Source organism: Mucilaginibacter pedocola (genome assembly GCF_002013915.1).
In the GTDB taxonomy this organism is placed as follows: domain Bacteria; phylum Bacteroidota; class Bacteroidia; order Sphingobacteriales; family Sphingobacteriaceae; genus Mucilaginibacter; species Mucilaginibacter pedocola.
The window spans coordinates 1-115,343 of sequence record NZ_MBTF01000035.1 but is presented as its reverse complement, the minus strand read 5'-3'; the positions used below and the strand labels follow the sequence as shown (position 1 = coordinate 115,343).

The 115,343-nt window shown below is 46.2% G+C and carries 103 protein-coding genes and 2 tRNA genes (1 of these 105 running past the window's edge); 42 read left to right on the top strand and 63 right to left on the bottom strand.

From position 1 onward, the window contains the following. On the top strand, positions 1-61 hold the end of the coding sequence (locus tag BC343_RS23285) for a single-stranded DNA-binding protein (RefSeq protein ID WP_078350210.1). 368 nt of this gene lie to the left of the window's left edge; the window shows 61 of its 429 coding nt (coding positions 369-429); its start codon lies off the left edge, out of view; the stop codon is at positions 59-61. Between the two features lie 57 nt (positions 62-118). Here the strand turns inward: BC343_RS23285 and BC343_RS23280 are convergent, their stop codons facing one another. From BC343_RS23280 to BC343_RS23265, 4 genes are all read right to left on the bottom strand, one after another. Beyond that, complete coding sequence (locus BC343_RS23280) at positions 119-3,865, bottom strand: ATP-binding protein (RefSeq protein ID WP_078350209.1); 3,747 nt, start codon at positions 3,863-3,865, stop codon at positions 119-121. A 72-nt stretch (positions 3,866-3,937) separates the two neighbouring features. Continuing rightward, positions 3,938-4,816: an ACP S-malonyltransferase gene (gene fabD, locus BC343_RS23275; protein ID WP_078350208.1), complete on the bottom strand. Its 879-nt coding sequence runs from the start codon at positions 4,814-4,816 to the stop codon at positions 3,938-3,940. 89 nt (positions 4,817-4,905) lie between these two features. Next, positions 4,906-5,544 carry a GTP cyclohydrolase I FolE gene (gene folE, locus BC343_RS23270; protein ID WP_078350207.1) on the bottom strand — a complete coding sequence of 213 codons (639 nt, stop codon included), beginning with the start codon at positions 5,542-5,544 and terminating at the stop codon, positions 4,906-4,908. Between the two features lie 9 nt (positions 5,545-5,553). Continuing rightward, complete coding sequence (locus BC343_RS23265) at positions 5,554-5,970, bottom strand: 6-pyruvoyl trahydropterin synthase family protein (RefSeq protein WP_078350206.1); 417 nt, start codon at positions 5,968-5,970, stop codon at positions 5,554-5,556. A gap of 79 nt (positions 5,971-6,049) precedes the next feature. Between BC343_RS23265 and mqnB the strand changes: the two genes are divergently transcribed. Continuing rightward, positions 6,050-6,757, top strand: a complete 708-nt coding sequence (gene mqnB / locus BC343_RS23260) for a futalosine hydrolase (protein WP_078350205.1) — start codon at positions 6,050-6,052, stop codon at positions 6,755-6,757. Between the two features lie 134 nt (positions 6,758-6,891). Continuing rightward, positions 6,892-7,746: a menaquinone biosynthesis family protein gene (locus tag BC343_RS23255; protein ID WP_078350204.1), complete on the top strand. Its 855-nt coding sequence runs from the start codon at positions 6,892-6,894 to the stop codon at positions 7,744-7,746. A gap of 162 nt (positions 7,747-7,908) precedes the next feature. On the opposite strand, the gene BC343_RS23250 is transcribed toward BC343_RS23255, so the two are convergent. Both BC343_RS23250 and BC343_RS23245 read right to left on the bottom strand, forming a co-directional pair. Further along, a complete protein-coding gene (locus BC343_RS23250; RefSeq protein ID WP_078350203.1) occupies positions 7,909-9,144 on the bottom strand; it encodes a peroxiredoxin family protein in 1,236 nt (411 codons plus the stop codon). Between the two features lie 52 nt (positions 9,145-9,196). Beyond that, on the bottom strand, positions 9,197-10,336 hold the full coding sequence (locus BC343_RS23245) for an acyl-CoA dehydrogenase (protein ID WP_078350202.1): 1,140 nt from the start codon (positions 10,334-10,336) through the stop codon (positions 9,197-9,199). A gap of 572 nt (positions 10,337-10,908) precedes the next feature. On the opposite strand from BC343_RS23245, the gene BC343_RS23240 reads away from it, so the two are divergent. From BC343_RS23240 to BC343_RS23195, 10 genes are all read left to right on the top strand, one after another. Further along, complete coding sequence (locus tag BC343_RS23240) at positions 10,909-12,972, top strand: M13 family metallopeptidase (protein WP_078350201.1); 2,064 nt, start codon at positions 10,909-10,911, stop codon at positions 12,970-12,972. Positions 12,973-13,120: 148 nt separating this feature from the next. Then, the gene (pnuC, locus tag BC343_RS23235) at positions 13,121-13,744 is read left to right on the top strand and encodes a nicotinamide riboside transporter PnuC (RefSeq protein WP_078350200.1); all 624 of its coding nucleotides are present in this window, start codon (positions 13,121-13,123) and stop codon (positions 13,742-13,744) included. A 14-nt stretch (positions 13,745-13,758) separates the two neighbouring features. Further along, positions 13,759-14,319, top strand: a complete 561-nt coding sequence (locus BC343_RS23230; protein ID WP_078350199.1) for an AAA family ATPase — start codon at positions 13,759-13,761, stop codon at positions 14,317-14,319. A 357-nt stretch (positions 14,320-14,676) separates the two neighbouring features. After that, entirely contained in the window at positions 14,677-15,237 is a 561-nt protein-coding gene (locus tag BC343_RS23225) for an RNA polymerase sigma factor (protein WP_143822322.1), read from the top strand. Next, positions 15,234-15,815 (top strand): hypothetical protein, encoded by a 582-nt coding sequence (locus BC343_RS23220; protein WP_078350198.1) that lies wholly within the window; start codon positions 15,234-15,236, stop codon positions 15,813-15,815. Before BC343_RS23225 ends, BC343_RS23220 begins: the two co-directional genes overlap by 4 nt. Next, positions 15,796-17,178, top strand: a complete 1,383-nt coding sequence (locus tag BC343_RS23215) for a DUF4097 family beta strand repeat-containing protein (protein WP_078350197.1) — start codon at positions 15,796-15,798, stop codon at positions 17,176-17,178. Before BC343_RS23220 ends, BC343_RS23215 begins: the two co-directional genes overlap by 20 nt. 93 nt (positions 17,179-17,271) lie before the next feature. Next, on the top strand, positions 17,272-18,051 hold the full coding sequence (locus BC343_RS23210) for a TerC family protein (RefSeq protein ID WP_078350196.1): 780 nt from the start codon (positions 17,272-17,274) through the stop codon (positions 18,049-18,051). Positions 18,052-18,094: 43 nt separating this feature from the next. Next, the gene (locus tag BC343_RS23205; RefSeq protein ID WP_078350195.1) at positions 18,095-19,843 is read left to right on the top strand and encodes a sensor histidine kinase; all 1,749 of its coding nucleotides are present in this window, start codon (positions 18,095-18,097) and stop codon (positions 19,841-19,843) included. 55 nt (positions 19,844-19,898) lie between these two features. After that, positions 19,899-20,546, top strand: coding sequence for a response regulator transcription factor (locus BC343_RS23200; protein ID WP_078350194.1), 648 nt, complete (start codon positions 19,899-19,901; stop codon positions 20,544-20,546). A 168-nt stretch (positions 20,547-20,714) separates the two neighbouring features. Beyond that, on the top strand, positions 20,715-21,350 hold the full coding sequence (locus tag BC343_RS23195; RefSeq protein WP_078350193.1) for a hypothetical protein: 636 nt from the start codon (positions 20,715-20,717) through the stop codon (positions 21,348-21,350). A gap of 83 nt (positions 21,351-21,433) precedes the next feature. On the opposite strand, the gene BC343_RS23190 is transcribed toward BC343_RS23195, so the two are convergent. From BC343_RS23190 to BC343_RS23180, 3 genes are all read right to left on the bottom strand, one after another. Further along, entirely contained in the window at positions 21,434-24,061 is a 2,628-nt protein-coding gene (locus BC343_RS23190) for a T9SS type B sorting domain-containing protein (RefSeq protein WP_078350192.1), read from the bottom strand. 115 nt (positions 24,062-24,176) lie between these two features. Beyond that, a complete protein-coding gene (locus BC343_RS23185; RefSeq protein WP_078350191.1) occupies positions 24,177-26,450 on the bottom strand; it encodes a Tex family protein in 2,274 nt (757 codons plus the stop codon). A 396-nt stretch (positions 26,451-26,846) separates the two neighbouring features. Beyond that, the gene (locus BC343_RS23180) at positions 26,847-29,240 is read right to left on the bottom strand and encodes a TonB-dependent receptor (RefSeq protein ID WP_238381840.1); all 2,394 of its coding nucleotides are present in this window, start codon (positions 29,238-29,240) and stop codon (positions 26,847-26,849) included. Positions 29,241-29,430: 190 nt separating this feature from the next. Between BC343_RS23180 and BC343_RS23175 the strand changes: the two genes are divergently transcribed. Next, positions 29,431-30,090: a metal-dependent transcriptional regulator gene (locus BC343_RS23175; protein WP_078350189.1), complete on the top strand. Its 660-nt coding sequence runs from the start codon at positions 29,431-29,433 to the stop codon at positions 30,088-30,090. Between the two features lie 7 nt (positions 30,091-30,097). Here BC343_RS23175 and BC343_RS23170 read toward each other — a convergent pair whose 3' ends face one another. The 14 genes from BC343_RS23170 to BC343_RS23105 form a co-directional block, all read right to left on the bottom strand. Then, complete coding sequence (locus BC343_RS23170) at positions 30,098-30,331, bottom strand: hypothetical protein (RefSeq protein ID WP_078350188.1); 234 nt, start codon at positions 30,329-30,331, stop codon at positions 30,098-30,100. 69 nt (positions 30,332-30,400) lie between these two features. Next, positions 30,401-30,913 carry a hypothetical protein gene (locus BC343_RS23165; RefSeq protein WP_078350187.1) on the bottom strand — a complete coding sequence of 171 codons (513 nt, stop codon included), beginning with the start codon at positions 30,911-30,913 and terminating at the stop codon, positions 30,401-30,403. Positions 30,914-31,081: 168 nt separating this feature from the next. Beyond that, positions 31,082-32,185, bottom strand: coding sequence for an NADH:flavin oxidoreductase (locus BC343_RS23160; RefSeq protein WP_078350186.1), 1,104 nt, complete (start codon positions 32,183-32,185; stop codon positions 31,082-31,084). A 19-nt stretch (positions 32,186-32,204) separates the two neighbouring features. Continuing rightward, the gene (locus tag BC343_RS23155; RefSeq protein ID WP_078350185.1) at positions 32,205-32,504 is read right to left on the bottom strand and encodes an ArsR/SmtB family transcription factor; all 300 of its coding nucleotides are present in this window, start codon (positions 32,502-32,504) and stop codon (positions 32,205-32,207) included. 132 nt (positions 32,505-32,636) lie between these two features. Beyond that, the gene (locus BC343_RS23150; protein ID WP_078350184.1) at positions 32,637-33,620 is read right to left on the bottom strand and encodes a pyruvate dehydrogenase complex E1 component subunit beta; all 984 of its coding nucleotides are present in this window, start codon (positions 33,618-33,620) and stop codon (positions 32,637-32,639) included. 97 nt (positions 33,621-33,717) lie between these two features. Continuing rightward, entirely contained in the window at positions 33,718-34,422 is a 705-nt protein-coding gene (locus BC343_RS23145; protein ID WP_078350183.1) for a peptidoglycan DD-metalloendopeptidase family protein, read from the bottom strand. A 4-nt stretch (positions 34,423-34,426) separates the two neighbouring features. Beyond that, positions 34,427-34,804: a 30S ribosome-binding factor RbfA gene (gene rbfA, locus BC343_RS23140; protein WP_078350182.1), complete on the bottom strand. Its 378-nt coding sequence runs from the start codon at positions 34,802-34,804 to the stop codon at positions 34,427-34,429. Between the two features lie 258 nt (positions 34,805-35,062). Beyond that, positions 35,063-36,289 (bottom strand): FtsX-like permease family protein, encoded by a 1,227-nt coding sequence (locus tag BC343_RS23135; protein ID WP_078350181.1) that lies wholly within the window; start codon positions 36,287-36,289, stop codon positions 35,063-35,065. Positions 36,290-36,292: 3 nt separating this feature from the next. Further along, complete coding sequence (locus tag BC343_RS23130) at positions 36,293-36,928, bottom strand: MBL fold metallo-hydrolase (protein WP_078350180.1); 636 nt, start codon at positions 36,926-36,928, stop codon at positions 36,293-36,295. A gap of 115 nt (positions 36,929-37,043) precedes the next feature. Then, on the bottom strand, positions 37,044-37,619 hold the full coding sequence (gene gldD / locus BC343_RS23125) for a gliding motility lipoprotein GldD (protein WP_078350179.1): 576 nt from the start codon (positions 37,617-37,619) through the stop codon (positions 37,044-37,046). A gap of 4 nt (positions 37,620-37,623) precedes the next feature. Next, positions 37,624-38,415, bottom strand: coding sequence for a shikimate dehydrogenase family protein (locus tag BC343_RS23120; protein WP_078350178.1), 792 nt, complete (start codon positions 38,413-38,415; stop codon positions 37,624-37,626). A gap of 87 nt (positions 38,416-38,502) precedes the next feature. Continuing rightward, positions 38,503-40,713, bottom strand: coding sequence for a tetratricopeptide repeat protein (locus BC343_RS23115; protein ID WP_143822320.1), 2,211 nt, complete (start codon positions 40,711-40,713; stop codon positions 38,503-38,505). 413 nt (positions 40,714-41,126) lie between these two features. Beyond that, the gene (locus BC343_RS23110; protein WP_162276924.1) at positions 41,127-43,961 is read right to left on the bottom strand and encodes a hybrid sensor histidine kinase/response regulator transcription factor; all 2,835 of its coding nucleotides are present in this window, start codon (positions 43,959-43,961) and stop codon (positions 41,127-41,129) included. Between the two features lie 181 nt (positions 43,962-44,142). Further along, positions 44,143-44,793, bottom strand: a complete 651-nt coding sequence (locus BC343_RS23105; RefSeq protein ID WP_202909844.1) for a class I SAM-dependent methyltransferase — start codon at positions 44,791-44,793, stop codon at positions 44,143-44,145. 182 nt (positions 44,794-44,975) lie between these two features. Between BC343_RS23105 and BC343_RS23100 the strand changes: the two genes are divergently transcribed. Together BC343_RS23100 and BC343_RS31430 are read left to right on the top strand one after the other, a co-directional pair. Next, a complete protein-coding gene (locus BC343_RS23100) occupies positions 44,976-46,181 on the top strand; it encodes a glycosyltransferase (RefSeq protein ID WP_078350175.1) in 1,206 nt (401 codons plus the stop codon). 9 nt (positions 46,182-46,190) lie between these two features. Further along, positions 46,191-46,838 carry a hypothetical protein gene (locus BC343_RS31430; protein ID WP_202909843.1) on the top strand — a complete coding sequence of 216 codons (648 nt, stop codon included), beginning with the start codon at positions 46,191-46,193 and terminating at the stop codon, positions 46,836-46,838. Between the two features lie 243 nt (positions 46,839-47,081). On the opposite strand, the gene BC343_RS23090 is transcribed toward BC343_RS31430, so the two are convergent. The 5 genes from BC343_RS23090 to BC343_RS23070 form a co-directional block, all read right to left on the bottom strand. Further along, complete coding sequence (locus tag BC343_RS23090; protein ID WP_078350174.1) at positions 47,082-47,930, bottom strand: transglutaminase-like domain-containing protein; 849 nt, start codon at positions 47,928-47,930, stop codon at positions 47,082-47,084. A gap of 4 nt (positions 47,931-47,934) precedes the next feature. Then, on the bottom strand, positions 47,935-48,657 hold the full coding sequence (locus BC343_RS23085) for a peptidase (protein WP_078350173.1): 723 nt from the start codon (positions 48,655-48,657) through the stop codon (positions 47,935-47,937). A 27-nt stretch (positions 48,658-48,684) separates the two neighbouring features. Continuing rightward, on the bottom strand, positions 48,685-49,665 hold the full coding sequence (locus BC343_RS23080) for a transglutaminase family protein (RefSeq protein WP_078350172.1): 981 nt from the start codon (positions 49,663-49,665) through the stop codon (positions 48,685-48,687). A gap of 97 nt (positions 49,666-49,762) precedes the next feature. Next, the gene (locus tag BC343_RS23075) at positions 49,763-50,698 is read right to left on the bottom strand and encodes an alpha-E domain-containing protein (protein ID WP_078350171.1); all 936 of its coding nucleotides are present in this window, start codon (positions 50,696-50,698) and stop codon (positions 49,763-49,765) included. A gap of 70 nt (positions 50,699-50,768) precedes the next feature. Further along, a complete protein-coding gene (locus BC343_RS23070) occupies positions 50,769-52,217 on the bottom strand; it encodes a circularly permuted type 2 ATP-grasp protein (protein WP_078350170.1) in 1,449 nt (482 codons plus the stop codon). Between the two features lie 227 nt (positions 52,218-52,444). Between BC343_RS23070 and BC343_RS23065 the strand changes: the two genes are divergently transcribed. Further along, positions 52,445-53,068: a hypothetical protein gene (locus BC343_RS23065; protein WP_078350169.1), complete on the top strand. Its 624-nt coding sequence runs from the start codon at positions 52,445-52,447 to the stop codon at positions 53,066-53,068. 49 nt (positions 53,069-53,117) lie between these two features. Here BC343_RS23065 and BC343_RS23060 read toward each other — a convergent pair whose 3' ends face one another. The 7 genes from BC343_RS23060 to BC343_RS23030 all read right to left on the bottom strand — a co-directional run bounded on the left by BC343_RS23060 (position 53,118) and on the right by BC343_RS23030 (position 60,465). After that, positions 53,118-54,326 (bottom strand): PepSY-associated TM helix domain-containing protein, encoded by a 1,209-nt coding sequence (locus tag BC343_RS23060; RefSeq protein ID WP_078350168.1) that lies wholly within the window; start codon positions 54,324-54,326, stop codon positions 53,118-53,120. Between the two features lie 12 nt (positions 54,327-54,338). Next, positions 54,339-54,932, bottom strand: a complete 594-nt coding sequence (locus BC343_RS32005) for a TonB-dependent siderophore receptor (RefSeq protein WP_162276923.1) — start codon at positions 54,930-54,932, stop codon at positions 54,339-54,341. A gap of 15 nt (positions 54,933-54,947) precedes the next feature. Continuing rightward, positions 54,948-55,709, bottom strand: coding sequence for a TonB-dependent receptor domain-containing protein (locus BC343_RS32000; RefSeq protein ID WP_078350166.1), 762 nt, complete (start codon positions 55,707-55,709; stop codon positions 54,948-54,950). Between the two features lie 28 nt (positions 55,710-55,737). Then, positions 55,738-56,679: a TonB-dependent receptor gene (locus BC343_RS23045; protein WP_078350165.1), complete on the bottom strand. Its 942-nt coding sequence runs from the start codon at positions 56,677-56,679 to the stop codon at positions 55,738-55,740. 226 nt (positions 56,680-56,905) lie between these two features. After that, positions 56,906-58,564 (bottom strand): FAD-dependent oxidoreductase, encoded by a 1,659-nt coding sequence (locus BC343_RS23040; RefSeq protein ID WP_078350164.1) that lies wholly within the window; start codon positions 58,562-58,564, stop codon positions 56,906-56,908. 15 nt (positions 58,565-58,579) lie between these two features. Continuing rightward, complete coding sequence (locus tag BC343_RS23035) at positions 58,580-59,992, bottom strand: ATP-binding protein (RefSeq protein WP_078350163.1); 1,413 nt, start codon at positions 59,990-59,992, stop codon at positions 58,580-58,582. Next, entirely contained in the window at positions 59,989-60,465 is a 477-nt protein-coding gene (locus BC343_RS23030) for a group II truncated hemoglobin (protein ID WP_078350162.1), read from the bottom strand. Before BC343_RS23030 ends, BC343_RS23035 begins: the two co-directional genes overlap by 4 nt. A 244-nt stretch (positions 60,466-60,709) precedes the next feature. Here BC343_RS23030 and BC343_RS23025 point away from each other — a divergent pair, with 244 nt between their 5' ends. From BC343_RS23025 to BC343_RS23000, 6 genes are all read left to right on the top strand, one after another. Then, positions 60,710-61,186, top strand: a complete 477-nt coding sequence (locus BC343_RS23025; RefSeq protein ID WP_078350161.1) for a VOC family protein — start codon at positions 60,710-60,712, stop codon at positions 61,184-61,186. 12 nt (positions 61,187-61,198) lie between these two features. Beyond that, positions 61,199-61,570, top strand: coding sequence for an iron chaperone (locus BC343_RS23020; RefSeq protein ID WP_078350160.1), 372 nt, complete (start codon positions 61,199-61,201; stop codon positions 61,568-61,570). A 118-nt stretch (positions 61,571-61,688) separates the two neighbouring features. Continuing rightward, a complete protein-coding gene (locus BC343_RS23015; RefSeq protein WP_078350159.1) occupies positions 61,689-64,115 on the top strand; it encodes an AsmA family protein in 2,427 nt (808 codons plus the stop codon). Between the two features lie 88 nt (positions 64,116-64,203). Beyond that, positions 64,204-64,809 (top strand): TetR/AcrR family transcriptional regulator, encoded by a 606-nt coding sequence (locus BC343_RS23010; protein ID WP_078350158.1) that lies wholly within the window; start codon positions 64,204-64,206, stop codon positions 64,807-64,809. Positions 64,810-64,918: 109 nt separating this feature from the next. Continuing rightward, positions 64,919-66,466: a DHA2 family efflux MFS transporter permease subunit gene (locus BC343_RS23005; RefSeq protein ID WP_078350157.1), complete on the top strand. Its 1,548-nt coding sequence runs from the start codon at positions 64,919-64,921 to the stop codon at positions 66,464-66,466. A gap of 37 nt (positions 66,467-66,503) precedes the next feature. Further along, on the top strand, positions 66,504-67,253 hold the full coding sequence (locus BC343_RS23000) for an SDR family oxidoreductase (RefSeq protein ID WP_078350156.1): 750 nt from the start codon (positions 66,504-66,506) through the stop codon (positions 67,251-67,253). Positions 67,254-67,420: 167 nt separating this feature from the next. Here BC343_RS23000 and BC343_RS22995 read toward each other — a convergent pair whose 3' ends face one another. Further along, complete coding sequence (locus BC343_RS22995; RefSeq protein ID WP_078350155.1) at positions 67,421-68,695, bottom strand: DUF3472 domain-containing protein; 1,275 nt, start codon at positions 68,693-68,695, stop codon at positions 67,421-67,423. 16 nt (positions 68,696-68,711) lie between these two features. Continuing rightward, on the bottom strand, positions 68,712-70,670 hold the full coding sequence (locus BC343_RS22990; RefSeq protein ID WP_078350154.1) for a beta-galactosidase trimerization domain-containing protein: 1,959 nt from the start codon (positions 70,668-70,670) through the stop codon (positions 68,712-68,714). 223 nt (positions 70,671-70,893) lie between these two features. Between BC343_RS22990 and BC343_RS22985 the strand changes: the two genes are divergently transcribed. Beyond that, positions 70,894-71,973, top strand: coding sequence for a PQQ-dependent sugar dehydrogenase (locus BC343_RS22985; protein WP_162276922.1), 1,080 nt, complete (start codon positions 70,894-70,896; stop codon positions 71,971-71,973). An 8-nt stretch (positions 71,974-71,981) separates the two neighbouring features. On the opposite strand, the gene BC343_RS22980 is transcribed toward BC343_RS22985, so the two are convergent. Next, positions 71,982-72,740 (bottom strand): metallophosphoesterase, encoded by a 759-nt coding sequence (locus BC343_RS22980; RefSeq protein WP_078350152.1) that lies wholly within the window; start codon positions 72,738-72,740, stop codon positions 71,982-71,984. A 104-nt stretch (positions 72,741-72,844) separates the two neighbouring features. Here BC343_RS22980 and BC343_RS22975 point away from each other — a divergent pair, with 104 nt between their 5' ends. From BC343_RS22975 to BC343_RS22950, 7 genes are read left to right on the top strand one after another with little or no spacing between them, the layout of a single operon-like run. After that, positions 72,845-73,216 (top strand): S-adenosylmethionine decarboxylase family protein, encoded by a 372-nt coding sequence (locus BC343_RS22975; protein WP_238381839.1) that lies wholly within the window; start codon positions 72,845-72,847, stop codon positions 73,214-73,216. A 1-nt stretch (position 73,217) separates the two neighbouring features. Next, entirely contained in the window at positions 73,218-74,618 is a 1,401-nt protein-coding gene (locus BC343_RS22970) for a DUF4178 domain-containing protein (RefSeq protein ID WP_078350151.1), read from the top strand. Then, positions 74,618-74,794 carry a hypothetical protein gene (locus BC343_RS31120; RefSeq protein ID WP_156088771.1) on the top strand — a complete coding sequence of 59 codons (177 nt, stop codon included), beginning with the start codon at positions 74,618-74,620 and terminating at the stop codon, positions 74,792-74,794. Before BC343_RS22970 ends, BC343_RS31120 begins: the two co-directional genes overlap by 1 nt. 12 nt (positions 74,795-74,806) lie before the next feature. Continuing rightward, positions 74,807-75,031 carry a DUF350 domain-containing protein gene (locus BC343_RS22965; protein ID WP_078350150.1) on the top strand — a complete coding sequence of 75 codons (225 nt, stop codon included), beginning with the start codon at positions 74,807-74,809 and terminating at the stop codon, positions 75,029-75,031. Between the two features lie 6 nt (positions 75,032-75,037). Further along, a complete protein-coding gene (locus BC343_RS22960) occupies positions 75,038-76,546 on the top strand; it encodes a polyamine aminopropyltransferase (RefSeq protein ID WP_078350149.1) in 1,509 nt (502 codons plus the stop codon). Then, positions 76,524-78,200 (top strand): FAD-dependent oxidoreductase, encoded by a 1,677-nt coding sequence (locus BC343_RS22955; RefSeq protein WP_078350148.1) that lies wholly within the window; start codon positions 76,524-76,526, stop codon positions 78,198-78,200. Before BC343_RS22960 ends, BC343_RS22955 begins: the two co-directional genes overlap by 23 nt. Continuing rightward, complete coding sequence (locus BC343_RS22950) at positions 78,178-79,245, top strand: hypothetical protein (protein ID WP_078350147.1); 1,068 nt, start codon at positions 78,178-78,180, stop codon at positions 79,243-79,245. Before BC343_RS22955 ends, BC343_RS22950 begins: the two co-directional genes overlap by 23 nt. Before the next feature lie 112 nt (positions 79,246-79,357). On the opposite strand, the gene BC343_RS22945 is transcribed toward BC343_RS22950, so the two are convergent. Continuing rightward, positions 79,358-79,431 (bottom strand) — tRNA-Asp (locus BC343_RS22945). Positions 79,432-79,699: 268 nt separating this feature from the next. Between BC343_RS22945 and BC343_RS22940 the strand changes: the two genes are divergently transcribed. Beyond that, positions 79,700-81,385, top strand: coding sequence for a sodium:solute symporter family transporter (locus BC343_RS22940; RefSeq protein WP_078350146.1), 1,686 nt, complete (start codon positions 79,700-79,702; stop codon positions 81,383-81,385). 75 nt (positions 81,386-81,460) lie between these two features. Here the strand turns inward: BC343_RS22940 and BC343_RS22935 are convergent, their stop codons facing one another. The 4 genes from BC343_RS22935 to BC343_RS22920 form a co-directional block, all read right to left on the bottom strand. Then, entirely contained in the window at positions 81,461-81,994 is a 534-nt protein-coding gene (locus BC343_RS22935; protein WP_202909842.1) for a hypothetical protein, read from the bottom strand. Positions 81,995-82,118: 124 nt separating this feature from the next. Then, complete coding sequence (locus BC343_RS22930) at positions 82,119-82,910, bottom strand: hypothetical protein (RefSeq protein ID WP_143822319.1); 792 nt, start codon at positions 82,908-82,910, stop codon at positions 82,119-82,121. Between the two features lie 183 nt (positions 82,911-83,093). Further along, a complete protein-coding gene (locus tag BC343_RS22925; protein ID WP_078350144.1) occupies positions 83,094-84,836 on the bottom strand; it encodes a S41 family peptidase in 1,743 nt (580 codons plus the stop codon). Positions 84,837-84,903: 67 nt separating this feature from the next. Beyond that, complete coding sequence (locus BC343_RS22920) at positions 84,904-85,119, bottom strand: hypothetical protein (RefSeq protein WP_078350143.1); 216 nt, start codon at positions 85,117-85,119, stop codon at positions 84,904-84,906. Positions 85,120-85,287: 168 nt separating this feature from the next. Between BC343_RS22920 and BC343_RS22915 the strand changes: the two genes are divergently transcribed. After that, positions 85,288-85,875, top strand: a complete 588-nt coding sequence (locus tag BC343_RS22915; protein WP_078350496.1) for a porin family protein — start codon at positions 85,288-85,290, stop codon at positions 85,873-85,875. Positions 85,876-86,267: 392 nt separating this feature from the next. On the opposite strand, the gene BC343_RS31115 is transcribed toward BC343_RS22915, so the two are convergent. Then, positions 86,268-86,379, bottom strand: a tRNA-Asp gene (locus tag BC343_RS31115). Positions 86,380-86,531: 152 nt separating this feature from the next. Here BC343_RS31115 and BC343_RS22910 point away from each other — a divergent pair. Beyond that, positions 86,532-87,008: an Lrp/AsnC ligand binding domain-containing protein gene (locus BC343_RS22910; protein ID WP_067188338.1), complete on the top strand. Its 477-nt coding sequence runs from the start codon at positions 86,532-86,534 to the stop codon at positions 87,006-87,008. A gap of 145 nt (positions 87,009-87,153) precedes the next feature. Here the strand turns inward: BC343_RS22910 and BC343_RS22905 are convergent, their stop codons facing one another. From BC343_RS22905 to BC343_RS31110, 3 genes are all read right to left on the bottom strand, one after another. Then, on the bottom strand, positions 87,154-88,341 hold the full coding sequence (locus BC343_RS22905) for a class I SAM-dependent rRNA methyltransferase (RefSeq protein ID WP_078350495.1): 1,188 nt from the start codon (positions 88,339-88,341) through the stop codon (positions 87,154-87,156). Between the two features lie 54 nt (positions 88,342-88,395). Continuing rightward, a complete protein-coding gene (locus tag BC343_RS22900) occupies positions 88,396-88,740 on the bottom strand; it encodes a four-helix bundle copper-binding protein (protein ID WP_078350142.1) in 345 nt (114 codons plus the stop codon). A gap of 142 nt (positions 88,741-88,882) precedes the next feature. Continuing rightward, positions 88,883-90,007: a DUF6515 family protein gene (locus tag BC343_RS31110; RefSeq protein WP_156088770.1), complete on the bottom strand. Its 1,125-nt coding sequence runs from the start codon at positions 90,005-90,007 to the stop codon at positions 88,883-88,885. Positions 90,008-90,206: 199 nt separating this feature from the next. On the opposite strand from BC343_RS31110, the gene BC343_RS22890 reads away from it, so the two are divergent. Beyond that, positions 90,207-90,854, top strand: coding sequence for a hypothetical protein (locus BC343_RS22890; RefSeq protein ID WP_078350141.1), 648 nt, complete (start codon positions 90,207-90,209; stop codon positions 90,852-90,854). A gap of 43 nt (positions 90,855-90,897) precedes the next feature. On the opposite strand, the gene BC343_RS22885 is transcribed toward BC343_RS22890, so the two are convergent. Further along, complete coding sequence (locus tag BC343_RS22885) at positions 90,898-91,467, bottom strand: hypothetical protein (RefSeq protein WP_078350140.1); 570 nt, start codon at positions 91,465-91,467, stop codon at positions 90,898-90,900. Positions 91,468-91,537: 70 nt separating this feature from the next. On the opposite strand from BC343_RS22885, the gene dinB reads away from it, so the two are divergent. The 3 genes from dinB (at position 91,538) to BC343_RS22870 (ending at position 94,568) form a co-directional block, all read left to right on the top strand. Beyond that, positions 91,538-92,635, top strand: a complete 1,098-nt coding sequence (dinB, locus tag BC343_RS22880; RefSeq protein ID WP_078350139.1) for a DNA polymerase IV — start codon at positions 91,538-91,540, stop codon at positions 92,633-92,635. 195 nt (positions 92,636-92,830) lie between these two features. Next, positions 92,831-93,187 (top strand): hypothetical protein, encoded by a 357-nt coding sequence (locus BC343_RS22875; protein ID WP_078350138.1) that lies wholly within the window; start codon positions 92,831-92,833, stop codon positions 93,185-93,187. Positions 93,188-93,263: 76 nt separating this feature from the next. Further along, positions 93,264-94,568: an ammonium transporter gene (locus BC343_RS22870; protein ID WP_078350137.1), complete on the top strand. Its 1,305-nt coding sequence runs from the start codon at positions 93,264-93,266 to the stop codon at positions 94,566-94,568. A gap of 388 nt (positions 94,569-94,956) precedes the next feature. Here the strand turns inward: BC343_RS22870 and BC343_RS22865 are convergent, their stop codons facing one another. The 3 genes from BC343_RS22865 to BC343_RS22855 all read right to left on the bottom strand — a co-directional run bounded on the left by BC343_RS22865 (position 94,957) and on the right by BC343_RS22855 (position 98,586). Next, the gene (locus BC343_RS22865) at positions 94,957-96,927 is read right to left on the bottom strand and encodes a glycoside hydrolase family 97 protein (protein ID WP_078350136.1); all 1,971 of its coding nucleotides are present in this window, start codon (positions 96,925-96,927) and stop codon (positions 94,957-94,959) included. Between the two features lie 100 nt (positions 96,928-97,027). Beyond that, a complete protein-coding gene (locus BC343_RS22860) occupies positions 97,028-98,038 on the bottom strand; it encodes a dipeptide epimerase (protein ID WP_078350135.1) in 1,011 nt (336 codons plus the stop codon). A 2-nt stretch (positions 98,039-98,040) separates the two neighbouring features. Continuing rightward, entirely contained in the window at positions 98,041-98,586 is a 546-nt protein-coding gene (locus tag BC343_RS22855; RefSeq protein ID WP_078350134.1) for a hypothetical protein, read from the bottom strand. 61 nt (positions 98,587-98,647) lie between these two features. On the opposite strand from BC343_RS22855, the gene BC343_RS22850 reads away from it, so the two are divergent. Then, complete coding sequence (locus BC343_RS22850; RefSeq protein WP_078350133.1) at positions 98,648-99,637, top strand: hypothetical protein; 990 nt, start codon at positions 98,648-98,650, stop codon at positions 99,635-99,637. Here the strand turns inward: BC343_RS22850 and BC343_RS22845 are convergent. From BC343_RS22845 to BC343_RS22830, 4 genes are read right to left on the bottom strand one after another with little or no spacing between them, the layout of a single operon-like run. Further along, positions 99,634-100,242: a rhomboid family intramembrane serine protease gene (locus BC343_RS22845; protein ID WP_078350132.1), complete on the bottom strand. Its 609-nt coding sequence runs from the start codon at positions 100,240-100,242 to the stop codon at positions 99,634-99,636. The genes BC343_RS22850 and BC343_RS22845 overlap by 4 nt on opposite strands. Next, a complete protein-coding gene (locus BC343_RS22840) occupies positions 100,239-101,987 on the bottom strand; it encodes a M14 family zinc carboxypeptidase (RefSeq protein WP_078350131.1) in 1,749 nt (582 codons plus the stop codon). Before BC343_RS22840 ends, BC343_RS22845 begins: the two co-directional genes overlap by 4 nt. Before the next feature lie 33 nt (positions 101,988-102,020). After that, positions 102,021-102,374 (bottom strand): MmcQ/YjbR family DNA-binding protein, encoded by a 354-nt coding sequence (locus BC343_RS22835; protein ID WP_078350130.1) that lies wholly within the window; start codon positions 102,372-102,374, stop codon positions 102,021-102,023. A gap of 1 nt (position 102,375) precedes the next feature. Then, on the bottom strand, positions 102,376-103,098 hold the full coding sequence (locus BC343_RS22830) for an outer membrane beta-barrel protein (protein WP_162276921.1): 723 nt from the start codon (positions 103,096-103,098) through the stop codon (positions 102,376-102,378). Between the two features lie 76 nt (positions 103,099-103,174). Between BC343_RS22830 and pepT the strand changes: the two genes are divergently transcribed. Then, entirely contained in the window at positions 103,175-104,434 is a 1,260-nt protein-coding gene (gene pepT, locus BC343_RS22825) for a peptidase T (protein ID WP_078350128.1), read from the top strand. Positions 104,435-104,546: 112 nt separating this feature from the next. Here the strand turns inward: pepT and hflX are convergent, their stop codons facing one another. Beyond that, positions 104,547-105,731: a GTPase HflX gene (gene hflX / locus BC343_RS22820; RefSeq protein WP_078350127.1), complete on the bottom strand. Its 1,185-nt coding sequence runs from the start codon at positions 105,729-105,731 to the stop codon at positions 104,547-104,549. 254 nt (positions 105,732-105,985) lie between these two features. On the opposite strand from hflX, the gene BC343_RS22815 reads away from it, so the two are divergent. Then, positions 105,986-106,195, top strand: a complete 210-nt coding sequence (locus BC343_RS22815) for a DUF433 domain-containing protein (protein WP_078350126.1) — start codon at positions 105,986-105,988, stop codon at positions 106,193-106,195. Between the two features lie 4 nt (positions 106,196-106,199). On the opposite strand, the gene BC343_RS22810 is transcribed toward BC343_RS22815, so the two are convergent. From BC343_RS22810 to BC343_RS22780, 7 genes are all read right to left on the bottom strand, one after another. Then, a complete protein-coding gene (locus BC343_RS22810) occupies positions 106,200-107,621 on the bottom strand; it encodes an ATP-dependent DNA helicase (protein ID WP_078350125.1) in 1,422 nt (473 codons plus the stop codon). Positions 107,622-107,885: 264 nt separating this feature from the next. Next, the gene (gene trpC / locus BC343_RS22805; protein ID WP_078350124.1) at positions 107,886-108,668 is read right to left on the bottom strand and encodes an indole-3-glycerol phosphate synthase TrpC; all 783 of its coding nucleotides are present in this window, start codon (positions 108,666-108,668) and stop codon (positions 107,886-107,888) included. Positions 108,669-108,683: 15 nt separating this feature from the next. Continuing rightward, the gene (locus BC343_RS22800; RefSeq protein WP_143822317.1) at positions 108,684-109,247 is read right to left on the bottom strand and encodes a hypothetical protein; all 564 of its coding nucleotides are present in this window, start codon (positions 109,245-109,247) and stop codon (positions 108,684-108,686) included. An 11-nt stretch (positions 109,248-109,258) separates the two neighbouring features. Beyond that, complete coding sequence (locus BC343_RS22795; RefSeq protein ID WP_078350122.1) at positions 109,259-109,888, bottom strand: anthranilate synthase component II; 630 nt, start codon at positions 109,886-109,888, stop codon at positions 109,259-109,261. Positions 109,889-109,943: 55 nt separating this feature from the next. Further along, complete coding sequence (locus BC343_RS22790) at positions 109,944-111,353, bottom strand: anthranilate synthase component I family protein (RefSeq protein ID WP_078350121.1); 1,410 nt, start codon at positions 111,351-111,353, stop codon at positions 109,944-109,946. Positions 111,354-111,569: 216 nt separating this feature from the next. Continuing rightward, entirely contained in the window at positions 111,570-112,010 is a 441-nt protein-coding gene (locus BC343_RS22785; RefSeq protein WP_078350120.1) for a cytochrome B, read from the bottom strand. Positions 112,011-112,183: 173 nt separating this feature from the next. Then, positions 112,184-113,377, bottom strand: a complete 1,194-nt coding sequence (locus BC343_RS22780) for an anhydro-N-acetylmuramic acid kinase (RefSeq protein ID WP_078350119.1) — start codon at positions 113,375-113,377, stop codon at positions 112,184-112,186. A 115-nt stretch (positions 113,378-113,492) separates the two neighbouring features. On the opposite strand from BC343_RS22780, the gene BC343_RS22775 reads away from it, so the two are divergent. After that, on the top strand, positions 113,493-115,343 hold a 1,851-nt coding region (locus BC343_RS22775), incomplete at its 3' end, for a glucosamine-6-phosphate deaminase (RefSeq protein WP_078348051.1).

Here is a 115,343-nt window from a genome sequence, read left to right as displayed (position 1 = left end):
AGCAAATTCCGTTGACGCTGATGCGTTCAAGGGTAACGATACTGAAGACCTCCCCTTTTAACCTGATAAGTTTAAATTATTTTAAGCCCTGCCGGCAACGGCGGGGCTTTTTTTATCCTTAAACGCCCGTATTCTCTGCCGGGAAATTTAGGTAGAATGTAGTGCCCACACCAATATTGGTTTCGAACCATATTTTGCCGCTGGCATTTTCTATAGAGTTTTTTACAAAGGCAAGTCCCAGCCCGGTTCCTGAGCTTTTAGTGGTAAAGTTCGGCTCAAATATTTTATCGCGCATGTTTTCGGGGATGCCGTTGCCATTATCCTTTATGGTAAGCAGCACGTTTTTACTGGTTACCAAAAAGTTTATCTCAATAAGGCAACTACGCTCGGGCGGTGTAGCCTCTATGGCGTTTTTGAGCAGGTTGTTAAAGCAGCGCAGTAATTGGTCGCGGTCGGCAGCTATAAAGAACGGCGCCGGGGGCGGCATCATAACGATGCTCACGTTATCCATCTGCTTAAAAATGATAACAGCCTGCCCCAGCATCTCGAACAAGTTGATGCTTTCTATCCGTGTATCGGGCATTTTGGCAAAGGCCGAAAACTCTGATGCGATGTTTGATAAGCTCTCTATCTGCTCCACAAATGATTTGCTGAACCGATCGAATTTAGCATCAAACTTAGGGTCTTTATCCTTCCACGATTTATCCAAAAGTTGCAAACCCAGCTTCAATGGCGTAAGCGGGTTCTTAATTTCGTGAGCAACTTGTTTGGCCATTTCGCGCCAGGCGGTTTCGCGTTCGCTTTGGGCCAACTTGTGAGCGCTGTTCTCCAGCGCGGCTATCATGTTGTTATATTCTTTTACCAAAGCCCCTATCTCATCGTCGCGCTCCCATTTTATGGGTTCGTTCTTTTTACCGTAAATAGTTTTACTGAGGTTGTATTGTATAAAATTGAGCGGGGCGGTTATCTGCCTTGCAATAATTACCGCAAACAACCCAATGGCTATAAAAACCAGGGCGTATACGTTTATCATGATGTTTAGCAGCGAGCCAATGCGCTCGGTGTACTCCACGGCATTAGCAAAATACGGCAATTGCAGGTAGGCAACCAGTTGGTGGTTGCCATTACGTAACGGGGCGTAGGCTGCTTTATAAGTGAGTTTACTTATACGCTCCTCGTTCACAAATTCCGATTTCTGCTCGTCGGTTAAGGCAATATAGGCGCGGCCGTTCATGCGGCGGGCAAGCAGGCCGTAATCGTAAATTTTGGGCTGGGTTGATATCAGCACGCGGCCATCAAGATCGTACAGGGTTAAGTCGGTATTGTAATTATCGGCCAGTTTATCAAAAGCTACACGGGCTTCTTCGCTAATGTTGCCGGTGTAATTATTAATAGTGCCGGTCTCTAATACGCCGGCTATTTGCATCAGCTTGGTACGGATATTTTTATCCTGCTGGCTTTGGTATTGCGTACTGATAGATACGAAGGTGATAATCCCCACTAATACCAAAGTTATCACCACGGCAAATATCATCGAAAACTGTATACGTGTTTTATATAGCAGCTTATCAAAATTCCACTTAAAGCTCCAATTGATGCGGTTGTTGTTGATGTTGAATATCTTCACCTTTATCCACAACAGGCGCACCAGCAACACAAGGCCTGCAAAGGCCAATATCACCACAAAAAAGAAAGTAAGCGCCGTAACAATAGATGCTACCCTATTCTCTTCGCGGGTAACTACTATGAGGTTGCGGTTGCTGGGTTTATAAAGCAGGTGGCTGTACTGTGTAAAGCGATCGAAAAAGCCGGGGCGGCTGCCTGGGGTAAGCAGTGTGGTATATTTTTTTACTTCGCCTTTAAAGGTTTTATTGGTTACACTATATACATAATTACCGCTTTGCCCTATCAGCATATTATCGGTATAAAACGCATAAGAGTAATCTTTAAACTCGTCTTCGGGTTTATCGTTTTTATCTATCAGCAATTCGGGGAAAGTGCCGGTGGCAAGTAGCGGGCGTGCTTTCAGTTCAATTACTACGGTGCCCAGCATATCCTCCCCATCAATTACCGGGAGTATGGCAAAGTAACTTTGAAAGCCAAAGGATTCGTTCTCGCGGTAAAAATAATCCGACACCTTGAACGAGCTGTACTGCACCATATCCTTAAATACATCAAGCGGATATTCAGTATCGGCAGCAGAGAGGGGCTGGTCATCAAGCCCGAACTCGTGTATCTTAAATTCGTATTTAGAAAGGTACCTATCAAAGTAGAGTTTTTGCAGACGCGAAGCCAGGTAATCGTTTGTATGCAGTCCCCCTTTAAAATACTGGATTATCGCTTTTTCTTTGATGATGCTTTTCTCTATCTTTTTAAAAAGCGTATCGGCCGTAACATCATCAGGTATCTCCAACCGGCGAATAAGCACGCGGCTTATGGCCCGTTGTTTATCAGCCTCGAACCGATAAAGTTTTATCGACGAGATAATGGCGCAAATAAATACGATGATAAGGAAAGATACCGCTGTAAACCTGCGGTCGCCATACGCATAGTCGTACCCGCGCGATAGCACCAGTATGGCCCATAAAATATAAAACAGAGTAAACTCGTCAAACCAGGCAACCAGGCCCGTAACAATAACTATACCCGCCAAAAGCAAAATGCCCTGCTGCTTGAGCGGGATGCTTAGTTTTGCGCAAATAGTTAAAACCACTTCGCTCAGCAACACAAATATCATAAAGCTGAAACAAAGCATCAGCACGCCTACCATACTGTAAACAGATAGGTTAAGCACGTTATTTACATCGAAACTTATTTTAGAGTTGTTAACAAGCCCATAAAACAGCTGTAGCAAACTTCCCGAGGTTGCAACCAACACCGCAAAACACAGTACAAAGATAAAGTAGCTTGCTACCTTACCGGGCTGGCCATTTATAAGTTTAGCCCGCAGGCTATACACATAGGCTATAAACCAACTGATGCCGAGTATATTGAGGCAAAAATCGCCAAGGGAAGGGTAAATACTGCTGGAGCCATACAATTGCGGATTAAAGAGCCGCAAGGGCTGGGTAAAACTGGGCCAGCCATAGTGCAGGTTAATAAACCTGAATGCTACAATAAATATTGCCAGTGTTAGGGTTGAAAGATATACCAGCCCACGGTTAGCCAGGTAGGTTATCATTACATGGATAAATACGCACAGGCTTAGCATAGCCATTATCCATATTGTGAGCTCGAAGTAAAAGAAGCGGTTGTTTACACCACCGTTAACCAGCTTTACCGAAAACAGGTACACGCCTTTATAGTCGTGTATGGCGTATACGCCTTTGTCGGTAAAGTCGGCAATATCAATATTGGTATCGTCGGTAAGTCCGTTGGTGAAGGTGTTTTGCAGGTACTTATTCTGGAAAGAATACCTGTTTTTTACCGAGATGAAGAAGATGGCTGTAAAATCACCTTCTGTGCGTTTGATAACTTCGTAATAGCCATTGTCCGACCGGATGAACGAGCTGCCCTCTTTGAGCTGGAGGGGGTTATCGGGGATAATTTTAGCACCGCTCCAAAAATTTATCCGGCCGTTTTTCAACGTTATCAGCCAAATACTTTTTTGGAGCGTGTTATCATTAATAAACTGCAGCGCCTCTTTTTGCCGCGAGGGCATATTTTTAATAAGCGCGAAAGTTTCCTTATCGTTTATAAGGTTGTAAACATATTGCTCGCGCTGGTGCAGGTTATCTTCCAGCACCTGGGCGGTTTGCGCCAAGTTATTTGCAGGCGAATACGTTTTCTCAACAATTATTGCAGTGATGAGTAAACTGGCGAACAAAAGCCCCAGTAAAGCGCGTATTTTTCCGGCTGTAGTCAAAGGTGTTTATAAAGCTAAAAATTAACCACAAACAAAACTACAACGGGGGTATTTAGTTTTGCTTTCTTAACTTTATAATACGGCGGCAGCTGTAGGCACGGTTTTATCAACCTTTTTAACCAAACCTTGCAGCACTTTACCCGGGCCAACTTCGGTGAACGAAGTGGCGCCATCGCGCAGCATTTGCTCTACGGTTTGTGTCCAGCGTACGGGGCCGGTCAACTGGGCTATCAGGTTGTGTTTTATTTCGTCGACAGCAGTGTGTGGTTTTGCATCTACGTTTTGGTAGATAGGGCAAACCGGCTCTTTAAACTCAGTGTTTACAATAGCAGCTTCCAGTTCTACCCGAGCAGCTTCCATCAATGGAGAGTGGAAAGCACCACCCACGTTAAGCTTCATGGCGCGTTTTGCTCCGGCAGCCAATAATTTTTCGCAAGCAGCATCGATACCGGCAATACTGCCCGATATCACCAACTGGCCCGGGCAGTTGTAGTTAGCCGGAACCACTACATCGCTCACCTGCTGGCAAATATCTTCTACAGTAAAATCATCCAAAGCTAATACAGCAGCCATGGTACCCGGCTGTATTTCACAGGCTTTTTGCATCGCGTTAGCACGGGCAGCAACCAAGCGCAAACCATCTTCGAAAGATAAAGCACCGGCAGCAACCAAGGCCGAAAATTCGCCCAGCGAGTGGCCTGCAACCATTTCCGGCTCAAATTCGCCCATAACTTTTGCCAAAATAACCGAGTGCAGGAATATAGCCGGCTGGGTTACGTTGGTTTGTTTCAGGTCCTCTTCGGTTCCCTCGAACATTACATCGGTAATGCGGAAGCCTAAAATATCGTTCGCTTTTTCAAAAAGCTCTTTTGCTTGTTCGTTGGCCTCGTAAAGGTCTTTACCCATACCCGGGAATTGGGCACCCTGCCCAGGGAAAATGTATGCTTTCATAAGCCCCCTAACCCCCTGAAGGGGGAATTTTATTGGTTAATAATTATACTTCGTTTATGCTCCTGCTCCCCCTTCAGGGGGTTGGGGGCTCAACTTAATCTGCTCGAAATTAAGTTTAAAAACTCCGTCCTTGTTTTTTCTTTTAAAAACTCGCCGGTAAATGCCGAGGTGGTGGTTACCGAGTTTTGCTTTTGCACGCCGCGCATGCTCATGCACAGGTGGCGGCACTCTATTACCACGCCTACACCTATCGGGTTCAGGGTTTGCTGTATACAATCGCGTATCTCGTTGGTGAGGCGTTCCTGTACCTGCAAACGGCGCGAAAACACATCCACCACGCGAGGTATTTTACTCAGCCCTACTACATAACCGTTGGGTATGTAAGCCACGTGCGCTTTTCCAAAAAAGGGCAGCATGTGGTGCTCGCACATCGAGTATACTTCAATGTCTTTCACAATTACCATTTGGCTGTAATCCTCCTTAAACATGGCCGAATCCAGTATGGCTTTGGCATCCAGATCATAGCCGTGGGTAAGGTACAGCATAGCCTTGGCCATACGCTCGGGGGTTTTCAGCAAACCATCGCGCGTAGGGTCTTCGCCTATATGCTTTAATACATCCAGGTAATTGTCCGACAGGTGTTTTATCAGTTCGGGGTTGTAACGGTCAACCTTTTGGTAGCCGTTTATGCCCGCATCCCTGTCCGGAATGTTGTTATCGTTATCCATTATTCAGGTTTATTCGCCAAAGTACTCGGCAGAATTATTTTCGGTTTCAAACAAACGCACCGAATGCAAAAATACACCCGGGTAAGCCTCTATAGGGCCCTTCAACTGGTTAAATATCTCAATGGTAAGCAACTCGGTAGATGCCATTTTGCCCTTCATAAAATCAACATCCAAGTTGAGGTTCTTATGATCAAGCTTATCGATAATATATTCGTTTATTATCTCTTTAAGCTCTTTCAGGTCTATCAGGTAGCCTGTTGCGTGGGTAATTTCACCTTTTACAGTTACATAAAGGTTGTAATTGTGCCCGTGCCAGTTAGGGTTGGCGCATTTGCCAAACACTTCGGCATTTTTCTCAGCGCTCCACTCCTCGCGGTACATACGGTGTGCCGCGTTAAAATGTTCTTTGCGCGTAATGTGTATCATCATAGCAATTAATGGTGCAAATATACAAAACAAAAATAGCTGAGTTGTTTTATCTTAGTGGCTGAAATAAATTTGAAATATGCGCATTTTGTTTGTAGCGGCAACCGGAATGGAAGTTGGTGGGTTTATTTTAGATTTTGGCTTCCGAATTTCCGACTCCGAAAAAAAGAACATATTTAAAACAAGTTCTACCACAACCGATGATTCCCACTCGCTGTTAATTACGGGCGTGGGCATGGTGGCAACCGCCTTTGCCATAGGTAAAGAGCTGGCTACCAATCAGTACGACCTTGCCATAAACCTGGGCATTGCCGGCAGTTTCGACCGCAGCATTGAGCTGGGCGAAGTTGTAGAGGTGGTGGATGACGCCTTATCTGAACTGGGTGCCGAAGATGCCGAGGCATTTTTACCCATCAGCCTGATGGGCCTGGGCGAAAGCATGTTTAAAGCATCGGAAACTATTGCTAACCTTTTAAAGGGCAGCAAAGCAGCGGCCAAATACAAAAATCTTAAACAGGTACGCTCTATTACAGTAAATACCGTGCACGGTGAAGATGCCTCGATAGCGAAAATTATGGAGCGCATGAACCCGCAACTGGAGAGCATGGAGGGCGCGGCCTTCTTTTACGCCTGCCGGCAGGCGGGGGTGCCATGCCTACAGATCAGGGCAGTGTCAAATTATGTTGAAAAACGTAACCGGGATAACTGGCGCATAGGGTTGGCCGTGAAAAATCTGGATACATTTGCCATCGACCTGCTGAATACCATAACCCCAAAGACCTCCTAAGGGTAAGCAAAAGCAGTTGGTTATAGAAATATCGAATCCTGAACGCCGAATGATGAAGTTTAAAACTTCGGTATTGGGTATTCGAAATTCATTATTCTATATTAATACTTTTTAGGGGGCTTTATAACACGCTTATGAAACTTACCATTGGCTTTTCGCCCTGCCCTAACGATACCTTTATTTTCGACGCGCTTATTCATCATAAGATAGATACCGAAGGATTAGAATTTGAGGTATTTTATGATGATGTAGAAACACTTAACCAAAAAGCCTTTCGCGGCGAATTGGATATTACCAAGCTGAGCTACCATGCCTTTGCGTATGCTGCTGATAAGTACATATTGCTGGATGCAGGCAGTGCGTTAGGATTTGGTGTGGGGCCGATGCTGATATCGAAAACACCATTTTCGGTTTCCGAACTTGAACAAAACTCATCGCTTAAGATAGGCATTCCCGGCAAATACACCACAGCCAATTTTTTGCTCGGTTTAGCATTCCCGGAGGCTACTAATAAACAAGAGCTTGTTTTCTCCGACATAGAAAATGCTGTGTTGGATGGCAGAGTAGACCTGGGCCTCATCATACACGAGAATCGTTTTACTTACCAGGATAAGGGTTTACACAAAGTGATAGACCTTGGCGATTACTGGGAAAAACGCACGGGCTGTGCAATTCCGCTCGGTGGCATTGTGGCCAACCGCAATTTACCGGAGGATGTTCAACATAAAATAAACCGCGTGTTAAAACGCTCGGTAGAGTTTGCTTTTGCCAACCCGAAATCAGGCTTAGAATACATCCGCTCGCACGCCCAGGAAATGAGCGAAGAGGTAATGTATAAGCACATTGACCTTTACGTTAATAAATTCTCTGTCGATCTGGGATTAGAGGGCAAAAAAGCCGTGAAACTTTTGTTCGATACTGCTTTGGAGAAAGGTATTATCCCGTCTATTAACGAGGATCTGTTTCTGAACCCGCCCGTTGAAGCATAAAAAATGCCGGTGAGGACATCGGCATTTGAGGGATAATAATAAATCCTCATTCTGGACTTGTTTCAGAACCCCATCATACAAGCCACAACGCAAAGGCTCTTTGCATATTCAATACCTGCCGTATGGGGTCCCGAAATAAATTCGAGATGACGTTGGGTTTAATTACAAAGCTTTCTCTGCCAGCAGATCGTCCGTTAGCTTCTCAAACTCACTAATAAACTCCGTATAATAATGCCCGGTGCCGGGGCCGCTAAAGCCGGTGTGTATCTTGCGCACGTCGCCTGTTTTATCGATAATGATAGTGGTTGGGAAGCCTACTACCTTAGTTAGCATGGGCAAGCTTTTGGCAGTTTCTACTTTATTACTGGTATAGCCGGTTATCAGCAGCGGGTACGGAATGTTAAACCTATCCTTTATCTGCGTAACCGACTTCTGCGATTTGGCGAAATCGGTGGTACGCTCATACGCCAGGCCAACTACCTCCACGCCTTTTTTGTGGTATTTTTTGTAGTAATTTACCATATAGGCGGTTTCGTCCATACAGTTGGGGCACCAGGAGCCCATTATCTGGATAATGACCACTTTGTTTTTAAAACGCTCATCCTCCAGCGAAACCTCTTTACCGGTTAGGTCCTTAAAGGTAAATGCCAGTTTTTTGTAGCCCGGTTTTAACGCTGCTAACGAATAAGCATCGGGCAGTTTGGCGTTCTCGTTACGCACGGCTGCCCAAACATCGGTACCTGTTAGCCCCGAGAAGAATTTGCCTTCGCTCAGGGTATTATCATCGGCAACTTTTGCGGTAAACAAAAAGGCATGCCCGCCGTCAAAGCAGCTTAGGTAAAGCTGGTTGCTGGCTAAAGTGCCTTCTAAAAAGCGGTAATCGCCGGTGGTGGTTAAAAATGTACCGGTAACTTTTGCGCCAACTTGTTTAAACTCACCCACGGTAGTATCCCTGTCGCCGCCCTGGCCAAACACTGCCGACCAGCGCCCGCTTATATTATGTTGCGGTTTTTCGGCATCCTTAAAAAAGCGGTAGTTGGTATTGGCGGTTGCGGTGAACTCCTGCGCAACATCGCGCACGCCGAGGTGTTTAATAAACTGCCCGGTTAGGGTTTGCCCGCTTTGCTTCAACTTAAACTCCGAATCGAACAAAGGCATTTTGATAAATACCGAATCGCCAACGGCAGTTACGCCCGGCACTTTAAAACGCTCGGTACTGTTGATGATGGATAACTCCTGCTTACCGCTGCCGCTTACTTCAAAATTGAAAGGTATCTCATTACCAGTAGCGGTTTTTAAAGCTCCGCGCCAGGTGCCGGTAGCCAGTTTAGTTTGTGCCGAAGTTATGTTTGATAGCGAAGCCAATAATGCTGCGCCGAATATGATTTTACGAACCATAAAAAATGTCGACTAATTTTGTATACTTTCCAAAAGTAGTAAAAGCAGCCAACTATTTCAAAAGTTCTCGGGAAATGACGATACGCTGAATTTCCGATGTCCCCTCGTATATCTGCGTTATTTTGGCATCGCGCATCAGGCGCTCTACGTGGTATTCTTTTACGTAACCATAGCCACCATGTATCTGTACTGCTTCTATTGTAGTACGCATAGCGGTTTCTGACGCGAACAGCTTAGCCATTGATGCTGCCTGGGCATATGGCAAGTGGTTATCTTTCAGCCACGCGGCGCGGTAACACAGCAAGCGGGCGGCTTCTATTTCGGTTGCCATATCGGCCAGTTTAAATTGTATGGCCTGCAGGTCGGCAAGGGCTTTGCCAAACGCCTGCCGCTCTTTGGCATACTGCACCGATAGCTCGTAAGCGCCCGATGCTATACCCAATGCCTGCGAAGCAATACCAATACGCCCGCCCTCCAGTGCCGCCATGGCAAACTTAAAGCCGAAGCCATCTTCACCAATACGGTTCTCTTTGGGAACCTTCACATCGTTGAACATTAGTGAATGCGTATCCGAACCGCGTACGCCCATTTTGTTCTCCTTAGGGCCAACGGTAAAGCCTTCCCAACCCTTCTCCACAATAAAAGCATTTATACCGCGGTGTTTTTTTGCAACATCGGTTTGTGCAATAACAATAAAGGTTGATGCGGTGCTGCCCCCGGTTATCCAGTTTTTGGTGCCATTGAGCAGGTAGTGGTCGCCCATATCAATGGCGGTAGTACGCTGCGATGTAGCATCCGAGCCGGCTTCCGGCTCGCTCAGGCAAAAAGCGCCTATCACATCCCCTTGCGCAAGAGGTACCAAATATTTTTGTTTCTGTGCTTGGTTGCCAAATTTTTCCAACCCGTAACACACCAGCGAATTATTTACCGATACCACAACCGATGTAGAAGCATCTATTTTGGATAGTTCTTCCATTACAATGGAATATGAGATGGCATCCATGCCGCTGCCGCCGTACTCGGGCGAAACCATCATACCCATAAAGCCAAGCTCGCCAAGCTTTTTAATTTGTTCGGCCGGGAATTTTTGGTGTTCGTCGCGCTCTATTATACCGGGTTTTAATTCGTTTTGGGCAAAGTCGCGCGCGGCGCGCTGTATCATCAGGTGTTCTTCGGTAAGGTCGAATTGCATAAGTAGAATGTTGAATTAATATGCAAGCATAGCAAAATTAGGGGCATAAAAAAAGAGAGCTTTTTGTGAAGCTCCCTTTTCCCCTAATTAATTTAAACTATTGATTAAACCCAAAAAAAAGAACAATTCATCTCAACTTGGGCTACTGAGAATTCAATTAAGCCTGTAACACCAAAAAACGTTTTTACATAGGTAGATGTATTTATGTTTTTTATAAGATGATGCAGGACCGCTTAGATTTTAACAAAACCCAAGCCACGATTTTTGCCTTAAACTAAATATCGGTTTAAACGCGAATTTCTTTTGAAGAAATGCCAAAATTGTCCAATTGACACAATAAAACAATCAAATGTCTGATTATAAGGAAATTATAGACATTCATCAAATTTAACTGAGAGTGTGGGCGCGAACGCGTTTACAACTTTTATGTTTAAAGTATTTGAAAATATATTCTCGCAGCAAACGGAAAGAGCAAATAGGTGTTAATAAATGAAACTCTGTATATTTATGCGGAGCAAAATATCTGCTTTACAATACACACCTTGTATTTTTTTTCATACACCGTCTAAAAAATGAACAAAAAAAGAAACACCCGTGCCATAGCGCTTTTAACCGCTTCGGCAGCGCTTCTGGCGGCATGCAATAACTCCGCTCCGGATATGGCGAAGATATACGCCGAGAACGACCGCGTTTTTAAAAACATAGATACCACCGCCAAACCCGGCGACGATTTCTTCCAGTATGCCAACGGCCGCTGGCTAAAAGAGAACCCCATTCCGGGCGCGTACTCCAGCTGGGGTATTGGCAACGTGGTGCAGAACGACCTGCGCGATAAGTTGAAAAAAATAAACGAAGATGCCCTGAAAGCCAATGCCGAAAAAGGCAGTAACACGCAAAAAATAGGCGATTTCTATTTCAGCGGGATGGATACGGTGAACATAGAGAAGCAAGGTATTGCTCCACTGAAGGATGAACTGGCACAGATAGATAAAATAAGCGATACCAAAGCACTGGTTGCCGAGTTTGCACATTTGACCACCATTGGCGTGCCCACACCTATTGGTACCTACGTTGGGCAAGACGATAAGAATAGCAGCAAAATGATGCTGCAATTATACCAGGCAGGCATTGGCCTGCCAAACCGCGATTATTATTTTAATACCGATAAGCACAGCGTTGATATCCGTACAGATTATCAGCAAAAGCACTTGCCCATCGTATTTAAACTGATAGGTTTAGATGAAGCAGCCGCCAAAGCCGCTGCCGATAAAACCTACGAGCTGGAGAAATTCCTGGCATCTAACTCGCGCAAACTGGAAGACCTGCGTGACCCGTACAAGAACTATAACAAAATGGCGGTTGAAGGCCTGGGCAAACTGGCACCAACCATTGATTGGAAAAGTACGCTTGACCAAATGGACTATAAAAAGGTGGATAGTGTTATTGTAGGCCAGCCCGAATATTATAAAGCCGTAAGTGAAGCACTAAGCAAATTTACCCTTGCCGATTGGAAGAACTACCTGAAGAAAAACCTGGTAGGTGATGCCAGCCCGTACTTAAGCAAAGCTTTTGACGAGGAGAACTTCCGTTTCTTCGGTATGGCACTGTACGGCCGAAAAGAGCAGCTGCCTCGTTGGAAACGTGTGATAGATACCGAGAACGGTTTAATGGGAGAAGTGCTTGGGCAAATATTTGTGAAAGAATACTTCCCCGAAAAAACAAAGGAACGCTACGTGAAACTGGTTGAAGATATGCGCGCTACCTTTAAAGAGCACATTGAAAAACTGGATTGGATGAGCGCCGCCACTAAAGAGAAAGCCTATGATAAACTGGCCAAGGTAATGCCTAAAGTGGGCTATCCCGACAAATGGAAGGATTACAGCAGCCTCACTATCGACCGCAGCTCTTACGCGCAAAACGTAATGCGTGCCAGTGTTTTCCTGCACCATTTAAATGCCGATAAACTGGGCAAACCGGTAGACCGTACCGAATGGGGGATGACACCGCAAACCTATAACGCTTACTACAACCCGTCAAATAACGAGATAGTATTGCCCGCGGCTATCTTCATGATACCCGGCGCTTCTGACGAAAATATTGATGATGCCGTAGTTTATGGCTATGCAGCTGCATCAACCATTGGGCACGAAATGACACACGGTTTTGACGATCAGGGCCGCCAGTACGATGCACAAGGCAATTTGAAAGCCTGGTGGACGCCGCAGGATTCGGCGAAATTTGCCCAACGCGCCGAAATGCTGGTGAAGCAATTTGATGCTTACAAGGTTGGCGACCAGCACGTGAACGGCAAAGCCACCCTCGGCGAAAACATTGCCGACCTTGGTGGTATTGTTATCGGACTGGATGCCTTTAAAAAGACTCAACAATATAAAGAGGGCAAAACCATCAACGGACTTACGCCTACACAGCGTTACTTTATGGGTTATGCCTTGGGCTGGTTGGGCCACGATAGGCCAGAATCGTTAGCGAGCCAACTGCTGAGCGATGTACACTCGCCCGGCTTTATGCGCGTAAACGGCCCTTTTACCGATGTACCTGAGTTTTACGAAGCCTTCAAAATTAAAAAAGGCGATAAAATGTGGTTGGATCGTGATAAGAGGGTGAAAATCTGGTAGGGCTCATTTAACCACAGGTCCCAGAGAAAAAGCACAAAGGGCACAAAGATTTAGTTCTTTGTGCCCTTTGTGCTAATGGCTATGTAAAACCTTTGCGGGCTTTGTGGTTAACTAACCAAAATGTTATAACCTTGCTTATATTTACTCCATGCACATCTTAAGCTTGTCTGTAGGCCAGCATTTAATTCAGGAAATAAGAAACACCTCTTTATTGGAATGGGTTGGCGCGGTTACCGGTGCTGCGTGCGTATATTTGGCCGCCAGGCAAAGCATATGGAATTGGTGGGTAGCCATTATTAGCGTACTGGCATATGCCATCGTTTTTTACGAAAATCAACTATATGGCGATGCTTTACTGCAAATGTATTTTTTAAGCACCAGCGTGTATGGCTGGTATTTTTGGTTGAAGAAAACCGAAAAAGACGAAAAACCCATCACCAGCCTAAACAATAAAGAGTTGATATTAACTGCCGTTGCCACCGCAACGCTGGCTTTGGTACTTGGTTTGGTATTAGATAAATTCACCCCCACCAATGTACCCTATGTAGATGGTTGCTGTACGGCGATAAGCTTTATTGCACAACTTTTAATGACCCGCAAGGTATTGCAAAACTGGGCGCTATGGGTATTTGTAGATGCATGCTATGTGCCGTTGTACATATACAAAAGCCTTTATTTAACAGCTTTACTCTACGTGATTTTGCTTATAATTGCGTATAAAGGTTATATTGATTGGAATAAGCAATATAAGGCCGCCACACTGGCCAAATAAGAGAATTGAAACGAATGCAGAATTCCGAGATCGAACATACAAAATCCGACATTATAAAAATAGCCGTTGTTGGTCCCGAGTCTACCGGCAAATCGCACATGTCGGTTTTTTTGGCAAAGCATTATAATACCGTATGGGTTCCAGAATATGCCCGTGGTTATTGTGAAAAGCTTCCTGCCCCGCCCACCTGGCAGGATGAGATAAATATGTTTCATGGCCAACTGGCGCTTGAGCAGGAGTTATTACCGAAAGCCAACAAACTACTTATTTGCGATACCACATTCATCACTGTAAAAGTTTGGAGCGATGAGATGTTCGGCAAATCCCCACAGGAAGTGCTGGACGAATTACCACGCCACCCTTACGATCTTTACCTACTGCTCAACATCGACCTTCCCTGGGAAGACGACCCCTTACGCGATTTCCCGCACATGCGCGAACACTTTATGGCCATTTGGTATAAAGAGCTGGAAGCACTAAATGCCAACTACACCCTAATTAGCGGCACCGGACAAGACAGGTACGAGAATGCTGTGATGGCGGTGGATAGCTTCCTTAACACGATTCAGCGATGAAGCGATTCACACGATGAGAAAAGTTTAACAGGATGACAGGATTTGATAGATAGACAAGATGGCGGTTCTTTAAATCAGTACAACATCGCATCAGAGAATCCTAAAATCAAGCGCATCAAGGTTCAGAAAATAATTGGTGTAATCAACACGCCCTAATCTGTGAAATCCCCCCAAAATAATCCTGTTTTAATCCATCAATCCCTTAATCCTGTTAAAAAGACGTCGCAAATAAATCGTGTGAAAACGCATAATTTATCGTGTTATTACACCACTTTGAAAATATTTTTGAAATTTATCATCGTGTTATGCAACGTTGTAAAATACCCTGCGTCATTTACTATGAAACCTGACAATTAATTGGAAGCTGTATTTGTAGATAAACATTATCAACTGGTAGTTGAGTGTAAGCAGGGAAGCAAAAAGGCCTGTTACGAGTTGTACAAATTGTATTCTAAAGCGATGCTGAACATTGCCTTTAGGATAGTGGGCAACTTGGCCGAAGCGGAGGATATTTTACAGGAGGCATTTACCGATGCTTTTAACCGCCTGAAGGATTTTAGGCAGGAGACTACCTTCGGGCTTTGGCTGAAGCAAATTGTGGTGCACCGCTCCATAAACCTGCTGCGCAAACGCAAGCTGGATTTGGTGGAAATAGAAGACGGGCACCTGGATGATATTGCCAACGAGGAGCCCTGGAACGATGATGATATACAACACAAAGTGGCGCAAATAAAAGATGCCATGAAAGAATTACCGGATGGCTACCGGGTGGTACTATCGCTCTACCTGTTAGAGGGGTACGACCACGAAGAAATTGGCCAGGTGCTGGGGATAAACGAAAACACATCGCGCACCCAGTTTTTAAGAGCAAAAAGAAAGTTGAACGAGATACTAATTAGGAAAGGAATTACAAGATGAGCAAGCGTTTAGAAGATTTTATGGCCGATAACCGGGAAGAGTTTGACGACCTGGTGCCCCGCGCCGATATCTGGAACAACATCTCAAAAGAACTGGATGCCTGGGAGGCTGATGAGCAGCCAAAAAAGCGCGAGGCAAAAACCTACTCCCTTGGCTTCGTGTTAAGAGTGGCCGCCATGATCATCGTGGTTATGGGCATAGGTTTCGGCGTGTATACACAAAGCCAAAAAGGCCAACCCGGGGATAACAGTATTAACCTGGCCGAAATAAACCCCACTTATGCCAAACAGCAGGCGCAGTATGCATCGCTGGTAGAAACAAAAAAGGTGCAGTTGAAAAAGGTTGCCAAATTTGACCCGCAGCTTTATAACGAGTTTAATAACGAACTGCTTAAAATGCAGGCAAACTATAGTAAACTAAGAACAGATTTGGCCACCAGCCCTAACCAGGAACGTGTTTTACGTGCAATGATCCGGAACTTGCAGGTACAAGCCGAGGTGCTAAATCAGCAATTGAGTGTGATAGAACAATTTAATCAAAGTAAAAAGGATCAACAAAATGGAACTAAGGATATTTAACACCAGGGTGTTTGCATTAATTGCAAGCATTGCCCTAAGCACAGCGGCTTTTGCACAGGCAAAACCTGTTGCCCCGGTAGCGCCGCAAACTCCGGAGGCATCAACAGAACAATTTGACGATAAGGCTTTTAATAAACAAATGGCCGACCTGCAAAAGCAAATGAGCAAACTGCAGGTGCAAATGAATAAACTGCGCATGGATAAAAGCGCGCAGAAAATGGCCATTGCTTCTAAAAAGTTCAATAAAGAGTTCAAAGAGAAATTTAAGGATTTTGGTAAAAACTTCGCCGATTTTGGCAAGGGCTTCGGGACGGATTTTGGCAAAAACTTCTCTGGTAGCTTTAACGGTATGGTGCCTGGTGGTAACGGTAGTTTTTCTACTTATTCGGGCAGCTTCAACAGCACCAGCCATGCGGGCATGGATAGCGCCGAGTACCGGGAGAAAGTGGCCAGCGGCGAGATAAGCGAGAAGGTAAAAAACTACAGCAAAAGCTACAGTGTAGATGCCAACGACCTGCTGCAGATAAGCAACAGCTTTGGTAGAGTAACCGTGAACACCTGGAACAAGAACGAGTTTAAAGTTGATGTACAGATGAAATTCGGCTCGGACGATGAAGACCGCGTGAACGAAATGCTGAACGGCTCGAGCATTGAGGACAGCAAAGTTGGCTCAACGGTATCGTTCAGGACTAACCTGTACAGTGGCGAATCGCGCAGGCGCAACGGCCACCAGAATATCGAGATAAACTACACGGTGTACATGCCTGCCGGCAACCCTATCAATATCGAGAACAAGTTTGGTGCGGTATCTCTGCCCGAGCTTTCGGGAAAGGCTTTCGTAAAGGTATCATACGGAGCACTTACTGTAGCAGCACTTACAAACAGCCAGAACGATGTTGACGTAAGGTTTGGCGATGCCTCTATCAGCAACTTCAACAATGGCCGCATAGAAGTAGCCTACGGTAAGTTGAAGGCGGGTACTGTGAATAACATAGATGCCGAGATCAAATTCGGAGCTATCAGCATCGATAGGCTTAAAGGTTCGGCAGACGTGAGCGTACGATACGGCGATGGCTTCCGTATAGGCACTATCGATAAATCGGTAAAAAACATTAACGTTGATGCACAGTTCACCAAAATCAACCTTGATTTTAGGCAGCTGGAAAACTTTGCCTTTGATGTTACCACCAAGTTCGGCAGCTTTAATTTTGACGACGACCGCGTAAAGGTTACCTCGAAATCGCCATCGGACGAAGACAGAGGCTGGTCGTCTACCAAAAGCTACAAAGGCTATGTAGGCAGCTCGGGCTCATCAAACAAAATCGTTATTAACGCAAGCTACACCGGCGTAAACTTCAATTAAGCCGCAGTACAACATAAAAAATGGCTTTTTGCAAAACCCTTGCCCAAATTAGGCAGGGGTTTTGCTATTTTAGGGGGCATACCAAAATGTCTTATGGAAATATTTACCGACCCGGAAACCTGGGTATCGCTCATTACTCTTACGGTGCTCGAAATCGTTCTGGGTATCGATAACGTGATATTCATCTCCATTCTATCGGACAAACTGCCCAAAAGCCAGCAAGCCAAAGGCCGGCGCGTAGGTATGGCAGGCGCCATGATCACCCGCATATTGTTGCTGCTCTCTATCACCTGGGTAATGAAGCTCACTGCGCCCTTATTCAATATATCGGGCCTGGTGGGCGCTACCGACCCGGAGTGGGTAGAAAAACTCGCCATATCCGGCCGCGACCTGATACTGATCATCGGTGGTTGTTTCCTCATCTATAAAAGTACTGCTGAGATACACCATAAAATAGAGGGCGAAGAGGATGATGCGGAAAACGTAAAGCCAAAATCGTTTATGGCAACGGTGGTGCAGATCATGCTGCTGGATATCGTGTTCTCCTTAGATTCGGTAATTACCGCCGTGGGTATGGCACAGCACGTGGAAGTAATGATAGCCGCCGTTGTAGTGGCCGTGGGCATCATGATGTGGGCATCGGGCAGTGTGGCGGCTTTTGTAAATAAACACCCTACCGTGAAGATGTTGGCGCTGTCATTCCTGTTATTAATAGGCGTATCGCTGCTTGCCGAGGCTTTTGAACAGCATATACCCAAAGGCTATATTTATTTCGCTATGGCCTTCTCTATTTTGGTTGAAATGCTGAATTTGAAGATGAAGGCAAAACGTGCCGCTAAAACTACAAAGCGGGCGAGAGTGAAAAAGGACTAGCGTGCTTTGCCTTTGCCCGGTTTAATATACCTATATTTAAAACATGCTGAAATGGTTAGCGGTATTTTTCGCCTTTTTGCCCTGCGTAGTATTTGCGCAACAAACCGACGGTAAAAAAGCACCAAGCAACGATAAATTCATATTAGAGGCTTTTAACAAGGCCGACGAATATATGAACACCGGCCATTACGATTCGGCGCAGGTTTGGCTCAACAATATCTATCAAACGGTAAGCTATCGCAGGCCATCGCTATTTTCTTACTTCCTTACCTCGCGCCAGGCCGAAGTTTATTATTACAACAACCTGCACGATTTGGGGCTTTTAGAAGCCTACAAAGCCGAAAACATCGCTAAAGTTTTAAAAGATAGCCTGCTGCTTTCAGATGCTTATAACTTCATCGGCTTGTTCAATTTAAGCAAAAACCGGCTCGGGCAGGCCGAAAAGTACTTTAAGCTTGGGTTGAAGTTCGCTATTCAACCTCCCTACAAAAAACAATATATCGAGCTTTCGAAACCGCACCATATTTACGGCAATCTGGCCGAAACCTTCGAAAAATCTAACATGCCCGATAGCGCCATACACTATTGCAGGTTAGCTATAAAAAAGGCACGGCAAATAGGTTCAGATCGCGGTGAAGCGACCGGTACGCTAAATTTAGGCATGGCCTTTATATTAAAGCACAATGTTGATAGTGCCTTTAAATACTTTGAACAAAGCAGGCAGTACGCAACGGGGGGAAACGATTTTGATGTGGAGCTAACCAGCTACGGCGGACTTGCCAACTGCGCCTCGCTCAGCGAAAATAAAACGCAGGCCTTCACACAACTGGGCAAAGGCTTTGCACTGCTAAAGGAGTTCCCCGAAACCAATAACTTTTACCTATCCATGTTTTTGGATGATGCCGTAAAAATATACCGCAAATACAACCACGCGGCAGCATTGATAAAAACGCTGGAGTTACGGTCGGCCATACAGAAGGCTACCTACGATGCCAGTAATACCCAAATACAATCGCTATTGCTGGCGGGACTAAAAAACGAGAAAACTATTTTCGGGCTGGAGCTGAGCGAATCGCAAAACAAGCAAAGCCTTGCTAATACCCGTTTGTACATTGCCATGCTGGTATTATTGCTTATTGTAATTGCGTTTATTGCGTACCGCTACTATGCCTTGCAGCGCTTAAAACTGGCCAATGTAAGGAGTAAGATAAGCCAGGACCTGCACGATGAAGTGGGCGCTACGCTAAGCGGTATTGTAATGTATAGCTACATCACTAAAGAGCAAATAAAGAATGCGGAGCCTGTAGCCGTAAACAACTCGCTGGATATTATAAAAGATAATGCCGCCGAAATGGTGGCCAAACTGAATGATATTGTATGGGCAGTAAACCCTGTAGAGGATGAGCTGTCGGCATTGATAGCGCGCTTGAAAGAGTACGCCATACAATTAGCTGCAGTTAAGCACATTAAAGTAACTTTTAATTACGATGCGGCCATTGACGGGTTGAAACTGCCGATGGAAACCCGGAAAAACGTTTACCTGATTTGTAAGGAGGCCGTTAATAACAGTATAAAATATAGCGAAGGCACCTTGCTAACCATTAAGATAGCCGTTTTAGACAAGCATTTGTATATAGATATTGAAGATAATGGAAAAGGGTTTTTGGCCGAAGTTGCCAACAAGGGTAACGGTTTGCAGAATATGCGCAACCGGGCAGCCGAGATCAACGGTGCACTAACCATAAACAGCAGCGCAGGTACCCGTATAAGTTTAGTTTGCAAAATCACCTGATGAGGTATGTTCACTTATTTATAAAACATTAATATTTGCTGCCTATCCCCTGCCAATGGAAATCAACATAGCCATATTCGAAGATAACAAGCTCATTCGCGAAGCTTTGCAGACCATTATTAATGGCACGCCGGGTTTTAGGTGTACAGGGGCGTTTGCTAATGTGAACCAGGTACTGGCCGATGTAGAGTTTAGCAGGCCCGATGTGGTTTTGATGGATATAGAAATGCCCGGCCGCAACGGCATTGATGCCACTAAACTGATAACCGATAATGTACCCACTGTTAAAGTACTTATCCAAACCGTTTTTAACGATAACGACAAAATATTCAAGGCCCTTTGCGCCGGGGCCTCGGGCTATATCCTGAAAAGCGATTCGCCGCTAAAAATGTTGCAGGCACTGGAAGATGTGTATAAGGGCGGGGCAGCCATGTCGCCCTCTATTGCACAAAAGGTAATGCAGTTTTTTGTGAGGCAGAACGTGATATTGGTGCAACCCGAAGAAACCGATTTTGATCTGAGCACCCGCGAAAAAGAGATATTAGCCTTAATGATGGAAGGCTGCAATTACCGCGACATTGCCGACAAGGCCTTCATTAGTTACGAAACCGTGCGCACCCACATTAAGCACATTTATAAAAAACTGCACGTAGCTTCCCGCTCCGAAGCGATCTTAAAAGCCCGTCAACAGGGTATAGCCTAACCCTTTCCTCGACCCTTTCATGCTTTTTGGTGATCTTTGGCTTATTTTATATGATAGGCAATCATATACTTTACAGTTGCCCGCCCCCTTAAAATCCCCCATTGCGGTATTTTCCCTCAAGCCCATTCTGCCCAATTTTGGGTATGGAAAAAACTAATACCAAATAACATGAAAACGATTACACAAAATTTGAAATGGGGAGTGGTGCTTTTGCTTGCTGTGGCCTTTGCGGCTTGCAGTAACAGCGAGAAGAACGAGGTGGTTGACCAAATAGTTAAACAAGAGGAATTAACAAAAAAAATAGCCGATATTATCCCCAAACAATACCAGGACACACTAAGCAAACTTGGCATTGAATTGAATACCGAAACCGATCCGCCTAATTTGGAGGGTGCTTTTTCATTCCGCCCCTGGCGGTTACTGAAAAGTAACAGGCCAACCGATTCGCCCAATATGACTTTTACGGACTCCAAGGTCAAATTCTTTGCGCAGGATAGTGATAATAACATAAAAATTATCGCCCAAAATCTTTTAAACACTGCCGATACAAGCATTGTTACAGCGATAAGTGGTAAGGGCAATACCTTTACCGTATACGGCAAAGTTAAATCGGTACGGGGTACCAACTCGGCCATATTCGGCATCATCATCTCCGGCGAGAAGAGCGGCACCCAGCTCAATAATATCCGCTACGGGCTCATTAATATTGACAATACGAACGGTGGTACCTCATTTATTAAACAAGGCGAAGCACGCGCAATTTTTGATACCGACCAGGTATCAGAATCTATCCCGATGTTTTAAAACAACTTAACACTTTCTTAAATAACAAAAGGCCTCGTACGTGAGGCCTTTTGTTGTGGGTTGAACCGATAAAAAATTGATCTTCATCGTAATAGGGTTAAATATCCCGCAATTCGTTGGCTTTTGTATTTCAGTTCTATCACGTAATAATAGGTGCCGGCCGGCAGTATTTTGCCGCCGTTGGTACCATCCCATGGCTTTTGGTACCCCCGCGACTGGAATACCGATGAACCGTAACGATTATAAATACTTACCACACATTTAGGGTAACTTGCTATGCCACTTATATTCCAAACGTCGTTTACACCATCTGCATTGGGGGTAAAAGTATTTGGTGCGGTAATTCGCTCCACCACGTATACTGTTATGGGCAGGCTGTTTGCAGGCGTGCTGCAGGCAGCTACAGGAGTGGCGATACAGGTAACTACATCATTATTAGCAAAAGTATTGCTTTCAAAAATGGCGCTGTTAGTTCCTGCGGCTTCGCCGTTAACAAACCACTGGTAATCTACTACTCCTGTTGCCCCTGTTACAGTAGCCGTAAAAGTAATGGTTGTACCCTCTAATACCGAAGTGGCCGAGGCTTCAATGCTTAAGGAAGGTGTTTGCGGTGTTATCAGGCTTATGGTTACGGGATCAGAAGTGGCAGGGTAATTTGCAACACAATTATCATCGGTATTGGTAACAATACAGGTTACAATATCTCCTGTTTTTAAAGCCGAACTCACAAACCTGTTGCTATTTGTACCGGCACTACTGCTGTTTACCATCCACTTGTAAGTAGGGTTTGCCCCCGCATTTTGGGTAGCAGCGGTAAAAGTTATTGTTCCGCCTTCGCAGGGCGATGCGTAATTCGCCGAAATTGTTGCTGATGGTGCCTGCGGCGCTACTACCGTTAATGTTTGCGAAACAGGCACGGCAGACACATACAGCGGCGGGTTGGCATTTTGGCTAAGGGTTATGGTAGTTGTGCCCGGGCCGACAATATGCACCCTGCCCGTTTGCGATACGGTTGCGACCGCCGGGTTGGTGCTGGTAAAAATGAGCGGAATGGTTTGATTTGAGGTGCCTGTTTCGGTATCGAAATCGCCATCGCAGACTGATTTTGCGGGGATAGGCAGCATGGCTACTTCCAGGTACTCCACTACGGTAAGTTGCTGTGAAACCGGTTGTGCCGGGTAATAGTTGGCATTGCCTGCCTGGTTGGCTATAATAGTGGTAATGCCCGGGCCAACCAGGTGAATTAAACCATCTGCAGTAGGCACGGCAACAGCAGGGTTGGTGCTGGTATAAGTGATTGGTGTTTCGTTATTGGTACTGGTGCCCCGCGGAGGATAATTATTGTTAGCATCTAACGGCGGGTTATTTTGTGAAGGAAGTGTAATGATGGATTGTTTGAGCGGTGCCGTGGCCAATACACTGATGTTTAATACCGTAGTGTTACTGCCGCCGCCATTATAAGCCGTTATGGTATAATCGGTAGCTGGCCATAACGAGGTTGGCGTACCGGTAATAATGCCGGTTTTAACATCGAAGGACATCCCGGGCGGCAAGGCCTTATCAATGGTATACCCCGATATTACTACCTTTTTTGCCTGGCCGCCGCTGCCAACATACAAGTTGCCAAGCCCATCAAGCATCAGGCCAATGGGCGATCCGAAAAAATTAGAGCCACTGCCTGCGCCGTTGCCTGCCACTACGGTTACCACACCCGTCGGCGATATACGTTTTATACGGCCTTCGTTCTGGTCGGCTACGTAAATATTCCCGGTTCCGTCTACCCTTAACTCGCGCGGAAACGATAAGCCGCGCGCCAACGTAGAAACAATGCCCGCTGCACTTATTTTACGGATGGTACCGTTAGCCCCATCAGACACGTAAAGGTTGCCATACGCATCAACATCTACGCCGGTAGGCGACGAAAACGAAGCTAAAAGCCTCGGCCCATCTGTATTACCGCCGGCTTTTATGCCCGCGTAGGTAGTTACCTCACCGCTTGGTGTAATTTTACGTATAAGATTATTCCCCTGATCGGCTACGTATACAATATTCTCAGCATCTATGGCAAGGCCGCGCGGGTTATCAAAAGTTGCTGCGGTGCCGGTACCATCAGCGTATCCCGGGCTGGTGCTACCGGCCAGGGTAGTTACCAGCCCGCCGGGGGTAATTTTCCGGATCATACTGTTAGCCTGGTCGGCAACGTAAATATTTCCTGCAGCATCCGTGGCCAATGCATCGGGAGTATTAAATGATGCTAAGGTGCCTTGCCCGTTACTTGAACCTACGCCGCCGCTCCCGGCAAAAACCGAGCGTTGCCCCGATGATGTTATTTTAATGATAGTATTAGCACTCCAATCGGCCACGTACAAAGCTCCTGCTGCATCAACAGTAACCCCGGTAGTGGTGCCAAAACCCGAGGCAAAATCGCTTACCTGGCCATAGGTAGCAGCCGGGACGGCGCCGCCGTCGTTTTGAGGTGCAAGCGCCGATATGGTGCTGTTTATAACATAGGCCTGCGGTGTCTGATAGCTGATTAACGGCGGCAAAATTCCATTGATAAGCTGATTAACGGCAACCTTTGAGTTAACAGCCTTTTTGCTCCCCTGCGGCTCGCTGTATTTTACAACATAATGTGGCTTTTGCGCCCGCGCTGCAACACTACATAACAAGAAGAAAAAGCATAAAATAATGCGGAAGGTTTTATTGTGCATCAGGCCTCGGTTGTAAAACAAATTTTACCCATAAATACAAAAAAAGTGGCACTATAACAAACGGGGACTGTGCTAAACCAAAAACGGCAGAGCGTTTAGCCCTGCCGTTTTATAATTACTTAAACTTATTCTTCAATGCTGCCAGTTTGCTCATCATATCCATCTCCGGTTCAGGAGCGGGTTTGTTGGCAGGGCGGTTGTTGAATGGCTTTTGTTGCGGGCGGTTATCGCGCGGTTTGCCTGCGGCAGGTGCCTCACGTTTTTCGTTCTCCTTCATCGATAGCGAAATGCGCTTGCGGTTAACATCTACTTCGGTTACCGTTACTTCTACCTTTTGATGCACTTTAAGTACCTCATTAGGGTCCTTTATGTAGCGGTTGGTTATCTGGCTCAGGTGCACCAAACCATCCTGGTGTACGCCGATATCAACAAAAGCACCAAAGGCGGTAATATTGGTAACAATACCCGGCAACTTCATGCCCACTTTAAGGTCGCCAATGGCATTAACGCCCTCGGTAAAGCTAAAGGCCTCAAACTGCTCACGCGGGTCGCGGCCGGGTTTGGCCAGTTCTGCCATAATATCGTTCAGCGTTGGTAGGCCCACACTATCTGAAATATATTTTTGCAGGGGGATAGATTTGCGCAGCTTATCGTCGCGCATCAGATCCTGCACCTTGCAGTTCATATCCTGGGCTATTTGCTCTACCAAAGCGTAACGCTCGGGGTGCACAGCACTGGTATCTAAGGGGTTTTCGGCGCCTTGTATACGCAAGAAGCCTGCGGCCTGCTCATAGGCTTTATCGCCAAGGCGGGCAACTTTCTTCAGCTCGCTGCGGCGTTTAAAGGCTCCGTTTTGGTTGCGGTACTCCACAATGTTCTGTGCCAGTTGCGGGCCAAGGCCCGATACATAGGCCAATATTTGTTTAGATGCAGTATTCAGCTCTACGCCCACGGCGTTCACGCAACTGATAACGGTATCATCAAGCGAGGTTTGCAGTTTGTTTTGGTCCACATCGTGCTGGTACTGGCCAACTCCTATCGATTTAGGGTCTATCTTCACCAACTCGGCTAATGGGTCCATCAGGCGGCGGCCTATAGATACGGCGCCACGCACGGTAACGTCCTTATCCGGAAACTCCTCGCGCGCTACATCCGATGCAGAATAGATGGATGCGCCGCTCTCGTTCACCATTACGATCACGGCTCCCGACAAATTCATGTTACGCACAAACACTTCAGTTTCGCGCCCTGCCGTACCATTACCAATGGCAATGGCCTCTATCTTATAACGGTCGAACAAATATTGAACGGTTTTCTCGGCTTCTTTGGCTTGCCCGGCACCGGTATGCGGGTAAATGGCAGTATTCTCTAACAGTTTGCCCTGCTCATCTAAACAAACCACTTTACAGCCCGTGCGGAAGCCCGGGTCAATAGCCATCATGCGTTTTTGGCCAAGGGGGGCGCTCAGCAATAACTGGCGGGCGTTCTCTGCAAATACGCGGATGGCTTCGTCGTCGGCCTTCTTTTTGGTAAGCAGGCGCACCTCTGTTTCCATAGATGGTTTCAGCAGGCGTTTATAGCCATCGGCAATGGCCAAACCAACTTGAGATGACGCGGCGTTGCGGCCTTTTATAAATTCGCCCTCTAACAGGCCTATAGCTTCCTCTTCGGTAGGTTTTACATCCAGCCAAAGTATCTCTTCTTTTTCGCCGCGGCGCATGGCCAGTATACGGTGCGATGGTGCCGATTTTACAGGCTCGGTCCAGTCGAAATAATCTTTGTATTTAATGCCCTCTTCTTCCTTACCCTCGGCAACCCTGCTTTGGAAGGTGCCTTTCTCCGTAAACAACTCACGCATTTTGGCGCGGGTTTCGGCATGCTCGCTAATGTACTCGGCAATAATATCGCGGGCACCGGCCAAAGCCTCCTCAATGCTGGCAACGCCTTTTTCTTCGTCTATGTATTTGCCTGCTTCCAGTTCGGCATCAAAATTCTTTTGTTCCAACAGCACATCCGCCAATGGCTGCAAACCTTTCTCGCGGGCGGCAGTAGCACGGGTTTTGCGTTTGGGGCGGTATGGCAGGTACACGTCTTCCAATTGCACCATGGTTTCAGCGGCATTCACCGCGGCTTCCAGCTCAGGCGTTAGTTTACCCATATCGCTAAGCGATTTCAGGATAGCCTCGCGGCGTTTATCTAATTCGCGCAGTTGTTGCACACGGTCGCGTATGGCGGCTACCTGCACCTCGTCGAGGCTGCCGGTGGCTTCTTTACGGTAACGGGAAATAAAGGGCACGGTTGCGCCTTCGTCTAACAAAGCAATGGTTGCGCTTACCTGCTTGCTGCCAACAGATAGTTCCTGGGCTATTTTTAAATTATACGATTCCACAGATTTATTTTTGATTACACCGATTCGTTGATGATTTCACCGATGGGTTTTAGATTCCACCGTTAAGCTCATCGAATTTCTCGGGAACGCGAAGTTGGCACTCTTTGGGGAGAAATTCAAAAAAAGGTTGTTAACAAAAAAGAGGAAGTTTATTCTTCATTGTCATTGCGAGGAGCGAGTGGGCGGGCATTGCGCGAAGGAGCGACGCGGCAATCTCCGTGCGCACGACCGTATGAAGAGCGACTTTGCTTAGTGGACTGTCCTATGAGATTGCCACAGCCCTCATTCGCTCTCCCCATCCCTTCAGGGCTTCGCAATGACATGGTGGACAAACACCGCCTTATTTACCAATCAAAAGTTCCTCCGCTAGCCAGCGGATGTTAGGGGGCTTGGGGCTTAAAACGGTACCACCACCTTAAAACTCAAATTCCTGCCGATGTTATAAATACCTAATCTACCATTTGGCGATGAATTGTAGTATTCAAAATACTTAAGGCGGTTAAGGTTCGATTGATAGGCTACATCGAACAGGTTATCGGCTTGCAAAAACAGGTCGAACAATGGCTTGCCGCCTTTGCGGCTAACGGTTGTGCTGATGCCTGTATTAATGAGGGTATAACCCGGTGTAGCGGTTTCGGTATTATTGAGGGAGTAGAATTTGTTTTGGGCGGCATACATATCAGCTTCAGCGCGGAAGGTAACTTTGCTGAGGATACCGTAGTTGCCCGGCAGCTTGATAGCTAATTGCGAACGCACATGCAGCGGCGGAATAAAGGGAAGGTATTTGGCGGCACCGTTGGATTGCGCTATCAGCTTTTCGTTTTGATTTAAACCTACTACGTAAGCCAAACTATTATTCAGGCTCAACCATTTTAAGTTGTGCGGATGCAGATTGAACGTAAACTCGGCACCATACAACCGCGCGCGCGATTGCTGATATTGGTAAGTACTGTTACCGGGGACAATGATGACCGGGTTGCCGTTCTCGTCGTCCAGCCGCGATTGGTAAATGTAGTTCTGCACCTGGTTGTTAAATAGCTCCATCATCAGATCGGCATCTTTCAGGTAAGCAATTACGCCAATATCTTCCTGCAAATTAAACTCGGGCACAAAACTGCGGTTGCCGAGGTATACAATGTGTGCGCCCGGGTCAAGCCCGTTGCTGCCTATTTCGGTAATATTTGGTGCGCGGTAGCCACGGGCAATATTCCCCTTCAGCAATACGCGCTCGCTTACATTGTAGGTAAGCCCCAGGCTGTATGATACCCCGCGGTAATTGTGGTTGAACGATGGGAATTGCAGTTTGCTGCCCGCGGTATTTGCCGAGACTTTCTGCTCGAATCCGTTCGCGGGATTTGGCCCCACATAAAAATCATCCCAGCGGATGTTGCGGTTATCGAACCTGATACCACCCGAAATATCTGTTTTGCCAATAGTTTTTTTAGCGAAAAAGAATGTGCCTATATCGAACAGGTTGTAATCGGGAATAGGAAAATCAGTAGCCGCCTTGCTGCGATTGGTTTGGTAAATACCATTGGCGCCAAAGGTGGTTTCTATGCCGGCGAAGGCGGGGGCACTGTAGCGCACATCGTAATTCAGGGTATTCAGCGTAACATAAAGCCCTGCCTGTTGTGGCTGTGTGGGGTGGTTGTATTCGCGGCGTACGCTCTGCTGCCCGCCAACGGAGGCATCAAGCAAGCCATCGCCCAACTTAAACTCGTTTTTGCTGTAAATACGGTAATGCTGTATATGCTGATGCAGAGGTGTTATACGGTACGATTGTAAGTACTCCTCCGGGGCAAAGGGGCGATTCTTGATATCATCATTCGCGCCCTCGGCCACCTGCCGGGTAAACTTACGTGTAAGCGAATCGCGGCTGCCATCGGGTATTTCCTGCTGGTTATTGTAGATGGTAGCCGCCAGTTGCGAATAGCCCCATTTCTTATCCGTACGCACCATGCCCGATGCAATATACTCCCGGAACGCCGAATTATACACCGGCCCATCTATCTTGTTCTGATAATTATGCGCCAGTTTGCCGGTGATGCGAAAGGCGTATTTCCAATCATTTTTTTTGTACGATAGGCCCAGCGAAGAACCTATCAACCCGTTGTTGGTATGATAATCATTAGCGAAGTCGCCTTTCAGTTTGCCATCGTCGCCGTTGGGGATATAGGGTATCAGGTTAATAACGCCCGCCAGTGCATCCGAACCGTAAGTTAAACTGGCCGGACCTTTTATTACTTCGGCCCGGGATATGCCGTATTGGTCTATCTCTATACCATGCTCATCGCCCCATTGCTGCCCTTCCTGGCGTATGCCATCGTATAGAGTCAGCACACGGTTATAGCCTAAGCCACGGATGAAAGGCTTGGATATATTTGGGCCGGTAGTAACGGCAGTAACACCCGGCACGCCTTTTATCACGGCATCAATAATATTGTTGTTCACGTGCTGGTCTATCTCTGCCTTGCCCATTACCGCAATAGGCACGGGGTTACTGCGCAATTCGGTAGCGCGCGATACGCCTGTTACTACCACCTCGTTCAGTTTCGAGCTGCCTTCTTTCAAATCGGCATGTAGTATAGAGGCATCGCCGGTAGTAATGTTCGCTTTCAGCTTTTCGGTAAAATAGCCTACGCTGCTAAAAACAGCGAGGTATTGCCCGGCGGGTACGTTCTTTATTTCGTAGTAGCCTTGCTCATTGGTGGTAGCGCCATGGCGGGTGCCCGAGAGCGCTACCGTGGCATAAGCCAACGGCGTATTGTTAGATGTTACCCTACCCTTCAAACTCGTGTTTTGGGCGAAAGCTGTTGATATACAAAAAGTAAATATAGTTAGTATTAGATAGCGCATGTATAGATGTTTCGCACAAACGTATAAATTAAAATTGACAAACTAAATAAATAAAATTAGGCAAGACTAATTTTATTTATACCCATGCATTTTTGTTTATGTTTGCAATACCCAATAAAGAGCCATGAACACGCTATCGGAAGAAAACTACCTGAAATGTATTTACCGCCTTTGGCAGGATAAAGATGGTGAGAAGATTACCCCAACGGCAATTGCCGAATGGCTGGGCAATAACCCGGCATCGGTTGTGGATATGATACGCAAGCTTACTGAGAAGCAACTCATCAATTACGATAAGAAAAAAGGCGTGGAATTAACTGGACAAGGGCAAAAAGATGCGACCATGATTGTACGCCGCCACCGACTTTGGGAAGTATTTTTATTAGAGAAACTGGGCTACCACTGGGACGAGATACACGATATTGCCGAAGACTTGGAGCATATTAAAGATGCTACCCTTGCCGACAGGCTTGATAAGTTCTTAGGCTTCCCCGAGTACGACCCGCACGGCGACCCTATACCCAAAGCCAACGGCAAAATGGCCAAGCGCCATTCCACTACTCTTGCCGATGTTAAACCCGGTACGCATTGCCGCGTGGCCGCTGTAAAAGATACCACAAGCGCCTTTTTGCAATACCTGCAAAAGCTGAACATTAACATTGGTACAAAACTGCAATTGGTAGAGAAGATACAATTTGATGGCTCCCTGGTGATAAGCATAAGCGGCGGCGAGCGCACTACGGTTTCGCAAAAGTTTGGGGAGAATATCCTGATAGATATGTAAGAGTGTCCTATTGGTCGAGCGTATTGTCGGAGCTTTCTTCGTGGTTCTTGCTCTCGTACTTATACTTCATAATAACCAGTATGGTTGCCGCGCTAAACATCAGCGTAGGGATAACCGATATAACCAAACGCCAGGTTTGGTGCGAATCGATGGCCCGGTTAATGCTGTTCACACCCACCGCTACCATGCCAATGAATATTAGCATCGGGAATATCAGTTTGCGATTCTCTGGTGTTGCCATAACCTAAAGGTAAACAATATTTGAATAAAATTAATATTAATTTAACGGAGTGCGTTAATTTTCAATAGGCTACGCAAAGTGGCGGCCGTTTATCCGCGATGCGCCGCAGTCCATTCCCTCTAAAAAATTTAAGCCTGCAGCCAAAACAACATCATTAAAACCGTCATCCGCAACTGTAGTTAATGTGCTAATATGGATGTTTCCATACTGGCAAATGTTGCCAATGATGTTAAAGCTCTCGTCGGTAAAATGTGGCGCAAAGGTTACGCCATTGCAGCGTACCAGCCAAAACAAGTGTTTAACAAACTGAGGTAGCTCAGTTAGATCTACCTTTATGACTCCGTTGAACGTTTCGCTAATACCGTTTTCCATAAGGTATTCCAACGCGCGTGTCACAGGTGGATAGGTATGCGGGCGGCAAAGCCAGGGAGTGCCACTATCGCCCATAAAATATAAATGTGTGTAATCCCTTGCGTTAGCCATCGCAGTTAAGCCATTGGCAACCCTGTTACATAACCCTTGGGTAGAACCTGCCTCGGCGTACAGGATATGGCTGCCTATGGTTTCAGGAAAAGAATACATGTTGTGATAGTTATCCGAGCGAACAAAGCAGGGATAACGCTTATAAAACGTTCGTCGGGAAATCTTCTTCAATGCTTTGATGGTGCCTGGCAAATTTGCAAACCGGTTGTTGCGTAAAACTATCAAATAAAAGGAGGCCAACCGTTGGGTTAGCCTCTTTTTTTGTTTTTACATCACTAACTCGCCAAGGGCGGCGGTAGTAAAGCCTTTCAATTCGTCGGTACGGCCTTCGCGTATTTTGTTAACCCAAAATGGGTCGGCCAGTAAGGGGCGGCCTACGCCAACCAGGTCAAAATCACCACGGTCAAATCGCCTCAGCAATTCGTCGAGCGAACTTGGCTGAGAGCTTTCGCCCCTGAAAGCAGCCATAAACTCTCCTGTTAACCCTACCGAACCAACGGTAATAGTGGCTTTACCGGTTAGCTTTTTTGCCCAACCTGCAAAGTTAAGGTCGCTGCCTTCGAACTCCGGCTCCCAAAAGCGGCGCTGCGAGCAGTGGAAAATATCTATGCCAGCATCAGCCAATGGGGACAGCCATGCTTCCATCTCCGCAGGGGTAGCCGCCAATTTATTATCATAAGCAGATGGCTTAAATTGCGACAAGCGGATGATCACGGCAAAATCGTCGCCAACGCGGCGGCGCACCTCTTTAATTACTTCTACGCCAAAGCGGGTGCGCTCGGACAGGGTTTTACCGCCGAAGGCATCGGTACGTTCATTGGTACCGTCCCAAAAAAATTGGTCGATAAGGTAGCCGTGAGCACCGTGTATCTCTACGCAATCAAAACCTAAACTTTTGGCATCAGCTGCTGCTTGGCCAAAGGCCGCGATGGTATCGGCAATGTCGCTATCTGTCATGGTATTGCCGTTGTTATTTCCGGGCCTGTTCAAACCCGATGGGCCTTCAAATGGCTGCGAAGGCACCCAGCCCGAATGGTGGTTATCCATTATACCCATGTGCCATATCTGCGGGCCCATAGCGCCACCCGCAGTATGCACGCCGTTAATTACATTCTGCCAGCCAGCCAATGCTTCAGTACCATAAAAGTGTGGCACGTTGGCATCGTTAGATGATGATACGCGGTTAATAACCGTACCTTCTGATAATATCAAGCCAACTTCACCTTCGGCACGTTTACGGTAATAGGCAGCAACGTCGGCAGTCGGCACGCCATTGGGCGAGAACGAACGCGTCATAGGAGCCATTACGATGCGGTTTTTAATATTTAATGACTTCAGGCTAAACGGACTGAATAAACTATCTGTATTCATAGTAGGAATGTCTTTTTAATTAAATGTCTTTTTGAATAAGTTCACTTAAAGCGGCAAAGGCTTCTTCGTTACGTTTGTAGTAGGTCCACTGTGCGGTGCGCGTAGAGGTGATCAGCCCGGCGCGTTGCAAAATGGTAAGGTATTCAGACACGGTAGATTGAGTTAGCCCCAGTTTTGTTTGGATTTGCCCTACGCATACGCCATAATCAAACCCTTTCTCTGCCTGCCCCGGAAAGTGCACCTCCGGGTTTTTAAGCCAATTTAAAATTTGCAGCCTGCCTTTGTTAGACAGTGCTTTAAATATCTCTACCTCATCCATACAACAAAGATATATCGGAATTTCCCGATATGCCAATTAAGTGCTGTTATATGACATTAACTTGATGGGGTACCAACAAAAAAGCCTCCCCAATTGCTCGGGAAGGCTTTTCGAATATGTTATAGTTACAAATTATTTGGTAACGTACATTACTTCTTTTACTGCTTTTATAACACGCTCCGGGTTTGGCAGGTATTCCTGTATCAGGGTTGGTGCGTACGGCAATGGTACGTCGCCACCGGTGATGCGCAGTATAGGTGCATCTAAGTAATCGAAAGCATCTTTCTGTACTTTGAAGGCGATCTCGGTAGCGATAGAGCCTAATGGCCAGCTTTCTTCTACCACGATCAAACGGTTGGTTTTCTTAACCGATTCGATGATGCAAGGATAATCGATAGGGCGAACGGTGCGTAAGTCGATAACCTCTGCATGGATGCCTTCTTTTTCCAGTTCGGCAGCAGCAGCGTTAACTACTTTCATGATCTTACCAAAACCAACTAAAGTAACATCGGTACCTTCTTTGGTTACAGCAGCTTTACCTATTGGGGTGTAGTAAGTTTCTTCCGGAACTTCGCCTTTATCGCCATACATTAATTCCGATTCCATAAAGATAACCGGATCCGGATCGATGATAGCTGATTTTAATAAACCTTTTGCATCGGCAGGGTTTGATGGTACTACCACTTTTAGGCCCGGGCAGTTAGCATACCAGTTTTCGAAGCACTGGCTGTGCTGCGAGCTAAGCATACCTGCGTTACCGGTTGGGCCGCGGAATACGATAGGCACCGAGAACTGGCCACCGCTCATGCTCATCATTTTGGCTGCGCCGTTGATGATCTGGTCGATAGCTACCAGCGAGAAGTTGAAAGTCATGAACTCTACGATAGGTTTTAAACCGTTCATGGCCGAGCCAATGCCTATACCGGCAAAGCCTAATTCAGAGATAGGCGTATCAATGATACGTTTAGCGCCAAATTCGTCCAACATACCCTGGCTTACTTTATAGGCACCGTTATATTCGGCAACCTCTTCGCCCATTAGGTATACGTTTTCGTCTGTGCGCATTTCTTCCTGCATGGCCTCTCTAAGCGCTTCCCTGAATTGTATTTCTCTCATTATTGTATAAAATGAAGTTTTTTGCGATGGCAAATATAAGCACTAATGTGTAAAATGCAATTGGCGCGGCGTATAATAAAGTGGTTACATTAACCTGCTAAGCCTTAATTATATCACCCATTTGTAATAACAGCCCCGGGTTGGGTATATTAGCCAGTAATTTCCCTTTTTCAGAATACTTCCCCACGCCAGGATAATCACCCTTAGCATCTCCGATATTCAGCATCAGTTGAAAATGTAGGTGCGGTGGCCAATGCCCGTTTTCATCGGCATCGCCAAGGGTAGCTACCTGCTGCCCCACGCTAATGGTTTGCCCCTCAGCTAAACCGGACAGGCTGGTTCTGCTTAAATGACCGTAGAGGCTATATAGTTTAAGCCCGGCCACATTATGCTCTAAAATAATAGTAGGCCCGTAATCGCCAAAGTTGTCGTTATCCTGAAAGCTGTGTACGGTACCATCTAAAGGTGCATAAATAGCTGTACCGGCATCGCCCCAAATATCAATACCCAAATGCAGGCGGCGCGGTTCGTCTTCCGTGTCAAAATGGGCGCTGCGGGCGTATATGGTGCGGTGTTCCATATAGCCGCCAATAGCGTAGCGGCAATTATTTTCGGCAAGTTTCCTGTCGATGTATTGGCTAAAGGCTGCAGTATCTGCCACCATATCCGGGTCAAGCTCGGTGTTGGCGGCCGTTAGGTCGAGGCTGTAAAGCTTGTCGGCAACCGCATCAAAATCCACCACCTTGGCTACAACACCGTCATATTGGGCAAGTGCCGCCGCCAGTTTTTCGGTAGCGTGCATCTGCTTAGTTCTCTTCGGTATCGGGCTGGCGGTCTTCTTTGCTTATTTTTTCGAATATCTTATCCATACGCTCTACATAGTCGCTGGTATCGTCTACAAAAAATTCCAATTGCGGTATTACGCGCACCTGGTCTTTTATGCGGGCGCCCAGCTTATAGCGAATTTCTGATGCGTGCAGTTTTATAGTGGCCAGCGCCTGCTGGTTGTTGGTTCCGTTAAAGAAGCTTAAGAATATACGGGCTATGGCCAAATCGGGCGTTACGCGCACTTTGGTAATGGTTACTAAGGTATTGGGCAAATAGTTCATGCCTTCGCGTTGAAATATTGCGGCCAGGTCCTGTTGAATTACCCCGGCAAATTTTTGCTGACGTTTTGATTCCATGATGATTAATAACGCGGGTTAGGCAAATGAGTTTGTTTTATTGTGTTTATAACAGCAGAAAGTTAAAGCTACTGATAATAATGAGTTTTCTTTTATTAGGCCTATGTTTTATTGAACTATGGTTCCCCTCTTGAGAGGGGTTAGGGGTGTGTTTCGACGGTTTGTCTCAGTCGCATGGTGGCTAACACACCCCTGCCACCGCTGTTTCCCATCGCGCCCCCTCTCAAGAGGGGAACTTAAAAAACCGCTCATATTTCCCTACAAGTCCTGTTTTATTTCATCCAAGCCCTTCACGCTCAACCGTGCGCTAATGCCGGCTGCAATTACAGCTATCACCCCTACCGTACCAAACACCAGCGGGAAATCACTCGCCTTAAATGCTACAGGGTAAGCATCCAGCACCGAAAGCTTAGCCCCCATTTTTACAAAACTAAACTCCAGTTGCAGTATGCAAATAATGGTGCCCAGCACAACCCCGCTGATACAGCCAATGGTCGATATCATCATCCCTTCAAAAAAGAAGATGCCTTGTATCAAGCGTTTATCGGCACCCAGGCTGGTTAAAATGGCTATGTCCTTTCGTTTATCTATCACCAGCATAGTAAGCGAACCTACGATGTTGAATATGGCAATAATAAGCACAAAGGTAAGTATCATAAAAATGGACCAGCGCTCGTAGTTGATGGTCTTATACAACTCGGTGTTTTGTTCCTTGCGGTTTTTTACCACGTAGTTTTCGCCTATCTTCTCCTTTATCTCATCCTGCATACCATCAATATCGGCACCGGGTTTCAGGTTTATTTCGATGGCCGATACATTCACCGGCTCATCAAGCAATCCACGGGTGAACTCGATGGGCGTTACCATCTGGTCGTCGAATTCCTGCTGTATGCCGAATATACCTGATGGCAATATGGTGCGGAATACAAAATCGTTCATCGGGTTGTTAGAACTACCCGAGGTACGCCTTGGCGAATAGATCTGCAATGGCGTAAACTGGTCCTTTAAACTCACCCCCAGGCTGGCTTGTATAGTGGTACCTATAACGGCGAACTGGTATCGGTCATCCTTCAGCGTGAATGAACCATAGTGCACAATGCTGTCGAGTTCCTTTTTTTTCAAAAAATCGTCGCTTACGCCTTTTATTGTGCCTATGAATGGTTTCTCGCCATATTTAATAAGTACGCGCTCCTGCAAAACGTCGGTGTACGAGAATATACGGTCGTCTTTACTTAGCAGTTTCAGGTAGGGTGTATTTGGATCGAAGGTTTTTCCAAGGCGGGGTTCTATCTTAAGCTCGGGTGTAAAATCGCTGTAGAGGGATAGTATTACCTTTTCCAAGCCGTTGAACACCGAAAGGATAATGATCAGCGCAGCACTGCCCACCAACACACCGAGCATGGATATCCCGGAGATGATATTGATGGCATGCGTCTGTTTTTTGCTGAACAGGTACCTTTTAGCTATGTAGATGGAGGTATTCAATGCCTACAGGTATGGGTTGGTTTCTTTTTCGAAGCCGATAGTGGTTTCAGGGCCATGGCCCGGGTATACGGTACAATCATCGGGCAGGGCAAAAAGTTTTTCTTCGATGTTTTTTACCAGCGTTTTATAATCGCCACCCGGCAAGTCAGTACGGCCAATGCTGTTGCGGAAAAGCACATCGCCGCCTACCAAAATATTAGCATCCTTATCGTAAAAGCATAAGTGTGCGGGCGAATGGCCCGGGGCAAATATCAATTGCAGTTCGGTATTGCCAAAGCTGATGGTGCCGGTTTCGGGCAGGTATTCATCGGGCAGTGGCGAGGCATCGTACCTGAACCCCATCGAGGGCGCGTACGCCACTACCGAAGCCAGTACTTCCGATTCGCCTTCGTGAAAGCGCGGCTTCAAACCATATTGGTCGAACACGAAGCGGTTGCCCAGCACATGGTCTACGTGGCAATGGGTATTCAGCAGCATTACGGGTTTTAAGCCGTTCTCTTTTATAAAAGTTACCACCCGGTTTTGCTCCAACGCGGTATACATGCCCGGGTCTATGATAACGCACTCTTTGCTATCATCAAATAATATGTAGGTATTTTCCTGGTAAGGGTTATTTAAAAAGCTCCGGATGTTTGCCATAGCGCAAAGGTAGTTTATGGAGGCGAAAGCAGAAAGCTAAAAGTCTAAAGCTAAGAAAGCAGAGCTTTAATGTGGTTGACTTGAGGCTTTCGGCTTTAGACTTTCCGCTTTAAGCTTACTTCCACTTAAATGTTTTTATCATCCTGTCCACATCCTTTTTCAGGAAGGTTAAAACAGGCTGAATCGAATCTAACCTTGGCTCTGAATTAAAATACAGCGCCCCGCGCAGGTAGTGTTTGGTGCTATCGGTTAAAAAGAATTGTGCGGACGATGCGGCATTGCCGTCAATAGTGTAATAGATGCCGTAGATCTTCCTGTCGGGATAGGCTATAAGCGCTTCATCAATAGAGGACGCTTTTACAGTATGTTTAAAGCTAAGCTTGTGCGCATCTTCTATCAACTCGTTAAACTCCTTCGGGGAAGTTACCGGCTGATAGCTTAAATGCAGTGTTGCATTAAACTGATCGAACTGTATGTTTTGCCAACAAGGCTGTGCCGTGCGCGACTTATCAGGCTCTATCTTACCATACTTCGGGTATTCGAAAGTAAAAGGGCAGCCCTCGGCATATTGCTGATACTCCTTTTTAGGGTATACAATGCGGAAAAATCCGCGCGGTTTTGGCGAATAATCGGGAGCACCGCCGCAGGCAGCAAGTAGTAATATCAGTATAGATAGCGCGAAGTACTTCAATGTATTAATCGTTAGAGTTCCATATTTCCCAGGCCTTTTCGGCCTGCAGTACCAGCATTTCGTAACCGTTTTTGGTAGTGGCACGGCGCTCGTCGCCCATTTGCAAAAATTTAGTCAGCGGCGGGTTATACACCAGGTCGAACAATAAATGGTGTTCGCCAACACCATCGTAAGGTATGGGCGGGCATTCATCTACATTAGGGTATGTGCCTATGGGTGTGGTGTTGATAATGAGTTTATACTCAGCTATCATTTCTACCGTCAGGTCGTCGAATAGTATATTGCCTTCAACGGGTTTGCGGGTTACGCAAACGTAATCTATCCCTTTATTATCCAGCACGCATTTTACTGCTTTGGCTGCACCACCATCGCCAAGAATCAGCGCTTTATCGTGATGATGTGTTAACAACGGGCTTAGCGAACCCTCGAAACCATGTATATCGGTATTGTAGCCTTCCAGCCGTAAATCGTGCCCGCCAATACCCAACTCACCCGAGAAGGCTGCCGATACCGGGCTTTCGCTAATTACCTTAATACAGTTAACCGCCCCGGCGTTTTTAGCATCGTGCTCTATCCAGTTAAGGTATTTCATCACATTTACCTTATGCGGAATGGTAACATTAATACCGCAAAGCTCGGGGTTGCTGTGCAGCAGGTTAATCAATCCATCCACATGCTCCAGCGGGTACAGGTCGTAACTCGAGTCCTCAATATGCTCCGCAACAAATTTTTCGGTAAAATATTTTTTAGAGAATGAATGCGAAAGCGGAAAGCCGATGAGCCCGTATTTTTTCATTTGATGGCGCAAATAAACAACGATAATTTGATAACGGTAATATTAGCAACAAAGGATGAGGTTTTATAATTTTTTATGCCGCAGCACTTAGCTCGACTGTAGCAAGGCCATATAAAGGCGGTCTATCTCGATAGGCTTGCGCAGGAAACCGTTAAAATAGCCTTTGTATTCTTCGTTGCTTTCGGCCGTAATATCGGCCGTGAGTGCAAACACAGGGGTAGCCTTGTTAGGGTTTACGCGCAGGCGTATTTGCTCGGTAGCATCAAAGCCGTTCATCTCGGGCATGTGTATATCCATCAATATAAAATCGAAGGTTTTTAGCCGGGCCTTTTCAATAGCCTCTAAGCCGTTCACGGCATGCTCGGACACAATACCCCAGTTAGATAGCAACTTGCGCGCTACCATGGCATTTATCATATTGTCTTCCGCCAACAACACGGTTTTCCCTTTAAGGCCTTCGGCGGTCATAGGTACTGCTCTGCCGGGTATAACGGCCCGCTTCAATTGAATATCAAAGCTAAACTCTGAGCCTTCGCCCAGTTTGCTTTTCACGCTTACATTGCTGCCATATAATCCGGTAAGCTTTTTTACGATGGCCAATCCCAGTCCCGAGCCCCCCTGCTTGCGCGTGGTAATGGATTTGGGCTGTGAGAAGGTTTCGAATATCTCCTCAAAATGGTCTTCGTGTATGCCTGCGCCGGTATCGGTAACGCTAAAGCGAATGGTGTCTACGTCTCCCTCGGCGGCTATTTTTTCTAAACCAAGGGTAACAGCACCTTTATCGGTATACTTTACAGCATTACTAATAAGGTTGCCCAGTATTTGCGATAGCTTGGTTTCGTCAACCTCGTAGCAGTCTGATATGCCTTCGCCCCTTTTTAGTTCCAACTCTACGCCTTTTTTGTGGGCCAGGCTGCTGTAGGTTTTTATCAGGCTATCAAGCAACTCATTAAAAGGGCATGGGCGGTTCTCTATCTCTACCTTGCCCGAATCGAGCTTGGTAAAATCTAAAATATCGTTTATAACCAGCAGCAGGTTGTTTGATGCCGATTTAAGCGACTCCATCAGTTCCTTATCATAGGCTTCGCGTTCGGTTATCATGGAGGTGATGGTGGTAACGGCATTGAGCGGCGTACGTATCTCGTGGCTCATGGTAGATAAGAACTCCTGCTTCATCCGGGCTGATTGCTCGGCGCGCTTCTGTTTTTCTTCAATGGCCTCGCGTTCTTTCTTCAGCTTAGCCTCTTTCTCCATCGATTCCATTTTGGTGATGAGCTCGTAATTCTCTATCACCTTTAGCGTCTGCGTATTGATGACCGCTTCTTTTTGGTGCAGGTAAAGCTCCAGGTATTCCAGCGACTTCACCGTATCGTTCTCCATTTTGCTTACCTTGTAAAGCAGGTAATTGCATTTAAACCGGATGATGGCTATGGTGTAGCGGTTACAAAAATCGAGGCATCTTTGCAGTATGGCTTTTGCTTTCTCCAGCTTCCCCTGAGCCATGTAAAGTTCGCCCATTTTTTGGTAGGCCATGCCCAAACCCAGCTTTTCGCCGGCGTTAACGTGTATGTCTATCGCGTTCCTGAAATCGTTCTCGGCTTCCTGCAATTGCCCGGTAGCCACATAAATTTTGCCACGGCCATACAGTGCGAAGGCCAGCCCGCGTATATCGCCCGTTTTCGATTTAATGGCTATCGAATCTTGTATTATACGCAGTGCCTTATCAATTTTTCCCTGGTTAAGGTATATGCCCGATAATGGGTTAAAAGCGTTGGATACCAAATTCATATCCTTAACCCGCCGCGCAGATTCGATAGCTGCCTCATAAGAGCGTATGGCATTTTTGGGGTCGCCAAAATACTCGTATATAGTACCTAAGGATTTTAGCGTACGCGCCACGTTATGGTGGTCGTCGTATTTGCGGTATATCTTCAGGCAATCGAAAAGGCAAATAAGGCCGAGGTGGTAGTTGTCGGTTTTGTAATAAACACCGGCTATACTGTACTTGGCATCGGCAACGCCGCGGTCGTCATGCAGTTCTTCAAAATACCGAATAGCCTCTTTAGCCATGTGGATAGAGCGCTTGTAGGCGCCCTGTATCATGTAAAATAAAGAGAGCTGATTAAGGCTCTTGCCAATTAATCCCTTATCGTTAAGGTTACGGCTTAGTTGCAGGGCTTCGGCAGCCAGCTTTACGCTATACTTAAGATTGTGCACACGGTTGGTGTAAGCATCGTCCAGTAACTGGTGTATAGCTCTTTTTTCAGTGGTTTCGGCAGGCTGCATTTTCCGTATCAAACAATAAATACTAAAGTACTAATTATTGGTTTATAAAAATAAATAGTACTTAAACATCTATGTTGTAATACGGACTAAAGTTTGTAAAAGTTGCGTACGCAATTTTCACAACGATAATGTTTTAGTGGTAACCAGGGAAGAAAAGTGCGTATGAAGAATCCGCGCTTTATTCTATCACAGTCTTTTCGGCCGCAACGCGTGCACTCAATACTTGCCTCTTGTTGAACAGTTTTCTTCATAGCGGGTTTTTGTTCGTTAAATATTAAATCCATAAGTTTAATTTTTAAGCAAACTTCGCCCCTAAGAGCCGAAAGAAACTGCCAAATACGTGTACAAAACCGCCACTTTGGTGTACAAAACCGCCACAAAGTGTATACATACCTCCGCAAACTGCCAATAAACGCCTAAAATGGCTAAAGGAGGCCGCTTATATCCCGGCCGTAGTGCTCTTTGAATAACTTGCTGAAATAGGCGGGTGTTTCAAACCCTGCCAGGTAGGCTATTTCGGCCATAGTGCGATACTTGCCGCTATCAATAGCCTCGCGGGCTATTTGCAGGCGTATGGTGCGGATATACTTATTGGGCGTAAGGCCGGTGATGCTTTTGATGCGCCTGAACAATTGCCGCTCGCTTATTGCCATTTCGTAACTTAACATGGCAAGGTTCAGGTCGGTTGTGCCTATAAATTGCCTCACCGTTTCTTCCAGACCGGCAAGCCACACCAAATCGGCAGGAGAGTTGGAGGTGGGTTTATTTTCCAGGCCGCTGTTATCTGCCGCATCCATTTGTGCGCTCTCGGCAGCGTCTTCGGCATCGGTGATCCCCACTGTCGCCCTGCCTGAGGCATTGTTTAACAGATTTGCTGTGCGCGCCAATAATTCTTCGGCAACAAAAGGCTTGGCCAGGTAATCGTCTACACCTATATTCAGCGCCCTAATCCGGTTTTGGTTATCGGTCAGTGCGGTAAGCATTATAACCGGAATGTGGTAATACCTTTGGTCTGCTTTTAATTTTTCCAATAATTCAAAGCCGTTCATCTCCGGCATCATAGCGTCGGATACTATCAAGGCGGGTAATTGTGCAGAAGTTTCAAGTAATTGTAAAGCATGCTTGCCATTACTTGCCACAAGGGTATCATAGTAGGGGCCAAGTACCGATGATATATATGCGGACATCTCGGCATGGTCTTCTGCCAGTAAAATAAGCGGGCGCACTTCAGAGGCAAAAGCAGTGTATGCGGGTTTTGCTACAGCAGATATTGCTACCGGTATTTCGCTTTGGGTAACTATTACTTCGGCTAAAGGAATATGCGCTGTGAACAACGCGCCCTCTCCCCAACGGTTCGCCACTTCTATACGGCCTCCCATTAATTCGGCAAACTCTTTGGCTATAGAAAGGCCTATGCCGGTGCCGCCTTCGGCAACTTTCTCGTCCTGTTTGCCCTGGTAATACCTATCGAACACATATGGCAGGTCATCGGGATATATACCGTTACCATTATCTTCCACACTAAAAACCAGCATCCCCTTGCCAAACGTTGCCACAACATTAACACTCTTGTATGCCGGGGTAAACTTAATGGCATTACTGATGAAGTTATTGGCTATCTTCTCAAACTTATCCTTATCTATCGATACAAATAGCCCTTCATCAATATTAGCGGTTAGTGTGTAGGTGATATTTTTATACTCGGCAGCAGAGGCAAAACTTTGGTATATCAGCCTTACAAGGCTCTGTAAATTAACGGGTGCAAGCCTTAGCGAATGATTGCCGGCCTCCAATTTGCCTATATCGAGCAGTTCGTTAACTATGCCCAACAGTTTTTTGCTATTGCGGCCAATGGTTAAAAGATTGCTTTGCTGCTGCACGGGAGTTACACTACCATCGAGCAGTTGCTGCGCAGGCCCCATTATCAGAGTAAGCGGTGTTTTTAGTTCGTGGCTCACGTTGGCCAAAAACTTACTTTTAAGGTTATCGAGCCGGGCCAATTGCCGGTTCTCTTCGGCCAGTAGCTTTGCCTCTTTTTGTTTTTTGAGCACATACCAACGGTAAACTATTGCCCCGCTTATAAGTAGGATAACAGCTATAAGAATTATGAAATTGCGTTCTTGCTTAAGTAAGGTATTGCGGTTGGCGGCCAGCAACAATTGTTTATCGTTCTGGTACTTTTTATCCAGTTCTGCAGTAGCCTTACTTTGGCCATCGGCAAGCATGCTATCGTTCAGCACGCGGGCCTTTTCAGAGTATTTATAGGCTTTTTCAAAATCTCTGGCCCCGGCATATGCTTTGGTAGCCTCTTTATAAACGTTCAGTTGCAAAGGCCGGCTGCTATTGGCTTCAGATTGCAGCGCTAATACCTGGTTAGCATAGGCAACTGCTTTGTCAAAATGTTTTCGTTTCACATTCAACGACATCAGCTGGTTAAGGTCGTGCTTTTGCAGCGTCAGGAATTTTTGCTCAGTAGCTAAAGCAAGCGCTTTATTTAATATGGCTTCGGCTTCATCGTACTTTTCCAGCCCTTCGTAAAAGGTACCCAGGTTACCCATCAAATTTATCTTTTGGAAGGTGCCCAGTTTGTCGGCAAAGGGTTTGGCCAATAGTTGCTGCAAGTAAGTAACTGCTTTGGCAAGATATTGGTCAGATTCGGCATCGTTTTTACCCCGCATATCGCCATAGCCATAGGCCACCATGCTCAATGCGCTAATATAGCGTCCTGTATCGCGCAGGGTCAGCGCTTCGTCTGCCGCCTGTTGCGAAAACTTAACCGAATTAGCAATATTATGCACCGGGCGGAACAAGTCGGCAATGCAAACCTTGCAATCGATACGCAAAGTCTTCCAGCCGTGTTTCTCGGTTTCGCGCAAAATAGCGAATGCTGTTTTTAAACCGCCCTGCGTATCGCCGTTACGGCTCAGCATCCAGGCAATCATGGTTTGGGTTTGTACGTATGTGGTAGAGTCGGCAGGCGATGCCACCTTACCTGCCTGGTGCGCATAGTCGAGGGCAACCCGTTCCAGCCCTTTTTTGTAGTACTTATAGGATAGGGTAAATAAAACCTTCGCTTCGAACAATTTATCGTTTTGCGTTTTAGCAATGCCGGTCAACGAATCTGCATAGCGTTTAGCAGAGTCTATATCGCCAATGGCTTGCAGCTTATCAATAAAAGGTTTGCGCAAATGGGTTTGCGCAGAAACAGCAAACGGCCTTAAAAACAGGAATAAAAATAAAAGGGCCCATGGCCTCATCATATAGCGGTAATTATTCGGGGGCATAACTATTTGCTAACTTAATTAATTTAAAGCAAATAAAAACCGCTACTGCTGTATTAATGGTTAATTATTGCTCGCTTCATCGAAAAAAGGCATAAAAAAAGCTGTATCCACCTTCCGTAAAAGACGAATACAGCTTTTTTAAAATATTGTTGTTGTACTACTTAATACATTCAAACTTAACCACCAGCTCCCAGCGTTTGCGGTTCTCTACCAGCTTAAACATAGGGTCGGCGCTGTCGTTAAATTCGCAGCGGCGTATATTGGTAAAACCTGCTTCGCGCAGCTCTTTCTCGGTCGATTCCCAGTCCCACAGCCACAGGTGCTCCAGGTAACCAAACAGGTGCTTGGTAACAGCCATAAAGTTACGCGGGCGTACTTCTACACCCATCATCATACGTTTTATAAGCGTGATAGATGCTTCAGGGTCTTTCTTCACATCCTTATCGTTCACGTAATCGCGCACCAGCACTTCCAAATCGGGCATAATAATGCGGAATATGCCACCCGGTTTCAACATTTTATAGGTATTGCGCAAGGCTATACGAAAATGCTCCAGCGACATGTGCTCCAACACGTGCGAGCAATAAGCGCCGCTAACGGTACCGTCTTTAATACCCGGCAAACCATCGGTAATATCGCCATACTGAACATTTTTATCAAAAACCTGCCCCAGGCTGCTTTTGAGTATGGTACCTAAAATAGGTGTTTTTTGTATCCGCAACGTAGGCGACACATCAAAGTTTTTCCATTCGGGAGGTGCAGCCTGGCCGCAGCCATAATGTACGTAAATGTTTTCTTCTATGGGCATGTTTATGAGGGGATTTGCTGTTGCTATATTTAAAAGGGTAGCTTAAAATTTGCCGTTTTAAATATAGGCGATTTTGAATAAAAAAACAGCGGCTGTGGCAATATTGTAATGGTTACACTTGCTGGTTGTGAAAATTTGAAAATAATATTATTAGCTTAGCACAAACAAAACGTCCCCCCAATATGCTAAACAACCGCAATATACTGTGCATAAGCGGCACCGAATGGCATGGCAATTATATAAAAGCGGTTGTTGAACTGATGAAGGTTTTGTCGGCAAGCAACAAGATATTGTTTGTAGAAAACCCTTACACCTACAAAGATGCCCTTACCGGCGTAAAAGGAAAAAACAAGCTCGACTATGTGCAGGCTATTGGTTTAAAAACCCGTATCAGCACAATAAATACCGAAAATAGCGGCACTGTTTATATCCTTACCCCTCCCCTTGTTTTCCCGGTGAGCTTTTTGCCCGATGGTAAATTTTACCGGGCCATGCTTAACTACAACGGTTGGCTAATGCGCCGGGCCATACGCAAGGCGCTGAAACAGCTGAACATGAACCATGAGCTGATCAATTTCGTATCCTTCAACCCGGGAATGGGTGTAATGACGGGGCGGCGTTTTAATGAGAAAACCTTTATTTACCATTGCTACGATGAAGTAAAAGGGGCACACCCCTGGCTGAGCAAGCATGGCGTAAAGCTGGAGCAAAAGCTGATGAAAATGGTTGATGCTGTTATTGTTACCTCCAAGGGGTTGTTCAAAAGCAAATGCGACGAAACCCAACGCTGCTATGTGGTGAACAATGCAGTAAAAGCATCATTATTTCGCCAGGGCTTTAACCCCGATGTTACCCCCGGCAATAAGGTGGTGGGTTACGTAGGCAGTGTAGATGGCAGGCTTGATTACGATATACTGCAATACCTGTTTACCCAAATGCCCGATGCCACCTTCACTTTTGTAGGCCGAATAGTAAGCGAACGCGGCGAAGCCATATTAAAGAAATACAAAAACGTGAAGCTGGAGGGTGCTAAAGCACCTGAGCTGCTACCCGGCTACAGCAAAACATTTTCGGTAGGCATTATCCCTTTTATTAAGGATGATTTTACGCGTGGTATTTACCCCATGAAGATAAACGAATACCTTGCCGCCGGGCTGCCGGTTATTAGTACGGACTTTAGCGACCTCTCGGATTTTGAGGACGTGATAAAAATTGCCGATAATAAAGAGGATTTCCTGAAACACCTCACGGAAGAAATAAATACCGACACTACCGCCAAACGCGAAAGCCGCCTGGCCATAGCCGAAGGCAATACCTGGGGCAAACGCGCCGAAGAATTGAGCGAAGTAATAGAAACGGTGGAGCGCGAACTATATCCCGCAAAATAATTACCCGGCATGGATTTCGACCCCGAAAACCCAGTTGTAAAACTTTGCGCTGCCGGTATGGCTGCCGAAGCTGAAGGTAAGATAGAAGAGGCCAATACCCATTTTAAGCAAGCCTGGGAAATTGCCACTAACGATTTTGAACGCTTTACCGCTGCCCACTACTGCGCCCGCAACCAACCCGACCCGCTAATAAACCTGCAATGGAATCTTGATTCCTTAAAGTATGCTTTAGCAGCCAACCACGATTCGCTGAAAACGCACTACCCATCGCTATACCTCAACATAGGGAAATCGTACGAGAACCTTAGCGACCTTGCCGCCGCTGCCAACTATTACCAATTGGCTTTAGATAATGCACATTACCTACCCGATGGCGGTTACGGCAATATGCTGAAGGCGGGTATTATGGCTGGTTTACAGCGTACGGGTGTGACACCGTTTAAGCATGGAGTGTTAGATAGTTTAATTGCCAAGTGGTGCGAACGGAAGGACTTGCGGCCCTTATCGCTTGTACTGCCCGCTTATGTGCAATGCACTGGTACGGAGAGTGACATTAATAAACTAATATCGGCTTTGAGTTATTTGAGCGCTACGAGGTGCTTGGATGCGGAGGAGCAGGGAAGCGTTGATAAGGTTATTGCTGAGCTGGCCGCTTAACAAACTACGTCTATTTTCTATCCGGGCTTTTTCGTCATGTCATCTCGAACGAGCAGCGGGGCGGAAAGAGTGCAAGGGCGAGGAGAGAACTTGTACGGCTTGTATTAGTGGCTTTGCATATCGTCGAAGTTCTCTCCTCACGCTACTTCACAGCCCTACCCCGGTTCGTTCGAGATGACATGGTGGATAAATGGCTCTTGATCGGTGGAATCAGCGAAGCAAAAATCTGTGGAATCGGTGCTGCTAATAATACGTCACCCCATCAAATATCGAGCGGGTATAATATATCGGCACAAAAGGTTCTTCGCCTACGTAATCGCATGATACTTTGATGTTGCTGCAATACACATCACCAAATATGCTGGCAATCGAAGCATCCGCAGCATCGCGGCTGGTGGCGATCTTAACCAAACCGTTTAGCGGTATCAATCGGGTGGCATCGAACAGTACCCAATCACCGCCTAAATAGGCTTCAAAACAGGCGTGGAAATCGGGCGGGTTTAGCTGGTAGGCATAGCCGGTAAAATAACGCGCGGGGATGGTGAGCGCGCGGCAAAGAGCGATACCCAGGTGCGCAAAATCGCGGCACACGCCGGCTTGCTGGGTAACGGTATCGTAAGCGGATGTTTCCGAATCGGTAGAGCCGCTGAGGTATTCTACATGTTTATAGATCCAATCGGTAATGGCGAACACCTTCTCGAATGACGACTCGATATGCCCAAAGGTGTTAAATGCCAAACGGGATAGCTTGTCCGACTGGCAATAGCGGCTGGGATTAAGGTAAGGCAACACCGAAGCATCAAAGCTTGATACAGGCAGTTCCTGCACGTTGGAGTGATCTTTCACCTCGTAATAATTATCAACCAGCGCTTCATATTTAATTTTTACGAGCCCGGCTTCTTCGGTAACCAAACGCGCAAAACGGTTCTCACCGTTCATGGCATTTAGTTCTTCAATTTTTATAGGAGGCTCAATGGTGAGTTCTTCGTGCAGCACTTTTTGGTGTGCTGTTATTAGTGCATGTATGTTTAGTATTAAGGTGCTCGGCGCCTTTATATCATATTCTAATTCCGCCGATACTTTAAATTTCATATTGCTATTTGGGTAGTTTTTTAAATGCTTTATCCATCCACTCGCCCGGGATATGCTCCAGGGCATTTTTTAATTCCTCGGCCCATTGGGCAGATACATCTGCCATATCGCGCTGGGTATAACGCTGCTCTATCAGCTCAAACGAGCCTTTTTTATACAGCGCCACGTCTATCGGAAAATCGACATTGTTACTGCTCACCCGCGTACTATCGAACGAAAGAAAACCCGCTTTAAGCGCCAGTTTCATGTCCGAATCTTCGTCGATGGTGCGGTTCAATATCGCCTTTCCGTGCCCCGAGTTCCCAATTATTACAAAGGGCGCGCCAAGGCCCAGTTCTACCCAATTCCCTTCGGGATAAAGCAAAAAAAGTTTGTGTTCTTCGTCGTCTCGCAGTTGGCCACCTATGATGGTATTCAGGTCGAATTTAAAGCCATTCTTCTCCAGTGTGGCGCGGTCTTCTTCTGCCACACGGCGCACCTGTTGGCCAAATGCGTTAACGGCCTGGTAAAGTTTGCTGAACTCTTCGGTCTCCATCAATTCGTTAAAATACACAATAGCTTTATCGCGTACCGACCGCAGCCCGCTGGTCATGATGAACAGCGAGTGATGGTCTTTCTGAACGATGGATATCTTCTTTTTTACGGTGGTATCGGTACCGGTGGTAATGCGTGTATCAGCAATAGCCACCAGCCCCTCTTTTACCTTTATACCTAAACAGTAAGTCATATACAACAAATATACAGACGAGAGCGCCTATTGTTGTTGCTGCTGTTGCTGCTGGATTATCTCCATGTACCGCTCGTAACTATTGCGCGGAGCCGATTTGGTTTCAGCAACCGGGAACGACGCTACTTCAAAAAGTTCCTCTTCATCGGGCAGGTTATCGTCCTCCTGGTAACCTACCGATACCGATACTTCCAGCTTATGCCTTGCCGAACCTTTGTAAACACCTTTCACGGGCGAGCAATCGCTAAAGTTGCGGCCTACGGCCAGGCGCACGTGCATTTCGTTAGCCACGCAATTGTTGGTAGGGTCTAAACCCAACCAGCCATAACCGGGCAGGTATGCTTCGGCCCAGGCATGAGTAGCGCCTTCGCCGCGCATACCATCGCGGCGGGGGCAAATGTAACCGCTAACGTAGCGGGCGGGTATACCTACCAAACGCAGCATCACCATCAGCAAGTGGGCAAAATCCTGGCATACGCCCGATTTTATCTTCCATATCTCATCCAGCGTGGTTTCAACGGTGGTTACGCCTTTTATATACTCGAAGTTTTTATAAACGTATTCAGTAAACTTCAGCGCTGCCTGGTAAGGGGTATCATCTGTTTTGCGCTCGTTCTCTACAATGGGTGCCAGTTCGCTCAGGCCTTCAAAGTATTCCTGTTTCAGGAAATCGATGTAAGGGACGATGTATTTGATGCTGTCTAACTCGTTCCACTGTATGGCCGAAGCTATTTCATCGGTAGGCAATGGGCGGGGGTGTGTACTAACCGATACCTGCGAGTTTATTACCAACAGGTTGTGCGGCTCGCTGTATGTAAAACTGCCAACCTCGTTACCATAATAGTCTACATAGGTATCTATCTGCGGGTTGCCGGTTATCATGATATCCTGCTTCAAAACCTCCTGGTAAATATCCACTATGGGGTACAGGATTATTTTGTTGGCACTATCCCTAACGGGGGTATCGTAAGAGTACTTAGTGATGTGCTGTATCTTAAATTCGGGCATTTCTTCAATGTTTTAATTTGATGATCAGAAATTCTGAAAATGGATCACATAGGATCTCCTCTTCAGATCTGCCGATCATCTCATTTTCAAATTCAAATTAGGAGTTCGCAAAATAATATTCATTCAGCGAATTACCAATTTTATACAGGTCGTCTTTTATCAACGTTAAAAACTGGTGCAAGCCCTGGCTGGTAATGCTTTTTACCGAACTGTATTTGATATTGCTTTGCAGCTTGCCTATCTGGAAAGATATTTCGCGATAATCGTTCACATTGCTGTTGTTCTTCAACCTGTCGAAATAGCGCTGAATATTGTTTACCGAATAAATTACCGAGCGCGGAAAATCGTTATTCAAAATAACCTGCTCAATTACATTCTGCGCTTCCAAACCATCGCGGTAGGTTTTCAGGTAAAGCTCGTAGCCGCCTATAGATAACAGCAGGTGCTTCCAATAAGTAATATCGGTTAGCAGGGTTGGGTTGCTATCGGTAGGCTTGTATTTAATATCAAGAATATCTATCGATTGTATGGCACGCTCCAGGTATTTGCCAATGTTCATAAAGCTGCGGCCCTGGCCACGTTCCATGGTAATTTCGGCGGTGCCGTAGTAAAGCATTACCTGTTTTATGATCACATCCAGCACCGTAATAGGGTCTTCGCGCTGCAGTCGCATGTCCAACTTGGGGTCCTTCACGGTATGGTAATACTCGTTAAGGCATTGCCAAAGGTCTTTGGGGATATGCTCCTGCACGCTACGGGCATTCTCGCGCGCAAAGGTGATGATATTGAGGATGGAGTTCGGGTTGGTTTTGTCGGTAACCATATAGCGCAAAACGGCGCGGCTATCGTTACCCAAGCGTGCTTCCAGCTCCTCATCGTGGCCCGAAAAAATACGGATAACCGGCGACCAGGTGAACCCCTCGGTAGAATCCTGGGAGGAATTATAATTTATCTTCAGCATCCTCAAAATACCGTCGCTCCGCTCAATGTAACGGCTCAACCAATAAAAACTTGCTGCTACTCTACTTAACATATTTTCCTTATTTCGGATATCGAATTTTCGATATCGGATCTTCTTGTCTCTTGATTCTTTGCTCTTGACTCTAACTTAACACCCAGGTATCCTTACTACCACCACCCTGCGAACTGTTCACTACCAGCGAACCTTCGGTGAGGGCTACGCGGGTAAGGCCGCCCGGTACTATCTCAATACCATCCGGGCCGCAAAGGGCGTAGGGCCGTAAATCGATACGGCGGGGTTGCAATATACCGCCAATATAGCACGGCGCTGCCGAAAGGCTGATGGTTGGCTGCGCAATAAAATCACGCGGGGCCTTCAGTATCTCGCCTTTGTATTCTTCAATTTCTTCCTCGCTGGCCGCATGGCCCATTAGCATACCGTAACCGCCGCTGCCATTGGTTTTCTTTATCACCATTTTATTGATGTTTTTGAAAACATGTTCGCGCTCATCCGGGTCGCTCAGGCGGTGAGTAGGTACGTTTTTCAGGATGGGCTCCTCGTTAAGGTAATACCTTATCATATCAGGCACGTAAATATAAGTGGCCTTATCGTCGGCCACGCCGTTGCCTACGGCATTCACGATAGCAACGTTGCCTTTACGGTAAGCGCCCATCAGGCCGGCTACGCCAAGCACACTGTTAGGGTTAAATACCAGCGGGTCTAAATACTCATCATCTACACGGCGGTATATTACATCTATTTGCTGTAGGCCCGTGGTGGTTTTCATGTAAACCTTGTGGTTATTCACTACCAGGTCGCGGCCTTCTACCAGTTCAACACCCATTAAGCGGGCAAGCGTGGTATGCTCAAAATAGGCCGAGTTGTAAATACCCGGACTAAGCAGCACAATGGTAGGGTTGCTCATTTGCCTTGGCGAAAGCGACATGAGGTTTTTATACAGGATAGACGGATACTCGGTTACGCTGCGCACACCGCAATTGGGCAGCAGATCGGGGAAGAGGCGTTTGGTTATCTCGCGGTTCTCCAGCATATAGCTCACGCCCGATGGGGTGCGCAGGTTATCTTCCAGCACATAAAAGGTGCCGTCGTAATCGCGGATCAGGTCCACTCCGGCAATGTGTACGTACACGTCGTAAGGCACATTCAATTGGTACATTTCGCGCAGGAAATGCGGGCAGGAGTAGATAATATCAATAGGGACTATACCATCCTTAATGATGAACTGGTTATGGTAAATATCTTTAAGGAAAAGATTGAGTGCGTTTAGGCGCTGCTTAATGCCACGTTCTACAAATTCCCATTCGGACGCGGTTATGATACGCGGGATAATATCGAAAGGGAATATTTTTTCGATACCCTCGCCGCTGTTATACACGGTGAAGGTAATACCCTGCGTCATGAAAAGCCTTTTGGCCAATTCTTCTTTCCTGTTGAGGTCATCCGGCGATTCGTTAGCCAAATACTCAATTACTTTCTGATAATGCCCGCGAACGCCGTTGGTTTCGTTATACATTTCGTCCCATACGCCATTAATTGCATTGTATTTGTCAAAATGTTGCGATCTGTTCATAAAAACTCTCCCTTAATTGCCTAAACTGCGGCGCGAATGGTTTACAATTTGGTAATATTAATGAATAACCGCATCAAACCCGCAATTTTTTTGGTAAATTATGAAAAAATAAGCCTAATTAATACAAGTTTAATATTATAAAAATGTAAAAACATTAACAAGCTTTTGTTTTTGGCGAGGTTTTAATTATTAATTACAAATTTGGTATTTTGCAGGAACCAAAAACCATGCAAGACAGGTATCTTCCTTTTATAGCCGTCTTTATTTTAACAAGCGTGTTGCTGTGGGTAGCTACAATAGTTACCGACTGCACTTGCCACGGGCTTAACTACTACGCGCTTTCTTACGATATGTTTTCGGGAGCCGAGACCTTCGTGAGTTCGGCAGGTATTTTTATATTGGGGGTATTATTGTATTACGCTTTGCGGCGGTTGTTCAAGCCAAAACGATCAGTACTTAAATATACCTATTGGGCGCTGTTACCACTGGCTGTGTTTAACAACGCTATAGTAACAACCATTCACAATTTAAAAGTGGGAGGGATAGAGCGCTCTATCTGCAATAAAACACGCAACAACGATGGGACTGGTGGCGTGATATCAAAGGGACTTACCTTGAAAGAATACAGATACATCCAAAATTTGCAAGGCGAACTTCTGAACCTTCCGCGCTCTTCGAAAAATATCACCGTCCGCTTTTACGGGGGTGACTTTATTGGCGATTTTATATTGCAAGTAGATGCTATATGCCAAAAGCGTGAAATAATAAAAACAGGTAAAAATTGGCGCGTAAAAAGCACCAGCAAGAAGAATGACACCAAGCTGGTGGTTTATTCTGCTCCGGCGAAATAAAAAAGCCCGATGCTGTGTGCACCGGGCTTGTAAGGATATTTTGCTCAGCCTAAACCGACGGCCTATACCTCCTGGTTGGAGATGAAGGCAACTCCCCTGTTTTGGGCTTTGGCGTTTTTGCGGCGCCCTTCTTTACCTTTTTTCTTCGCCCCCACCAAATGTAAACACCGGTTATGGGCAGCGTTGCAGAAATAATGGCGGCGAAAAATGCCAGGAATTTACCGGGAAGCCCGAAGATAGCCCCAACGTGTATATCGTAATTCATTCGGCGCAAACGTGCTCCAAAACCCGCCTGTTCATAATCGCCTTTGAATGGGTCGTTACGGCGTTCGATGGGTTTTAGCGTATACTGGTCGAGTTCAAAACTATTGTCGCGGTAATATTTTCCCTCAACCATATATACGTTGGAGTAAATAGTGGCTTTATTATTCTCAGGTACCGATATGTAAACCCCGTAAGCAGTAGGATAATCGGCCTTGAATTTGTGCCACAATTTATCTACTGCTAAAATAGGCTGGTGTGCTTTATTGGCTTTAGTGGTATCGGAGAACACCTCTTTATACTCATCTATTATATTACCACCCGAGGTTGCCCAGTATAACGACTGCGACACCCAGTTAAGCCCCCAAACCATACCGGTTAATGCTATGCAAAGCAAAAACACCATTGCATAAAAGCCGAGGATGTTATGCAGGTCGTAATTCTTGCGTTTCCATTGGGTGCTATCCTTCCAGCGGAACCAGTAGCGTTGTTTGGCTGCGCTTTTATTTTTTGGCCACCATAAAACCAGTCCGCTTATAAGCAATATTACAAAACCGAGTGTAGCATAGTTTACAATAGGGCTGCCAATATTATACGGGAACCAAAGCGAACGGTGCCCCTGCAGCACAAAGCCAAAAAAATCAAAACTGCTTTGGGCAGGTGGCACCGCGTGCAATATTTTTCCGGTATACGGATCCAGAAACAGGTTGGCATTCTTTTTACCTACGGTGTATACGGCCTCAACCGCTTTTCCCTTCTGCTGAATAAAGTAGCTTAGTTTCGCGCCCCTGAAATAGTGCGCACCTATACGCTCCATTTGCAGGGGCGATATTTCGGGCTTTTTCTCTACAGCTACTTTACGCCATGGCTCGGCCATGTTGCTCAACTCTTCCTGGAAAACGTAGATAGCGCCGGTAATGCTTACAATGAATACAATTATGCCGGTTATGAAACCCAGCCATAAATGTATTTGCCCTATAACTTTCTTAGCGGTCATTTATCGGTGCTATTAAAAATTAAAGCCAAAGCTTAAACGGTAATTGATGGGTTCGCCGGCGGTGTACATCCAGTCGACATCCGAAATTTGGTAACCCGATGTTGCGTAATTTTTGTTGAAGAGGTTATAGACATTCAGGTTGATGAACATCTTTTTATAAGTATAACCTGCCGATGCTTCGAACAAGGTATAGTTTGGCAAATAGCCCGAGCCAAAACCTCCGCTTATTTGACCGCGGTACTGTCCGCCCGCGCCTAACGAGAAGCCTTTAATGGCGCCCTCGGTAAAGTTGTAGCGTGCGAAAATATTTGCCGTGTGGTTTACCGCACCATAGTTACGCGAACCAACCAGTAGCGGGTTATTATCTTTGGTAATACGGGCATTAGTGTATGCGTAGTTGGCAAACAGGTTGAGGTTTGGCAATATATTGCCGCTGATATCGAACTCCACACCATCACTTACCAGCTGGCCTGCTTGTATCTGGAAGTCGGGGTGCTCCGGGTCGGTAGTCAAGGCGTTGTTTTTTACAATGCGATAAACCGATGCACTGGCATTAAAGCCATCGAAAAGCTGGCCTTTAATACCTAACTCTTTGTTGTAACCCACCAATGGCTTAAATACCTACCCGCTAAAGCTGCGCCCGTTTTGGGGTACAAAAGCACCATCGTATAAACCGTAAACAGAAACGTCTTTAGTAATAAGGTAAGTTAAACCAAAGCGCGGTACCAGTTTATTGTCGGTTTGCTCAACCGGGTCGCTGTAGTTGGCCCAACTTACTGCATTGGTGTAGCGGGCAGCAAGTGTTACTATCAGTTTATCATAAAGCTTAATATGATCCTGCACGTAAAGCGCCTGGTAACGGGTGCCATACTGCGAATCGAAAGAATTAGCATCAAAATTGGTCAACGAATCGAGCGGGATATAGTATGTAGGGGCATTTAAAGCCAATGTAAAACGGCTATGGTCGCCGTAAGTATTGCCGCCGGTGCTGCGTACATCGGTATTACCATAATCAACACCTACTAAAACTTTGTGGTTTATTTTGCTGCCTGTGTTAAACTGGCCATCTAAAAATGCCTGAATAGTTGCCAATTTATTTTTCCAGCCGGTGTAGGCCGAATAACGGTAAATACTATCCTGTGTTGGCGATATGCCTTCGGTATACATCATGTAGCCACCCCATGGGCCATTGGCCATGCCACCCTGCACGTTTATGCGCCAGGTATCGTCCAGTTTGTGGCTTACCTGCAGGCGGTAGTAGTTATCTGCTGATTTAGTGCCGGGGATGTTAGGGTCTATCAGGCCCATCTTACTGGGGATGGCAAAGAACTTACCGTTAATGGTAGGTATGGTTTGCCCGTTGCTTACCGAGCGGCCATACATACGGTTGTATTCGGCAGTTACCGATGTTTTACTCGTACTTCAGTGCCAAAGCCACAAAATTCTTGTTGAATTTACCGAACTGGTAAAAATCATTCTGTTGCTGCAAACCGGCATTCAAACGGTAAGTAAGCGCGCCGTTGGCCGTAACCTCGCCGCCAAGGTCAACGTTGGTACGCATCATGTTGAAGCTACCCGTGCCAAAACCAAAGCTGGCAATGCGATCATGCGTAGGCTGTTTGGTGACAATGTTTACCAAGCCACCGGGTTCGGTATTGCTGATCATGAAGCCTGCGGGGCCTTTTACAAATTCTACACGCTCTATCATTGCGGCATCTGCTTCCTGGTTAAACCAGTAGCCGCTACCTACGCCATTGCGTAAAATGCTGCTGTAAACCTGCGTACCGCGCACATTGAACGAGATATCCTGCTTTGCACCACCGGCTATAATGCCGCTACTGGTACGCAAGATCTCTGATAACGATAGCGCACCAATACTCTTTATGGTTTGCTGCGAGGTTACTGTAATATTCTGCGGAGTTTCTATAAGTGGGGTATTTAACCTAAGTGATGGCGACACGGCTTTAACGGCTGTTGCGCGCTTGCTGGTAATAGTAACCTCGCTAAGCCCGGCCGAAGATGCAGTTAAAACGATGTTTATCTGCGCAGTAACGTCGGCATCTATAACAACGGCGGTATCTACCTTGTTGTAGCCAACTTTCGAAACTTGCAGGCGGTATTTGCCGGGGCGTATATTCTCGATCAGGAACGAGCCTTTCTCGTTAACCTTTGCACCTTGCCCTGTACCTCTTAACTGTACAGAAGCCATATCTACAGGCAATCCAAAATCAGACATTACGGTGCCCGATAGTGCGCCTTTTCCGTTTTGCGCAAAACCGGCAGAAGGCATTAATATTATACCGGCAATTAAAAACGTAAAGCATTTAATAAAAATTTGTAAGTGTTTGTTCATTGTATCTGAGGGGATTAAGTGCGGCGAAGATACAATTATTTATAATTGGTCTAAATAAAATTAAGAAAACTTTTGCGAATAACCCAACATGTGCCCTAATCGCCTTACAAAAATTTCATTAGACAACCGCCCGGCTTGAAACTATTGAAACGGCAGCTATAGAAAAACAAAAAGGCCGGCCCAAAATGAGCCAGCCTTTACTTAAAGCCGTTAAATAGCGGTTTATTTATATCTCTGCCAAATACTTATGCACAAAGCTAATCGCCATGGACCCCTCGCCAACGGCCGAAGCCACCCTATTCATGGCACCTGCGCGTACATCGCCTGCGGCAAAAATACCGGGTATGCTGGTTTCCAGCAGGTATGGGTCGCGGTTCCACTTCCATATCTTTTCAAAATCCTGGCAGCTGTTCAGGTCGCGGCCGGTTTCTACAAAGCCACGGTCGTTTTTAATAACGGCTTTACCCAGCCAATCGGTAAACGGTTTGGCACCAATAAATATATAAAGCGCATCGGCATCTACTTTTCTGCATTCGCCATTGTTGAGGTTTTTAATGGTTAAATGCTGTAAGCGGTTTTCGCCACGGGCCTCGGTAATTTCGCAGCAAGGTAGCAGCGTAATATTGTTCACGCCGTCTATCTGATCGATAAGGTATGCCGACATGGTGGCCGTTAGGTCCTCCTTACGGATGAGGATATAAACCTGTTTGGCAAATTTAGAAAGGTACATAGCGGCCTGCCCTGCCGAGTTACCGCCACCTACAATGTATACATTGGCATCTTTGCATGATGCAGCCTCCGTCATGGCGGCGCCGTAGTATATGCCTGCGCCGGTAAACTGGTCGATACCCGGCGTGGTTAGCTGGCGGTAATCAACACCGGTGGTTATTACTACCGATTTGGTGAGCACTTCTGTACCATCGTCCATCACCACGGTTTTATAGTTATCTTTCAGCTTAATTTCCTTTACCGATTGCGGCGACAGAAAATCGGTACCAAAACGGGTAGATTGTGTAATGGCTCTGCGCGTGAGGTCGGCACCGCTTAGGCCCGCCGGAAAACCGAGGTAGTTCTCTATCCGCGAACTGGTGCCCGCTTGCCCGCCCGGTACTTTACGCTCTATCAGCAAAGTCTTCAATCCTTCTGATGAACCATATACCGAAGCCGCTAAGCCCGCGGGCCCTGCGCCTATGATAACCACATCGTACAATTCGTTCTTGGCCGATTGGCTTAGGCCTATTTTGGCGGCTATATCACGTACCGATGGTGTTTTCAACAAAGCACCGTCGGCAAATATGATTGCGGGGAGGTCCTTTGCTTCCAGTTTATTAACCTCAGAAAGTTTTTTTGCTTCATCTGAATGGGCATCCAGCCATAAATACGGCACCAGGTATCCCGAGAGGAATTCCTTAATGTCGTGCGATTTTGGCGAGAACTGGTAGCCGATAACTTTTATACCCTTAAAATCGGGGCGGTAGTTGCCCTGCCAGTCTTCCAGCATATCGGTTATTACGGGATACAGTTTTTCCTCGGGTGGGTCCCATGGCTTGGTGAGGTAATAATCGAGCTTTACATCATTAATGGCTTTTATAGCCGCATCGGTATCAGCATAAGCAGTAAGCAATACGCGCTTGGCCTGCGGGAAAAACGTTAATGCCTTGCACAGGAAATCAACACCCTCCATTTCGGGCATGCGCTGGTCTGATACGAACATCGCCACTACTTCGCCTTTATTCTTTAGCTCCAGTAAACTGTCTAAAGCTTCTTTCACGGATGTGGTGCTCAGTATGCGGTAATCTTGCCGGTATTGGCTTTTTAAATCGCGCGTTATGGCCCGCAGTACCTGCGGGTCGTCGTCAATAGCAAATATGATAGGTTGGTCCATGTTTTTTGGTAGTGTTTAGTCGTCGTTTAAAGGGAAACAAATTTCAAACTCGGTATCCCCCGGTACCGAATGCACTTTCACGGTGCCGTTGTGCTGCCTGATGATGCGGCTCACCACATCAAGCCCCAGCCCGGTACCTTTGCCCATTTCCTTGGTTGTAAAAAACGGGTCGAATATCTGCGATTGCAGTTCTTCGGGTATGCCCGGCCCGTTATCTTTTATAATTACCTGCACAAACTGACGGTCTTTACGGGTGCGTATCTCCAGCGTGCCGCCGCCGTTAGGCTCCATGGCATCAATGGCATTATCAATCACGTTGGTCCAAACCTGGTTTAGTTCTCCCGCCATGGCTCTTACCTGCGGCAGTGTCAGGTCAAAATCTTCCACCAGTTTTACATTGCCCTTCTTCAGCTTGTAGTTAAGCATAGTAAGGGTATTGCGTATACCTGCGTGTATGTCCATCAATTGCTTATCGGTATCGCGGTCCATGTGGGTAAAGTTCTTCACCGATGTAACCAATTGAGAAATACGCTGCGCCGATTCTTTCACATCGTCTATCATTTTGGTGGCCAGCAGGTAATTGTTCACCCAGGCCAGTACAATTTCCAATTGCGGGGATGGCGTGCAGGCGTTCATGTGGTCGAGGTCGGCAGGCTTAAAATCAAAATCCACCAGGTTCTCGGCAAACTCCAGTTTTTTAATATCGTGGTCAAGCAACCAATCGGCAAGGGCATCCTCGTGGTCGGCCTTATCCATCATGCTCAGCACGGGACGGTCGGTTTGGTTGGCGCGGCTTACCAGTAATTCGTTCACCTTATCTACCTTTTCGGGCTTCATATTCAGCGATACGATAGCTTTGAACATGGCAGGCAGGTTTTTTATCTGCTTATCCAGCGATGATGCACCGCGACTGATAGCCGCAGCGGGATTATTCAATTCGTGCGCCAAACCGGCCGATAGCTTACCTAAGGCAAACATCTTTTCGTTTTGCTGCTGCAGCGATGTAAAATCGCGTACGCGGCTGGTCATGGTGTGTACCAGGGCCTCGGTGAGTTCGTAGTGTATTTTGGTGGCTTCTTTTATCTTATCAGCAGGCACGGTTAGCAAACGCACCCTTCTAACGCATTCGCCAAAGCCCGGCGTTTTTTTTGCGCGCGAGAATGGCAGGTAGCCCGTTATCCCCTGCTCGCGTATCACGGCTATTTCGCGGTACTTGCCACCTTGTGTAGCGCATATACGTATGCGCCCTTCGAGCAATACCGTGGTATATTTCACGGCATCGCCAAATTCAAATACGCGTTCGCCTTCTTCAAAAGTAACTACCTCGCCGGCATCTAAAAACCATTGCAGCTGGTCGTCTGGCACTTCGCTTAATACGGGGATGGCCTTTAGTTCTTCTAAAGTAACCTCAAGTTTTACGTCGTTCATGGCTCGGGTATATAAGGGCCGCCAGGTACACCCCATCCCCATTGGGGCATAGGTGCATCGTGCTGCAAAGGGTTATCAGTAAGGTTAGAATTTATTACAGCTATGCGGCTGCCCCACTCCAGGTAAGCAACCAGGGCAGACCGAAACTCGGGGTCATCGGCTACGCCCACCTCGTCGGCGCTTTCCAGCAGCAGGGTCATCCAACGTTGGCGTTGTGCTTCGGTTAGCAATTTTCCAATATGGTGCGATACCATTTTGGCGTGGCTGCCTTCATCGCCTTCTGTATAAAGCGGCGGTCCGCCGAATACCTCGCCGATAAAATGCGCCACGTGTTTGGTATGCGCGGCCGACATACTTTTGAACACCGGGTGCAGCAATTCGTCTTTCAAAACCTTATCGTAGAACACCCTGGTAAGGTTCTCCAGTGCATCATTGCCGCCCACCCAGTTGTACAGGGTTGGTACGTTTTTCATAGTTCATAAAATTAGTAATAAAAAACGCTTGGTTGCAAACTCGTACCTAACGGAAAATAATTGGCATGGCGGAATGGAAACTTAAATAGAGTATATTGTATTGCAAAAACATAGCGATGGGTTTAAAACCCATCGCTATGTAAACGGCACCGGCCGCGTCCAGCCCGTAAAATAGTCGCAATAACACCCTGTTATGGTGGCTTAGCGGCCGTATATTTGATAAACTGATATAAACCAAAACATTATGCAAAAGATAGCACCGTTTTTATGGTTCAACGGCAATGTGGATGAGGCCATTGAATATTACACTTCCGTGTTCAAAAACTCGAGTATTAAGAATGTGCGCCGCTTCCCCGGCGAAAGCCCGGATAAACAAGGGAAAGTATTCACGGCTACCTTTGAGTTGGAGGATGTGGAGTTTATGATACTTGACGGCGGGCCTATGTACAAGATAGATGGCCCGGCTATTTCATTTTTTGTGAAGTGTAAAGACCAGGCAGAGGTTGACGAGCTTTGGGATAAACTTGCCGAAGAAGGCACACCGATGAAGTGCGGCTGGATAACTGATAAATACGGCGTATCGTGGCAGATCATCCCCGATGTTTTGGGGCAGGTATTGGGTGGTGCCGATGCCGCCGGTGCGCAGCGAGCCATGCAGGCCATGTTGCAAATGGTAAAACTGGACGTTGCCGCTTTAGAGGCTGCTTATTACAATAAATAATACCCCATAGTTATGAGAACCCCTAAAAACGTTGAAGAATATTACAGTTGGTTTCCGCAAGAGGCGCAGGACGCCATGGATGATGTTAAACGAACCATTTATGAAGTGATGCCCGATGCAGAAGAAAGCATCAGCTACGCTATCCCTACCTATAAATACAAAGGGCTGCTGGCGCATTTTGCCGCTTACGAAAAACACATCGGGCTTTACCCCGGCTCGGAAGCCATTGTTGTTTTTGCTGAGGATATCGCCGCCAACAAATTCAAAAGCGCAAAAGGCTCTATTCAATTCCCGTTGAATAAACCCATGCCGCTGGACCTGGTGAGGAAGATAGTGGAGTACCGTCTACAGGAGAACTTAAAGGCGCCTAAAAAGTCTAAGTAACCAACGGTAAGCGTCGTTTATTCCCGAAAGCTATGAGTTTTTGCGGTAAATTATTAGTTACCACCACTTAAAGTAAAACAAAACGGGGCGATGTTTTTTCTTAGGTAAATCAATTAAAATGCCTAAGTGGTTAAAAATATCGTTAAAAGTGCTTGGCGCGCTCATTCTGCTGGTTGTATTGCTGGCGGTGGGTGCCACTATATATGTATCTAATAACAAGGAAAAAGTACTGGCGCAGGTCATTAAAAAACTCAACGAGAATTTAGATGGCTCGCTTACCGTTGGCGATATCCGCCCGTCGTTCTTCTCCAACTTCCCCGATGTATCACTATCGTTGAGGGATGTAGTTATCCGCGACAGGCAATTCCCTAAGCACCACCATACTTTACTCAATTCAAAAGAATTCAATGTATCGGTTAACGCTGCTGCTTTGCTGCGTGGTGTTATCAGCATCAACAATATCGATATAGATAATGCAGCTATCGACCTGTATACCGATAGCCTGGGCTACAGCAATACCTCGGTTTTCAAGAAAAGCAAAAAAGAGAAAGTAAAGGCTGAAGCGAACGAAAGCAATTCGTCTACCCAATTGAAGCGCTTTAGCCTGGCTAATGTAAACTTCACCATCGATAATCAAAAGGCGCACAAGTTGTTCAATTTCGCGGTGAGCCAGCTTGCCGGTAAAATGACTTATCCCGATACTGGCTGGCATGCCAATGTACACCTGAATGTGTTGGCTAAAAGCCTTGCGTTTAATACTAAACGTGGCAGTTTTATTAAAAACAGGCAGATAAATACCGATTTGGATGCCGGTTTTAATGAAGAAACGGGCAAAATATCCGTAAAGTCCAATAATTTCGATATCGGTGGCGATGTGTTCGGCTTAAATACCCTGTTTGTTACCGGCGAAGGCGATGATAGTTTTGCATTCCACCTCACTAACGAAAAGCTGTTGTGGCGAAGGGCATCGGCTTTGCTGGCTCCGAATATTCAGCGCGTGTTGAATAAGTTTAACTTAGATAAGCCTATTAATGTAAAAGCCATTATCTCGGGCAGTTTCGGTGGTGGCGACCCATACTTTAACGTTGCTGCCGGGGTTACCGATAATAAACTCACCATACCGGGTGCAGTTATTGATGATTGCAACTTTGATGCGGTTTTTACCAACGAGAATATAAAAGGAAAAGGCTTTAGCGATGCCAACTCAGTTATAAGGTTGAAGAAATTTAGTGGCAGCTACAGCCATTTACCTTTTAAGATAGATACGGGCAGCATTACCAACCTGGAGGTGCCTATTGCTACGGGTAACTTTAAAGCAAACTTTCCGGTTACCAACCTTAATTACCTGCTTACTGGTAATGTGGCCAAGTTTACCAAGGGGCAGGTGGCTATGGACCTGCGCTATAAAGCGGATGTTGTAAACCTGCAAATAAACAAACCGGCGGTACAGGGTACCATCGGGCTTAGCGGCGCCAATGTGCGTTATGTGCCACGCAACCTCAACCTAACCAACAGCTCTATTTTGCTTGATTTTAAAGGGAACGACCTGTTCCTGAAAAACATCAGGCTGCAAAGCGGGCAAAGCATTGTAAAGATGGAAGGCGCGGTAAAGAATTTTATGAACCTATATTACAGCGCGCCCGAAAAGATTTTGATAGACTGGCAAGTGAGCAGCCCGCAAATTTACCTGGGCGAGTTTTTGGGTTTCCTGGATAGTGCCAAGCCATCAAAAGCGCCGAGCAAACCATCCGGCAACAGCGCCGATATGGTTAAGCGCCTCGCCGAAGTACTAAACAGCGCAAAAGCGGATATGCACATGAAGATAAACGAATTGCATTACCGCAAATTTTTAGCGAAAGATGTTAAGTCCGACCTGCTGCTGTCTGAAGATGGTATTCGTATCAAGCAGCTGGCTTTAGCAACATCGGGCGGCTCGCTAAAACTAAACGGCAACCTGGTGCAGAAGGGCAAGGTGAACGATTTTATTATGCAAACCGACATCAAGGGCGTGAACGTGAGCCAGTTTTTTTATGCCTTCGATAACTTTGGTTTGGGCGACCTCACCAGCCAAAACCTGCGGGGCAATTTATCGGCACTTACCAGCACCACCGGCTCAGTTACCAATACCGGCGATATTGTAAAACACTCTATAAGGGGTAAAGTAAAGATCACGTTAAGCAACGGAGCTCTGCTCAACTTTAAGCCGATAAAAAGTGTGGGCAAGTTTGCCTTCCCTTTCCGCGATCTGGATAACATTACCTTATCTACCCTCAATGGCGATTTCGATATTATGGGCGATAAGATAACCATTAACCCCATGGAGATCAGTTCGAGCGTGTTGAATATGGATGTGGCCGGTGTTTACGGGCTAACTAACGGAACCGATATTGCTTTAGATGTCCCCCTGCGCAATCCCAAAAAGGACGAAGACATTACCGACCCCGAAGAATTGAAGAAGCGCCGCTTTAAAGGTATTGTATTACACATCCGTGCGCACGAAGAAGAAGGTAAATTGAAAATTGGCTGGAACAAAAACCATAAGTAATACAAGATACCGAACGGTATATTTCAGGGCTTTGTAAACGTTTTACTTCTAAGCAAATAAATACCATACCAATTGGTATATTTGTTTTATGGAAAGCAAATTATCCAAGGCCGAAAAGACCCGCCAATTCATTATTGAAACTACTGCCGATATCTTTAATACCAAAGGATATGCCGGCACCTCCATGTCGGATATTACGGATGCTACCCGCCTAACCAAGGGCAGCATATACGGCAACTTCGAAAATAAAGAGGATGTTGCCTTGGCTGTTTTTGAGCACAACTACAGCAAAGTGCGGCAGGTAATACGCGAACGCATAGCCCAAGCCACCACTTTTCACCAAAAATTGATGGTTTATGTGCAAGTTTACGACCATTTCACCCGCACAGCGCATTTCCCCCGCGGTGGTTGCCCTATTTTAAATACCTCAACAGAGGCTGATGATACCAACCCCCTGTTGAAAGAGCGTGCAGCCAAAGCCGTATTGGAATGGAAGCAAAACATACAAGATCTGATCAAGGAAGGCATAAATGCAAAGGAGTTTAAATTCGATGTGGACGACGAGCGCATAGCCCTTTCGCTTATTGCACTGATAGAAGGCGGCATTATGATAGCCAAGGTAACCGATAGCCAAAGCAACCTTAACCGCGTGATGAAGACCGCCGAACTACTGATCAAAATGATACGCGTGTAAAAATTTTGACATAAAATATACCAATTGGTATATTTTATTAATTACTATTGCATCGCCATCGGGAAGCATCAAAACGCACGAAATAAAAAATACCGATTGGTATATTACCATGTCGCCACTAAAAAGACAACTACTTATCTTCACCGTTATCCTCGCTGCGGTTATGGAGCTTATAGATACATCGATAGTGAACGTTGCACTATCCTACATGAGCGGCAATTTGGGTTCTACACTCGAAGATACCTCTTGGGTTATCACCTCTTATGCCATTGCGAACGTTATTATTATCCCCATCACCAGCTTTTTGACTACTAAACTCGGGCGGCGGAATTATTATATCGGCTCCATCATCCTGTTCACCATTTGTTCGCTGATGTGCGGGCAGGCAAGCAACCTTTGGGTGTTGGTACTGTTCAGGTTTTTGCAGGGCTTGGGCGGTGGGGCACTGCTTTCGGTATCGCAGGCGGTGGTATTCGAGCTATTTCCTAAAGAAAAACAAGGCGTTGCAAGTGCGCTCTTCGGTATAGGCGTTTTTATTGGTCCTACCATCGGCCCTACATTAGGCGGGATTATCACTGAAGATATTTCCTGGCCATGGATATTCTATATTAATATCCCCATAGGCATAGCCGCTGCGGTATCATGCTACTACCTGCTCACCGAGCCGCCCATTAAAACCGAAGCAAAAAGCATCGACTGGACCGGCATAGCCCTGTTGGCCATTGGCGTAAGCACGCTGCAAACCGTATTAGAGCGCGGCGAAACCGAAGACTGGTTCGAAACCAATTACATCATCTGGTTTACCGTGATAGCCATTGTTGCCCTAACCGCATTTGTTTTGTGGGAGTTAAAAGTGCCTCACCCAGTGGTGAACCTGCGCGTACTCAAAAGTAAAACACTCAGCATCGCCGCCATTCTCACATTTGTTACCGGCATTGGTATGTTCACCTCGGTATTCCTTACACCGGTTATTGCACAACGGCTGCTGGGTTTCACACCATCGCAAACTGGATTGCTACTATTGCCCGGCGCAATACTGGCGATAGTAGGGCTCATGATATCGGGTAAACTCTTACAAAACGGCGTGCCTGCAGTAGCAATTATAGCGGTTGGCTTTTTATGCTTTATTTACTTTAACTGGCGCATGGCACAGATAACGCTCGAGTCGCCCGCTTCCGAAATTACCTATACGCTTATTTTTCGTGCATTGGGGCTGGCATTTTTAACCGTGCCATTAACCGCGTTGGCCATATCGTCGCTGGCGGCAAAGGATGTTCCGCAGGGAGCAGCACTTAATAACATGATGCGGCAGTTGGGCGGTTCGTTCGGCATATCGCTTATCAATACCTATTCGTTCCAGCGCACAGCCTCGCACCGTACCGACCTGCTTACCCACATTACCGAGGGTAATGCCTTGGTAACCGCCCGCCTGAACGGCTATGTGGCCAACTTCCAAAAACACGGCATAGGTTTATTAGATGCGAAAGCAAAAGCGATGAAACTGCTGGATATGGGCGTGGTAAAACAATCAACCCTGATGAGTTACCTGGATAGCTATATGCTGATAGGGCTGCTATTCGTGCTGGCACTACCGCTACTACTTTTTGTACTGAAAGCCAAAAAGCCGGTACCGGGCGTAATCATATCCGACCATTAATTAAAAACATATATACACAACATATAAAAAAAACACCATGAACATTAGTAATAAAACCATACTGATAACCGGTGGAGGCTCGGGTATCGGTTTCGAGATCGCAAAACAATTAAGCGCCAAAGGCAACAAGGTGATCATTACTGGCCGCAATGCCGACAGGTTGAAAGAGGCCGCCGCACAATTAGGCGATGTTGACACTTTCGCTTTTGATGTAACCAGTGCAGAAGACACCGATAAACTGGTTGCCTACCTTGCCGAAAAGCACCCGGCTTTAGATGTGCTCATCAACAATGCCGGGCAGGCTTTTTATTATAATCTGGCAACCGATGCCAATACCTACGAAAAAGCGAGCGCCGAAATGCTTACCAACTTTACTGCCATATTGCGCTTGACGGATAAACTGCTGCCCGGTTTAAAAGCCCGCCCTGAGGCTGCTATAGTGAATGTAAGTTCGATATTAGGTTTGGCTCCGCATTATACCATACCTACTTACTCGGCAAGTAAAGCGGCTTTGCATGCCTACACACAGTCGTTAAGGTATTCGTTGCTGAAGAACGACAGCACCGTGAAAGTATTTGAACTGATGCCGCCGTTGGTGAATACCGATTTTTCTAAAGAGATAGGCGGCGAGAACGGTATCCCGGCATCGCAGGTAGCTACGGAGCTGTTACAGGCTTTCGAAACCGATACTTACGAAGTACACGTTGGCGGTACTGCTGATTTCTATAAGGGCTTCTTCGCCAATGCCGAGGCCGCCTTTGCCCAGCTAAACAGCCGCGGCGAATAATTTTTCGTTTTAATTAGTTTTGAACGGGGTGTCCTGTTATGGGGTAGCCCGTTTTTTGTTCATTGTCATGCTGAGGCACGAAGCATCTATTAGCCACAAAGCATGTCGGACAATGCAATGGCTCCAACAGATCCTTCGCTCTCGCTCAGGATGACAAAAGGGAGACATTATTCCATCGGCAAAGCATCAAGATCAATAACCGGTGCGGGGCCGCCGCCTGTTCTTTTGAAATTTGTACTCAAGGGCACCAACTCATTAAAAAAGCCGCCGTTCTTTAAAAAGAACATGTTGCCATTGCTGCCGCCGGCATAGTCTTTTCGATAATTAGTTTTAGCGGTGGCATCGCCTGTGTAGAGGGCGCCGGTGCTTTCGTGCCAATTGTTGCTGCTGTCGCCCAGCCATTGGTTTTTAAAATTAGCCAACCGCACCTGGTTGCCGCTATCGGGTTCAAAATTCTCTAAAAAAGAGTATAAGCTGGTTAAATAGGTATCGGTTTGCGGGCGGCTGAAGCTGGCTACCAATAGCCACTTACCAGCTGCAACATCTTTAAACCAAGCCGTGAATGTTGTATGTTTCGTGGCTTTATCCGGTTCGGCACGCAGCAAAAAAGCGTAGGTTTTACCAGCCTGCCATGGGTACAGCATATAGCTTTGCCCGCCCGAGCCTTCGTCTCCAAATTCGCCGCCGTGTACGGTTGCGCCTTTTTTCAACAGTTTTACTTTCAGGCTGTCGGGGATGCTTTTAGGGTCGTCGGTATTAAAGGGGCTCCAAACCGAAAACAATATGCGCCGCTCGGTTGGTGAGTTTACCTGCATACCAAAATACCCGCCGCTAAAACCATCTGCCATAAAGTAAGAGCCTATTACGTCCATTTTCTCAGGTACGCTTATCTCATTATAAAACCATTTCACCTGTTTCTTAATGTCGCTCGGCACATCGTACCGCAAATGCACCGATGGCCCGCGCCTGCCAAAATGGTACGAGGAGCCAACCCGCACATAGGTGAATTGCTTAGCATCTTTGGCACCGGTAAGCAACAGATCGGACACTTGCGCGTAGGCTAAGCCGGTACGGCTAATACCCTTCAGACTAACTTTAACATGCCCGGCATCGGCTACGGTGATATTGCCGATGGCTATGGTATCAAACTCAGTGTTGCTGATATCTTTTGTGAAAACCGTTTTGCCTACGGTAATGCTTATCCGGCTTTTGCCCGATGGCACGCGCAGGCGTAAAGCCAGGCCCAATTGCTGCGCCGAAGGTACACGAAAATAAATATCGGCTGTTGATTTGGAGCTGGTCCACTGCATTAAGCCGTCGTCGGTTATCAACGCACTTCCGTTTACCCAGGCGTTGCCGCCGAGGGGGATAACTATAGGCTCATCCGCGGCAAACGCAACCGAACTTACTAAACAGGCAAAAAGGAATAACAGCTTTTTCATGAGGGCTAAAATTAGTTTATTCCCATTTGATCACAATGGTTTCCTCTGTATCAATACTGATATGGTTTCCGCCCGTTTTGCCACCTTTGTTGGCGAACAGTACCGTAGGTTCGGGCGCCGGCGAAGGCATCAGTAAACCCACATCCCTGCGCTCGCCCGATTTGTTGATGATGATGGTTATCGTACTGTTGCCGCTTTGCATGGTTTTCATTAACACACCCGGCTGCGGCGCATCGAACATGAAGGGGATCTTATTATCCTGATATTTCAAGGCATCTTTCAGGAATTGGTTAAGGGCGGTGTAATCGCCTTTTAACCGGGCGCCCAAGCCCGCCATGGTTGGCAGCCACCAGGTTTGCCCTTTGCCATAGCTGTTCGCCACTGCAAAAACAGTGTTGCCGTTTTGTGTTATTGGCTTTGCAGTTGTAGGGCTCAGCAGGCCTACCCATTGGTAGGCCTGCAATAAATGCCCGTCAACGTCTATGCCCTCCGGCTCGTCAATGGCTTTGTATTCCAATATATCGGCACCAAACAAATTGCGCAATGGCGAACCCAGCCGCATCGTACCCACGGCATTCTCGTCGTAATAGCCGGTTAGCCCGTCCGCTATCAGTTTGCCACCTTTTTGCACAAAGGCCTCCAGCAAAGGCCAGTATTGATGGGGAATTGATATTTGATGCGCCAGTAAAATTGCAATACCGGTGTAGTCATCGCGTGAAAGATCAAACTCGCTTATCTCTTTAAAATTCGCCTGCATGCCTGCTTCGGTCAATGCCTCAAAATAAGCGATTGCCGATTTCATCATCCCGCCTTCTCCGCGGCCTTCGTAAACTTTGCCGCCCATTTGCAATTTCTTTTCTACCCATAACGATTCGCGGGTGTAAAGGATATTGATGCCCGACTCAACTTCTTTGGCGTTTTCGAACAGGCTTATGTTATTGTTTAGCACTTCCGCAACCTCGGTAGCGGCGAGCAGCCTGTCGCTTGGCTCGTTCAGGTAATTGAGCATACCCCACTCGCCTGCTTCTATGCCCGACGAGCGCGGGTTGAGGCACCAGAAAATAGCGCCCTTGCTTTCGCTGCCAATGGCTATCCACAGCCATTGGCTAATTTCTTCGGCAGTTGGGCATAAGGCTAAAAAACCGCTGTAGGTATTGTTGCCGCCCTGAAGCTCCGTCATGAACCAGGGGATATCACCTGCACCCGAGCGGATGATTTCGCAATTGGCGGCAACGGCCAGTGCATACTGCGGCCGCGTAAAGTATTCGAAATGCCAGCTCGCATGTGCCGAACCGCCCAAGCTGGTGAGGAATTTACGCCAGTCGGTAAAGTTATATTCGCCCACATTTTTAAATATGGCGTGGTTGTTTACATGGATGATGCTGCCGCGGTGGTACTGGTGTATCTCATCCGTCAGCCATTGCAAAAACCAGGTATTGTAGTAAACCAGGAAACGTTCATCGGCAAAGTCGAAATGGTCGTAGCCGCCGCTGCTGTATTCGGCTTCAGGCAAGCTGTCTTTCCATTCTTTAAATTTAGCTTCCGCCAGTGGTCCGGCAGGGAATTGCCCCAACCCGGGTTCGTTTACCGGCACCCAACCGTAACACGATTTGAATCGACTGAAATGAGAAACCACATGTTTGGTGTAATTGGCTATCGACTGTAAATGCGCTTCATCATCCGGGAACTTCAGTCCGCCCAGATCGGTAAATGCTGTGGCCGGGAACAAATTGCCATAAACCTTTATGCCGTACTTTTCTGCAGCACGGTATGCGGTATCAAACAAGGTAAAATCCCAACTGCCGTCGGGCTGGTGCATATAGGTTTCGAATAATCGTATGCGCGTCACCTGCATGCCCGCCTCTTTCAGCCGTAAAAACCAGGTATCTATTTCTTCAGGCCTTTGCCCGGGTTCTATAAATACTTCCGCGCCCAGCATTATCGGTGTGGCTTCCTGTTTTGATGAATACTGCATTTATAAACAACCCCCGCCATAAAAAATGGTTTGGAGATCCGCTGTACGCTACTCATTCGGGCTATTTTTAATAACTTGCTGCAAATAAAAACCCATGCTATCCTGCCCGCCTAAAACCTGTCGCCCCTTCACTTTCCTTGCAGTGCTCATGTTTTTCAGCCTGAACACAAAGGCACAAATCAAATTAGCGCCTCAACCCGTGGCGCTTAAAAACGGCGTGAATATGAAGCTTAACATCCCCGCAGGGTACCATATTTCGGTTGCGGCAGAAGGTATGCGCCGCTTGCGTTTTTTGGCCAAAAGCCCAGATGGGCGTTTGTTTTGTACCGATATGCACAGCCTTGCCGATAACCAACGCGGGCGCATTTATATTTTTGATAATTGGGATAACACTACAAAGCAGTTCAGGAAAACAACGCTTTTTGCCGATAAACTGCATAACCCTAACCAAGTGATGTTCTACACCGATAAAGGCATCAACTACATCTATATTGCCGAAACGGATAAACTTTCGCGCTACCCATACTACTCCGGCGATACTACACTTACCGGGCAACAGCAAATATTGGCCACCTTCCCGGCACAAGGGCTTAGCTACAAGTATGGCGGCTGGCACCTTACCCGCAGCCTTGCGCAGCATAACGGCAAAATATATGTAAGCGTGGGCAGCAGTTGCAATGCCTGTATAGAAAAGGAAGCTATCCGCGCCACCATTATAGAAATGAACCCCGACGGCAGCGCACAAAAAACTTTTGCCACCGGGGTGCGCAATTCGGTAGCTATAAAATGGGTGAAAGATCGCCTTTGGGGTACCATGATGAGCCGTGACCTGATGAAGCCTGATAACCCCGAGGATATGTTTGGCATTATGGAACAGGGCAAAAATTATGGCTGGCCCTTTTACGCACAAAACGGGCAAAAAATTTACCCCGATAAGCAAATGATGGATTCGGCAAGGCTGCAAAACATAACCGTGCCGCCGAAGCCGCCACTTGCTTTTTGTGGTTTTAAACCACATTCGGCACCATTGGGCTTCGACTGGTTCAGCAACTTCAGCGACCCGCAACTGACCAACAACTTCCTTGTTGCCCTGCATGGCTCTACCAGCGTTTGGCGGCAGCGGGGCAATGCGGTGGTAATGATAACCGGGCGGGATAAATACGTCGACGTGATATCAGGCTTCCAAACCGGCAAAAACAAAGCCGACCGCCTTGGCCGCCCATGCGATGTGATGATGAACGATGCCAACTCGTTTTTTGTGACGGATGATAAGAATGGAGCGCTTTATTATGTATGGAAGTAGCTGAGGACTTAAACTGTTATTGTAGCGGAATCATTAAATGTATGATGTTCGCCTGCATCGATGTAACCCAACTGGTTAGTTAGCATTGTTGTACTACCGATGTTAAATGGTGGTATGTTACGATGGTGATGCCCAAATATCCAGTAGTCGGGAGCTGTTGTCTCGATAAGTCCATCGAGGTTGCTTGCAAATGCCTGGTTCAAGGCACTGCCCAAATACTCAGGAGGATAGTTACGAAAGGTTGGCACATGATGCGTTACAACAACCCGCTTTTTAGGAGTGGACCTGCTTAATTCACCATCTAAAAACTTAGCGGCCCTGGTGTGTAATTCATTATAGGCTAATGTATCAAACCGCTTCCCGCTATTTGTGATCTGATAAAAGTCGTTCATTCCTCTCTCAATCTGCCAGGCCATATTCGGTTGGATGGAAGACCAGAGCGTACTGAATATTAGTTGAACATTTTCTTCTTCTATCACTGTATTATTCATAAGAGTAACGTTCGGGCGTATTTTTTCTGTGAACGGGCCTACTCTGCTTTCAAGGTCGCCATGATAGTATTCGTGATTTCCCGGCACCCAATAAGTTTCGCGGAAATTATCGCTTACATAATTAAAAAAAGAATTGCTATGGTTGATAGAATTTAATGCTACAATATCGCCGGCCAATATCAGCACCTCACCAATAGGCAATAGAGGATTACCATCAACAAACTCCCGGTTCGAAAAGAATTCTAAATGCAGATCTGAGCAGTATTGAATCACCATTGGCCAAAGGTAACGCGTAATGCCAGTATTTACTATCTAAATTGACTAAGGCAAACAACCATGTAACAAGCTCTTTTCTTTTCGGTCAAATTATTATCTTTGGTTTGAAAGAAACCTTATCCATGTTGTATAAACCGGGACTACATATTTTAGCCGAATTTTCTGTGGACGATGTGTCGTGCCTTTCTGCATCGGCTCCTTGCAAGCTTTTTTTTAACGAACTTGTTACCGAACATTCATTGGAGAAAGTGGGTGAGGTTTACCACGATTTTGATGGCGCAGGCTTCACCGCAGTGATTTGCCTGACCGAATCGCACCTGTCGATACACACCTGGCCCGAATTTAACCTGGCTACTTTTGATATCTTCTTATCTAACTATCAAAAAGATAATTCGGAAAAAGTAAAGGCCATTTATGCCCGTGTGCTGGAATTTTTCAAGGGTACCGAAATTAAAAAAACCGAATTGGTAAGGTAGTATGGCTACAACAAATTTAAAAGCTTTCCCTTATTCGGAAGATTTCAACTGCCCGAAGTGCCATACCCCTATTACACTTTACGACCCTGAAGGCAGCGAGTTTTGCGTTTGTACTTCTTGTACCTCTTTCCTGCGGTTCATAGCAAGCGAAACTGCGGTAGTACAAAAACAAGCGCCAAGGCCTACCGAAAAACCTGTACTTAAATTGGGCAGCGTTGGCTTATTCAGAGGGTACCAGTTCAAAGTAATAGCTTTTGTAGAAAAAAAAGAGCAGGGCAATCCCTACGCCTGGCGCGAATACATCCTTTACAATTACGAGAAAGGTTACGCTAACTTTGCCGAATACGATGGGCACTGGAACTTTGTAGCCGGTAAAGACTTTTTTCCCGAGCTGGATGAACTGAAAGACAAAGGCTGGAACTTTATCAACTACCAGGAGAACGAATACACGCTGTTTAATAAATACACCGCGGTAACCACCGCACTTGTGGGCGAGTTTGATTGGGATATATTATTTGAGAAGCCAAAAACCAGCGAGTTTATTGCCCCGCCGCAAATACTCTATAAAGAGCATGTGCCCAACTACAGCCGGGCGCAGTTTTACCTGGGCCGGTATGCCGAGCCCGAAGAAATTGCCGATGCTTTTAAAATAGATGTAAATACCTTTCCCGAACGGGTAGGCATTGGGGCCAACCAACCCTCGGCTGCAGCAAAACGCTGGTTCGCTATCAATAAATTTTTCCCGGTAATTATTATCCTGCTTGCGGCAATAGGTTTTGCGGCCTCTTATATTTCGCCGAAGGTGCCCTTGCTTGAAACTACCCATGTCATGGAGCGCGATACTACCAAGGCCGACGAGTTTAAGCCCTTTATAACGCCATCGTTCGAACTAACAAAGCAATCGGCATTAGATTTTAAGATAAATGCCGATGTTGACAATAACTGGGCGGAAGCCACTGTAGTGCTGGTAAACGAAAAGGATAACCAAAGCTGGGAAGTGACCGAAAGTATAGAGTACTACCATGGTTACGAAGACGGTGAAAGCTGGTCGGAAGGTTCCCAGCAAACAGATGTGTTGCTTTCGGCCATCCCGGCAGGTAAATACCACTTGAATGTTTACCCGGCGGCAGGAGCGCCTCCGGCTCCTGTAACAGTTCCTGCAACCACATCCTTTAGCGCGGACAGTGCCGTTGTTGCTAACACAGGTGGTAGTACAGCAAGTTATGCTGCGGGGCCAGCACTACACATCAGCGCTACCGCCAATCCAATTATCTGGAAAAACTTTTTTGTTAGTTTATTACTGCTTTGCATCTACCCTGCCTTTGCCTGGTACCGCATGCGCGCCTATGAAAAGAAACGCTGGATGAACAGCGATTATTCACCTTACGAAGACGACGAATAATGAAGAGTTTAAACAACGGCAAATACTACCTCATCTTCGCTATAGCAATATTGGGTTACTACGCCTACACGGCGGTAAATGGTATAGCATTTTGGGAAAGCAGCAGCGTAACCCGCAATACCGAATACAACAGCAGCAGCCATACCAGGGGCGTACACACATTTTATCATAAATAAAACCTTTATACCATGAGCTTACACGACTTAATAAATTACAAGTACATCATCGCATCGGTGCTGTACTCGGTTATCGGTATCTTAATTTTAATGATATCGTATTGGATAGTAGAGAAAATTACGCCCGAGAACCTGTGGAAGGAAATTGTACAGAAGAATAACATCGCCCTGGCCATCGTATGCGCCTCGTTCATGATAGCGGTTGCTATGATCGTAAGCTCGGCCATACACGGTTAATAGCTTATGAACAAAAAACTGCATGCCCTGCTGCTGCTATCGGTGTTTGTGGTGGCCACCTGCGGGCTTATTTACGAACTGATAGCCGGTACGCTGGCCAGCTACCTGCTGGGCGATTCGGTAACCCAGTTCTCCACCATCATTGGCGCCTACCTGTTCTCGATGGGTATTGGCTCCTGGATATCAAAATACTTCGATAAAAATATCATCTCCTGGTTCATCCAGTTAGAGTTGCTGGTAGGCCTGGTTGGCGGCACCAGTTCAACCATCCTGTTTTTGGTGTTCGAGAGTGCTGCATCGTTCCGCATCATCCTATATAGCCTGGTAGGCCTAACCGGTATTTTGGTGGGTTTGGAGATACCCCTGCTGATGCGGATATTGAAAGACCGCTACGAATTTAAGGATCTGGTGTCGAACATCTTCACCTTCGACTATATCGGCGCGCTGCTTGCCTCCATTATATTCCCGCTGCTGCTTATCCCCTACCTCGGGCTGGTGAAAACATCATACATGGTGGGTATGCTTAATGTGGCAGTGGCGCTTATTGTGTGCTTCAACTTCCGTAAAGAAATTAAAGCCGTTGCCTACCTTCAAACCAGCGGCATTATTTGCATACTGCTGCTTTTGGCAGGTTTTGTTTATGCTAATGCCATCACCAATTTCTCAGAATCGCTTACCTATAACGAAACCATCATCTATTCAAAAAGTACGCCTTACCAGCGCATCATCCTTACTAAAAAAGGCAAAGTGCTGCGCCTGTTCCTGAATGGCAACCTACAATTTAGTTCAGACGATGAATACCGCTACCACGAGGCCTTGGTGCACCCCGGCCTACAGGCTTTGCCCAACGCGCAAAACGTATTGGTAATGGGCGGTGGCGATGGGCTGGCCGTGCGCGAGATATTGAAATACCCAAACATCAAAAGTGTAACACTGGTAGACCTGGATAAGGGGATGACGGGGCTATTCAAATCGAACCCCGCTTTGCTGGCACTGAATAAAAACTCATTGCTATCGCCCAAGGTTAAAGTGGTAAATGCCGATGCCTTTAGTTGGCTGCGGGCCGATAAACAGAAATTCGATTTTATGGTGATAGATTTCCCCGACCCCTCCAATTATTCGGTAGGGAAACTTTATACCAATTCTTTTTACAAACTGGCAAAAGGCGCGCTGGCGCCCGGCGGTATTATGGTGGTGCAGTCAACATCGCCCTATGTTGCCCCGAAATCGTTTTGGACGGTTGATACCACCCTGCGCTCGGTAGGGCTACGTACCATACCTTATCATAATAATGTACCATCCTTTGGCGAATGGGGCTATATTATGGCCACCGAAAACCCTAGCTATAAAAAGCCCGACCATTTTGTACCGGAGCTGCGCTTTATTACCAAAGAAAGCCTCGACTTAATGTTTTACTTTCCCAAGGATATGGCCAAGGTAAAAACGGATGTGAACAAGCTTAACAACCAGGTGCTGGTAAAATATTTCGAGGATGAGTGGTCGACGGTTTTATAATGGCGGCTTTGTTAAAGGCATTGGGCGGCGCTCGTTTTTGTTGAAGGCCGGGCTGGTTACCGGGGGCATATTCCTGAGCGGTTGCCTGCGGAAGATAAAACCCAACACCACCTATAAGAATATCAGCGGCAGCATTAAAGGACCAAATGCCAAGGCAGGGCATATCCTGCGCGATAAACTGCCCCTCCCGGCACCTGCAACTACACGGAAAGTAAAAACACTCATCGTTGGCGGCGGCATATCGGGGCTTTCGGCAGCCTGGCATCTGCAAAAACAGGGCTATAATGATTTTGAACTGTTGGAACTGGAGAACCACACGGGCGGTAACGCGCACTATGGCAGCAATAGCACTTCGGCATACCCTTTGGGCGCGCATTATGTAACTATTGCCAACAACGAGGACACGCCGCTTATTAACTTTTACCGCGAATGCGGCATAATCACAGGCTTTGAAAATGGCCTGCCCGTTTACAATGAATATTACCTCTGCTTCGACCCCGAAGAGCGCCTGCTAATAAACGGGCAGTGGCAGGAAGGGCTGGTGCCCGATTTTGGCTTGCCAGCGGCCGACAAAGCGCAGGTAAAGAAGTTTTTTGTGCTAATAGAGGAACTAAAGAAAGCCAAAGGCAACGATGGCAAACACGCCTTCGATATCCCGCTGGACAATAGCAGTGCCGACGAAAAATACCGCTCATTAGATAAAATAAGCTTTGCCGAATACTTGAAACAGCAGGGTTTTCATTCGGCCTACCTGCTATGGTATTTGAACTATTGCTGTAAGGACGATTACGGGCAACAGATACAAAAGGTATCTGCCTGGGCGGGGCTGCACTATTTTGCATCGCGCCGTGGCAAAGCCGCCAATGCCGAACCCAATGCCGTACTAACCTGGCCCGAGGGTAATGGCTGGCTGACCAAGCAACTGGCAGCGTCCGTAGCCCCACGCATTATTAAAAACAACATCTGCTACAGCCTGAGCCATCAATCCGATGGCAAGCTTGCCGTACAGGTTTATGATATCGCTAAAGGCACGTCGGCTACCATCATCGCCGATAATGTTATTATGGCCACGCCTCAATTCGTCAACAAAAAAATCCTGAAAGATGTTAACAGAGGCGTTAATTATGATGCCATGCATTACTCGCCCTGGTTCATAGCCAATATTACTGTGAAGGGGCTACCACAAAGTAAAGGTGCCGGCTTATGCTGGGATAATGTGGCCTACAACACGCCTTCGGTAGGGTATGTAAACGCAGGGCAGCAAGCCATCAGCATGACCAATGGTAAACGAGTGCTTACCTGGTATTTGCCGCTATGCGATCACGAACCACGTGTGGCACGGCTGGCAGCTTATACGCGTACTTACGAGCAATGGCTGGATATGATGATGCCCGAGTTGGAGTTTATGCACCCCGGCATTAGCGATTTTATTGAACACGTGGAATGCTGGATATGGGGGCACGGCATGATATCACCCGCCGTAAACTATATTTGGGGGGCCGACAGGCAGGCAGCAAAGCAGCCCATAAATAATAACCTGTTTTTTGCCCATACCGATCTGAGCGGGATATCTATTTTCGAAGAGGCATTTCACCAGGGACTACGTGCCGCCGAACAAGTTTTAGCGTATAATGGAAAACACGCAAACGCATAAACAGCCATGGCTGCACTCGGCCATTACCGATGGGGTGTTTATCCTGTCGCCGCCTTTTATTGCGTTGTTGCTGGTGGTTTGTTTGCCGGCGCAGTTTCAAACCAATGCCGCCATGCCTGCTTACTATTGGTTGTTCTTGGTTGTTTTTATTGATGTTGCCCACGTTTACAGCACCCTGTACCGTACTTATTTTATTGCCGGGGCCTATAAGCACGATGCTTTTTTAGTTACCGTCCCCTTGGCTTGTTACATTGCAGGCGTTTTACTGTACAGTTACAACGGTATGTTGTTTTGGCGGATACTGGCTTACCTGGCCGTTTTTCATTTTATAAGGCAACAGTACGGCTTTATGCGGCTGTATTCACGTTATGAGGATAGCCCCAAATGGTACAGGCGAATAGACAATATTGCCATATACACCGCCACTATTTACCCATTGTTTTACTGGCATTTTGCGGGCGGGCGCAATTTTAGCTGGTTTGTTGAGGGGGATATCCTTACCCATCCTTCACCGCTATTGTTAGTTACTGGGATGGTAGCTTATCTTGCCATCATTGTCATTTATGTCATTAAGGAATGCATGTTCGTTTATCGAACCCAAACATTTAACCTGCCGCGAAATCTGCTTATCACCGGCACCTTTTTATCATGGTACTTCGGCATCGTATATTTTAACGGCGACCTGGCCTTTACCACCCTCAACGTGGTATCGCATGGTATACCTTATATGGCGCTTATTTGGGTTTTCGAGCAAAAAAGGTATCAGCAAGGCAAAGTTAAAAAGAGCACCATCCTTAAACTCAGCTTCGGGCACTACGGCGTTATAGTTTTCATTGTGTTATTGGCAGCGTTGGCCTATTTGGAAGAGGGTGTATGGGACGGAATGGTTTGGCGCGAACACGGCAGTGTGTTTAGTATGTTCTCGGCACTGCCGCGTATAACCGGCGAACAGGCACTTACTTTCCTGGTGCCATTGCTTGCGCTGCCGCAGTCTACCCATTACGTATTGGACGGTTTTATCTGGAAGATAAAGAATAAGGACTGAATACGCAGTGTTGAGTTTGGTGTTTTTTTGCGGGGCAGGCTAACATTTAAAATCCCCTAAAAGCAAGAAATCCCTCAGATTTTCATCTGAGGGATTTCCTTAATTTACTCTGCGGAATGGACGGGACTCGAACCCGCGACCCCATGCGTGACAGGCATGTATTCTAACCAGCTGAACTACCACTCCGTTTGGGATTGCAAATATACGCACCTTCTTTCTTTATCCAAATAAATTTTAAAAAAATATCGCACCCTTTACTTTAAGCCCTTATTTACAGCAGAATAACTTTATTTAAGGGTTACGAACGTCCGGATATTTAAAGGCATTTGTTCAATATGTATCAATACAATGGTAAAAATGTATCATTAACAGCTAAAATTTGCTAAACCGCTATATATAGCGTAATATTAGCACTCCAATTACGCAAACTATAAAAATTTAACTGAGCAGATAAATGAATACTCTTTCTATGGCCGATAAGGTCGTTTTTGCCATCTACTTCGTGATCGTTTCGGCTTACGGTTACTGGATCTACAAACGCAAGCACAATGCCGATGCTACTTCAAAAGATTATTTCCTGGCAGAAGGCTCCCTTACCTGGTGGGCCATTGGTGCATCACTCATCGCATCTAATATCTCTGCCGAGCAATTCATCGGTACCAGCGGTTCGGCGTTTAAAATGGGCTTGGCCATTTCTACCTACGAGTGGATGGCCGCAGCTACCCTTATCATTGTAGCAGTATTTTTTATCCCTATCTATCTCAAGAACAAAATTTTTACCATGCCGCAGTTCCTTCATCAGCGGTATAATGGCACGGTGGCCATGGTTATGGCTATATTTTGGTTGCTGCTGTATATTGTGGTGAACCTGATGTCGATACTCTACCTTGGCGCTCTGGCCATCAGCGGTATCTCGGGCATCAACATCATCGTATGTATATTGGGACTGGCAGTTTTTGCAGTGGTAATTACACTGGGCGGCATGAAGGTTATTGGTTATACCGACGTTATACAGGTATTTGTACTGATACTGGGCGGTTTGGCAGCAACCTACTATGGATTGGGCGAGCTTACTAAAGATGCCCCCGACCACTCGATACTTGCCGGCCTTAAAACACTGCATACCGAAGCGAGCGACCACTTCCACATGATATTTAAAAAGGATAACCCTAACTATATGGACCTGCCGGGCCTTTCGGTACTGATAGGTGGTATGTGGATAGTTAACCTTAACTACTGGGGCTGTAACCAATACATCACTCAGCGTGCATTAGGTGCCAACTTAAAAACTGCCCGTGGCGGTATTTTATTCGCGGCGTTCCTTAAATTGTTGATGCCGGTAATTGTGGTACTGCCGGGTATTGCTGCTTACGTTTTGCACCAACGCGGTATGTTCCAGCAGGAGATGTTAAGCTCAAAAGGCGTTATCGACTATAATAAAGCCTACCCTACCCTACTTTCGTTATTGCCTACCGGCCTAAAAGGTTTGTCGTTCGCGGCTTTAACGGCTGCTATTGTAGCCTCGCTTGCCGGTAAAGCAAATAGTATAGCTACTATATTCACTTTAGATATTTACAAGAAAGCTATTGAACCGGCCGCTACCGATAAAAAACTGGTATCGCTGGGTAAATGGTCTGTTGTGGTAGCTATGGGCTTGGGCGTTGTAATGTCGTTAGTAATTGGCGAGCAGCTGATGGGCGAAGGCAAGCAAGGCTTCCAGTACATACAAGAGTATACGGGCTTTGTATCGCCGGGTATATTTGCCATGTTCATTTTAGGCTTCTTCTGGAAGAAAGCCACTTCAAACGCAGCTTTGTTTGCTACAATAGGCGGCTTTGTATTCTCGGTGTTCTTTAAATTCCTTCCGCAATTTGCCAACCTTTCTTTCTTAGCACCAATGGGCTTCTCTAAAGATAATGGCGCAGGCGTTTACGAAATTCCGTTCATCGATAGGATGGGCTTTGTATTTGCGCTTTGCGTTATAGGTATGTATATCATCTCTAAAATAGACCAGGCCAAAGGCGTTGTTGCCAACGGGCTGGAGATAGATTCATCAATGTTTAAAACTAATCGCGCATTCACCGCCGGCGCCCTATTGGTCTGCGGTATAATTGTAGCGCTTTACTCTTTCTTTTGGTAAGAGATAAAAACTTGTCATAAAAAAGACCGCTCCTCAAATTGAGGAGCGGTCTTTTTTATTCAATTATAGCCTTTATTAGTGGCCGTGACGGCGATCCTGGCGTGCATCCTTACGGTCTTTACGCAAGTCTTTACGGTCTTGCCTAACTTCTCTTCTGTCCTGGCGCACTTCACGTTTATCCTGGCGTATTTCGCGGCGGTCGCCGTTCCAATGGTTGGCATACCTAGCATCACGGCTATCGCGGATGATAGTTTGGCTTGTACGGCCTCTGTAACCTGCGTATTTTGCACGATATACTTCGTTGCGTACCCATGGGGTGCGCTCGTTCACCACTACCTTATAGCCTTTGTAAACATCGTAGTTACGGTATCTGGCGGGTAACGATGCGCGGTGTACCCAAACATTGTTTTCTACATAAACATACTGATGGGCGGGGATATCGTAATAAGCATCGATATCGGGCATGTAGTAATAGTCGGCGTGGTCGTAACCTACGGGTCCCCACTCTGGCTGGCTACCAATGTTTATGCTTAAACTTATTTGTGCTTTAGCAGCCTGGAATGACAAGGCGCTTAAGAATATTGCAGTTGTTAAAATTATCTTTTTCATGGTCTTGTTTGTTATTGTTTTGCAGGTATGACAAACAAACCGACCCGAGGGTTTAAATGAATTGAGGAGTATAACGGGGATGTTACAAGAGCCGGGCACCGCGGACTGGGCAAACATTAACTCACTAATTTGTCCAGTTCTCGGTTTTGCCGTTATCTTCTACCCATATCTCCAAATAAACATCTTCGGCAATTGGCTTGCCTTTGTCTTTTATAATATCAAACTGCAATTTTCGCAAAGCATCAAATATCAGCTTTCTGCAACCTTCGTTTTCGCTCACTTCATCCCTATTTTCACCTGCCAACGCAACTTTAGAGACATTCCCCGCCGGGCCAATTGTGATTACATATTCGTCAGAACAATCGCAATCGGGCAATTTCCTCCATTTTATCTTTTTCACCTTTTTAAAAAGGATATCTGAAAGTTTTACTCCATACTCCCTTTTTATACCGTGTGGGGCGTTTACATAGTTTAAAACATCTTCAGTGTTAGATAACTTTCCGCCAGAGATAGTTATTATACGCTCCTTTTCAAATATCCTATAGAAAACGCCGTCCCATCTTACCAATTTACTATTCAACGGGAAATTGATATCGCCTGTAAACCAATTAATAAAAACCTTTCCGTTTACAACCTCGTTGCCAAATATTTTCTTCATAAGCCCATTCGACCAAGCCGTATCCCTTTTAACTTGCCGCAGTGTGCCGCATTGTATCATATCAACTAAAAAGAGGCTATCATTCTCTATTTTATAAATAGCTTGATACCCTCTCCAACAGTTAAATGAAGCACCGTCCCTAAAACTTAACCCAAATAGTTTAGCTGAATCTGCCGGATGCTGATTTTGCAAATAACGTTCAACAATAAGATTATAAGTGCCAATAGTATCCGACTTATAAATAATGTAATCGGGCATTTGAGGGCTGGCAAAAGCGTTAAAGCCCAAAAGCGAGAAAAGGAATGTGCTTAAAAAGATTAAGGTGTAAGGTTTCATAGCCGTTTATTACTATGATGCGTGGTTTGCAGATATTCCATAACAGGAAAGAAAAAAAGCCCGTTAAATAACAACGGGCAAAATCTTAAACGAAGAGACTGAGGCTCAATCTTCGCTATCGTCTTTTTCAGCTTTCTTATCGGCCATAGCCAATACGGGCTTGCCTATTACTTTAAAGCTACCCTCTCCTTTCAGGATAGATGCCAGCTGCGCTTTATCCTGCATGGTTTTTATGGCCTGGGCAAGTTCTTTATCGTATTTAAAGTTGGCTTCGTAGCGGCCTTTCTCGTAGTAGTAGCGCGAGGCTATTTCGTTCTCCAGTACCTGCTTTATTTCTTCTTTATGCAGTTGCAGGTCGTTCTTTTTGCTGGCGGCCATTTTGGCTTTCAGACCATCGTATTCGGCCTGTATCTCGGGGAACTGTTTTTCTTTAGTAGCCTCGGTTTTTAGCTGATCGAGTATTTTTTCAGAGACAGTGCTGTAGCTATAATTTTTGCCCGCCAGGTATTTGGTAAAATCGGCATAGCCTGCATCATTAAGTGCAAAGGCCCGCGCATCGCCAATATTAGGGTGAGCATTACGGTATTGCGTAGCGTAATCAAATATCAGCAATTTGCTTACCAGCGTTTGGGTAATGTTGGCAAAGCGCTCCTGCTTTACAAAAATATCGGGGTATACACCGCTGCCATCATAAACCGAGCGGCCGTTTTTGGTTTTGTATTCGTGCAGTAAAGAGTCGGCAACTTTTATTACGCTACCGTCATCTTTACGATGCGTATAATCTAAAGCCTGCACGCAACGGCCCGATGGTATAAAGTATTTGGCAATGGTAATTTTAACCAGGCTATTATAAGGCAGGTTAAAGGTTTGTTGAACCAACCCCTTGCCATAGCTACGTTGACCTATTACAATTGCACGGTCAAGATCCTGCAGGGCTCCCGCCACAATTTCTGATGCTGATGCCGAGCGGCTGTTCACCAATACCACCAGCGGCAGGTTGGGTTCCATTGGCGTAGCCTGCGTATTGTAGGTAAAGTTTTTCTCTTTCACCTTCCCTTTTTGCGATACCACCATTACATCTTTCTGTACAAAGAGGTTCACAATTTTTACGGCCTCCTGCAGTATACCGCCACCGTTAGAGCGCAGATCGAGGATGATGCCGTTAGGGTTGTTCTTTTTGATAGCTGACAAGGCAGAGGTAACTTCATCGGCAGAGTTCTCGAGGAATTTATTGAGCTTGATGTAGCCCATATTGCCATCAACCATGCCCGAGTAAACCACGTTGGGCTGTTTTATCTCGTCGCGCACCAGGTTTTTATCAACAGGGGCATCGGCACCGCGCTTGATCTGGAGTTTAATAGCAGCGCCTTTAGAGCCTTTTAACAGCTGGCTTACCTGGTCGTTAGTTTTACCGGTAAGGTCAATGTCGTTTATCTTCACCAGTTGGTCGCCCTGGCGTATATCTGCTTTGTAAGCGGGGAAACCGGTAAATATATCGGTAATGAACACCTTATTATCGCGAATGAAGATACTTGCTCCTATCCCACCGTATTGGGTGCTTACATAGTGCAGCTTATAATCTTCTATTTCCGATTCGGGCACAAACTCGGTGTAGGGGTCCAAACCATCCAGCATGGCATCAACACCGGTTTTTACCAGTTTCGCCGAATTTACCTCATCTACATAGTTAATATTTACCTCTTTATATACCGAGGCAAACACATCCAGGTTCTTAGCTATCTGGAAAAGGTCGTCGTTAAAGCCAAATGCGGTAACGGCTACGGCAATTACACTGGCAACTATGGCCGGTTTTCGGTAGCTAAAGCCTTTCCTTCTCTCAGTATCCATTTTAAAGAACCCTCCGGGGTAAATGTAACGCAGCAATAGGCTGCGTATGTAAATCAATTAACTCATTTTAAAGGCGGTTATTGTCAATGTTCACCAAAGCTTTTTTAAGAGTGAACACTACATAAGCCCTATCGCGGTTTACCAGCTGCATCATGCGGGTTATCAGGCTATCTTCCTGGCCTTCGGTGTATTGCAATTGCTCGTCGGTAAGGTGGTTGTATTTGCGCTGAACCTTAATTTTAACGCGTGCCCAATCTTTATTGCTGATAGTAATTTCTGCCATAAAACAAATTATTTCAACAAAAATATAAAAAATACAGCGCTGTATACGTTTAATGTGCGGCTTGCGGTTAAACTTTTACCTGCAGGCAACATCAAACCGAGGATAAACTAAACAAAGCCATGCTTGTTAGCATTTGTGCAGCAAAGCATGCAACCAAAAACAAACACTATGAAAAAGTTATTTTTAAGCATTGCAATCATCGTGTCGGCAGCTATTAGCGCCAAGGCACAATTCTCGCTCGGTATAAAGGGCGGGGTAAATTTCTCTAAGATCAACACCGATAACGTAAGTGAATCTACCAAAACAGGCTACCAGGCCGGTATTTTTGCGCGTGTAGGTTCAAACGTTTACCTGCAGCCCGAACTTTACCTGGGTAGTAGCGGTGGTAAATTTGCGTTCCCTACCAGCAACAACAATACAACGTCGGAGGGTAAAGTAAAGTTCACTACCCTAAACCTGCCATTATTAATAGGCAAAGGCTTCGGTGGCGACAACCTGAATTTCAGGATAATGGCCGGTCCTGTTTACAGTTATGTACTCGATAAGAACGACAACTTCTCGAGCGCGGTTAACGGTGCTTACAACGATTTTGGCGATTACCGCAAAAGTACGCTGGGTTTCCAGGCCGGCGCTGGTGTTGACATAGGCCACATTACTGCCGATTTTAGGTACGAAGGTGGGCTAACCAAAATTAACCCCAACTACGGACAGCGCCAAAACCTTTGGGCTTTAAGCGTTGGGTTTAAGTTGTTTTAAGGGATAGACTCATGAGAACTTTTAAAAAGCGCCCCGGTTACCACCGGGGCGCTTTTGTTTTTTCCACAATACCGAAAACCGTGACAACTCCCCACCTTCGATATTGGCTATTCGAAATTCTGTGTTAGATGTTATTTCTTTCCGGGAACTTTTAGGCGTATCAATTACAAAACCTTATAAAACAGCAAAGCCCCTGATGGGCAGGGGCCTTTACTAACCAATTATAAACCTAAATTATGAGAAGAGCTGTAGGAGAAGGGGTCGAACCTTCAAAGAGTGGTTATTCTTATTGCTAAGAGTTTCCCATGATCTCCGCCACCGCGACAAGGAGGTGTGTCTGCCAAAAATTTCACCATCCTACAGGATATAAACTAAACCTTGCGTTTAGCTTGCTGTTGGGGAAGGGTTCGAACCTTCACAGAGTGGTTAGCCCGCTTCGGGTTTCCCATGATCTCCGCCACCGCGACAAGGAGGTGTGTCTGCCAAAAATTTCACCACCCAACAATTTGTTTTCTTTAAAGAACAAGCAACCATTTCTGATTTGCTTTATACAAATTTAAAGGACTTTGGCATTCCTTGCAAATATTTCAACAAAATATTTTTATTTTTACTTTAATTTTAATTAAACTTGTATTTGAATATAGATATCTAAATATATGCCTCACAGGAAACCCCAAAATTTAGAAATTGACAATCTTGACATCCAGATTTTGTCAATTTTGATGAAAAATGCAACTACACCCTATACGGAGATTGCAAAAGAGTTGATCGTTTCTGGCGGAACCATACACGTGCGCATGAAAAAGCTGGAGGAGCTGGGTGTAATTAAAGGTGCAAGCCTTGAAGTAAACCCGCAAAAGCTTGGTTATGACGTTACTGCGTTCCTGGGGATATTCCTCGAGAAAGGATCGCAATACAACGAAGCGGTAAAGCAGCTTAAAATGGTACCCGAGATTGTGGAGTTACACTACACAACCGGCAGCTGGAGCATCTTCGCTAAAATTGTTTGCCACGATACCAACCACCTGCGCGAGGTATTAAATGAGCAAATACAAAGCGTAAAGGGCATTCAACGCACCGAAACGTTCATCTCTTTGGAAGAAAGTATTAAAAGACAGATCACCCTGGAGTAAACGTTTACTTAGCTTTTAGCCCGGCAAACACGAGTTGCTGTATTAATATTAAAATATCGAACAATGATGTTAGGGCATCGCTGTTCGATATTTTTTTGGCAAAAAAGATAGAATCGTGTAAATCGCTCCATCCCTAAATCGTGTCTCACCAGACGCGGCACAACAATCCCTTCAGGTACTCCCCTTCCGGAAAAGAAGCCCTAACAGGGTGGTCTTCGGGTTGATGGAACTGGTATACAAACTGCACCTGCTTGCCGGCATCCAGCGCAGCCCAAGCCATTACCTGTTTAAATGTTTCCATATCCATAGCACCCGAGCAGGAGAATGTAGCCAGCAAGCCACCGCTGTTAAGCAATTGCATGCCTAAGCGGTTAAGATCTTTATAAGCACGTGAAGCACGGTCTAATGCAGAGCGCGACGGCGCGTATTTGGGTGGATCCAATACGATCACATCGAATTTCTCGCCATCATCCCTGAATTTTCTTAATTGTACATTCACGTCGGATTTAATAGCAGTGTGCTCAGCACCCGCAAAATTATTAAGGCGGATGTTTTCTTCTAATGTTTCTATCGCCAGGGCCGAGCTATCTACACTGGTTACCGAAGCGGCACCTTCGCGCAAGCTATTGAGCGTAAAGCCGCCGGTGTAGCTGAAGCAATCCAGTACTTTTTTGCCTTTTGTGTATGATGCTAATTCTTTGCGATTATAACGCTGATCGCAATAAAAGCCGGATTTTTGGCCCTCGGCTATATTAATACCATAGGTGATGCCATTTTCCTTCACCATTACCAGTTCGGGCGGCTGCGTGCCTGAAAGTAGTGTATTGGTTGTTTCCAACCCTTCGTGGGCACGTGATGATGCGTCGCTTTTATCGTATATGCTTAGCGGTTTAAGCAGGGTATTCAATTCGTCGATAATAACCGGTAAAGCATTTTGTATGCCCGAAGTGAGCACTTGTACCGCCAAATGCCTCGCGTATTTATCAACTATAAGCCCCGGGAGATAATCTGATTCGCTAAACACAAGGCGGCAGGTATCGGTATTGCCATCTTCAAGAATATGGTTTCGGCCGGCTACCGCGGTTCGTACTTTATCGCGGAACCAGGCTTCGTCAACCGCTGTATTCTCATCCCACTCCAGCAAACGCACCGCCACGCGCGACTGCGCATTGTAAAAGCCATAAGCCAGGAAATCATCTTTACTTCCCAGCAAGCGTACAATCTCGCCATTCGCGGGTTTACCCTTTACTTTTTCTATAGCACCGGAAAATACCCAGGGATGCCTTTGCAGCACGGCCTTTTCTTTTCCCTTTTTTAATACCACATCAATCATGGCTGCAAAGGTAGTAAACATAGCGGTGCTGTGGTACTTATAATAATGCAGGCATTAATCCTGCAAAATAGGTTGATGATGGGCATGGCAAGCTTCGGCACAAATAAAGCAAGCCTCCGCACATTTTTGGCAATGATCGTGTTGATGCATACCGCATTCCTTTGCGCACATTCGGCATATTTCTTCGCACAATAACAGGTATTGGTGCGCCAGTTCCGAGCGGCGCTGCAATAACCTCGCCGCCTGACTGCATATATCGGCACAGTCGCGGTCAAGTGCTACGCAGCGAACCATGGGTTGTACATCTGTTTCGTTTAGGCAGGCCGTAGCACAGTTCTCGCAGGCTTCAACACAAGCAAGCAGCTTGGCAATTAAAGCGGTATGACCATGATTTTCCATCGGTTTTAATAATTAGTATATAAATACTACTGCCTTACAATTAAAATGTTTCCGAAAATTTAATTAAGGTTAGATCTGCCGCCAACAAAAAAGGGTACACCGCAAGCCGGCACACCCTTTAATAAATAGTATCAAAATATGTTTATTGTCCGTCGTCTGCAGGTTCTTCATCTGTAGGCAGGCCAACAACTTTGTATACTTTGTTGTTATCCTCGTCAAGCGCTTCCTGGAAGTAGGTGCCATCAGGGGCAACATAAAGCTTTTCGCCGTTCACTTTTATTTTGCGGCTATCCTGAGGTAACTGGTCAACCACGTCGCCAATTTTTAATGGCGCATCATCTGCCGATGAATACGATTGATCGCTTTGGGTATCACCGGTGTTCAACTCGCCGTCTTTACCGGCTACTTCATAAACTACAGTGCCGTCGTCTTTAGTAAACTCGCGGTAGTAAACCCCGTTCGATTCGTAATATTGCTCGCCATTTATAGTAATAGCTTCAGCGTTAGATGGCAATTTGTTTATTTGCGCACCAATTGGCGGTTCCACTACAGTATACTGATCGTTATACTGGCGGTAGTAAAGGCCATCGCTGTAGTAATAAGGGTAACCACCCCAATAGAACGGATAATAACCGTAAGGCAAAACACCTATACTAAAACCAATGTGCGGGAAATACAGCGAGCTGTAAAAGCCACGATAATTGTAAAAGCCATTGTTGAAATAACGCGGGCCATAATAGCGCCCCCAGTATCCACCACGGTAAACACCGCCACGATAGCTGCCTCCATAATAACGATAGCTGCCACGGCCGAACGACGATGGGCCACGGCCATAGCTACCGCCACGGTAACCATAAGAAGCGCCCGGCCTGCCGAAGCTGCCACCACGGTAACCATATGAGCGATTTTGGAAACCGCCGCTACCGAAAGAGTTGGTACGTGGTGCGCGCCCAATGCTGCCGCCGCCAAAGCTATTGCCGCGCTGCGGAGAAACACCTACGCTGTTTGGCCTGGTAAAACCACCTGATGGGCGGCTGAAACTGCCCTGCGGACGACTAAAGCCGCCGCCCGACGAGCCGCCGCGACTGAAACCGCCGCCGCCAAAACTCCCGCCGCCACGGCTAAAGCCACCACCACCCGAAAAACCACCACCACCGCGGCTAAAGCCGCCACCGCCGCCGCCCCTGCGTTGGGCTACAGCAGGTAAAGCTAACGAAGCCAGTAAAACGGCCCCAAAAGCTAACGAAAGGAATTTTTTATATGTCATTTTGTTTTGAATGATTGAATTACCCGGTTCTTACACCGTTAGTTATATAGACTAAGATAACTATCAACGGTTTAATTATGCTTTAATTATTTTTTCAAGAAATTTAACGCCGCTTTGGGGAAACCCAACCCAAGTACTTTGGAGGTAACTTTACAGAAATATTTCGCTGTTTTTATATATTGCACTACATAAAAACACCATGCTTAACCGAACCTTATTCATCGCCATTTTATTGCTGGGCAGCGCCCGTTCATTTGCACAAACCGCAGAAAAATATACCCCGGCCCTATTGGAAACAAAATCAGGGGCTAAGGTTGTTTACACCAGCCAAGATCACTCTATTATTTTCGACATCCATTCCGACAAAATTATACCCACTGAAAAAGAAGGGGTTCTTTCGATAAACAAAAAGGTTTTTCAATATATACTGATCCCGAACGGTGCTTTGAGTATGACTGACACATCTGAAGCGCGACAAAAGGCTGAGCTATTAGGATATATGGAATATGAAACAAGTTATGCAAAAAAAGAACTCAAGATCAGCATTTCCAACATTACTCAAAAATGGCTCACCATAAACAACAAGCTCTTTTTACTTTGGGGATATAATATGCCGCAAGATAACCAAGCGGGTAAAAATGCTGACCAGTTGGTTTTAAGACAGGTAAATCTCAGCACTCGCTGTTTTGGTGCAGTACTCAATTTAAATAGCCCTACCCTATCCGGCGAAACAGAAGAGACGAACAGCCCCATGTTAACAGAGGCTGCTAAAACCCTGCAGCTTAGCAATGTTAAAACAGACCTGCCTGCACTATACAAAAAACTACAGGAAGAAATGAAACAATAGTACTGCTAAACACTGCCAATTTAGCACGTATAAATGACATAGATTACAATTCTTCTGCAATAAACAAGAATACCCCATCAAAATGCAGGGCGTAAAAACCATCTTCTATTGTGGTGTATTTACCATCGCCAGCTGGCTCCAAGCCTTCGGTTCTTAGGTTTGTGGCTGCCGATAATATTTCGATGGTTTCGCCGCCGGGTTTCCATTTGCTGAAGCCGCTGGTTACGGCAAAAACCTTGCGCCCTTCGCAAAACACTACAATGTTTATTTTATCGGCGTAGCCCCAAATATCTTCCATAGTAAACTCGTCGGCAACAATATTCACGGCGCTATATCCTGCAGATATAAGGTAGTCTAAGGCAGCATCAACTATACTGCCTGCCTCCTGTGATATCAGCTTTACATCCGACTGCAGGTCAATATCGGCTTCATCAGCAACCATCATATCTACCTTTATGCCAAAAGCATTTATTTGCTCGGCGGTATCGGGTGTGGTAATAACGGTTGGGCTCCACTCCAATAGTTGGCCCAATAACTCATCATCGAACGAGGCTAAGCCTAATATTAATAAAGCGGGTTCCTGTTTTTCGCGGACGATATGGTGTGACGACATTTTTGTTTGATAGCTGTTATACACAAAGGTAATTCAAATAAATAGCTTAATATTTGTTAGGTATTTTAAGGTGGAAGAAAAGCAAACACAGCCCAGGCGGAAAATTATCCATATAGATATGGATGCCTTTTATGCGTCGGTAGAGCAGCGCGATAACCCCGAACTGCGGGGCAAGGCCTTGGTGGTAGGCGGTGCGCCAAATGGGCGTGGAGTTGTTGCTACCGCCAGTTACGAGGCTCGTAAGTTCGGCGTGCGCTCGGCCATGTCATCTAAACGGGCGGTGCAGCTTTGCCCGCACGCCATATTTGTGCGCCCACGGTTCGATGCCTATAAAAAAGCATCACAACATATCCGCGAAATATTCAGCCGCTATACCGACCTCATTGAACCCCTTTCGCTTGACGAAGCCTATTTGGATGTAACCGAAGATAAGCTGGGCATTGGCTCGGCTATTGATATTGCCAAAGCTATAAAGCAAGCCATTAAAGATGAGCTTGACCTCACGGCCTCCGCCGGAGTGTCGGTAAATAAATTCATTGCCAAAATTGCTTCGGATATGCAGAAGCCAGATGGGCTTACCTTTATTGGCCCCTCGGCCATAGAGGCGTTCGTAGAAAAACTTGCTGTTGAAAAATTCCATGGCGTAGGTGCAGTAACTGCAGGCAAAATGAAAAAACTGGGGTTATTTACCGGTGGCGACTTGAAAAAACTTAGCCTGGAGCAGATAACCGGCCACTTTGGTAAAGCCGGTGCCTTCTATTATAATATAGTACGCGGAATAGACGACCGCCCGGTGCAGCCCTCCCGCGAAACCAAATCTGTTGGTGCCGAAGATACCTTTGCTTACGACCTAAGCACTACCGAAGAAATGTTTGCCGAACTGGATAAGATAGCCAAAGTGGTGAGCGAGCGATTGTTGAGGCATGGTTTAAAAGGGCGAACGATTACTTTAAAAATAAAGTTTGGCGATTTCAGGCAGATAACCCGAAGCCAGTCGCACACCGAATATTCGGACAACTTTGATGCTATACTTGATACCGCTAAGGCCTTATTATTATCCGCCGGCATTGGTGATAACAACATAAGATTGCTTGGCATCACTGTTTCTAATTTTAGCTCCGCAGAAGATAACGGCCCTGAAACCCACGGACAACTAAAACTTTTTTAAGCTCTTGCCTTCCGAAGGTATTCTTTTTAAATATTTCCACAATAAGTATCACACTTATCATTATTTTATCAATTAAGCACATCTTTTTAGTAGGAATTTTAGTGATTTTTGGAATAAATAGCTTTTGATATAGAATAATTATAAAATTTTGTCATTTTTTTTGACAAAATCATTTTAATATTCTACTTTTAGATTATGCATTCCAAAAAACTAAGACATATTTTTATATTATTTCTTCTTTTTGATGCATTATCGTTATTTATCTCAGCCGTTTTTCGCCAAAAAACTACTTTATTTAAGTTTTTAGCAGCAAAAACACGATCGGTTAAAGAAAACTTAAGAAATGAGGCAGTAGTTTACACCTTTAATTGGGAGGAAAATGTAAATGAAGGCCAAAATACGATGCAATTGATGGTTGCCATTGATGCACCGAAAAATTCTACCGCGACAAATTATATAAATGATCTGACAGGTTTTGGACAGCATCGGCCCGGGTTAAGTTACCCAACGCAACCTAAGCTGATGCTTTTCCCTTACCACTCGTACTGGTGAATACCGCGGGGAAGCCCAACTCTTTAGCAAAACACACAATAATTAACTATAAATCCTCAATCTTTAAACTAAACAAATGAAAAAAATTGTACCCTTTGGCATTCTTGTCATTGTTGTAATCCTGGCCCTTATCTACCCCGGTAACGTGGCCGCTGCAAAACCCGCAACCACCTACAATGGTGCTGACATTGCCTGGATGCTTATCTCAACCGCTTTGGTGTTGTTAATGACCCCGGGCCTTGCCTTCTTCTACGGTGGTATGGTGCGCAAAAAGAACGTTATCTCTACCATGCTGCAAAGCTTTGTTTGTATGGGCCTTATCACTATCATCTGGGTAGTATTCGGTTTCAGCCTTGCATTTGGTGACGATATTGGCGGCGGTTTCCTTGGTAGCCCTAAAACCTTCTTCATGATGCAAAACACCCTGGGTGTTGCATGGTTGGGTGGCACTATCCCGGTTATCCTGTTCGCAATGTTCCAGCTAAAATTCGCGGTTATTACACCAGCGCTTATCACCGGTGCATTTGCAGAACGTATCCGTTTCAACTCTTACTTAATTTTCATCACCCTGTTCATCGTAATTATCTACATCCCATTGGCTCACGCTACATGGCACCCGGATGGTTACTTCTTTAAGCTTGGCGTGTTAGACTTTGCTGGTGGTACCGTAGTACACATGAGCGCTGGTTGGGCTGCATTAGCATCAGCTATCTACCTTAAAAAACGTAACGAAGTTGAAGAAGCTCACACTCCTGCCCGTATCAGCTACGTAATATTAGGTACCGGTTTACTGTGGTTCGGTTGGTTCGGTTTCAACGCCGGTTCTGCCCTTGCTTCAGGCGAATTAGCTGCTACTGCTTTAGCTACTACCACTACTGCTTCGGCTGCTGCTGCCATGTCGTGGATATTCTTTGATATGCTGCGCGGTAAAAAACCATCTGCATTGGGCGCTTGTATAGGTGCTGTTGTAGGTTTGGTTGCCATCACTCCTGCTGCCGGTTTCGTAACCGTATCAAGCTCATTAGTAATTGGTATAGTTGCTGCCGTTATTAGTAACCTGATGGTTATCCTGCGTAGCAAAACCGGTGTTGATGATACCCTTGACGTATTCCCTTGCCACGGTGTGGGTGGTATGGTTGGTATGTTGATGACCGGTATCTTCGCTACCAAAAGCGTTAACAGCCTTGGTGCAGAAGGTTTAGCTTACGGCGATTTCGGCCTGTTTGGCAAACACCTTATAGCTTTGGTTGCTGTATCGGCCTTTGCTTTCATCGGTGCATTTGTACTATTGAAAGTTACCGACCTGATTAGCCCGCTGCGTGTAACTCCGGAAGAAGAACTTGCTGGTTTGGACGTAAGCCAGCACGACGAAGAGTTGTAATAAAGCACTCTTTACCCATAAAACAAAAGCGGGGCGCAAATTGCGCCCCGCTTTTGTTTTATAAAGGTTTTATCTCTTAACGGTGAAGAAGCAAGATATTGCATTAGAATAGCGTAATACATATTGCAAGACGGAATTGTACGGCTAATACGCCGGATATTGAGTTTCAAAATCCCGTACTACTTCGGCGAAAAGTACGGGTCGTCGCCTGCGCATTTTAACATAGATGGCTTATTTGGCATACATAAAAAGTATGTGGGGCCGATTATTTATCGCCTCACAGCATCGTGGCTTTGCATGTCGGAGACGCAAGGTATTGCTTCTCTACAAAAAAAAGCGCACAAGACCTGAGGCTTGTGCGCTTTAGCTAATAATATAAGGGGCGAAATTATTCTACCTTCTCAAACCGTGCTGCCCAACCACCGCCGGAAGCCATTTTCACGGTAAGCTTATCTTTTGCAGTAACCGTTTTCTCGGTACGTACATAATCAGTTCCGTTGCGGTTAGCATTAACACCATCGGTAAATAAAACGGCTTTATAGCTACCCTCACCTAAAAAAGACAAGTCGATAGTTATTTCACGTTCGGTCCAGTTGGTCATGGCACCGGCATACCAGGTAGTTCCTTTACGGCGGACCATGCTCACAAACTCACCAACTTTACCATCGAGCGCAACAGTTTCGTCGAAAGTGGTAGGTACCGATGCCATGTAATCGGTAGATTCCTGCTCTTTTCTGTAGGCCGTTGGGCTATCTGCCAACATCTGTAATGGCGCCTCGTATATGCTATACATAGCCAATTGGTGCGCACGGGTGCCCTGTGTCATGGGGTTGCTGTTCACCGGGCGGAACGAGCCTTTATTGGCATTGCGCACACCGCCGGGGGTATAATCCATAGGTCCTGCCAGCATGCGAATATACGGGATGCTAACATCGTATTGCGGCTGGTTGTTTACGCCCCATTTCATGTTCTCCAATCCCTTTACACCTTCAAAATTCAACACGTTAGGGAATGTGCGCTGCATGCCCGATGGTTTGTACATGCCATGATAATCAACCAGTAGATGATGATTGGCAGCCTTTTGGGCAATATCATATAGCGAGTTTACAACAAACTGGTCGTCGCGGTCAATAAAATCTATTTTAAAGCCCTTCACCCCTATTTTTTCATATTTTTCAAATACTGCGTCAGTTTGCTGCAGCACTGCGTACCAGGTTGCCCATAAAATTATGCCTACATTTTTTTCCTTACCATAATTTACCAGCTCTTCAATGCTGATGTCGGGATTTATCTGGTTCAAGTCGGTACTTTTCGACCATCCTTCGTCCAATACAACATATTCCAGTTTGTTGGCGGCAGCAAAATCAATGTAATGTTTATAGGTGGGGATGTTTATACCTGCTTTAAAGTCAACGCCTGTGATGTTCCAATCGTTCCACCAATCCCAGGCAACTTTGCCGGGCTTTATCCATTTCAGGTCGGCTACGCGCGATGGCGATGCCAGTTTTTGCACCATATCATTATCAGCAAGCTGTTTATCTTCGGTACTTATCACTATGGCGCGCCACGGGTATTGACGGGTACCCGTAGTTTTAGCCATGTACTCGGCACGGCGGTTAACCACGTAATTCAATCCCAAATTGGCCTGCTCCAGCGGATAAGGGGTAAATGCCCCATGCAGCCCGTTACCTGTGCCGTTTGTAAGGTACAGGCCGGGGTAATCTTCAATATCGGCTTCCAGTATGGCGGCTTTAATATTATCGGTAATGTTTATCAAAACAGGAAGGAACGCCAAAGTATCTTTCTTCACGGCCGATACATTCACCGTATCATAATGCGCTTCAAACGAAGTATTCCATCTGTCCTTGTTACGGTAATCATTCACAAAAGGAAGCAAGGCCTTGCTATCATTAGCGAAGTTGAAATTTACTTCTTCATCTTTCAACGTAATAGGCTCTTTAAACTCGGTAGTGAACCGGTAAGCCACACCATCATTATAGGCACGGAAGATAAGCCCGTAATCGCCATTGAACTTTAAAGTGAGCTGGTTGTAATTATCGCGCACCTTTGCCCTTTTGTAGATGGGCGTGTTAAAGGTATCGTCTTTACTGCTGGTTTTATCGCTTTTTACCACGGCATTTAAACCCAATACCGAGCCGTTACCCAAAACCAGTGATACGTTCGATGGCATTAGTACATCTGTTTGCTCATACTTAACCGCCCAGTTGATTGTGGATCCGGCATTGATGGAGATATCTATCTTCCCATCGGGCGATTTAACGTGGTAGTTTTTTGTAGTGTTTTGCGCATTGGCAAACAACGGTAGCGCTGCTAACAGCAATAAAAATGGGGATTTCATAAAAGGATAAAATTGTAGGATGAAGGTAGCTATTTATTGTAAATACTACACTTAACTTTTGCAAGCGTTTGCTTTATGGCACATTCTGATACGTTTAAGGTTAAATTTCGATACCCAAGCCCGGCGCATTACTCAATACCCATTTGCCATTTGTAAACTCAGGCAATTTGTAAGGATTATTACTGGCCAAAAAGGGACCGTCAAGGTCGGCCCAATCGCATTGGGGGGCGAGGGCTGCACCTGCTAATGCGGCGCAGCTGGTTTCGGTCATGCAGCCTATCATTACTTGCAGGCCTAATTCGCGGGCTTTATCCAGCATCTTTTTAGCCTCATACATACCCGAAGCTTTCATCAATTTGATGTTGATGCCGTGGTAAACGCCTTTTGCCTTTTCTACATCATCAAACCGTTGCACCGCCTCATCGCCTATCAGAGGCAGCGGGCTGTGCTCTGTAAGCCAGGCGTTGCCATCTACATCTGTTTTCAGCATGGGTTGCTCTATCAGTACCACGCCTTGCTCTTTTAGCCAGTAAACCAGGTCGAGGCTTTGCTTGCGGTCGGTCCACCCTTGGTTGGCATCTACAAAAAGCGGCACATTGGTAACCGAGCGTATCGTTTGGATGATCTCTTTATCGTTGTTGCGCCCCAGCTTTACTTTGATGATCTTAAAATCGGCAGCTTCTTTTAGTTTTTGAATAATAACCTCCTTGGTATCTATCCCAATGGTGAAACTGGTTACGGGCATGGTAACCGGGTTGGTGCCTAATAATTCCCAGCAAGGTTTGCCTTGCAGCTTACCGTCAAGGTCGTGCAGGGCAATATCAATACCTGCTTTTATAGCCGTGTTGCCCGGCGCAAGGCTATCCAGGTATTGGCTTATAGTTCCAAAATCGAAAGGATAAGTAAATTGCCCGGCATCTACCTTGTTTAAAAAATCTGTAGCGGTTTCGTAGGTCTCGCCCATGTAAGGCACCATCGATGCTTCGCCGTAACCAATGTGCCCCTCGTACTCTATCTGCAACAGCATTACCGGCGTACTGCTGCGCGAAAATTTGGCTATGGTAAAAGTATGTTTTAAAGTAAGTTCGAAAGGGCGGAAAGTAAGCTTCATCTTCAGGCTTCTGTTTTTATCATCAAATTCCAATAAATACCCATTTGCCCGCGGTTATCAAAAGTACCGGCAGGCAGTTGGCGGGGGAATTTCTTTTTGTTCTTTTCTATGGTTTCTACAAAGCGGGTTAGTGCAGGTAGCTTACCCTCGGCATATTGCAGTATGGCATAATCCCAAACGGCGTAGTGGCTCAGCATCCAGCTTAGTTCTACGTCAAACTTGCCTTCTTCCATATAGCGCTCCAAAATAGAGTAAGCCTCGTTGATCACCAATTCATCAAGCGCATCTATCCCGGTAAGCCAATCGGTTTCTACAATTAAATTCCAGTTCAGGAACACCAGGCGCTTCAGGGCTTCGAGTTTGGTAGCTTCATCCTGCGCTTCGTAAAATATGCGGAGGTAATAGCGATGGATGGCTTTATAGTTATCCAATATCAGCTTATCATCCTGTAAATCACCCTCGGCTCCTACATTGCTGTTTAGCTGTTGCTGCGTACGCTTATAAATTTCGTACTCGTTATCAGAAAGGGCCGCAAGCGTTAAAGTCATTTTTACTCCATAAAACTCAAAGCTAAAATAATCCTGTCAAAAGCTGTTTATCTTTGCCGCTATGGCGGTACAAATTTATTCCCCTTTCAATAATTTCAACTTCAGCAACAGCAAATGCTTCCTTACGGGGCAGCAGCTGAGCAGTACCGAAGAAAAGATACAGGTTTTCCCGCAATGGCTTATGAGCCGCTACGGCCTGCAGGATAAACCCTTTAAGCTGCTGGATGAAAGTATTGCTACCTATAAGGACCTAAAACTACCCTGCGCCGCCGCCGTTAACGAAGAGTTTTTAGAGCCACTGGAGAGCGAAATTGCCGAAGCCTTTGCCAAGGGTTATGAAGGAGTTAAAGCGCTTGACGAGTTAAAGCTATTCCAATGGGTGGCGCGCCTGATGTATGGTATTTTGTTTAACGAGCTACAATCGGGCATCAGGATGCAGCATGCACAGGGCGAGGAGTTCAGCATATCGCAATCGTTGCTGCATAAATTCAGCCACCTGCACCTGATGCTGCAAAGCATAAACCTGCCTGTGGTGTTTGAGGAATTTACGCCTTACAGCCTGTTTCTGTTCAAAGTGGATAATAAAGAGGAGGAATTTGGCTACCGCGATGAAATAAATACCCAAACCTTCGCGCTGCGCGTTGCCGACTTCGGTTTGGTGATGTGCCTGCAGGATAATGCCAGCAACCAGCGTTACCAGCGCGAGGTGTATGATAAAATAAAAGATGAAACGCTGCACCCTATACAGTTCGAGGAATTTTCGGGCAGGGTTTTTTACTCCAATTACCTGTTCAATCGACTGCCCGAGTACGAGGTAATGCCTGTTGGCGAAGAGATATTTATTGAGGCGCTGCCTTTGCGCGGCTTTAACAGCAAGCCTTTGTTCGAGGAATGGGTAGTAAAAACCTACGGACAAGTAGTAGAAAACTTTTGGAAGCCCTGGGGCTTTCTGCTTTTCGAGATCATTAAAGACCCCAACCAACCAATGAGTTTCCTGTTCAATGCAGACGGCGAATTTATTAAGGCAAAGAGCATAGAATTACCCCGTTAAAACTGGGCAAAAAATTCGTTGAAAATGTTGTGATGTAATGCAAAGGTGATGATAATGCCACATACTGCACCAAAAAAGTGGGCATCATGGTTAATATTGTCGCGTGCGTGTTTCGATGCAAAGTGGCAATATACTAAGTATAAAACGCCATAGATCCATGCAGAAATTCCTATCGTGGGTATGATGATCAGACCTAATGGTTCCTTTGGCAAAAATAATATATAGCTAAACACAACTGCGCTGATAGCACCAGAGGCTCCTAAAGTGTTATACCATGAATCTTCTTTATGCTTTTGAATAGAAGGCAGATCGGCAAGAATCATACTTGCAAAATACAATAAACCAAACTGCCAATGCCCAATCATTGTCTCCAACCTAAAGGCAAAGAAATAATACGAAAACATATTAAAGAACAGGTGGTTCCAGTCGGCATGGATAAGCCCGCTGGTGATCACCGTGTATACCCTATACCCGCGCGATACCTCGTAGGGGTTGAGTATACAGCGGGCATATGCCGTTGGGTTAGAAAAAGCCCAAAGCGACATAGCCAGTGTTAGTACAAATATAATAGAGGCCACAGGGGCCATGGTTAGGTATTCTATCATTTAAGATCGAGTTTGGTATCGGTAAGCAAACGGCCCACCGGGTAACGAAGGTATGTTTTTTCGAAATACGGCGAATTGCGGTACACAAAATTTAATTGAGCCCCGGCGCTTGCCGCCATTTTAGGGTCTTTTGCTTTTTCGTCATCCAGTTTTTTGCGCAGTTCAGGGTCGTTCTTCAGCAGGTCAGCAGCAATATCCTCGAACACATAATCCGAGAAATACTCCTTTTGCCCCAACATCGAATCAAAAAAGTTCCAGGCAAAAAACGAATCTACGCCCTGCGGCTCCAGTGTTTCTACAATGTAACGGTTAATGGGCTGGTTTACATATACCACATAGTCGCCGGCAAAGAATTTGATCCTGGCATCTACCAAGTTCAGCTTTACGCCCGTGTGTATATAATGCCCTTCATACGGGCGCTGCCCGGTTTTATAATCGGCTATGTAGTACATCTGCAAGCTTAACGTGGTATCATGCGCCAGTTGTTTCATGGCCACGCGGTTCAGCTTAAACAGATCGATAACCTTACCCCAGGCCTGCGGGATAACATAGGCTACCGGCTTCTCGGCAGTAACCGAGGATTTGTAGGTATTGTAAAACCTAACGGTTTTAGTGTAGGGTTTGTTACGGTCGTAAAATAAGCGCTTCAGTCCGCTTACTTCGCTTGTTTTGTAGCCGGCTTCGTAGCCTTTAAAAGTAATGGTATCTACCTTGCTCCTATCCAATTCCCAATTCAGCGCGAATGTTTTTTGGCGGCTTACTTCGGCATCTACCTTCTTGCGCAGCTCGCCAATTACTTTGGCATCACGCTGGCAAATGGCAATTAGCTGCTCCATAAAGTTGTAGGTAGCATACAAGCGCTTATCAAAAGGCTTCAGCATGTGCGTCTCCGTCATATAGCTGATCATGTTGTGCTGCGCGGCGTACCCGGTAGAAAACCTTGGCGTTTCCATAAAGCTCACAATGCCGCTATCGGGCAGCCCGCTTTCCCCTGCGCCATAAGGTATCATCTCATAGCCACTTTTTTTCATGCTTTTGTACAGGTCGGCGGTCATGGTGTTAGCTGTATAGTCGGCCAGCAAGGGGTTTTGTTTGTCCTTTTGCGTTTCTATCAGCGTCATTACATACTGGTAGTCGGCGCCATCGCTCACGTGGTTATCCAGCAATACTTCGGGCCGCCAGGTATTGAGTATTTGCGCAAAGGCAAGTGCGTTGCGGCTATCGGCTTTTATGAAATCGCGGTTAAGGTCCAGGTTGCGGTAGTTACCGCGGAAACCGTAAGAGTCGGGGCCGTTTTGGTTGGCGCGCGAGTGGCCGCGATTCATGTTGCCATCAATATTGTAAACGGCAATAATGCATACCACCACATCCTTGGGTAGTTTATTGCCTTTCAGCAGATCGCGGGTAAGCATCATACTGGCATCAATACCTTCGGGCTCGCCGGGGTGTATGCCGTTGTTGATGAGCAATACGCGTTTATTTTGTTTTTTTATAATAGCAGGATCAAACACTTTATCGCGCGAAAGTACCACCAGCGTTAACGGTTTGCCCACATCGGTGGTTCCGTAGTCAATAGTGCGCATTTGCGGATATTGCTTTGCCAGCTTTTTGTAATAAGCTATAGCTTCGGCATGGGTGGCCGTATAGTTTTTGTTTTTGCTTTGCTCGAAGGGGGTTAGCTGGGCCTGCGCTTTAGTAAATACAGCGAGGCACAACAGGGCGGCCAGGGTTCGTTTGATATCCATTAAACAAATATAACCGCAGCGGGCCAACAATAGTTAAACAGGCCGTATTTCTGCCTGTAACTTTTTAGAGAGGCTTGTAAAAACAAGCTGATAAGAATGATCAACCAATTCGCAAAGTTGTTTATAGTTTAGCGCGCCGCTCATGTAAACTGTGTTCCAATGCTTTTTGTTCATGTGATAACCGGGCTGCACCTCGGTATACTGCTCGCGCAGTTCAACGGCACGTTCAGGGTCGCATTTGGCGTTGATGTGTTGGCCATCGTTAAGGTTTGCCAACAAAAACACCTTCCCTCCTACCTTAAACACAAGTGTATCTTCACCAAAGGGGAAGCTCTCCTCTGCCGCCGGCAATGAGAGGGCGTAATCGCGCAGTTCTTCTATATTCAATTTAGTTGCGGCCTATTGCTTTATCATAAGAGTGTTCGGGCCCGAAGTTGTATTTCAACCCAATGCTGATCATGCGGTATTGGTCTGGCGCGTTATTTTTAAATAGTGATGTCGGGTCTTCATATCCATCAAGCCCTTCGCCAAAAGTTACATAGTGCTGGTAACCAATATCTATACCAAATTTAGGCACGCCGTAGTAATCGTATATTTTAAACTCATAACCAAAACGCAGTGGCACTATAACGTTTGTGCTTTTGTCGCTACCCGGAAAACGGTAGGTTGGGTCGAGCAGGCTGTAGCGGTTGGTATTCACCTTATTTAAAATAGCACCTACCCCAATGCCCCCGTAAAAATTTTTGATGATATTTAAAAAGCCGCTTCGGTAATAATCTATAGCATCGCCCAGTTGGTAATCTACATGCAGCATTACGGCTTTGTAGCTGTTTGAGTAACGGCGGGTATCTTTATCAATGCTGATATCGTTACCTCCGCCCCTTAACTTGCCAGCCTGCAGCTCGAGCACAACCGGCACATAAGGGTTAAAGTAATAAGTGAAATTTCCGTTGAAGGCCTTATCGTTATAACCTTTTTTCAAATCGGCCAATGGGTGTACTATGCCTCCGCCAATACCAATGCCATAAGCATTAAAATTGTAGCCCGCATTTTGGGCGCGGACAGCAACTGAACCAATTGTAACAGCTATTAGTAAAAAGAACTTTTTCAAAATAAATAAGTTAAGATTATTCACAATTTTGCACCAACGGCACACTCAACAAATATTGCACTAATATAAGCTTTCTATGGATTTTACCGAACAGCTAAGTTTTACCGCAACCGAAAGGTTTTTGCGGTACGTTACTATCGATACCCAATCAGACCCGGCATCGCCCACCTGCCCCTCTACCGAAAAACAAAAGGATTTAGGGCGTTTGCTGGTGAAAGAGCTATTGGCAATGGGCATTGCCGATGCCCACTTAGATGAGCATGGTTATGTATATGCTACCATCCCGACCAATACCGATAAAGCTGATGTACCTGTAATATGCTTTTGCTCGCATATGGATACAGCCCCCGATTGCAGCGGGACCAACGTAAAACCATTGGTGCATCTAAATTATACAGGCGCAGATATTGTATTGCCCGACGATAATACCCAGGTATTCCGCATGGCCGAGCACCCCGACCTGAAGAACCAATTGGGGAATGATATCATCACTGCATCGGGCACCACGCTGTTAGGAGCCGATAACAAAGCCGGCGTTGCCGAGATAATGGATGCCTCCTACCAATTGATGAACCATCCTGAGATAAAGCACGGCCTCGTAAAAATTCTGTTTACGCCCGACGAGGAAATTGGCCGGGGCGTAGACAAGGCAGATATTGCCAAAATAGGTGCCTTTGCCTGTTATACAATGGATGGCGAAAGCGCAGGAAATATGGAGAACGAAACCTTTTCGGCAGATGGGGCAAGGTTAACCATTAATGGCGTAAGTTCTCACCCCGGGTTTGCCAAAGGCAAAATGGAAAGCGCTATAAAGATAGCGGGGCTTATCATTGCCGCTTTACCGTTCGACCTATCGCCGGAAGGCACAGAAGGCATGCAGGGCTTTGTGCACCCGGTGGATTTTGCCGGGCATGTAGAAACCGCCACTATCGATTTTATTATCCGCGATTTTGAGGAAGAATTATTGGTGAGCCATGCCAACACCATACGCAAAATTACCGAAGAGGTTTTGAAGGGCTTCCCCAATTCTACTTATACCCTTGAGGTAAAAGAACAGTATCGCAACATGAAGAACGTACTGGCGCAACACCCCCAAATAGTTGACTATGGCATGGAAGCCATCCGACGGGCCGGTATGGAGCCAAAACTTTGCAGTATACGCGGCGGCACCGATGGTTCGCGCTTATCATTTATGGGTTTACCAACGCCGAATATCTTCGCCGGCGAACACGCCTTCCACGGCAAACAGGAGTGGGTAAGTGTACAGGATATGCAAAAGGCGGTTTTAACCATTTTGCATTTGTGCAGTATTTGGGAAAGCTCCCCAGCCCCCTGAAGGGGGAGCAGAATATATAAAATGCCGGACTAACTGCCCGGCATTTTATTTCTCGATACGTTGAACACGCAAATCAAAGGTACCTCCGCTAACCAGCGGAGGCGGAGGGGGCTCAATACAACAAATTATCATACGGATACCTCTCGGTATGTATGGCCTTCACGGCATCGTACAGCATCGACCTGAATTCCTCTACGTTCTCTTTATGCGTTGCGGAGATAAATATAGCAGGGGCATTGTTCTTGGCCATCCAGCTATGCCTGAAATCGTCCATTGTTAAAGGTGTTTCCTTAATATCGATGTTATGATCGGCGGGGTTAAAGGCATCTATCTTGTTGAAAACGGTGATGGTTTTCTTGTCCACCACTTTCAGGTCCTTCAATGTCTCGTTAACGGTACGTATCTGATCTTCGAATGTTGAGTGCGAAATATCCACCACATGTACCAAAATATCCGCTTCGCGCACTTCATCCAACGTAGATTTAAAACACTCTACCAAGTGGTGAGGTAACTTGCGGATGAACCCTACGGTGTCCGACAACAGGAAAGGGACATTCTCGATCACCACCTTGCGCACCGTAGTATCCAGTGTAGCAAACAGCTTGTTCTCGGCAAATACATCCGATTTGGAGAGCATGTTCATGATGGTTGATTTACCCACGTTGGTATAACCCACCAATGCCACACGAATCAGCTGACCGCGATTTTTACGCTGGGTTTCGTTTTGGCGGTCGATGAGTTTAAGGCGCTCTTTCAGTAACGATATTTTGTTCAGGATCAAACGCCTGTCGGTCTCTATCTGGCTTTCACCCGGGCCGCGCATACCAATACCACCCTTTTGGCGCTCTAAGTGCGTCCATAAGCGGGTAAGGCGGGGCAGCAGGTATTGCAACTGCGCTAACTCTACCTGGGTTTTGGCCTGTGCAGTTTGGGCGCGGTTGGCAAAAATATCCAGGATGAGGTTGCTGCGGTCGAGTATCTTCACCTGTAGTTCGCGCTCGATGTTACGCAACTGCGACGGGGTAAGCTCATCGTCGAAAACTACGATGTCTATTTCCTCGGCAACCACGTATTCCCTTATTTCTTCCAGTTTACCCGTACCCACAAAGGTGGCACGCTCGGGCCGTTGCAATTTTTGGGTAAAGCTCTTCACGGTGAGCCCGCCAGCCGTAGCCACCAAAAATTCCAGTTCTTCTAAATATTCTTTTTCCTGTACTTCGGTTTCGTTGGGTGTAATAACGCCCACCAGCACAACTTTCTCCTGCTTCACAGCAGTATCATAAACTTTTTGCTTCATAAATTAAATTATCAAGATACGCGAATGTACGCATTTATGCGGTCGGCGTAATCAGTAAAACATTAGTGAGGCCGGGCATTGTTTCCGGCAAAATGGATCATCGGGATAACCGATGAAGGTTTGGAGTGTTTGAGAATTACATTTTGTAGTAGTAGTGCTGCAAAGATAATATTTTTTGTGCGGAAGATAAAATGGTGTTATAGACTTGTTTAGTTTGCATATCTGACAATGAGTTTGTTTATCTTTATACTACCATGGATAGCCGAAGCGAACACTTGTTAGAAAGGATAACGGTAATACCGGGATTGATGGGTGGAAAGCCAACCATCAGAGGAATGCGCTTTCCGGTTAAAGATGTGCTCGAACTGTTATCTTCCGGGCTTTCGGTGGAGGGAATCTTAGAAGAACATCCGGTTCTGGAAAAAGAAGATATCGAAGCGGTCTTACTTTATTCAAAGGGGTGACTTTCTACACCACCCACCAATGCTTCACCAAATTTAACTCCTGACGGGCGCGGGTAACGGCAGTGTACCACCATTTGCAAAGGCTGGATGCAGGCATGGAAAACATACCATTTTTATCATTATCTAAAAAAAGGTAAACATTGTTCCACTCCCCACCCTGGGCTTTGTGGCAGGTAACCGCATAACCAAATGTTGCCTTTAAACAATTATAGTATTCATCAGCCATCATAGCAGCCTTAAATTCTGCGCTGTTGTACGCTATGTCTTGCTCCCGCATCCGATGGCTGAAATCGATCATCAAATCCCTGGTTTGGTCTTCAGAAAGGGTGCCTTTTAAACTTTTTATTGCATCAAGCGATAACAGCATTTCAAACTCGGTATCGGATAAAAAGGTGCGCACCTTTACTTTTTGGAAGCTAAGCCCCGCTCGCTTCGTAACCTCTCCCAAATAGCAAACCTTCACAAAATCGCCATTGGTTAAGGGCACTTTGTAATTATTTTGAGTAACCAGCAATACTTCGCCAATTTGTATGGGCAGGTTGGCATCGCCCATTAACTTACGGCGCATAAAGCGGTTTATCTCGTAAACCTTCAAATTGGTGCGGGCAATTGCAAGGGTTTCTGTGGCGCCGGTGGTTTTGTACTTCTCAAAATAAGCGTTTAGCAATTCCCGGTCGCTTGTGTGGATTTTAACGTTGTTTAAGTTTGAGGCGGGTAATTTCGGGTACAGCTCGAACACGCCTTCGTCATACATGGCCCTTATAGCACCTGCTAATTTTAAAATATCATTGCCGCTATCCGTCCGCTCAATCTTGTTCAGCTTTACCGATACGGCAATTTTATCCTGTTCGTTTAACCATTTGGTATCTAATGCCGGGCTGAAGGTTTGCCCTATAGGCGGTAGCTGGCATGGGTCGCCAACAAAGATGATCTTATTTTTACCGGCTACTTCAAAAAGGTCGTTTAATAATATGCCGGAACCGAAATCCATAAGCCCATCGCCTTTTGATGCAACGCCCGAAAGCATGGACGATTCATCTACGATGTATAAGCGGGGCTCTTCATCTGTTTGCCGTATAGAAAACTGCAATGATAGCTGCCCCGTCGAACTCATAGGTGCGTCCTTTGAACCAGACTCTTCCATACCGGCCATGCCACTGAAATTGTAAAGCTCGCCGTGAACTGTTTTAGCACTGAAGCCTGTTTTTCCTTTTAATACCGTGGCAGCTCTTCCCGTTGCTGCTAACAGGCAAAACTCCCGCTCGCTTTCTTTCAGCCATTTGGCCACCTGCTGCATCAGGAAAGTTTTACCTGTGCCCGCATAACCCTGCAATACAAAAACATTTGCCGAGGGGTGTTCGAGAAATTTCTTGATAGCCTTAAAAGCGTCCTTCTGCTCCGGGTTAAAGGTGATGGTAGCTGCCATTACTTAGCTAAGGTATTGAAAAATAGCGAAGAAAGAATGCCCCTAATCGTATTGACAGGCGGCACCTACGGAGCCCACCGGGACGTTTAAATTAACGCTACAAACACGGGGCTACGCTGCAGCCATTGTGCTGCAAAATACGGATGCTTTTTATGGATGGAATAAATACATTGCTTAAACCCCGGTTAGGGGTATCGTGTTTATAGCAAAAACGAAATAACTTTTCGGCTCCATAGGCGCCCCCTGTTTATAGTCGTTGTACTCCTACAAGCCTTTCACAAACTCCCGCATCGCGGCACCCGGGTCTGCCTGTTTCATAAAGTTCTCACCAATAAGGAAACCATTGAAACCAACCTGCTTTAACCCTTTTATGGTTTCGGTATCGCTGATCGCGCTTTCGGATATCTTCAGAAATTCGTTGGGGATATGGTTTACCAGGTCGTATGAGTTTTGTACCGATACCGTAAAATCGGCCAGGTTGCGGTTGTTTACGCCAATGGCATCCAGATTGTTATCTATACTGCGCTCCAGTTCTTCCAGGTTGTGCACCTCCAACAATACATTCAGGTTGAGGCTTTTTGCGAGCGCAGCAAAATTTTTGATCTCTTCGGGTGTGAGGATGGCAGCTATCAATAAAATGATATCGGCACCGAGGGCTTTTGCTTCTACTATCTGGTACTCATCTATCATAAAATCCTTGCGCAGCACCGGAATCGTATTGGCTTTGCGGGCACGTTTCAGGTCGAGTTTGCGGCCACCGAAGAAGTTGCGATCGGTAAGTACCGATAGCGCCGAGGCGCCTGCATCCGCATAATCTTTGGTCACTTCTTTCACAAGCACTTCATCGTTAATGATGCCTTTGGATGGCGACTTGCGTTTAAATTCGGCTATGATACCGGTACGCTCGGGTGCCAACAAAAAATCGCGGAAAGAGTAAGTTTCGCGGTGGAAAAACTCTGATTCTTCCAGTTCTACATAAGTGGTTTCGCACTTATCACGCGCAACTTCGCGCTTTTTATGAGCTACTATTTTATCTAAGATCGTCATGTATAATCTAATTATTTAATCCCTCGTGCTTGCCAACCAATCCTCCAAGGTAGCTAATTTATCTTTTGAATATGTGAAGCCCCAATCTGCATCCTCGGAATCCCGTTTAAGACGCTGAAGGGTTGGAAACACTTTTATTAATGCCTGTATAAATTTCCTGGGAGAATCTTTTACCGCAAGCAGCAAACCCTTTGTTATATCCGGAAGATCTTTGTCGATATTATGCTTATAATACTCTTCATCAAGACCTGCATCTATCAAGTCCTGTAGCTCCGTTTCAACATCCTCCCAAATTAACAGGACCATCTCATTGCCTTGCCACTTTAAAAGCCAGGTTATCGTGCTTGGCTCCAGTTCATGGGTGGCACAAAAACACATCCGCGGCGCATTTTGATAACTAACAAATAATACTGCTGCCGATAACAGATCGTTTAACGGGTCTGTCAGGTAGCTTGCGCCATAGCTTATATGGTTGCCATTGTTAAGAACGTTAATATCCATCCAGCCGAAAGAAATACTTGAGACGGTTATCTCAAAATTATTAAACCTGGCAAATGGTAAACTTAACAGCAAGCTCATATCACACCGCTTTATCCTTTCAACCAGTTCGCCAGCATTTCTTTGCCGTACTCGGTCAATACCGATTCTGGATGGAATTGTACACCGCGAACATCGTATTCTTTATGCCTTAAAGCCATTACCGAATTATCCGCTTCGTCGATTGCGGTAACCGTTAATGCTTCGGGTAATTCTTTTTCTACTACCCAGCTGTGGTAACGGCCTACTTTAAAACTCTCGGGCAGGCCGGCAAAAAGCGGTTCGTCGCCGTCGGTTACTTTTATAGGCGTGGCTATACCGTGCATAGGCTGAGGCAAATTGTATAATTTACCGCCAAATACTTCGGCAATGGCCTGCTGCCCAAGGCATACGCCGAAAATACTTTTTGTTGGCGCATATTTCCCTATGACATCAAGCAGCAAACCCGCCTCTGATGGTATACCCGGACCGGGTGACAGAATGATATGGCTGTAAGCATCCACATCTTCCAGCTTGAACTGGTCGTTTCTCCACACATCGCATTCCAGGTCTATTTCGTTTACCAAATGCACCAGGTTGTAGGTGAAAGAATCGTAGTTGTCTATTATCAGAATGCCGGAGCTCTTGCCCCCCAGCCCCCGCTGGCTAGCGGGGGAACTTTCTTTATTTATATTTTCAGTCATGTTGTCTTATTCAATTATCAAACTTCTGTTCCCCCTTCAGTGGGTTAGGGGGCTACTAAATCGTCTCCGCCAATTCTACCGCTTTCCTTAGCGCGGCTATTTTGTTATCTACCTCTTTCAGTTCGCTCTCGGCGACTGAGCCGGCTACTATGCCTGCGCCCGCCTGGTAATGCAGCGTATTGTTCTTGCTCAGGAACGAGCGTATCATAATGGCGTGGTTAAAATCGCCGTTGAAACCGAGGTAGCCAATGGCGCCGCTGTAGAAACTGCGTTTGGTTTTTTCGTTCTCGTCTATAATTTCCATCGCACGGTATTTCGGAGCGCCACTTAAAGTTCCTGCCGGGAAAGTATCTGCTACAATTTTAAAGGAACTTACACCCGGTTTCAGGGTGCCGCTCACGTGCGATACCAGATGTATGAGGTGCGAGTAGTATTGCACTTCTTTAAATGCCTTTACACTTACCTGCTCGCAATGGCGGCTCAGGTCGTTGCGGGCAAGGTCAACCAGCATCACGTGTTCGGCAGATTCTTTGGGGTCGGCTTCCAGTTGACGAGCTATTTCGGCGTCCTTTTCGTCGTCGCCGCTGCGTTTAAAAGTCCCGGCTATCGGGAATATGCTGGCCACTTTGTTTTTAATGGTGATCTGCGCCTCGGGCGATGAGCCGAATATCCTGAAATCGCCAAAATCGAAATAGAACAGATACGGCGATGGGTTTATAGAGCGCAGGGCACGATACACATTGAACTCGTCGCCCAAAAACTTGCGGGAGAAAGCGCGGGAAGGTACTATCTGGAAAACGTCGCCGCGATAGATGTGTGTTTTCATCTTCTCCACTATCGCAATAAACTCTTCGTTGGTCAAATTCGACTGTTCTGCCTCTTTGCTCTCGAAAGAATACTCAGGGAAGTTTTTGTTTTTGATTAGGTATTCCAGTTTCTCCAAACCGTTTGTTTCGGGCTGCCCTTCTACCTGGTTGTGCGAAATGTACAGCTCGTTCTTAAAATGGTCTACCGCAATGATATAGCTGTAAATATGATATTGCATTACCGGTATTTTACGGCTCTCATCGTCGCTCTTTTTCAGCTTGATGGTTTCGAAGTGCTCCACTGCTTCGTGGGTGAAGTACCCGAATAAACCGTTCGAGATAATTTTCCCGGTTTGTGCATCGGTTTCAAAGCGGGCTAAAAAGCTGTTTATCTCGTCGGTTAGTTCAAATGCCCCCGAGGCGCTTACTTCAGTTGTACCATCAGGGAATTTCTTTTTCAGTTCATCGTTATCCAGTACAAACCCACTGATGGGCTGGCAGCAGATATAGCTCATGCTGTTTTCGCGGCTGTGATAGTCAGAGCTCTCCAGTAGAAGCGAATTGGGGAACACATCGCGCAGGCGCAGGTAAATGCTTACCGGCGTAGTGGTATCGGCAAGTAGCTTTTTATGTGTGGTATTTATTTTAAAGGTCGTCATCTTTTCTGTTGTGCGTTATAAATAAAAAAACCCGGCGGATTGGTGCTCGCCGGGTTTTCAATATAGGTTTATATTTGATTAGTAGTTCATGCAAAAAACTATCCGGCTGCCAAAATGATTTGGTGCCACCAATAGATATTGTTCATAGTTTTTTTCATGACCGGGGAGCAAATTTAGAAAGAATATTGAAACTGCAAATTTTTTTTGCACTCTTTTTTAGCTGCTTAGGCCAAAAAATGCGCGCTTGCTTTGTACTATAGCTACAACTACAATTATAAGTGCCAACGTATAAAATATGGCAATGGTGCGGTGCTTAGCTTCGGGCAGGGTTTCTTTTTTCGATTTTGAGTGCCCGATGGTAATAAGCACTATAGCAAATATCATCATGGCAATGTGCTCAACCGTCCAGTAACGGGCGGTTGCCTCGCGCATGGTTTCCTTTGCGAACACTACAAAGGGGCTTATAAAGTATAATATTAAACCGATGAGCAACTGGGTATGTGCCGATATTAGCGCGAACAGGTTTACTTTGCGGTTGCCTTCGGTATATTCTTTTTTGCCGAACCAGCCGGCCAGCGATTGCAGGATAGCCCATAACATTAAAGCCAATACAAGGTAGCGGAAGCCCGAGTGTAGTAAAAGGATAAATTTATACATGGAGTGAAAATTTTGCCTCGAATATAAGGATAAAAGTGTTTTGGCGCTATTTAACCGCAAAGCACGCAAAGGATTTGCAGGTTTATTTTACGCAAAGAACACAAAGTTTTTCAAGCTAAATAAGCCTTTGCGCTCTTTGCGTCCGCTTTGTGCCCTTTGCGGTTAAATAATAGCTATGCCGGGAAGCTAAATTTCCCCATCAACACCGCCGGGTTATCACCAATTGTTATTGGTTCTCCGCACAGCGCTTCGTTACCCAACAGGGCAAATAGTATAGCTTCTTTGGCATCGGGGTTTATGCCCAGTTCGCTGGTATCGGCGATTGTAACGTTAGGCAATGCTTTACCGATATGTTCTATCACGAATGGGTTTCTTGCCCCGCCGCCGCTGGTGAATAGCTTCAAATCTGCCAACGGGAAATTTGTTCCGATGAACCGGGCAATGCTGCGTGCCGTAAAGGCGCTTAGCGTAGCCACTAAGTCGGCTTTGCTGATGTTGAGCGAGCGGCTGGCTTGCTGGGCATCGGCAACAAAATTTAGGTTGAATAATTCCGGTCCAGTGGTTTTCGGGGCGGCTTCGTTGAAGAATGGATGATGCAACAAGGCATCCAGCAGCGCCTCATCAATATTGCCGGAGTATGCTATCTGCGAATCCTCGTCGAATGGCTTATCAAAGTATGCGCGGCAGGCAGCATCTATTAAAGTATTGCCGGGGCCAATATCGGTACACATTACTTTGGTATGGTCGACATCGGCAGGCAGGTAGGTGAGGTTGGCTATTCCGCCTATATTCAGCAATATACGCTCTTCGCCCGGCTTGCTGCCTAAAAGTATATCGCCGTAAAGGGCAAGCGGTGCGCCCTCGCCGCCGGCCGCAATATGTTTTTGCCGAAAATCGCTGATGGTGAAGATGCCGGTTTTCACGGCTATGTGGTCGGCATCGCCGATTTGTAGGGTGGCGTTGCCATATCCGCTTTGCCCATGCAGGCGTTTTGGGGCATGGTAAATGGTTTGCCCGTGGCTGGCTATAAAATCCACATCAGCGGGGTTTACCTGCCATTCGGTGAGCGCTTGTAATATCAGTTCCGCATGGTAGCTGCCGATATAGGTATTCAATAGCGTTACCTTCTCCAGGCTGGCTTGTTTTTTTGCGAACACCTGCTGAACCTCTTTTTTAAAGCTCTCCGGATATGGTGCGGTAGTAAAATTGAGCAGTTTAAATTGGGTTTGCAGTCCGCTGCCGCTGAAACTGCACAGGGCAATATCCAATCCATCGAGCGAGGTGCCCGACATAAGGCCGATGCCCAGCCGCTCATCTTTTTGAGCCACAGCAAATAGTTTTTGCAGGTTTTTATTTAATAGCGGCATGTAATTTCTTGCTGGGTAGGTGTAGGCACAAATGTAAATTAAAATGTCCTGTATGTAAATAACGTATATATTTGTTTTAACCCATTATATACCAACCATCACCCTATTCATATTTATGGCACGATTAAATTTATTGGAAGAGACGAGGTACGAGAAGCTGCCCGTTAGCGTGTATGCCAACCAAAAAGAGGCATCGCTGGCGGTAGCGGCACGCATAGCAAAGCTGATACGCGGCAAACAGGCAGCAGGGCAGCAAACCGTTCTGGGTTTGGCTACCGGCGTAACGCCCATCGGCGTTTATGCCGAGCTGATTCGCCTGCACAAAGAAGAAGGCTTATCATTTAAGGATGTAGTAACTTTCAACCTGGATGAGTACTACCCTATGAAGCCTGATGCTGCCCAAAGCTACGTTACTTTCATGAACGAGAATTTATTCGACCATATCGATATCGATAAAGCTTTAGTGCACATCCCCGATGGTACCTTGGCACAGGATGATGTGGCTGCCTTCTGTTTAGATTACGAACGCCAGATAGAAGAGCTTGGCGGTTTGGATTTGCAGCTATTGGGTATAGGGCGTACCGGGCACATTGGCTTCAATGAGCCTGGCTCTGCACCCAACTCGGGTACCCGTTTGGTAACGCTTGACGACCTTACCCGCCGCGATGCTTCGCGCGATTTTGGTGGTAAAGAGAATGTACCTACCAAAGCCATCACCATGGGCGTTGGTACTATCTTTAAAGCCCGCGAAATTATCCTGATGGCATGGAGCGCCAAAAAAGCGCCTATCGTACAAAAAGCTGTAGAAGGCGAAATATCAGGCGAAGTACCTGCTACCTTCCTGCAGCTTTCTGATAGTGTTGAATTCGTATTGGACCAGGGTGCTGCTTCTGACTTAACGCGCTTTAACACCCCATGGCTGGTTAAGGATTGCGTTTGGGAAAATGCTTTAATTAAAAAAGCCGTTATCTGGCTATCAGGCGCCGTAGGTAAGCCTATCTTAAAACTGACCGAAGAAGATTACAATGCGCATGGCATGGCGCAGCTTGCCGTGGAGCAAGGGCCGGTATACAATATCAATATCGACATATTTAACCAGGTACAGCATACCATTACCGGTTGGCCGGGTGGTAAGCCGGGTGCTGATGACAGCCAGCGCCCCGAACGTGCCGAACCGGCACGCAAGCGCTCTATCGTATTCTCCCCGCACCCCGACGATGATGTAATATCTATGGGTGGTACATTTATTAGGCTCGTTGACCAGGGGCATGATGTACACGTAGCATACCAAACATCGGGCAATACTGCAGTATGGGATGATGATGTATTGCGTTATGTAGAGTTCGCTATCGACTTTAAAGAAAGTGTTGGCGAAGATGCTGCTGAGCTGAAAAAACTTTACGGCGAGATGCGCCATTTCATCGAGAACAAAGTACCTAACCAGGTAGATACGCAGGAGATACGCAATGTTAAAGGTTTCATCCGTAAAACCGAAGCGATAGCCGGTGCACGTTACGCAGGCTTGCCGGATAGCAATATCCATTTCCAGGCTTTGCCTTTTTACGAAACAGGCAAAACCAAGAAGAATGCCGTTGGCGAAGAGGATATCCTGTTAACTATGGAGCTTCTGCAAAAAATAAAGCCACACCAGGTTTTTGCAGCAGGCGATTTCGCCGACCCTAACGGTACGCACATCGTTTGCTTCAACATTATCCTCGCTGCCCTGCAACGCTTAAAAGAAACCGAAGAGTGGGTAAAAGATTGCTGGATGTGGCTGTACCGCGGTGCATGGCACGAGTTTGCTACCCACGAGATTGAGATGGCTGTACCATTATCGCCTGCCGAAGTATTGCGCAAGCGCGATGCGATCTTCAAGCACCAAAGCCAGAAAGATACCCCGGTATTCCCCGGCGATGATGCCCGCGAGTTCTGGGTACGCGCCGAGGACCGTAACCGCGAAACTGCC

What these genes read in the sequence shown, in the direction of transcription:
- BC343_RS23080 (WP_078350172.1), bottom strand. Translation starts at nt 49,665, where the DNA reads ATGCCCGAATTTAAGATACAGCACATCACTAAGTACTCTTACGATACC.
- BC343_RS23195 (WP_078350193.1), top strand. Translation starts at nt 20,715, where the DNA reads ATGAAAACGATTACACAAAATTTGAAATGGGGAGTGGTGCTTTTGCTT.
- BC343_RS23200 (WP_078350194.1), top strand. Translation starts at nt 19,899, where the DNA reads ATGGAAATCAACATAGCCATATTCGAAGATAACAAGCTCATTCGCGAA.
- BC343_RS22870 (WP_078350137.1), top strand. Translation starts at nt 93,264, where the DNA reads ATGAAAAAAATTGTACCCTTTGGCATTCTTGTCATTGTTGTAATCCTG.
- BC343_RS22935 (WP_202909842.1), bottom strand. Translation starts at nt 81,994, where the DNA reads ATGAAAAAGATAATTTTAACAACTGCAATATTCTTAAGCGCCTTGTCA.
- BC343_RS23105 (WP_202909844.1), bottom strand. Translation starts at nt 44,793, where the DNA reads ATGCCCATAGAAGAAAACATTTACGTACATTATGGCTGCGGCCAGGCT.
- BC343_RS22995 (WP_078350155.1), bottom strand. Translation starts at nt 68,695, where the DNA reads ATGAAAAAGCTGTTATTCCTTTTTGCCTGTTTAGTAAGTTCGGTTGCG.
- BC343_RS23015 (WP_078350159.1), top strand. Translation starts at nt 61,689, where the DNA reads ATGCCTAAGTGGTTAAAAATATCGTTAAAAGTGCTTGGCGCGCTCATT.
- BC343_RS23040 (WP_078350164.1), bottom strand. Translation starts at nt 58,564, where the DNA reads ATGGACCAACCTATCATATTTGCTATTGACGACGACCCGCAGGTACTG.
- BC343_RS22915 (WP_078350496.1), top strand. Translation starts at nt 85,288, where the DNA reads ATGAAAAAGTTATTTTTAAGCATTGCAATCATCGTGTCGGCAGCTATT.
- BC343_RS23030 (WP_078350162.1), bottom strand. Translation starts at nt 60,465, where the DNA reads ATGAAAAACGTACCAACCCTGTACAACTGGGTGGGCGGCAATGATGCA.
- BC343_RS22940 (WP_078350146.1), top strand. Translation starts at nt 79,700, where the DNA reads ATGAATACTCTTTCTATGGCCGATAAGGTCGTTTTTGCCATCTACTTC.
- BC343_RS23240 (WP_078350201.1), top strand. Translation starts at nt 10,909, where the DNA reads ATGAACAAAAAAAGAAACACCCGTGCCATAGCGCTTTTAACCGCTTCG.
- BC343_RS23165 (WP_078350187.1), bottom strand. Translation starts at nt 30,913, where the DNA reads ATGTATTCTTTTCCTGAAACCATAGGCAGCCATATCCTGTACGCCGAG.
- BC343_RS23100 (WP_078350175.1), top strand. Translation starts at nt 44,976, where the DNA reads ATGCTAAACAACCGCAATATACTGTGCATAAGCGGCACCGAATGGCAT.
- BC343_RS23130 (WP_078350180.1), bottom strand. Translation starts at nt 36,928, where the DNA reads ATGGCAAACATCCGGAGCTTTTTAAATAACCCTTACCAGGAAAATACC.
- hflX (WP_078350127.1), bottom strand. Translation starts at nt 105,731, where the DNA reads ATGAAGCAAAAAGTTTATGATACTGCTGTGAAGCAGGAGAAAGTTGTG.
- BC343_RS23170 (WP_078350188.1), bottom strand. Translation starts at nt 30,331, where the DNA reads ATGGCAACACCAGAGAATCGCAAACTGATATTCCCGATGCTAATATTC.
- BC343_RS23000 (WP_078350156.1), top strand. Translation starts at nt 66,504, where the DNA reads ATGAACATTAGTAATAAAACCATACTGATAACCGGTGGAGGCTCGGGT.
- BC343_RS23020 (WP_078350160.1), top strand. Translation starts at nt 61,199, where the DNA reads ATGAGAACCCCTAAAAACGTTGAAGAATATTACAGTTGGTTTCCGCAA.
- BC343_RS23255 (WP_078350204.1), top strand. Translation starts at nt 6,892, where the DNA reads ATGAAACTTACCATTGGCTTTTCGCCCTGCCCTAACGATACCTTTATT.
- BC343_RS22920 (WP_078350143.1), bottom strand. Translation starts at nt 85,119, where the DNA reads ATGGCAGAAATTACTATCAGCAATAAAGATTGGGCACGCGTTAAAATT.
- mqnB (WP_078350205.1), top strand. Translation starts at nt 6,050, where the DNA reads ATGCGCATTTTGTTTGTAGCGGCAACCGGAATGGAAGTTGGTGGGTTT.
- BC343_RS22960 (WP_078350149.1), top strand. Translation starts at nt 75,038, where the DNA reads ATGAACAAAAAACTGCATGCCCTGCTGCTGCTATCGGTGTTTGTGGTG.
- BC343_RS23205 (WP_078350195.1), top strand. Translation starts at nt 18,095, where the DNA reads ATGCTGAAATGGTTAGCGGTATTTTTCGCCTTTTTGCCCTGCGTAGTA.
- BC343_RS32000 (WP_078350166.1), bottom strand. Translation starts at nt 55,709, where the DNA reads ATGTATGGCCGCTCGGTAAGCAACGGGCAAACCATACCTACCATTAAC.
- BC343_RS23070 (WP_078350170.1), bottom strand. Translation starts at nt 52,217, where the DNA reads ATGAACAGATCGCAACATTTTGACAAATACAATGCAATTAATGGCGTA.
- rbfA (WP_078350182.1), bottom strand. Translation starts at nt 34,804, where the DNA reads ATGGAATCAAAACGTCAGCAAAAATTTGCCGGGGTAATTCAACAGGAC.
- BC343_RS23145 (WP_078350183.1), bottom strand. Translation starts at nt 34,422, where the DNA reads ATGCACGCTACCGAAAAACTGGCGGCGGCACTTGCCCAATATGACGGT.
- pepT (WP_078350128.1), top strand. Translation starts at nt 103,175, where the DNA reads ATGGATTTTACCGAACAGCTAAGTTTTACCGCAACCGAAAGGTTTTTG.
- BC343_RS23060 (WP_078350168.1), bottom strand. Translation starts at nt 54,326, where the DNA reads ATGACCGCTAAGAAAGTTATAGGGCAAATACATTTATGGCTGGGTTTC.
- BC343_RS22930 (WP_143822319.1), bottom strand. Translation starts at nt 82,910, where the DNA reads ATGCCCGATTACATTATTTATAAGTCGGATACTATTGGCACTTATAAT.
- BC343_RS23075 (WP_078350171.1), bottom strand. Translation starts at nt 50,698, where the DNA reads ATGTTAAGTAGAGTAGCAGCAAGTTTTTATTGGTTGAGCCGTTACATT.
- BC343_RS23265 (WP_078350206.1), bottom strand. Translation starts at nt 5,970, where the DNA reads ATGATACACATTACGCGCAAAGAACATTTTAACGCGGCACACCGTATG.
- BC343_RS22905 (WP_078350495.1), bottom strand. Translation starts at nt 88,341, where the DNA reads ATGATTGATGTGGTATTAAAAAAGGGAAAAGAAAAGGCCGTGCTGCAA.
- BC343_RS22990 (WP_078350154.1), bottom strand. Translation starts at nt 70,670, where the DNA reads ATGCAGTATTCATCAAAACAGGAAGCCACACCGATAATGCTGGGCGCG.
- BC343_RS23215 (WP_078350197.1), top strand. Translation starts at nt 15,796, where the DNA reads ATGGAACTAAGGATATTTAACACCAGGGTGTTTGCATTAATTGCAAGC.
- BC343_RS23005 (WP_078350157.1), top strand. Translation starts at nt 64,919, where the DNA reads ATGTCGCCACTAAAAAGACAACTACTTATCTTCACCGTTATCCTCGCT.
- BC343_RS22845 (WP_078350132.1), bottom strand. Translation starts at nt 100,242, where the DNA reads ATGATAGAATACCTAACCATGGCCCCTGTGGCCTCTATTATATTTGTA.
- BC343_RS22785 (WP_078350120.1), bottom strand. Translation starts at nt 112,010, where the DNA reads ATGTATAAATTTATCCTTTTACTACACTCGGGCTTCCGCTACCTTGTA.
- BC343_RS23230 (WP_078350199.1), top strand. Translation starts at nt 13,759, where the DNA reads ATGCAGAATTCCGAGATCGAACATACAAAATCCGACATTATAAAAATA.
- BC343_RS22910 (WP_067188338.1), top strand. Translation starts at nt 86,532, where the DNA reads ATGCCTCACAGGAAACCCCAAAATTTAGAAATTGACAATCTTGACATC.
- BC343_RS31110 (WP_156088770.1), bottom strand. Translation starts at nt 90,007, where the DNA reads ATGACATATAAAAAATTCCTTTCGTTAGCTTTTGGGGCCGTTTTACTG.
- BC343_RS22860 (WP_078350135.1), bottom strand. Translation starts at nt 98,038, where the DNA reads ATGAAGCTTACTTTCCGCCCTTTCGAACTTACTTTAAAACATACTTTT.
- BC343_RS22985 (WP_162276922.1), top strand. Translation starts at nt 70,894, where the DNA reads ATGAAGCTTAACATCCCCGCAGGGTACCATATTTCGGTTGCGGCAGAA.
- BC343_RS22925 (WP_078350144.1), bottom strand. Translation starts at nt 84,836, where the DNA reads ATGGATACTGAGAGAAGGAAAGGCTTTAGCTACCGAAAACCGGCCATA.
- BC343_RS22965 (WP_078350150.1), top strand. Translation starts at nt 74,807, where the DNA reads ATGAGCTTACACGACTTAATAAATTACAAGTACATCATCGCATCGGTG.
- pnuC (WP_078350200.1), top strand. Translation starts at nt 13,121, where the DNA reads ATGCACATCTTAAGCTTGTCTGTAGGCCAGCATTTAATTCAGGAAATA.
- BC343_RS23175 (WP_078350189.1), top strand. Translation starts at nt 29,431, where the DNA reads ATGAACACGCTATCGGAAGAAAACTACCTGAAATGTATTTACCGCCTT.
- BC343_RS22795 (WP_078350122.1), bottom strand. Translation starts at nt 109,888, where the DNA reads ATGACTGAAAATATAAATAAAGAAAGTTCCCCCGCTAGCCAGCGGGGG.
- BC343_RS23065 (WP_078350169.1), top strand. Translation starts at nt 52,445, where the DNA reads ATGCAAGACAGGTATCTTCCTTTTATAGCCGTCTTTATTTTAACAAGC.
- BC343_RS23120 (WP_078350178.1), bottom strand. Translation starts at nt 38,415, where the DNA reads ATGAAAAAATACGGGCTCATCGGCTTTCCGCTTTCGCATTCATTCTCT.
- BC343_RS22840 (WP_078350131.1), bottom strand. Translation starts at nt 101,987, where the DNA reads ATGGATATCAAACGAACCCTGGCCGCCCTGTTGTGCCTCGCTGTATTT.
- BC343_RS22885 (WP_078350140.1), bottom strand. Translation starts at nt 91,467, where the DNA reads ATGTCGTCACACCATATCGTCCGCGAAAAACAGGAACCCGCTTTATTA.
- BC343_RS22955 (WP_078350148.1), top strand. Translation starts at nt 76,524, where the DNA reads ATGAGTGGTCGACGGTTTTATAATGGCGGCTTTGTTAAAGGCATTGGG.
- BC343_RS23025 (WP_078350161.1), top strand. Translation starts at nt 60,710, where the DNA reads ATGCAAAAGATAGCACCGTTTTTATGGTTCAACGGCAATGTGGATGAG.
- BC343_RS22850 (WP_078350133.1), top strand. Translation starts at nt 98,648, where the DNA reads ATGGCGGTACAAATTTATTCCCCTTTCAATAATTTCAACTTCAGCAAC.
- folE (WP_078350207.1), bottom strand. Translation starts at nt 5,544, where the DNA reads ATGGATAACGATAACAACATTCCGGACAGGGATGCGGGCATAAACGGC.
- fabD (WP_078350208.1), bottom strand. Translation starts at nt 4,816, where the DNA reads ATGAAAGCATACATTTTCCCTGGGCAGGGTGCCCAATTCCCGGGTATG.
- BC343_RS22810 (WP_078350125.1), bottom strand. Translation starts at nt 107,621, where the DNA reads ATGGCAGCTACCATCACCTTTAACCCGGAGCAGAAGGACGCTTTTAAG.
- BC343_RS23010 (WP_078350158.1), top strand. Translation starts at nt 64,204, where the DNA reads ATGGAAAGCAAATTATCCAAGGCCGAAAAGACCCGCCAATTCATTATT.
- BC343_RS23160 (WP_078350186.1), bottom strand. Translation starts at nt 32,185, where the DNA reads ATGAATACAGATAGTTTATTCAGTCCGTTTAGCCTGAAGTCATTAAAT.
- BC343_RS22865 (WP_078350136.1), bottom strand. Translation starts at nt 96,927, where the DNA reads ATGAAATCCCCATTTTTATTGCTGTTAGCAGCGCTACCGTTGTTTGCC.
- BC343_RS23250 (WP_078350203.1), bottom strand. Translation starts at nt 9,144, where the DNA reads ATGGTTCGTAAAATCATATTCGGCGCAGCATTATTGGCTTCGCTATCA.
- BC343_RS22980 (WP_078350152.1), bottom strand. Translation starts at nt 72,740, where the DNA reads ATGGTGATTCAATACTGCTCAGATCTGCATTTAGAATTCTTTTCGAAC.
- BC343_RS23155 (WP_078350185.1), bottom strand. Translation starts at nt 32,504, where the DNA reads ATGGATGAGGTAGAGATATTTAAAGCACTGTCTAACAAAGGCAGGCTG.
- BC343_RS31120 (WP_156088771.1), top strand. Translation starts at nt 74,618, where the DNA reads ATGAAGAGTTTAAACAACGGCAAATACTACCTCATCTTCGCTATAGCA.
- BC343_RS22900 (WP_078350142.1), bottom strand. Translation starts at nt 88,740, where the DNA reads ATGGAAAATCATGGTCATACCGCTTTAATTGCCAAGCTGCTTGCTTGT.
- trpC (WP_078350124.1), bottom strand. Translation starts at nt 108,668, where the DNA reads ATGACGATCTTAGATAAAATAGTAGCTCATAAAAAGCGCGAAGTTGCG.
- BC343_RS23245 (WP_078350202.1), bottom strand. Translation starts at nt 10,336, where the DNA reads ATGCAATTCGACCTTACCGAAGAACACCTGATGATACAGCGCGCCGCG.
- BC343_RS23110 (WP_162276924.1), bottom strand. Translation starts at nt 43,961, where the DNA reads ATGATGAGGCCATGGGCCCTTTTATTTTTATTCCTGTTTTTAAGGCCG.
- BC343_RS23085 (WP_078350173.1), bottom strand. Translation starts at nt 48,657, where the DNA reads ATGACTTACTGTTTAGGTATAAAGGTAAAAGAGGGGCTGGTGGCTATT.
- BC343_RS22970 (WP_078350151.1), top strand. Translation starts at nt 73,218, where the DNA reads ATGGCTACAACAAATTTAAAAGCTTTCCCTTATTCGGAAGATTTCAAC.
- BC343_RS22780 (WP_078350119.1), bottom strand. Translation starts at nt 113,377, where the DNA reads ATGCCGCTATTAAATAAAAACCTGCAAAAACTATTTGCTGTGGCTCAA.
- BC343_RS22790 (WP_078350121.1), bottom strand. Translation starts at nt 111,353, where the DNA reads ATGACGACCTTTAAAATAAATACCACACATAAAAAGCTACTTGCCGAT.
- BC343_RS22875 (WP_078350138.1), top strand. Translation starts at nt 92,831, where the DNA reads ATGCATTCCAAAAAACTAAGACATATTTTTATATTATTTCTTCTTTTT.
- BC343_RS22950 (WP_078350147.1), top strand. Translation starts at nt 78,178, where the DNA reads ATGGAAAACACGCAAACGCATAAACAGCCATGGCTGCACTCGGCCATT.
- BC343_RS23090 (WP_078350174.1), bottom strand. Translation starts at nt 47,930, where the DNA reads ATGAAATTTAAAGTATCGGCGGAATTAGAATATGATATAAAGGCGCCG.
- BC343_RS23190 (WP_078350192.1), bottom strand. Translation starts at nt 24,061, where the DNA reads ATGCACAATAAAACCTTCCGCATTATTTTATGCTTTTTCTTCTTGTTA.
- BC343_RS23210 (WP_078350196.1), top strand. Translation starts at nt 17,272, where the DNA reads ATGGAAATATTTACCGACCCGGAAACCTGGGTATCGCTCATTACTCTT.
- BC343_RS22855 (WP_078350134.1), bottom strand. Translation starts at nt 98,586, where the DNA reads ATGACTTTAACGCTTGCGGCCCTTTCTGATAACGAGTACGAAATTTAT.
- BC343_RS23220 (WP_078350198.1), top strand. Translation starts at nt 15,234, where the DNA reads ATGAGCAAGCGTTTAGAAGATTTTATGGCCGATAACCGGGAAGAGTTT.
- BC343_RS22815 (WP_078350126.1), top strand. Translation starts at nt 105,986, where the DNA reads ATGGATAGCCGAAGCGAACACTTGTTAGAAAGGATAACGGTAATACCG.
- BC343_RS23045 (WP_078350165.1), bottom strand. Translation starts at nt 56,679, where the DNA reads ATGAACAAACACTTACAAATTTTTATTAAATGCTTTACGTTTTTAATT.
- BC343_RS31430 (WP_202909843.1), top strand. Translation starts at nt 46,191, where the DNA reads ATGGATTTCGACCCCGAAAACCCAGTTGTAAAACTTTGCGCTGCCGGT.
- BC343_RS23150 (WP_078350184.1), bottom strand. Translation starts at nt 33,620, where the DNA reads ATGAGAGAAATACAATTCAGGGAAGCGCTTAGAGAGGCCATGCAGGAA.
- BC343_RS22890 (WP_078350141.1), top strand. Translation starts at nt 90,207, where the DNA reads ATGCTTAACCGAACCTTATTCATCGCCATTTTATTGCTGGGCAGCGCC.
- BC343_RS22800 (WP_143822317.1), bottom strand. Translation starts at nt 109,247, where the DNA reads ATGAGCTTGCTGTTAAGTTTACCATTTGCCAGGTTTAATAATTTTGAG.
- BC343_RS23035 (WP_078350163.1), bottom strand. Translation starts at nt 59,992, where the DNA reads ATGAACGACGTAAAACTTGAGGTTACTTTAGAAGAACTAAAGGCCATC.